This window comes from Rheinheimera texasensis DSM 17496, from assembly GCF_000711985.1.
In the GTDB taxonomy this organism is placed as follows: domain Bacteria; phylum Pseudomonadota; class Gammaproteobacteria; order Enterobacterales; family Alteromonadaceae; genus Pararheinheimera; species Pararheinheimera texasensis.
In genome coordinates this window covers 430,656-545,998 of sequence record NZ_KL544005.1, presented here as the reverse complement: position 1 = coordinate 545,998, position 115,343 = coordinate 430,656, and the positions used below count along the sequence as shown (strand labels likewise).

Sequence of the window (115,343 nt, the reverse complement as noted above, 5' to 3'; positions counted from 1 at the left end):
GCGGTCGTAACGGATCCAGCTGCCAATCAACATCACCGCAAAGGCGATATAGGGGTAGATGCCAAAGGCGAGATGATCAAAGTAATTCATGATAAAACTCCTGAAGCTGCAGCGGCAGCGGGTGTCGCCTCGTTAAAAAACTGCACCGGCACCATCTGGTCGCGGCGTTGACCTTCAGTTGGGCGGTATTGACTGCTGGGGCAGCTGGTTTCACCGGCGCCGTTATTGCCAGCCGACATAAAGCTGACCATTTCCTCTTCCCAGACTTTATCCAGCGCTTTGGGTGTGTCATCGCGCTGCTCGCTGCTGATTTGTTTGGCCAAATCAGCGAGGTCAATGTCAGCTTCGGACAGCTCCAGCAGGCTGTGCAGCAGGATTTGATAATCCGAATCGCGCTGTGCGAGACGAGCAGCCAGCAGGCCTAAAATCGGCGCCACTTCCTGCAGACCAAAACGCGCGTTGTCATCGCCCTGGGTCGATAAAAACTCTAAGTACAGCGGCAGATAATCCGGCAGTTCTTTTTGGGAGATATCCAGCCCGGCTTCGCGATACTGCGCCTGCAGGTCGACCATCGCCTGACCGCGGTCCCGCGATTCGCCGTGTAAATGTTCAAACAGCAGCAGGCTTAAGCTACGGCCGCGTTCAAACTGACTGTCGTATTCGGCCTGCCAGTCCATTAAATCTTTGCCAAGCCGCTGGCTGATAAAGGCCAGCAGCGCCGTTTTGGCGGCGTCGGACAACGCCGCCGCCTGCACAATTTGTTCAAGCTCGGCCTGACTGTCGTGTAGCAGTTCGGTCGGGTAGTCGAGCAATAACGAAATCACCTGAAGTATTTGCATGTTGTTAATCCTTCAATTCCACCGGAATGACCTGACGCACGCCTTTGGCTTTGCTGCCAAACAGGTTGACGCCGTTATTGCCATCGCCACAGCCGTTACCAAAACTAAAGCCACAGGAGCTCTTCAGGTCATAGGCATTTTCGGCATAAGCGCGATGGCTGGTCGGAATGACAAACCGGTCCTCGTAGTTGGCAAGCGCCATATACCGGTACATTTCTTCCACCTGATGTGCGGTGAGGCCGACCTGCTGTAGCACCGCTAAGTCTTCGACGCCATCGACCTGCTGCGAGCGTTTAAAGGCGCGCATCGCAATCATCCGCTCCAAAGCCCGCACCACAGGTTTTTCGTCGCCGGCGGTTAATAAATTCGCTAAGTATTTCAATGGAATACGCAGCGATTTTAAATCAGGGATCTCGCCATTCATGCCGACATGACCGGCCTGTACGGCGCTTTGAATTGGCGACAGGGGCGGCACATACCAGACCATCGGCAGAGTGCGGTATTCCGGGTGCAGTGGCAGGGCGATTTTCCAGTCCATTGCCATCATGTACACCGGGCTTTGCTGCGCCGCTTTAATCCAGTTATCACTGATGCCTTCGGCGCGGGCGGCGGCGATGACTTTCGGATCGTTTGGATTTAAGAAAATATCCAGCTGCGCCTGATACAGGTCCTGCTCGTTGGCAACGCTGGCCGCGGCGGCAATTTTGTCGGCGTCATACAACAACACACCTAAATAGCGGATGCGGCCGACGCAGGTTTCTGAGCACACAGTCGGCTGACCGGCTTCAATGCGCGGGAAGCAGAAAGTGCATTTTTCAGATTTACCGGTTTTCCAGTTGTAATAGATTTTTTTGTACGGACAGGCCGACACACACATGCGCCAGCCGCGGCATTTGTCCTGATCGATCAGCACAATGCCGTCTTCTTCGCGTTTGTACACAGCGCCGCTGGGGCAGGCCGCGACACAAGCCGGATTCAGGCAGTGCTCACACAGCCGTGGCAGGTACATCATGAAAGTTTTTTCAAACTGGCCATAAATGTCTTTTTGCACCACGTCGTTGAAGTTCTGGTCTTTTTTGCGTTTTTCGAACTCAGTGCCGAGAATTTCTTCCCAGTTTGGTCCCCATTCGATTTTCTCCATGCGCTGGCCGCTAATCAGTGACCGCGGCCGCGCGACCGGCTGGTGCTGGCTGTCTTTGGCGGTGTGCAGATGCTGATAATCAAAATCAAAGGGTTCGTAATAGTCGTCAATTTCCGGTAAGTCCGGGTTGGCGAAAATATTCGCCAGCACCCGGCGTTTGCCGCCAATTTTGAGTTCCAGCTCGCCGCTGGCATTTTTGGTCCAGCCGCCGTGCCATTTTTGCTGGTTTTCCCATTCTTTCGGAAAACCGATGCCGGGCTTGGTTTCAACGTTGTTAAACCAGGCATATTCGACGCCTTCCCGTGAGGTCCAGACGTTTTTACACGTGATAGAGCAGGTGTGGCAACCGATACATTTGTCGAGGTTTAACACCATGCCAATTTGGGCTCTGACTTTCATAAATTGCTACTCCAAGCTTATTTGGTGTCTAACCAGTCGACGTTGCTCATCTTGCGCACGATGACGAATTCGTCGCGGTTACAGCCGACGGTGCCGTAATAGTTAAAGCCGTAGGCTTGCTGGGCATAACCGCCGATCATGTGTGTTGGTTTCATCACAGCACGGGTCACCGAATTGTGAATACCGCCACGGGTGCCGGTGGTTTCAGCGCCTGGCACGTTCACGATGCGTTCCTGAGCGTGGTACATCATGCTCATGCCTTCCGGCACGCGCTGCGACACCACGGCGCGGGCAGCAATAGCGCCGTTGACGTTAAAAATTTCAATCCAGTCGTTGTCTTCGATGCCAGCCGCTTTGGCGTCCAGCTCGCTGAGCCAGACAATAGGGCCGCCTCGCGACAAGGTCAGCATCAGCAAGTTGTCGGAATAGGTACTGTGGATGCCCCATTTTTGGTGTGGCGTGATCCAGTTCAGTACGATTTCTTTGTTGCCATTCGGTTTTTTATGCAGCACCGGCGCCACGGTTTTTAAGTTGATCGGTGGCTTGTAGGCACATTGCTGCTCACCAAAATCGCGCATCCATTCGTGATCCTGATAAAACTGCTGGCGGCCGGTGATGGTGCGCCACGGAATAAGCTCGTGTACGTTGGTATAGCCGGCGTTGTAGGACACATGCTCGTCTTCCAGACCTGACCAGGTTGGCGAGGAGATGATCTTACGCGGCTGCGCCACGATATCGCGCCAGCGAATTTTTTCGTCTTCTTTGTTGAGCGCCAGATGACGGTGATCGCGGCCGGTAATTTTCGATAAAGCCGCCCAGGCTTTGACGGCAACCTGACCATTGGTTTCCGGCGCCAGGCTTAAAATCACTTCGCAGGCGTCAATGGCACTGTCAATCCGCGCCAGGCCTTTGTTGACGCCTTCGGCGGTGTGCGTGCGGTTTAGCTCTTTGAGGAAATGAACCTCATTTTTGGTATCCCAGCTGATGCCTTTACCGCCGTTGCCGGCTTTTTCCAGCAATGGCCCAAGTGAGGTAAAGCGCTGATAAGTATTGGGATAATCACGCTCGACCACGTTCAGGTGCGGCATGGTCAGGCCAGGGATGGCTTCACATTCCCCTTTCCACCAGGCTTTGACGCCATAAGGCTGGGCCAGTTCGGCCGGGGTGTCGTGGTGCATCGGCGTGGTGACCAAATCGGTTTCAACACCTAAATGGCCCGGACAGAGGCGGGAGAATTCTTTGGCGATGCCTTTAAAAATTTCCCAGTCGCTGCGGGCTTCCCATACCGGGTCGATGGCGGCGGACAACGGATGAATAAACGGATGCATGTCCGAGGTATTCATGTCGTCTTTTTCATACCAGGTGGCGGTTGGCAATACGATGTCGGAATACAGACAAGTGGTTGACATACGGAAATCTAACGTCACCCACAAATCGACTTTGCCTTCAGCGGCGTTGTCGGACCACTGCACGTCTTCTGGTTTTTTGCCGCCAAATCCGCCTAAGTCTTTCCCGAGCAAACCATGTTTGGTGCCGAGTAAATGCCGCAGCATATATTCATGGCCTTTACCGCTCGAGCCCAGCAGGTTGGAGCGCCAGATAAACATATTACGCGGGAAGTTTTGTGGATTTTCCGGCTCCTGACAGGCAAATTTCAGGCTGCCGTTTTTCAGCTCGTTCACCACATAGTCTTTGACATCGAGGCCAGCCGCTTTGGCTTTGCTGACTAAATGCAGCGGGTTGGTGCCAAGCTGCGGCGCAGAAGGTAACCAGCCCATGCGTTCGGCACGGCTGTTAAAGTCTATAATAGAACCGGTCCATTTTTCTTTATTGGCAAGTGGCGACACCACTTCAGCCATATCGAGTTTTTCATACCGCCATTGGCTGGCATGGTTATAGAAAAACGAGGTGCCGTTCATATGACGTGGTGGTTTTTGCCAGTCCAGCGCAAAGGCCAGCGGGGCCCAGCCGGTTTGTGGCCGCAGTTTTTCCTGACCGACATAATGCGCCCAGCCGCCGCCGCTTTGACCGATACAGCCGCACATCATCAGCATATTGATGAGGCCACGGTAGTTCATGTCCATGTGATACCAGTGGTTCAGTGCAGCCCCGACGATGACCATAGAGCGGCCACGGGTTTTGTCGGCGTTGCGGGCAAACTCACGGGCAACCCGGATCAGCGCTTCTGGTTCGACACCGGTAATGGCTTGTTGCCAGGCCGGGGTATAAGGCACGTTGTCGGCATATGACTGCGCGCGATTCGGGTCGGTGAGGCCAAAAGCCGTGCCGTTATCGACACCATAATGCGCCAGCGTCAGGTCATAGACAGTGGCGACTAAAGCTTCAGTGCCATCTTTGAGCTGAACTTTACGCACCGGAATACGGCGGATTTGTACTTCGTCGTGTTCAGTGTGCTGGAAGTATTTGTACTCGTGCGGCGCACCGCCAAAATACGGGAAGGCGACTTCAGCGATGCTGTCATGCGCGTCAATTAACGACAGTTTCAGCTCGATATCGCCGTCTTTGTCTTTTTGTTCCAGGTTCCATTTACCCACCTGATTGGTGTTCTGGCCCCAGCGATAACCGATAGCACCGTTTGGACTGGTCAGGCTGCCATCTTGTTTCACGCCGATAGTTTTCCAGTCCGGGTTATTGGCTTCACCGAGGTTGTCGACCAGATCAGCGGCGCGCAGGAAGCGGCCTTGCGTCAGCTTGCCGTCATGTTCTTCCAGCAGGACTAACATCGGCATATCGGTGTAACGCCGCACGTAGTCGGTGAAATAGCTGCTGGGGCTGTCGACATGGAATTCTTTTAAAATGACATGGCCAAAGGCCATCGCCAGTGCCGCGTCTGTACCTTGTTTTGGCGCCAGCCAGGTGTCACCGAATTTGGAGGCTTCGGAATAATCCGAGGTGATGACACAGGTTTTGGTACCTTTGTAGCGTACTTCAGATAAAAAATGCGCGTCTGGTGTGCGCGTTTGCGGCACGTTTGAGCCCCAGACAATAATGTAATTCGAGTTGTACCAGTCAGCTGATTCCGGCACGTCGGTTTGCTCGCCCCAGACTTGCGGCGAAGACGGCGGTAAATCACAGTACCAGTCATAGAAACTTAAGCAGTTGCCACCAATCAGCGACAAGTAACGTGCGCCGGCGGCGTAAGACACCATCGACATCGCCGGAATGGGCGAGAAGCCCGTGACGCGGTCCGGGCCATGTTGCTTGGTGGTGTAGATATTGGCCGCAGCGATGAGTTCATTGACTTCATCCCAGCTGGCGCGGATAAAACCACCTAAACCACGGCGTTCTTTGTAGCTTTTGGCTTTGACCGGATCAGAGACAATCGACTGCCAGGCTAACACCGGGTCCTGATGCACCGCTTTGGCTTCGCGCCACAGTTTCATCAGATGCTGGCGCACTTTCGGGTATTTCAACCGGTTGGCGCTGTAGATATACCAGGAATAACTGGCGCCGCGCGGACAGCCGCGGGGTTCGTGATTGGGTAAATCCGGTCTGGTGCGCGGATAGTCGGTTTGCTGGGTTTCCCAGGTCACCAGGCCGTCTTTGACATAAATTTTCCAGCTACAGGAACCGGTACAGTTGACGCCGTGGGTGGAACGGACAATCTTGTCATGTTGCCAGCGCTGCCGGTAACCCTGTTCCCAGGTTCTGTCCTGATTGGTGGTGATGCCATGCCCTTCGGCGAAGGGGGTGCTGCGCGTTTTAAAAAAACGCAGTTTGTCGAGCAAGTGACTCATTATATTACTCCTGCTTGCCAATCTGGTGCGGTGTGGGGCACCAGACTGCGATGCTGAACTTGCCAGTAGTCTGGATTGCGCATGGCGAATCATGATTGATTTGGCGCAAGCAATCCACGGAGCGTAAAAAGGTACAAACGCTGAAAAGTACCACCTAGTAGGTAATGGCTTTAAATGCTTATCTGTATGAAAATAATGGAATTAATTGATTTTTCTTTGCTTGATTACACCCATCGCTAAGAGACTGAGCGCAAAAGGAGTAGCTCCTGAAATTAGCTAGCGAAACAGGTAAGATGGGGTATCAGCACAACAGGTGGGTCTGCTAGCTATGAAACCATTGTTGAAGCAACAGTCTTCAATTGTCAGTCGTATTGGCATTGCGCTAGGCATCATCGTCACTTTAGCTCTCGGCACTATGATTATTTCTTATTGGCTGTCAGAACGGGCGGACAGTGATGCATTAGCAATTAACGTTGCCGGGTCGCTCAGGATGCAGACATTTAAAGTCGTGATGTTAAGTGAACAATCATCGGGTGCAGATTTTCAGGCATCGCGGGAGAAGCTGCAGCAGAGCTGGCAGCATCCGGTGTTCAGTCATATGAAAACCAGTAATACCCAGCTGAACTTGCAATTCGTCAAAGCGCGGCAGAATTGGTTGTTGCTGGATCAGGAATTGTTGACGCTGTCAGCGGCTGAGCGGTTTGCGCGCGCACAGCGCCAAGTCAATGAGATTGAAGTATTAGTCAGCACCATTCAGCAGGACGCTGAACACAAGGTTCGTCTGTTGCGCATCGTGCAAATCTTCGCGCTTTTTACCACAGTATTTCTCGCAGCTGTGGTCCTGCATTGGTTACGCAATAGGGTTGAACAACCTCTTAGTGAATTAACCCGGGCAGCACATCGGATTGGTCAAGGTGACTTTACTTGCCGGGTCCAGCCACAGGAACAGGATGAACTGGGGGTTTTGGCGCAAACGCTGAATAAAATGTCAGATGCGATTGCGTCTATGTATGGCACCTTGCAAAAACGGGTGGATGCTCAAACTCAGGCGTTGCAAATTTCTAATACGAAACTGCAGTTTTTATACGATATGGTGCGGGACCTGACTGTTGAAACTGTCGATCGCAACAGACTCGATACCATAGTACAGCAATTGCAGCACGTTGTTTCGGTTGAGGATATTGAGCTGTGTCTACTTACAGAGCAGGGCAACCGGCCTTATTTACAAATCCTGCCTGATACCAACCATGAAGAATGTGGACGTTCTAGCTGTGGAGATTGTACATCAGCGAGTGACAGTGGTCAGATTGATAATACTGGCTGGGTATACCGTTTTCAGGTGCAGCGTGAAGCAAATCATCATGGTGTTTTAGTTGTTCGCACCCACAGTACTGAATCTCTGAGCGATTGGCAGCTACAGTTATTCCGCAGTGTTGCAGGTCATATAGCGATAGCACTGAGTTTAAAGCAAGAGCAGGAGCAGGGCCGTCGGTTGGTATTGATGCAAGAACGAACCGTTATTGCCCGTGAGCTGCATGACTCTCTTGCGCAGGCCTTATCATATCTGAAAATTCAGGTGACAAGGCTTAATAAAGCCATTGAAAAACAACGACCCGACCTATTGCAGGACATTACGGACGAACTGAAACAGGGCCTTGATAGTGCTTATCGGCAACTGCGTGAACTATTGACCACGTTCCGACTAAAAGTGGATGGTGGCGGTGTCGAAGCTGCGTTGCAGCAAGCGGTTGTTGTGCTGGCTGAACAGTCTGGAATGCGGTTTCGAGTCGACTATCAGTTAGCAAACATTCCGTTATCACCACAAGAAGAAATTCATTTACTGCAAATTGTGCGGGAGGCCAGTCAGAACGCGGCACACCATAGTAGGGGCACTGAGGTATTGGTCGGACTGAAACAGCACCCTGATAAGTGGATAGAGCTTTGTGTTGAGGATAACGGCATCGGGATTCCTGATAAAGCCGAAAAGCTCAATCATTACGGTCTCGCCATAATGCAGGAACGCAGCCGGCAGCTCCACGGCGAATTACGGATAGAACGTCGTAAAGCAGGCGGCACCGGCGTATATTTTAGATTCTACCCAGAGTATTTAGCGCAGAGAGTACCTGCATAATAAAATGGAACTACCTCCTTTGGTTAATTGGCATAAAGAGCTGCGGACTTCATGATTCAAATACTAATCATGAAGTCGTGACTGCAACGTGACTAAACACGATAAGCAAATTTCTGGAAGCTGTTTAGATAGGATTGAACAGCAGGTAACATCCCCAAATGACTCATACCCGCTGGATGAAAATAGACAGAGGCATCCGGTTGAATATTCAACTGAAAGAAAAATGCTAAACATTCAACAGCAATTGCTTGATTCTATTCTTAACCTAAATCAGCACCTGCTGTTTTTTCAGGAGCTGATGGAGCAGGAAATAGCAGAAGGGTATGCCGCCACAAAATCGCTGCCCAAGCCCCCTCATACTCCCGATATTGCGAATGAGCTTTGAGAATGAAGCCGGATCGAATGACTGCGATGCGCGAGATTATCGCGCAGGTTAAAGCTGAATTTCCGTTGTATGAGCCGAGCACCTTTATCTGTGGTGCAAATACAGATTGTGCCGGTTGCCCGAAAAAGCTACTCGAGATGGTTGATAGCGAGATCTGTTATTGGGAGAGTGCAATGAAGCGTGGTGTAAGTCCTAAATTTGATGAGATCCGCCGATTTGGCAAAATGTGTTTGGGTGTCCGGCGCGCGTTGTTACGTAATAATTTGCTTCGGGAACGAGTTTAATTGCTTGGATACCAGCTGACTTATAGTTTTATCTGCTTTAACAATCATACACCTCAAGTGACAAACAGCTCATTAACGCGGCATTTAATCGCTCTTTCTAGGTAGTTAAATCAAGGTCTAATCCGAAAGTGGTAGTTGTTTGCCTTTTTTCGAGTGTCTCCTATGTTGTTTCTATCAGGGAAAAATATGAGGCCTATCACGACGATGGAAATCCGCAATCTTACAGTCAAATCCAAACTTCTCTTGTTACTGACGCTGCCGGTTCTGACTCTACTTGGTTTGGCACTCAATCGTATTTTGATGGATGTGGGAAACTACAGTATCGCACAGCAGGTTGAAACGACCGTCAGTCATTCCGTTAAAATAAGTCAATTGATCGGAGCATTACAGGCTGAGCGAGGTGCAAGTGGTGTAGTTCTCGCAAGCAAAGGAGCGCGCTTTAAAGACCGGTTATCTGGGCTACGAAACAAAACAAACGACGCTCTGAGCTTGGTAAGATCAATTGCTTTAACAGAATTTGCAGCCATTCAGGCTGAAGTAGATGAACTCAGGACAAAGATTGACGGGCTTTCAATGGAGAGTGCAGTATCTGCTGCGCGTTACACTAAATTGATCGCAGATCTCATCGCTAAAGATCACCAAGCTGAGCTTCAACTGGCGCATTTAGGGTTGAGCCGAAGACTGGCCACGTTGAATAAACTTATTGAAACGAAAGAAAGAGCCGGACGGGAGCGCGCAATTTTGGGCATAGTGTTTAGTCAGAGCCGTTTTACCGAGCAAACGCTGACTACTTTTGCCAACAATCTGGGGGCTTATCATGCTTATGCTGAAGGTATGTCTGGCATGCTCACACCAGCACAGAAAAAACGCTGGGATGATATGCAGTTACTCTCGGAGTTTCGTAAAGTAGCCGAGATTCATCAGCAAGCCTTTGCCACAGCAACCGCGACAGAATTTTCAATTGATGATGCAACTTGGTTTGACCTGGCTACTGCACGAATTACTAAACTAACAGAGTTCGAGAAAGTTTTGTCTGATGAGCTTGCTGCAGAGGCTTCTGAGTTAAAGCACACTGCGCTCAATCAACTGATTTTTTTGGCTGTATTATTGAGCTTGCTCAGTATTGTCACCGTAATTGTCATTCGCAAAATGATTCACTCTATGACCAACGCTGTAACGACGATAGAACAAACGCTGGCGGCTGTGGCTGCAGGTGATTTAACCATGGATACCCATCAAATCACTGCGGGTGCCGGAGATGATGAGTTTGGCAATATATCCCGGGCTACAGCATCGTTAGTAACGCAGTTGCAAAAAGTGATTGGTGGACTCAGTAGTGCGTCTGCTCAATTAGCTGCAGCTGCCGAAGAATCTTCAGTCGTAACAGCGCAGACCTTTAAAGGGATCCAACGTCAACAACAGGATACGGAACTCGCAGCGACCGCTATGCATGAGATGAGCACTACGGTTCGTGACGTTGCTCTGTCAACGACCGAAGCCGCAGAGCTTTCCGAACTTGTGCAGAAAAATGCAGCGCAGGGTCAGCAGCAATTGTTGCAAACAATCGCTTTGATTGGTGAGTTATCCCAAGAAGTAAGCGCAACAGCCCAAGTGATTGAGTTACTTAAAAGCAAAAGCAATGAAATTACAGCAGTGCTCGATGTTATCAACAGTATCGCAGAACAGACCAACTTACTCGCGTTGAATGCCGCGATCGAAGCAGCTCGCGCTGGTGAACAGGGCAGAGGCTTTGCAGTGGTGGCAGATGAAGTGAGGGCTCTGGCAAGTCGTACAGCTGCGTCAACCAAAGATATCCAACATATGATCTCCGCCTTTCAAAGTGGATCTCAGCAAGCTGCGGACGCCATCACAAAAAGCCAAGGTAAGGCATCAGAGGGAAATAGTCGAATTGAAACCGTCGGTCAGACGCTGGATGCGGTGCTTTTGAACATCCAGGCCATCAACGACAAAAATACACAAATCGCTTCAGCGTCAGAGCAACAAGCAGTCGTTGCCGAAGATATCAACCAAAAAATTATTAGCATCAACTTGGTAGCAGAAGATACAAGCGAGGCGGCACAGCAAAATGCTGAAAACAGTGAGCAGCTTGCTGCATTAGCTGAGCAAATGAATGCTACTGTAGCAAAATTCAAGCTTCACTAGCCCAATTTTTTCACTCTAAGCTAATTTTGCCTGAGCCGCTTTCCAGGCTTCAAATTCTGATGGGCGCAAGCCATAGCGAGCCAAAACGCCTTCATGAATCCGGCGCAACTCTTCAACAATCAGGGCCTTTACCGGCCCTTGCTGCGGTTCGGGTACTGTGGTGTTGAGCATGCCGGCGATAATTCCCATTGCGTCAGCGGTTGGCGTGGTGACTATTTGCCGAATGGTTTTTTTAACCAGTTCACGCCACAAAAGCCGGAGCGGGTCTGGCTCTGCTAATTCTTGCCTGATTGCTAAGTACTCTTGTGCTGATCGCTCATAGGCCCATACATAAAGATCACGCAGCAATTCCACCCGGGTCATTTCATATACGCCTAAAGTGGCTCTGCTATAAGCTTGTTCCGGGACATCCAAAAATGTCAGCGGGCACAGGTTGGCACGAAACAATGGTAAATTTGCCGCGAGTCGGGAGGTCCGTTTGTTCATATCAGCAAACGGCTGCAGATAGGGTAGGTGGACCATCATAAAAAAAGATTGCTCAAACGGATCGATAATTTGGTTGGCTTTGCCAAGCAGCACATCGAATTGTTGCTCAAGCATTTGTGGCGTTGAAATTGGCCGGTAAACACTTTTACCGATATCAACGGCATGTTGTCTGATCCGCCCCTCATCTGCCGGATTGGGCAGCAGGTTTTCTGCCAAGGCGCTGTGCAAGTTCATCAGGGTATATCGGTTCAGCTCAGCGGTATCGATGTTTTCCACCAGTAGCTCAATCGCGGTTTTGTGATTGAGGATCATCTGGGTTTCGATTGCAGCTTTGCCTGGCGCGACTTTGCCATTTTCAATCAGCTGCAGGGTATCGAGCCTAGAATATGTATTCCCCTCCAAGTGGCTTGATGCCCAGGATAAATCAATCAATAACCGGTTAAGGATGGCTCTGCTGTAAGTTCCGGCAGGTTGTGATTGTTCGGTGGTTTTACCGATTTTGTGTAATTGCCGTCGTAACGAATCCGATAAATACGCATCTTTATTTGGCTGATATGAGTCAATGAAATCGTTTTGATAACCGACCGGGATGCGTGCCTCTGGTGGCTGGTCGATATAAGCCAAAATGTCCAAACTATCCGCTGATACGGGAATTAAAGCAGGGAACCGGTCTGTATCTCGGTGAAGTGGTTGCTGATTTCGCTGCAACGAAAAATACCGTCTGGCGCGACCTTCACCAATCGCGGTGATGCTTCGCTGGTTGATTAATTCAGAGATATATCTTTGAGCCGTGCGCCTGGCCAGCGTTGGGTGCTGACTCAGTAATTCGGCCAGCGTTATACCATTTGTCGCGAGTTGGATGCTCTTGAGTATTTCTTGCGTGGTTGCTGTCATCATTGAAGCGCGGGATAAGTGATTTGGCGCCATTATGGCGCAGTTTTTTGAACTGCGCCATTTTGCTAGATATTTTGGCGCAGTTTATTTGAACAGCGCCATTTATGCCATCTCACAAATCCGTAGTATTTATTAGTCTCCGCCGGATGGCCCGTCGAATAATGACAACGGATATTGGGGAGCTAATCCAGAGCAGGGCTGCCCTTTTCGAGGGTAAACACCGATATCAGGGTTACCTGGAAGTTGGATCAGATCCAGAGGGTGCGCTTTTTCGAGCATGCATTCTGGCCAGGTATAAAGCTCTCCCAAACACGATCGGGCGGAAATTTACGAGCATAAACACACTTACTAACAGTCATACGAGTGCTCGTATATTTCCGCCCGATCGCATTTGAAAGACCTTTACACCTGTCCAGCATCCCTGCCCGGAAAAAGACTTCACCAGAGCAATTTCAAGACCGAGAGCAATCGTCTAAAAAATAGAAATGCAATGTGACACATTTATCAAGAAAAAATCCTGAAATCCTTCAGTTTCTATCCGTATTAATTCCCTTGATTGCCATCAGGTGACATTAATTGACTTGATCTATTTCTGTTTAAGTAATTGTATTAAGTTGATATTTGTCTACAATCAATAATTTGCACTGAATTACATTCGAACCTGAGTTCCTCTCTCCGGAGGCAGAGGTCTCAGGTTCGAATCCTGACGGGTGCGCCAACAAATAAACCGCCATTTCGGCGGTTTTTTTGTCGGTGCGACCCGCAGATTTGAACCTTCTTCGACCACCAGTTTGCCTGGAGCAAACTGGAACAGCCCTGCTGGCCCGCGAGGGCGAGTATCAGGATGATACGAGTAGCACGCAGGATAGCCGTTTGGCACGTCGCGCAGCGACGCCCGCAGGGCGAGCGCCATGGATGGTGCGGGTGAATCCTGACGTGATGCTGTCATTATGTTTGGGGTCAAAACCGCCTTTCGGCGGTTTTTGCGTCTGAAGCACTGAGCTTTTCCACAGATTTAAGAACATAACACGACTAATTTGCTGAAACTGTCATCCAGCTGGATATCTTGCCTGGCCAAGTCGGCGAGTCTTCTGGCCTGTATCGTATTTAAGCAGGCTCAATCACGTTGAAATTGATAAACCGAGCCTAAGTTGAGGATTTTGGTTAAGGCATCTAACGCTGTGCGATTTTCGACTAACAAGGCTGGATCTGCTAAATCCCGCTCTGTTAACACATCGCGGTAATGACGTTCAACCCATTGATTCATCGTCACAAACAGTTCATCAGTCATCAGGACATTCGGATTTACCGCTTGTTTTTCCTGTTCAGACATCGCCACTCTTAATCTTAAGCACGCGGGCCCGCCGCCATTTTGCATACTTTGTTTCACGTCGTGATAATGCACCTGGCGAATCGGCGTGCCACGCTCTGTCAGTTCAGCCAGGTAGGCACTCACTGTCGGGTGATTGCGGCATTCAGTCGGTGCGATAATGGCCATGTCGCCGCAAGGCAAGGTAATGACCTGGGTATTAAACAAATACGTTTGGATAGCTTGTTGTACCGTGACTTCGCTGTCTAGCACCTCAATCAGATACAGCGGGGTTTCAGCGCCAAATTTACTTTTTAATTCAGCAAGTTTGGTTGCCGAATCTAAAAAAGCCTGCTGATGATAAAACAGCACATTTTGGTTGCCCACGGCGATCACATCATTATGAAAAACGCCTTGATCAATGACTTCCGGGTTTTGTTGGATATAAACGACTTTATCGTCAGACAAACCATGTAAACGCGCCACCGCCTGACATGATTCAAGGCTTTGACGGGCTGGATATTTCTTGGGGGCGGGTCTTGATGGGTCGAAGGCTGCGCGGCCAAACACAAAAACCTCAACACCCGGTTGGCCATAATCAGCGCAAAGCCGGGTGTGATTGGCTGCCCCTTCGTCACCAAAGTGGTCGTTATCCGGTAGATGAGTGTGATGCACAAAATAACGGGCATCATTAAACATCGCTGCCAGAATACGACCTGTTGTAGCAGGTTCGAGCGAGCGATGAAATTTATTGGTCAAATTTGCAGGGGTAAAATGAATTTTGCCGTCTAATGTATCCCGACTGGGGGAGATGGTCGCGGCGTTGGCTGTCCACATGCTTGAGGCAGAACATACAGCCCGCAGGACTGCGGGCGCTTGTTTTGCTGCTTGTTGAATAACGTTGGCATCACTACCGCTAAAGCCAAGTCGCCGTAAGGTAAACACGTCTGGCCGTTCTTGTGGTGCTAACACGCCTTGCACCATGCCAAGGTCGGCTAATGCTTTCATTTTTTGCAAGCCTTGGAGTGCGGCTTGTTTTGGCTTCGATTGATTGTTGGCATTATTCTGCGATGCCACATTACCGACAGAAAGTCCGGCATAGTTATGTGTTGGCCCGACAAGGCCGTCAAAGTTTGCTTCAAAATACTTCATTGTTGCTTTATTCCTTCAGTTGCAAGGAACCGCATTGGTTTAATTTCATCGCTGGTATGTGTTCGGTATATTTTTTCGCTGATGAAAAATCGCAAAAGGCCCCAAAACGTGAGTCTGTCCGGAGAGTCATGAGTCGGTTCAATTGTTACAACTTAAGTTTACGGACATCCACAGTCTGAACACTTGATATTTTTTAACCCACACATAGTTGATGCGACTACAGCGCCTTTGAAGGCGAAGTTAATGATTCTGACCTTTCCCCGGAATTGATACCAATCCCGTGATGAGTTTTTTACTGGGTGACAGGTCACCAAGGGATCGTCAATTCAGCCTAAGGCGTAAATGAGGTTCGCCGTCTGATTTGCGCAATTCATGCAAAAGCGCCTGGTAGCTGAAAAATCGCTGGAAGCGACAAATCAAAATTACCGATTAAAGCAATCGATTTTAATCACTACAGACTCTGGGTAGCCGGCTTTAATTTATTTGGCGTACCCCGCTGGCCTTTGGTGGAGGTCGCCCTGGCTTGCACTGTTGCTGATCACAGCGACAGCTGACAGGCGCGTAGGGCGCAACTGGCCGCTGTGGGGACACAGAGCCGTCAACCCCAATCTCTGGCTGAACACGCAAGTGCAGCCAACAAGGACAGGAAACAGACAATGAAAAATAAATTTCCGGTATTGTCAGCGTTAACGCTGGCCATGATGCTAGGCAGTCAGCCGCTGCTGGCAAAAGAGATGACCACCAACAGCTACTGGTGGCCTGAACAACTGGATTTATCGCCGCTGCGTGTCCACAGTGCCGAATCAAATCCTTATGGGCGAGACTTTGATTACGCCAAAGAATTCAACAGCTTAGATTTGGCAGCAGTCAAAGCAGATATCAAAACAATTCTGACCACGCCGCAAGACTGGTGGCCGCCGGATTATGGTCATTATGGGCCTTTTATGATCCGCATGGCCTGGCACTCCGCCGGGGTGTACCGCATTTTCGATGGTCGGGGCGGTGCCGGTGGTGGTCAGCAACGCTTTGAACCGCTGAACAGCTGGCCAGATAACGTCAACCTGGACAAAGCGCGGCGTTTACTCTGGCCGGTGAAGCAAAAATACGGCAGTAAAATTTCCTGGGCCGACCTGATGGTACTGGCCGGTAACGTGGCGCTGGAGTCGATGGGTTTTAAAACCTTTGGTTTTGCCGGTGGCCGGATGGACGACTGGCAGGCGGAGCAAGTGAACTGGGGCAGCGAGAAAAAATGGCTCGATGACCAGCGTTACGATAAAAACAGCAAAGAGCGCAAGCTGGCCAAACCGCTGGCCGCTGTGCAAATGGGCTTAATTTACGTTAATCCGGAAGGGCCCAATGGCGTGCCAGACCCATTGCTGGCCGCCAAAGACATCCGCGATACCTTTGGCCGCATGGCGATGAACGACGAAGAAACCGTGGCACTGATCGCCGGTGGCCATACTTTTGGTAAGGCGCATGGTGCACATAAACCGGAAGAATGTGTGGGCAAAGAGCCGGCCGCTGAAGGATTGGAGGCGCAAGGCCTCGGTTGGAAAAACAAATGTGGTAAAGGCCATTCAGAAGACACTGTCACCAGCGGTCTGGAAGGGGCCTGGTCGGTCAACCCAACGGCCTGGACTACGCAGTATCTGGACAACCTGTTTGCCTATGACTGGGTAAAAACCAAGAGCCCGGCTGGTGCGACTCAGTGGATCCCGGCCAATGGCCAGGCCGCCAATCTGGTGCCAGACGCGCATGACAAAACCAAACGCCACGCGCCTATCATGTTCACCACCGACTTAGCGCTGAAAGAAGATCCGGCTTATCGCGAAATTTCATTGCGCTTTAAAAACAATCCAAAAGAATTTGAGCTGGCCTTTGCTAAAGCCTGGTTTAAGCTGACGCACCGCGATATGGGGCCAAAAGCCCGTTATCTGGGAAAAGAAGTGCCAACCGAAATGTTGTTGTGGCAAGACCCGGTGCCAACTGTTGATCACGCGTTGATTGATGCTAATGACATCAAAAACTTAAAGGCCAAACTACTGAGCAGCGGTCTGACCGTGCCACAGCTGGTCAAAACCGCCTGGGCTGCGGCGGCAAGTTTCCGTGGTACTGATATGCGTGGTGGTGCCAACGGCGCCCGTTTAGCGCTGGCGCCGCAAAAAGACTGGGCGGCGAATGATCCGAAAGAGCTCGCCAAAGTGTTGCCGGTGTTACAGAAAGTCCAGCAGGACTTTAATAAAACACTGAGCGGTGGCAAAAAAGTTTCGCTGGCGGATGTGATTGTGCTGGCCGGTTCTGCCGCGGTCGAACAAGCAGCGAAAGATGCCGGTCTGAACATTGAAGTGCCGTTTCATCCGGGCCGGACCGATGCGACTGCAGCGCAAACCGATGCCGCGTCATTTGCGGTGTTAGAACCGCTGGCTGATGGTTTCAGAAACTATCACAGCAGCAACAGCATGCTGTCGCCGGCGGCAGCGCTGATTGATAAAGCCGCGATGCTGAATTTGTCGGTGCCGGAAATGACAGTGCTGGTCGGTGGCCTACGGGTGCTCAATGCCAATAGCGGTGGCGTGCGCCATGGGGTCCTGACCAACAAAGCCGGCACTTTAAGCAACGACTTCTTTGTCAACTTGCTGGATATGTCGACTAAATGGCAAAAATCAGCCAGTAGCCAGGGGTTGTATGAAGGGTTGGATCGCAAGACCAATCAGATCCGCTGGACAGCCACGCCGGTGGACCTGATGTTTGGCTCTCATGCTGAACTCAGAGCCGTGGCGGAAGTGTATGCTGCCGCCGATGGTAAAGAACGTTTTGCCCGCGATTTTGCCAAAGCCTGGCAAAAAGTGATGGAGCTGGATCGTTTCGACCTGTAACGGCCGATGCTGACAAGCAGCACCCCCACAGTGATGGCGGTGCTGCTTTTTTATTGCTAAAACTGCACGGGGCGGCATGTCAGGCCTCTGCTCTCAATCTTGTCACCAAGCCAGGTGAATCACATTCTTTTGGTCTGCATCAAAGAAACTTCACAGAGTCCGGCTTATAGTTCCTATTCATGCGACGAAAGCAGGCTATGCAGCCACCCAGGACGAGACGGACTATGACGGGACCCTCTACTCAATCAGCAACACAATCAGCAACACAACCATCTGGTCCATCGCCGGACAACCAGCGGACAATATTCCGGACCACGCTGCTGGTGTTGGCTGGTGCTGCGGCCTTGGCTGTGTTTTATCTGCTGAAATACCACGGTGCAACGGATAGTAATCTGCTGAAAAGCAATGGTCGGATTGAAGCGGTTGAAATTGCAGTGGCCGCTAAAACTGCAGGGCGGATCAAAGAATTACTGGTTGATGAAGGCGATTTTGTCGAAGCTGGCCAGCTGGTGGCGACTGTGGCGTCAGAGTCACTGGAAGCGCAGCTGTTGCAGGCGCAGGCACAATCGCGTCAGGCGCAAAGCAGCACGGTGACGGCGCAAAGCCAGCTGCTACAGCGCAACAGTGAAAAAGCCGCGCTGCAGGCGTTGTTGTTGCAGCGTCAGGCCGAACTTGCCGCCGCGCGCAGCAGAGCCAGCCGCACCGGCACGCTGGCGCAAACCGGTTCAGTGTCCAAACAGATGGCGGAAGATAACGATACGCTGGTGACCAGCGCCAAAACCGCAGTCAGCGCGGTGCAGGCGCAGCTGGAAGCGTCGCAGGCGGCCATTGTGTCCGCCGAGGCGCAAATTGTGGCGGCGGCATCGGCGGTGGACGCCGCCAGTGCCACAGTGGCGCGGGTGGAATCGGAACTGCGCGACAATCAGCTGCGTGCGCCGCGGGCCGGCCGAATTCAATACCGCATTGCCCAGGTTGGCGAAATTGTCGCAGCCGGCGGCAAAGTGCTGAGCCTGATTGATGTCAGCGACGTGCATATGACGTTTTTCCTGCCGTCGGCAGTAGCTGGCCGGATAGATATTGGCAGTGAAGTCCGGCTGGTGCTGGATGCGCTGCCTGGCGTGGCCATTCCGGCGCAAGTGTCTTATGTCGCTGATGTGGCGCAATTTACGCCAAAAACCGTGGAAACCGCCAGTGAGCGCGAAAAGCTGATGTTCAGAGTCAAGGCGCGCATCGACCCGCAGTTGCTGCTGCGGCATAAAACCAAAGTGAAAACCGGCCTGCCGGGTGTGGCTTACCTGCGGCTGGACCGCACTGAACCCTGGCCGGCTTCAGTACCGCCATTAGTGGTGGAGAGCGCACAGTGACCGATGTGGTAGCCAGGCTGCAGCAGGTCCGGCTGGTGCATGGTAAAACCACAGCGCTGGCGGATATTTCGCTAGAGATCCCGGCCGGTAAAATGGTTGGCCTGATTGGGCCGGACGGCGTGGGTAAATCCAGCCTGTTGTCGCTGCTGGCCGGCGCCCGCGCCATTCAGCAGGGACGGGTGGAAGTGCTGGGCGGCGACATGGCAAGCCGCGCGCACCGCGAGCGGGTTTGTGCTGACATTGCCTACATGCCGCAGGGCCTTGGCAAAAATCTGTATCTGACCTTGTCGGTGGAAGAAAATCTGCAGTTTTTTGCCCGCTTATTTGGTCACAATGCAGCTGAGCGGCGCCGGCGTATTGACGAACTGACGCAGGCGACTGGTTTGTATGCCTTTTTACAGCGGCCGGCCGGCAAGTTATCCGGCGGTATGAAACAAAAACTCGGCTTGTGCTGCGCGCTGATCCATGACCCGAAACTGTTGATCCTCGACGAGCCGACCACCGGCGTTGACCCGCTGGCGCGCAGTCAGTTCTGGCAGCTCATTCAGCGTATCCGGCAGCAGGCGCCACAGATGAGCGTGCTGGTGGCGACCGCCTACATGGACGAAGCCGAACAGTTTGATTATCTGGTGGCGCTGAACGCCGGTACTGTGCTGGCCTGTGGCAGCCCGGCTGCGCTCAAACAGCAAACCCAAACCCAACAGTTAGAAGCAGCTTTTATCCGTTTATTACCGGCGGCGCTGACGGCGGACTATCAGCCGGTGACAGTGCCGCCGCTTGTCGCAGACAGCAACAGCCAGACAGCCATCGAAGCGGCGGGCCTGAGCCGGCAGTTCGGTGACTTCGTCGCCGTGGATAATGTCAGTTTCCAAATCAAAAAAGGCGAGATTTTTGGTTTTCTCGGCTCCAATGGCTGCGGCAAATCTACCACGATGAAGATGCTGACCGGTTTATTACCGGCAACCTCGGGCCAAGCCAGGTTGTTTGGTCAGGTGTTGGACCCGGACGATATTTCTACCCGCAAAAGGGTGGGGTATATGTCGCAGGCGTTTTCACTGTATAGCGAGCTGACGGTGCTGCAAAACCTGCGTTTGCATGCGCAGTTGTTTCAGGTGCCGGCGGCGCAGATTGCCGCGCGCGTCAGTGCAATGTTGCAGCGTTTTGGTCTGACTCAGGCAGCTGAAGCCTTGCCGGACAGTTTGCCGCTGGGCATGCGCCAGCGCTTGTCGCTGGCGGTGGCGATGGTGCATCAGCCGGAGCTGTTAATCCTCGACGAACCAACTTCCGGCGTCGACCCTATTGCCCGCGACCAGTTCTGGCAACTGATGATTGATTTGGCGCGCCAGGACCAGGTCACCATTTTTATCTCGACCCACTTTATGAACGAAGCCGAGCGCTGCGACCGCATCTCGCTGATGCATGCCGGCAAAGTGCTGGTCAGCGACACACCGGCGCAAATTGTGGCCAGCCAGCAGGCTGATAATTTGGAGCAGGCCTTTATCCGTTATTTGGAACAAGCCGGCGCCCGCGAGCAGGGCAGTAGCAGCGGGTTGGCGCTGTTGGCACCACATGCTGCGGCTGAGAAAAAAACGGCAGCTGCGTCGAAGCGGCGATTTAGCTGGCAGCGGTTGTGGAGCTTCAGTCAGCGCGAAACGCTGGAGCTCAGGCGGGACCCAATCCGCGCCGCACTGGCATTACTTGGCAGCCTGGTGCTGATGGTGTTTATTGGTTTTGGCATCACCATGGACGTGGAAGATCTCAGTTTTGCCGTGCTGGATCAGGACCAGTCGGTGCTGAGCCAGAACTATGTGCTGAACCTGGCCGGTTCACGCTATTTTATCGAAAAAGCCCCGCTGCAAAGCCAGCACGACATCGACCGGCGTATGCGCAGCGGCGATATCAGTCTGGCACTGGAAATTCCGCCCGGTTTTGGCCGTGATGTGGCGCGTGGCCAACAGGTGGCCATCGCCGCCTGGGTCGACGGTGCTATGCCCAACCGCGCTGAAACGATAAAAGGGTATGTGCTCGGTATGCATCTGCATTGGTTGCGGATGCAGGCGACCGAAGCGCTCGGTGCTGATGCAAGTGGCCTGAGCAGCAGTCTGGAAACCCGCTTTCGTTACAACCCGGATGTAAAAAGCCTGGTAGCGATGGTACCGGCGATGATCCCGTTGTTGCTGCTGATGATCCCGGCGGTGCTGACGGCCTTGTCGGTGGTTCGGGAAAAAGAGCTGGGTTCTATCATCAATTTGTATGTGACGCCAGTCAGCCGGCTGGAGTTTTTACTGGGCAAACAACTGCCTTATATTGCGCTCGCCATGCTGAATTATCTGCTGATGCTGCTTGCGGCCGTGACTTTGTTTCAGGTGCCGCTGACCGGCAGTTTTGTTGCTTTAAGTCTGAGCGCGCTGATGTTTGTGCTGTTTTCCACCGGGTTCGGTTTATTTGCGTCGACTTTTACCAACAGTCAGATCGCGGCCATTCTGGTGGCGGTGCTTGGCAGTATTATCCCAGCCGTGCAATTTGCCGGCATGATCACGCCGGTGTCCGCACTGGAAGGCGCCGGCCGGCTGATTGGTGAAGTCCATCCGGCCAGCGCTTTTTTGACCATCAGCCGTGGTGTATTCAGTAAAGCACTGCAGCTGGCAGATATTTATCCGGCGCTGCTGCAGATGAGCCTGGCGGCGCCGCTGATTTTGCTGGCGGCGGTGTTGCTGCTGAAAAAGCAGGAGTCCTGACAGATGCGGCACAAACTGGCGAATATTCTGCGGCTTGGCAGCAAAGAACTGTGGAGCCTGTGGCGTGACCCGATGATGTTGCTGCTGATTTTGTATACTTTCAGCGCCAGCATTTATATCGCCGGCACTTCAATGCCGGAAACCTTGCACAAAGCGCCAATTGCAGTGGTGGACGAAGATCAGTCGACGTTATCCGGCCGCATCGTGGCGGCCTTGTATCCGCCATATTTTAAACCGCCGGAGCTGATCAGTCTGGCGGAGGTCGATGCCGCGCTTGATGCCGGGATCTACAGTTTTGTGCTGAATATTCCGCCAGGCTTTGAGCGGGATTTGCTGGCCGGGCGTGCCCGCAGTATTCAGCTCAGCGTGGATGCGACACGCATCAGCCAGGCCTTTAGCGGCAGTGGTTACATCGAGCAAATTGTCAGCAGCGAAATCAACGAGTTCCGTCAGCGTCACCGGCTTAATACTAGCCTGCCGGTCGATTTGGTGCTGCGGGCCAGCTACAACCCGAACTTAACGTCCAGCTGGTTTGGCTCACTGATGGAACTGATCAATGCCGTGACGATGATTTCTATTATCCTGACCGGTGCAGCGCTTATCCGCGAACGCGAACACGGCACTATCGAACATCTGCTGGTGATGCCGGTAACACCTGCGGAAATCATGCTGGCGAAGATCCTGGCAATGGGGCTGGTGGTGCTGCTGGCCACCGGTTTTTCGCTGACGCTGATGATCCAGCTGGTGCTGCAGGTACCGGTGGCGGGCTCTGTGGCGCTGTTTTTGCTGGTCACTGCGTTACAGCTGTTTGCTACTACTTCGATGGGTATTTTTATGGCGACTGTGGCGCGCTCAATGCCGCAGTTTGGCTTGTTGCTGATTTTAGTGTTATTGCCGCTGCAGCTGCTGTCCGGTGGTATGACACCACGGGAGAGTATGCCGGCGCTTATCCAGCATCTGATGCTGGCGGCACCCAATACCCATTTTGTCGCGGCGGCGCAGGCCATTTTGTATCGCGGCGCTGGCCTGGACGTCGTCTGGCCACAGCTGCTGGCGTTGCTGCTGATTGGCGCTGTGTTATTCCGCTTTTCGCTGCGCCGGTTCCGTCAGTCGCTAAGTAGTTTGTAGCGGCGGGCAGTAAAACCTCGGGTTATAAAATTATTTATTTTAATAACTCAGAGAAATAAGCTTTGACAGTTTCGCCAAACCAGATACACTGGCCGCGCTTAATCAGTTTGTTCATTATTTATGCACCACATCGAAAGTACCAGTTGTATTAGTACCTCCTGTCTTCATAAGTTAAAACATCTTTTGCAGCACCATCGTCTGATTTCAGACTCAAATTAATGTTAATTATTACAGGTACATACAATGTCTACTCCAACTACTGGCACAGTGAAATGGTTCAACGAAACTAAAGGTTTTGGCTTTATCGAACAGGCTTCAGGCCCGGACGTATTCGCTCACTTCAGCGAGATCGCTTCTACCGGTTTCAAAACGCTGCAAGAAGGTCAACGCGTTCAGTTCATCGTAGCGCCAGGCCAAAAAGGCCCACAAGCTACCAAAATCACTGTTCTGTAAGAACAAATCAATCAGTGCCCTGAGCACTGATTAGCAGGCCTGCAGGCCCGCCCGCTGAAAAGGTCACTGTTTTACAGTGGCCTTTTTTGTTTTTGTACTGTGACAGCTAAAAACTTCAACGTGCAAAACTCTGATTGCTCCTTCTTGTCACTGATATTCGACGGCGAAGACTTGTTTGTCGTGCCGGCTTTTGTCATGATAGCTTTAATTGTAATACAATATTAATTAAGGTGCGGTTATGACGGCGACAACAGAACAACAACTGGCCAATGCCATTCGGGTATTGGCGATGGATGCGGTGCAACAGGCCAAATCGGGTCATCCTGGCGCGCCGATGGGCATGGCAGATATTGCCACTGTGCTGTGGCGTGATTTTTTTAAGCACAACCCACAAGACCCGGCCTGGGTCGACCGCGACCGTTTTGTGTTGTCGAACGGCCACGGCTCAATGTTGCTGTATGCGCTGTTGCATTTAAGCGGTTATGACCTGCCGATGAGCGAATTACAACGCTTCCGACAGCTGCATTCAAAAACGCCGGGCCACCCGGAATATGGTTATACGCTTGGTGTTGAGACAACCACAGGCCCGCTCGGAGCCGGTATTGCTAATGCCGTCGGCATGGCGGTGGCAGAAAAAACACTGGCGGCGCAGTTTAACCAACCGGGTCTGGCGTTAGTAGACCATTTCACGTATTGCTTTCTGGGTGACGGTTGCCTGATGGAAGGGGTGTCGCATGAAGCCTGCTCGCTGGCGGGCACCTTGCAGCTTGGCAAACTGATTGCGTTTTGGGATGACAATGGCATTTCAATTGACGGTCATGTCGAAGGCTGGTTCAGCGACAACACACCACAACGCTTTGCCGCTTATGGCTGGCAGGTGATTAGCGGTGTCGATGGTCATGACCCGGCCGCTATAGCACAGGCGATCCGCGAGGCACAGGCGAATACCCATCAGCCAACGCTGATTTGCTGTAAAACCGTGATTGGTTTTGGCTCACCGAATAAAGCCGGTACCCACGATTGCCATGGCGCACCTTTGGGAGAGACCGAGGTGGCCGCGGTCAGGGCGCAACTGGGTTGGCCTTGGCCGGCGTTTGAGATCCCGCCAGAAATCGCAAAAGCCTGGGATCAGCGTGACCAAGGCACCACGAAACAACTGGCCTGGCAGCAGCTATGGCTGGAATATCAAAGCCGTTTCCCGGCACTTGCCGCCGAGTTCAACCGGCGGGTGTTGGAGAGCGACTTACCGGCATCTTTTGCCGAAGTTGCGCAAAAGCATATTTTGGATTGTCAGCAACAGGCGCAGGCCATTGCGACCCGTAAAGCCTCGCAGCAAAGCATTGGTGTGTTTGCCGCACTGCTGCCAGAAATTCTCGGCGGTTCGGCCGATTTGGCCGGCTCTAATCTGACCTTGTGGCCCGAAGCCAAAGCACTGCATCAACATGCGGATGGTAACTATCTGCATTATGGCGTGCGCGAATTTGGCATGAACAGCATCATGAACGGCGTGGCGCTGCACGGTGGTTTTATCCCCTTTGGTGGTACTTTCCTGATGTTTATGGAATATGGCCGCAATGCGGTGCGGATGGCGGCTTTGATGGGCATTCGGAGTATTTTTGTCTACACCCACGATTCGATTGCCCAAGGCGAAGATGGCCCTACGCATCAACCGGTCGAACAAGTGCCGAATTTACGTTTAACCCCGAACTTATCCACCTGGCGCCCGGCAGATGCCACTGAAACGGCCGTGGCCTGGCAACATGCGCTCAAAAGGAAGCAGGGCCCGACGGCATTGGTCTTAAGCCGGCAGAACACCGCAGCTGTAGTACCAAAAGATTTGGATTTGAGCCTGATTCAGCGCGGCGCTTATGTAGTGGCGCAAAGCGGTCAACAGGCAGTGCCGGCACTTATTCTGCTCGCCACCGGCGCTGAAGTGGGGCTGGCATTTGAGGCTTATCAGCAGCTGGCCGCCTCCGGTGTGGCGGTGAGGCTGGTGTCGATGCCAAGCACCGATGTGTTTGACGCCCAGGACGCCGCCTATCAGGCCGCGGTGTTACCGGCCGGCAGTAAAATTCTGGCGATTGAAGCGGCGCATCAGGACTACTGGTACAAATACACCGGCCGTGACGGCGCTATCATCGGCATGCGCAGCTTCGGTGAGTCAGCACCAGGGCCGGTGCTGATGCAACATTTTGGCTTTAGCGTGGAGAATATTGTGGCTGTGGCGCAGCAGTTGCTGGCTTAGTTCTTTGCCCTGCGGGCGGCCGTTTCGCCCGATGGGCGAGTTACTTTTTATCGCGATAAAAAGTAACCAAAAAGCGCTCGCCCGGTTCCGCTCGAAAGCCCGTCTGAAAAGTCGCCGTCCAAGGCGAAAACGTAACTCGCTGTGCGCTACCGTTGCCCAGCTCAGACACCCGTTTTCTTAAAACCTTGGCCAACGATTTTCAGCCGGCTCGCTCCAACGGGCAGCCTGCTTCAGCATCAAGATTTGTTTTTAATTCACTCGCGTCAAAAGCAGTAACAACTAAGAAAACCAATTTCCCCGTTGGAGCGAGCCGATGAAAAATGGTGATTTGAGGTTTTAAAAAAACGGGTGTTTGAGCGATTCGACGTTAGCGAATCGCGAGTTGCGTTTTTGCCTCAAATTGCCATTTTTCAGCGGGCTTTCGAGCGTAACCGGGGTCGGTTTTTCTTTGGTTACTTTCTTTTGCTGAAACAAAAGAAAGTGACTCACCGTTAGGTGAACTCTCTGCTAGACGGAATAGCCGTAACGGCAAAAACGATTACTAAAACAAAGCCGCCCGCAGGGCAAAGCCTGCGCAGCGACACGCCAAGCCTAGCATCAAAGCCCCCGCAAAATATCCTCCAGCTTCTGCTGATCAGCAGCAAACTGGCGGATGCCTTCCTGCAGTTTGTCGCTGGCCATCTGGTCTTCCAGCATCTGCCAGCGGAACTGGGCTTCGGTCAGCGTTGAAGGCATAGCTGCGGCCGGGACGTCGGCATGTAAACGACGTGGCACCGGGCCTGTGCTGTCGGCGAGTTCCTGCAGTAATGCCGGGCTGATGGTCAGGCGATCGCAGCCGGCCAGCTGGCGAATTTCTTCACTGTTGCGAAAACTCGCACCCATCACAATAGTCGGATAACGATGCGTTTTAAAATACTGATACACACGGCGGACAAACTGAACGCCCGGGTCTTGTTCGCCGCTGAAATCCTGCTGCGGCTGCTGTTTTTTGTACCAGTCGAGGATCCGACCCACAAAAGGCGAGATTAAATAACTACCTGCCTCAGCACAGGCACGGGCCTGGGCAAAACTGAAGATCAGCGTCAGATTACAGCGCACACCCTGTTGCTCCAGCACGCGCGCGGCCTGAATCCCTTCCCAGGTGGCGGCGATTTTTATCAGCACCCGCTGGGTGTCCGAACCTTGTGCCTGATACAGCTCCAGCAGCTGATGGGCTTTTTCAATAGTCGCCATCGTATCAAACGACAGGCGGGCGTCGACTTCGGTCGAGACATAACCCGGGACCTGCGCCATCAGCTGCTGACCGATTAATACCGCCAGTTTGTCGGCGGCCAGACTGATGCGGGCATCGTCTGTGGTACGGCTGGCTGCCCACTGCAGCGCTTCTGCAGCCAGATGGCGGTACTGCGCCTGCTCGATGGTTTTTAAAATCAGCGACGGATTAGTCGTCGCGTCTTGTGGCTGATACAACTTGATAGCAGCAAAATCGCCGGTGTCGGCCACGACAGTCGTGAACTGCTTTAACTGGCTTAATTGGTCTGACATAAATCCCTCATTTATCATATTTAATTGTAAAAAAATGGCCTGAATTGGTGTTGATACCCCTGCTGGATTCCAGAAGGGGATGCGACGTTTATCGATAAAATCCTTAAAAGACAGCCGCCTTAACGAAAAACATCAGTGTAAATCAAAATATATTTTTATATGATCTTTACAGCTCTCAAATGGTGATATTATCATACAATTAATTTGTAATGATGTCGATGCAAAGCGAGAAAGGTACTTATGTCGTTTTATGTCATTGGAATTGATTATGGTTCGGACTCAGTCCGGGCCTTGCTGGTGGATACCGCCAGTGGCCAGGAGCTGGCCAGCGCCGTGGTGAACTATCCACGCTGGAGTCAGGGTTTGTATTGTGAGCCGGGCCGTGACCAGTTCCGTCAGCATCCGCAGGATTACCTCGACGCGCTGGAACAAGTGCTGCAGTTATTGTGGCAACAAGCGCCGGCGGGCAGCGCCAACAAAGTGGTGGGCTTGAGTGTCGACACCACAGGTTCAACGCCGGTGGCGATCAACAGCGCCGGCGTGCCGTTGGCACTGTTGCCGGAATTTGCCGACAACCCCAATGCGATGTTTGTGCTGTGGAAAGACCATACCGCGCTGGCAGAAGCCGCCGAAATCACTGCAGCCGCCAATAGCTATGCGGCGCGGGGTGCCGGGCCGAATTATCTGCAGTTTATCGGTGGCATTTATTCCTCTGAATGGTATTGGGCCAAAGCCCTGCATGTGCTGCGGCAGGACCCTCAAGTACGCGCGGCCGCTTACAGCTTTGTTGAACACTGCGACTGGATCACTGCGGTGTTGACCAATACCACGGCACCGGCCGATTTTTACCTCGGCCGCTGTGCTGCCGGTCACAAAATGATGTGGCATCAAAGCTGGGGCGGTTTTCCACCAGAGGCGTTTTTTGCCGGCATCGACCCGTTACTGGCTGGTTTTGCTGAAAGGCTGAACGCCGATACCCGCACTTCTGATCAGGCCGCCGGTCGTTTGTGTGCCGAATGGGCGCAGCGTTTAGGCTTGCCGCGTGGTATTGCCATTGGTTATGGCGCATTTGACTGCCATATGGGTGCAGTCGCTGCCAATGTGCGGCCCGGTGTCTTGACCAAAGTGATGGGCACTTCGACTTGCGATATCACGGTCGCAAGCCCAGACCTTTTGGCAGACAAACCGGTGCGTGGCATCTGTGGTCAGGTCGATGGCTCAGTGTTACCGGGCATGATTGGCCTGGAAGCGGGTCAGTCGGCCTTCGGCGATTTATACGCCTGGTTTCGCGACTTGTTAAGTTTCCCGTTGCAGCTGCTTGGTCAGCAATTACCCCCCGCAGCGCTGGCAGAATTAGAAGTGCAGATTATTCCGGCTTTGTCGCGTGAAGCGGCGAAACTGAACCCGGGCCAGACCGGCATCACGGCGCTTGATTGGGTGAATGGCCGGCGTACGCCGGATGCCAGTCAACGGGTGGCGATGGCGATTAGCGGCCTGAAAATGGGCAGCCAGGCGCCACAGATTTTCCGCGCTTTAGTCGAGGCCACGGCTTTTGGTTCACGCGCTATTACTGAGCGTTTCCGCGAGCAGGGCGTGCCGGTGGATTCGGTGGTGGTGATTGGTGGCATTTCGAAAAAATCGCCTCTGGTGATGCAGATTTGTGCTGACGTCTGGAACTGCGATATCGCCGTGCTCGACAGCGAACAAAGCTGTGCCTTAGGCGCCGCCATTTTTGCTGCGGTTGCGGCTGGTGTGTTCCCGACTGTGGCGGCGGCACAGGCGGTAATGGCGTCGCCGGTATGCCAGACCTACAGCCCCAATGCGGCCCATGCCGCAATCTATGACGGTTTATATCAACAATATCAGCAGCTTGGTGCCTTTGTGGATGCAAAAGCACAGGAGGGGCTATGAGCTACACCGAGTTAAAACGTGAAGTGTTTGAAGCCAACTTAGAGCTGCAAAAGCGCGGACTGGTGATTTACACCTTCGGCAATGTGTCGCAAATCGACCGCGCCAAAGGCGTGATTGCGATTAAACCAAGCGGCGTGGCGTATGAAGATATGCGTGCCGAAGACATGGTCATTGTTGATTTGGACAACCAGATAGTCGAGGGCCGTTTACGTCCGTCGTCCGACACGAAAACGCATACCCATTTATATCGGCATTTTAATGACATTGGTGGTGTCACCCATACCCATTCTACTTATGCCACTGCCTGGGCACAGGCCAAGTTGCCCATTCCGTGCCTCGGTACTACTCATGCCGATTTTGTTTATGGCGCCGTGCCTTGCACCGGTGAGATGAGCATGGAACAAGTGGCGCGGGATTATGAAGAAGAAACCGGCGTGCAAATCGTGCGCGCTTTCGCCGAACTGGACCCGCTGGCGGCACCTATGGTGGTGGTCGCCGGACATGCGCCTTTTACCTGGGGTAAAGATGCAGCGAAATCCGTCTATCACGCAGTGATCCTCGAGGAAATTGCGCGGATGGCTTATTTAACCCGCACCCTGGCGCCGCAGGGCGACCTGTTAGCCAAAGCGGTGATGGACAAACATTATTTCCGTAAACACGGCAAAAACGCTTATTACGGTCAGGCCTGAGCCGGCCGCAGCCAAGAGGAATTGAACGATGAAAAGTACCAAAGAAGTCTGGTTTGTTACCGGTTCTCAACACTTATACGGCCCGAAGGTGCTGCAAACAGTAGCGCAGGACAGCGAAATTATCGTGGCAGGTCTTAATCAAAGCGGCAAATTGCCGGTGCAACTGGTGGTGAAACCGACGGTAAAAAGCCCGGAAGAGATTTTCGCCGTTTGCCAGCAGGCCAATGCTAATCCGGATTGCGTCGGGCTGGTGCTGTGGATGCATACCTTTTCGCCGGCCAAAATGTGGATAGCCGGCCTCAATGAGCTGCGTAAGCCATTCCTGCATTTGCACACCCAGTTTAATGCTGAGCTGCCGTGGGCAGAGATCAACATGAACTACATGAACACCCACCAAAGTGCGCATGGTTGCCGCGAGTTTGGTTTTATCGGCACCCGGATGCGTAAAGAGCGCAAAGTGGTGGTCGGTCACTGGCAAAACCCAACAGTGGTGCAGGAGCTGGATGACTGGTGCCGCGCCGCATTGGGCTGGGCCGAAAGCCGCTCATTAAAAATCGCCCGTTTTGGCGACAATATGCGTCAGGTCGCAGTGACCGAAGGCGACAAAGTCGCCGCACAAATTCAGTTTGGTTACGAAGTGCATGCTTATAGCCTGGCCGATTTGGTGGCTGTGGTGGATGCGGTTTCTGATGCCGACATCATCAGTCAGCTGGATTTATACCGGCAGGATTACGACATTGCGCCGGCTGTATTTAGCGATGACTACGCGTTGCAGATGCTGAAAAACGAAGCGCGGCTTGAGCTTGGCATGCGCACATTCCTCGATAAAGGCGGTTTTAAAGCCTTTACCAACTGTTTTGAAAACCTGGCGGGTTTGACTGGTTTACCTGGTCTCGCCACCCAGCGACTGATGGCGCAGGGCTATGGCTACGGCGCTGAAGGCGACTGGAAAACCTCGGCCATGGTGCGCATCATGAAAGTGATGGGCCAGGGCCGCGCCGGTGGTTGTTCGTTTATGGAAGACTACACCTATAACTTCGGCAGCCGCGACCAGGTGCTCGGCGCGCACATGCTGGAAGTGTGCCCGTCAATTGCGGCTGCCAAGCCACGCCTTGAAGTGCATCGCCACACTATTGGTGTGAAATGTGACGTAGCGCGTTTGCTGTTTAGCGCTGCGCCAGGCCCGGCCATTAACGTGTCGCCAATTGATTTGGGCAACAGATTCCGCATTTTGATCAATGAAGTCGATACTGTGGTACCACCGGCCGGTACGCCAGAGTTGCCAGTGGCGTCAGCTTTATGGGAACCTAAGCCAAACTTAAGCGTGGCAGCGGCGGCCTGGATCCACGCCGGTGGCGCGCACCACACAGTGTTCAGCCAGGCCGTGACCACCGACATGGTGGTGGATTTTGCTGAAATGGCTGGTGTGGAGACAGTGATCATCGATGATGCCACCAATATCCGGCAGCTGAAAAACGAACTGCGCCAGAGCTCAGCTTATTATTTCCTGAAACAAGGGCTGTAAGTAGTCGCGGCGTTGCCGCTGCGCTCTGATCAACAACAACAGGCCTGCGGGCCTGTTGTTTTTTGTACGAACACAATCACGGAGTACCGATGCTGGATCTATCCGCTTATCACGCCATCGTTTTTGATATGGATGGCACTTTAATCGATTCGATGGGCAGCCATGGCGTGGCCTGGCGCCAGACGTGTGAGCGCTACGGTTATCCGTTTGACCCTGTGTACATGCATAGCCTCGGCGGCGTGCCGACCGATCAGACCGTGGTGTTGCTGAATGAAAAATATGGCTTCTCGCATGATGTCGAAGAAGTTGCCAGGGTCAAACGCGAACTATGGGAGCAGCTGGATGAAGTGCCGCAGCTGATCCCTGCCACTGTCGCAGTGCTGAAACATTATCGTGGCCGGTTAAAAATCGGTATTGGCACCGGCGCCGACCGCGGCCATGCACTGAAAATGCTGGCAGAGACTGGTCTGCTTGAGCTGGTGGAGACTGTCGTAACCGCCACTGATGTGGTACACGGCAAACCGCATCCGGAAACCTTTTTAACAGTCGCAGCGCAACTTGGCGTGGCGCCGCAGCATTGTGTGGTGTTTGAAGATACAGCGATTGGCCAGCAAGCCGCTGCGGCCGCCGGGATGGACTGCATTCTGGTGCAAAACGGCGAACTACAGATTTAAACCACAAAAGCACTTGTCTTAGATTGGTTAATTGTATTATAAAACTACAATAAAGAAATAACCAATCCGACAAGGTGTGATCATGACAATATTCCCGCGCTGGATCAGAAAACCATCGCCGCTGCTGCTTTGTGTCTGTGTGTGTCTGCCGCTCAGCGGTTGCGGACCTGCACCGACACAGACAGGCACACAGCCGCAAGCGCAAACCGCCACTCCGGTACTCTCTCAATCATCCAGTCAGGACGCTCAACCTATGCAGCCAACAGTCAGTGAACAGCCATTTGGTACTTTAGCCGACGGTCGTGCGGTGCAGTTATACCGTTTAAAAAACGCTAACGGCATCGAGCTGGATGTGACCAATTACGGCGGCATTATCACGCGGCTGGTGACGCCAGATGTCAAAGGTCAAAGTGCTGATATTGTATTGGGCTACGACAACCTGCAGCAGTATGTCGACAACAACCCGTATTTTGGCGCCATTATCGGCCGTTATGGCAATCGCATTGCCGGTGGCAAATTCGCTTTAAACGGTACCAGCTATCAGCTCGACACCAATGACGGCGCCAACCATTTACACGGCGGGGTGCAGGGGTTTGATAAAAAGCTCTGGACTGCAAAAAGCTTCACACAGCCTGACGGCGTTGGTGTCGTACTGAGCCTGCTCAGTCCGGACGGGGATCAGGGTTATCCGGGCAATCTCAGCGTGGAAGTGACCTACCTGCTGACCAACAGCAATGAACTGCAGATGACTTTCCAGGCCACTACCGACAAAACCACAGTGGTGAATCTGACGCAGCACAGTTATTTTAACCTCGCTGGTGGCGGCGATATTTTAAATCACGAACTGACTATTCCGGCAGCGCAAATTACACCAGTCGGCGCAGGCCTGATCCCTACCGGGCAGCTGCAGGAAGTGGCAGGAACACCTTTTGATTTTCGCACCGCCAAAGCCATCGGCCGCGATATCGCAGCAGACGATGCCCAGCTGAAATTAGGCCTGGGTTATGACCATAACTTTGTATTAAAAACCACGCCAGATAAAAACCTGGTGCTGGCGGGCCGTGTATTGGAGCCTGCCAGTGGCCGCGTGCTGGAAGTGCTGACGGATGACATCGCCGTGCAGTTTTATTCCGGCAATTTCCTCGATGGCACCATCAAAGGCAAAGGCCAGACTTACGGTCATCGCAGTGGTTTTTGTTTAGAGCCGCAGCATTTCCCTGATGCGCCAAACCAGCCGGGCTTTGCCTCGACAGTGTTAGAGCCGGGCCAGACTTATCACAGTCGTATTGTTTACCGGTTTAGCACGCAGCCTGCGAAGGAATAACAGATGAACAAACTGCACAAGAACAAGCTCATCATCAGCGTACTGAGCACGCTACTCAGTTTGCCCCTGTTGGTGAATGCTGCAGCACAGCCTGCGGGGCAAAAACAGGTGCCCGCAGCAGAGGGCGCTTTTACCAATCCATTGTTTGAAAACGGCGCTGACCCCTGGCTGGAATATTTTGACGGCAATTATTATCTGACCACCACCACCTGGACCTCTCAGCTGGTGATGCGTAAATCCCCAACGCTGGCAGGACTTGCGACCGCAACGCCGGTCTATGTCTGGTCGGATGCTGACCCTAAACGCTGCTGTAACTTCTGGGCTTTTGAGTTTCATCGTTTAAAAGGCCCGAACGGTTACCGCTGGTATCTGATGTATACCGCAGGCCAGGATGGCACTTTAGATCACCAGCATCTGAATGTGCTGGAGAGTGCCGGCGACGATCCGATGGGGCCTTATCAATACAAAGCCGCGATGATGCCGGACAGCTGGAACATCGACGGCAGTTATCTGCAGCACAATGGCAAACTCTACCTGCTGTATTCACAGTGGCAGGGTGACGAGCAGCTCAATCTGATTGCGCAGATGGACAACCCCTGGACTTTGACGCCCGGCAAGCCACATCAGGTGTTAACCCGGCCTGTGCTGGGCTGGGAAACCAGTGGCCGCAAAGTCACCGAGGGCGCTGCTGCGCTGCAGTATCAGGGACGTACTTTTGTCACTTATTCCGCCAGTTTCTGCGATACACCGGATTACAAACTCGGGCTGATGGAGCTGATTGGCGATGATGCGCTCAATCCCGCGCACTGGAAAAAACACGACAAGCCGGTGTTTAGCCGCACAGAGCAAGTGTTTGGCCCGGGCCACAACGGCTTTTTTAAATCGCCGGATGGCAAAGAACATTGGCTGATTTACCACGGCAATGACAAAGCCAGTCAGGGCTGCGGCGCAACGCGTTCATTACGGGCGCAAAAATTCAGTTTTGACAGCGCAGGCTTGCCGGTATTTGGTGAACCGCTGGCTCCCGGTGTCCAGGTGGCACGGCCGTCCGGTGAACAAGGTCCGCGCATTGGCAAAGTGCAGGGCCTGGTCTATAAGCTGCGTGATAAAAACTCAGGCCAGTGTTTGGCAGTGGACAAAACAGGCCAGCCACAGCTGAGTGACTGTGCGAAGGCCAGTCGTTGGCAACCGGATGCAATGGCGACTAATGCCGTGCGTTTGCTGGACCAAAGTTCCGGCCAGGTGCTGGCTGTTGACAAGCTGCAGCCGTGGCGCGACGAAAGCAGTCAGCAGTGGCAACTGAACGCGGCGGGCGATGGCTGGTTGACTGTATCGAATCTGGCTCAGAACCAGCCACTGAGTTGTAGCAACGGCAAAACCGCTTGTGGCCCCTGGCAGCTGGTGCCACAAGGCACTTTTGCGCTGGTCAGTCAGCAATCCGGCAAGGTACTGAGTGCCGGTTGTGACAGCAAAACCTCAGTCACACAACAAGGCTGGCGTGACGCTGCTTGTCAGCAATGGCAGGCGGTGCAGGCACCACAACGCAAAGACAGCGCTGGGGTTGACGGCAGTATTTTGTTGAAATCAAGCCAAACCCCTGAAGCCTGTCTGGCGGTGCAAGGCGATGCCATAGTGCCGGGCGCAGCGCTCACGCCAAGCAGCTGTGATGCAAAAACTGCCCGTTGGCAACTGACACCACAGCCCGGCGGTGGCGTGGTGCTGACTAACAGCTACAGCAAGCAGGTGATGGATCTGGCGCATTGTGGCCTGGCCGATGGCACCGCCTTGGCGCAAGCGCCTGCTAATGGCAGTGTTTGTCAGATTTTCCATCCGCGGGCGGTGAAATGACACCTGATAAGGTGTTTGCCGATTAAGTAAGTTGGCACGCCATTACATAAAAAAATTTACGGCGGCGCTCTGCTTGCCGGTACCTACGTGTGTGTCTGGAGCGTAGGTATCGGCGAGCAAAGCGCGCTGGGCGTCACACGCCGTACGATCAATATCCCATTCCCAACACATCCACCGCATTAACCACAAAATTTCCCTATTTCCGCTCTTTACAGCCCCTTACCTTTAGTTTATTAATATTGTAATACAATATTGCATTTGGCGTGTAGGCGCCCGCACTGACGTCCTCCGGCCTTGTATTCCTCTGCCCGCTGCAACGCGCGGGCAATGCTGTGTGGCCCCGTGACTTCAGACCCGCAGTTTTCACGTCTGTGATCCGTCACAGGCAGAGGAGCAAGCCTGCAGCTGCAGGCTGACAACAAGGCCACCGCCCGAACGGTGGCGTAACAGGAGAAGACGATGAAGAAGACACTCCGGCAGTGTCTGTTGCCAGTTTTGCTCGGATGTTCCGGCATGGCACAGGCAGGCCTGCTCAACCCGGATTTCAGTCAGGGTTTTCAGCATTGGCAAGCAGCAGTTAGTTGGACTGATCAGCAAAGCGGTAGCGACGCAACTGACAGTGGTGAACTGTTTGGCGCTTATCCGGCAGCATTTAGTTTGTCTGGCAGCAATGTGACTTTGACTACTGCACTTCAGGCACAGCGCGAGTTATGGAGCCTGCTGATGTATCAGGACTTACAACTGGACGCTGTGGGCCCCGGTAAAGCTTTGTGGCTGCAGTTTAATCTCAAAGCTTTGCTCAGTAGCAGCGCTGATTTTTATTTTGCCCAGCTGCGTGATTTAGACACAAACGATGTATTGGATTTATCCGCCGGTGGCCGTTTTAACCTGACCAGCTGGATTGGCCGTAATCTGACGCTGGAATTTGGTGTGCAGGACAATGATTTTGTGCTCGGCGACAGTCTGACCTTGAGTCAGTTGCAGCTGGAAAGCCGTGATGTGCCGGCGCCGGCCAGCCTGTTGTTATTGTGCGCCGGTTTGTTGCTGTTGCCACGTGCTGGCACAGGTCGCGTTGGTACAGACCGCGCCGCCACAGGAGCGCAGCATCATGGCTAAACATGTGTTTTCATTGCTGTTGCTCTGTGTAGCTCCGGTGCTGTGGTGCAGCGCCGTTGCTGCTGAGTGGCAACAGCTGACTGGCGCAACCGTGCAGAAGGGTGCGCGGGTGACGGTGCGTAACGTCGGCTATTACACCGACAACAAGATTCTGCAGGCACCAGCCCCAACCACCGATCAGCCGCTGCGGCTGGTGATTATGAGCAGCACTTATGCGGTCACCAATGCGCACGGCAAAGACAGTGCCGGCCGGCCTTATTTTGATGTAACCACGCTCAGCACGCCGGTGCGGGTGTATTTTGCCAATAGCCGCGGTGCTTTCAGCTACAGCGCTGCGGTCTTTCAGCAGTTGTCTGACAACAACCTGCCGGACCCGACGCTGCAAACCCCGGTGTCTTATCAAAATGCCACTGTGCATGACCCATCGGTGATCCATCTAACCGACGGTCGTTTTTATGTGTTTGGCTCCCATCTGGCGGTAGCGAAAACAACCGACCTGATGAACTGGCAGCTGGTAGCCGAAGGCGTCAATAATGCCAATCCACTGTTCGCCACTTATCAGACCGAAGCGGCCGAAGGCATCGCCTGGTCGGGTGGCCATGTTGGCTCCTGGGCCTCTGATGTGATCCAACTGGCTGACGGCAAATATTATTTTTACTACAACCACTGCGCTTCGCCGGAAAATGGTGAATGTGATTCGTCGCGCTCGTATTTAGGCGTGGCCGTGTCTGAGAATATCGAAGGGCCTTATCGCAATCTGGGGCTAATGCTGAAAAGCGGCCATCGTGGCAGCGAAAACCCTGGTATAGACGGTAATGTTTACAACGGTAACATCCATCCGAATGCAATAGATCCGGACGTATTTTTTGATAAAACCGGCCGGCTCTGGATGGTATACGGTTCCTATTCCGGCGGTATTTTTGTGCTGGAACTGAACCCGCAAACCGGTTTCGCGCTGCCGGGGCAGGGTTATGGCACCAAGATCATGGGCGGTTATTACAGCGCCATCGAAGGGCCTTTTATGTTCTATAGCCCGGAGTCCGACTACTACTACCTGTTTACCTCATTTGGCGGTTTTGCCCAGAACGACGGCTACAACATGCGCATCGCCCGCGCCCGCACACCACAAGGGCCGTTTCTGGATGCTGAAGGCCGCAATATGCTGGGCGCGTCTGGTGGCTGGTCATCGATTGCACCTTTTGGCGTGAAGTTAATGGGCGGCCATCTGTTTGAGCACAATCCGGGCGACCCGGGTTCGGACCATGGTTATATGGCGCCTGGCCACAATTCTGCCTATTACGATGCTACTACCAAACAGCATTTTGTCATCTTCCACACCCGCTTCCCGGATAAAGGCGAAGGCCATGAAATTCGTGTGCATCAGCTGTTTGTGAATGCCGACGGCTGGCTGGTGGCCTCGCCACACCGCTACGCACCGGTGCAGGGCGCAAATCTGGTGGATAAAACTGATGTGCTCGGCACTTATCAGTTTATCAACCACGGCAAAGATATTAACCGCACACCACATCGCTCGGTCTATCTGACGTTAAACGCCGACGGCAGTATCAGTGGTGATGTCAGCGGTAGTTATTCGCTTGGCGACAAACAACAAATCACGCTGAATATCACCGGCATGGGTAGCTTTAACGGCGTACGGTCCTGGCAATATAACGACAACACCACACAGCTGGTGCCCACGTTCACGGCGTTATCCGCCAAAGGCGAAGCGGTGTGGGGCAGCAGGTTGCCAGTGTTAAGCGCCGCCGATTTAGTGCAGCAAACGCTGAATAGCCTGAGTGTACCGGCCGAGACGGTCACAGACTTGCCGTTGGCCAGCCGTGGCGCCCAGGGCGCAACTATTCAGTGGAGCTCGTCTTTGCCAGAGGTGATTGCGGCAAACGGTAAAGTCGAGCCTCCGGCGGCAGGCAACGCGGATGCCACAGTGGAACTGACGGCAACAGTGACGTTACAAGGCGTCACGCAGCAAAAAACCTTCAGTATCAAAGTCAAAGCCCGCAAAGCCTACAACCGTACCGCGTTGTATCGCTTTGAGCAGAACTTAGCTGACAGCACGGGGTTATTCGGTCAAGGCCGTGCTACCGCCAACAGACCGGACAGCAATGGCGTTGTCAGTTTCACCACTGGCAAAGCCGGACAAGCGCTGCAGCTCAATGGCCAGAATGGTGTGCGCTTACCGGACGGTCTGATCAATAGCCACACATATACCGTGTCGCTGTGGCTGAACCCGGCAGTGTTAACCCAGTTCACGCCGGCATTTTTTGCCGCTGCCAACCCGGATAACTGGCTGAGTCTGGTGCCGCGCAGCTGGGATCAAAACACCATGCTGTGGAGTGGCAGTCAGGTTTGGTTTGACGGCAGCGCCGGTTTGCAAATTCCGGTCAATCAATGGACGCATGTGGCTTTTAGTGTGCAACAAGGCCAGCTCAGTTTGTATATCAACGGTGTACTGAAATTTAGCGGCAGTAATTTCCGTGATTTATTCAGCACAGTGCAAGCGGTGTTTGCACTTGGGGTGAACTACTGGGACATGCCGTTTAATGGTGCCATTGATGAGCTGGCAGTGTATGAAACTGCGTTGTCGGCCGCAGAGGTGAAAGCGCTGGATGTCGACCGGCTGCAAGATGGGCAGTTACTGCAAATTGCCGTCAACAATCTGAATCTTGGGGATATTTCGGCAGTACGCAGCGATTTGACTCTGCCACGAAGCGGCGCTTTTGCCAGTGTGGTGCAGTGGCAATCCTCGGACCTCAGCACCATAGATCTGCAAGGCAAAGTGACACGCCCTGGCCTGACCGAGCCGGACCGGCAAGTCACGCTGACTGCGACTGTGAATCTGAATGGTCTGCAGCAAAACCGTGATTTTGTTGTGACTGTACGCTCGTTGGCGCCGCCAACGCCGTTGGCCAACTTCAATTTTGACCAAAGCAATCTGGCCGATGCTACTGGCCGTTTTAATGCTGGCAGCAGCACTGGAGCTAAGTTGGACCAAGGCGGTGGTGTGTTGAGTTATCAGGCTGGTATCAAAGGTCAGGCGCTGGTATTGAACGGTAGCTCTGGTGTGCGCTTAGCCGATAACCTCATCACCGACCATAGCTACAGCGTGGCGCTCTGGTTGAATCCAGCCCAGCTTACCAATTACACCACGGCCTTTTTCGGTTATGCCAGCTTAAGCAGTTGGGTCAGTCTGGTGCCGCGTGGCCATGGCGGCGTCGGTGAAAACACGATGTTGTGGTCAGGCACCGCCTGGTATGACGCCGGCATTGGCCAACGGGTGCCACTAAACAGCTGGTCACAGCTGGTGTTTGTGGTCAGTGGCGGTGCGGTAAAAATCTACCTGAATGGCCAGGTTGTGTTCAGTGGCACTAACTTCCCGAATGTGTTTGGCGCCAGCGGCACCAAAGGCTTTGGCCTTGGCGTCAACTTCTGGGATACGCCGTTTAAAGGCATGCTGGATGAAGTACAGGTTTATGGCGAAGCCATCAGCGCCGAAGATGTATTGCAGCTTTATCAGCAAAGCATGGTGCCATAACCGCTATCTCATTGGTTTAAAATAGTACAATATGACCGTCGAGCTGCCGCTGTAACGGCAGCCCTGACGGTCAGACGCTTTGAAGGAGTAAAGATGGGTAAATTGAGCAAAAAGGCGTTGGCAGCTTGTTGTATTGCCGCCTTATGGACAGTACCGGCGCTGGCGAAAAATCCGCTGTTTGACGATGTGCTGACCGCAGATCCAGCCGCTTTGGTGCATGGTGACACTGTGTATCTCTACACTGGACATGACGAAGCACCTGATAACAATGGTTTTTTTGTCATGCATGACTGGTTGTTATTCAGCTCTAAAGATATGAAAACCTGGCAGCGGCATGGGCCTGTGCTTAAAGCAACCGACTTCAAATGGGCCAAAGGCGACGCCTGGGCGGCGCATGCGATTGAACGTAACGGCAAGTTCTATTTTTACACCACAGTGCGGCATAAAGACGACAAACCCGGTTTTGCTATTGGCGTCGCAGTAGCAGACAGCCCGCTTGGGCCTTTTAAAGACGCCATCGGCAAAGCGCTGGTCACCAACGACATGACCACTCAGACCAAAAACGATTGGGATGACATAGATCCCGCTATATTTATCGACAAAGACGGTCAGGCTTATCTGTTTTTTGGCAATGTGGTGCCGAAGTACGTCAAGCTCAAAGCCAATATGACTGAACTGGACGGTGAGATAAAAACCATTGATTTAACCGACTTTACTGAAGCGGCCTGGGTACACAGTAAAGGCGATACATATTATTTGTCTTATGCCTGCGGCTTTCCGGAAAAGATCTGTTATGCCACCAGCCGCAGTATTCACGGCCCCTGGCAATATCAGGGTATCCTGAATGAAATTGCCGGTAATTCAGAGACTAACCATCAGTCGATTATCGAATTTCAGGGTAAATCCTACTTTATCTATCACACCGGCGCCGTGCCACCGGCGGAAGGCCGACAGAGCGGCGGGCGTTTTCGCCGCTCGGTGGCGATAGACCCCTTGTATTACAACACCGATGGCACGCTGAAACGCGTGATCATGAGCAGCGAAGGGATCCGCTAAGGCGGATCTTTTCGGTTGTTTATGCGTAAACAGCTGATTTAAATCAAAAAATAAAAGTGTAATGAAGCAGGAACTCTTGTTGACAGTTAAATAATCATACAATAGTATTATAAAACTACAATAAGTTGACAGTGTAGCTTTTGCAGTGATATCTGTGCTGTAAAAGCTGCAAATGGACAAAACAATAAGCCGGAAAAAGTTCGCGCAGTACAGGACTTGAGCGGCACATACACAACACGACGGGAGAAGACGACCCATGTTCAAGCGAAGCCACTTGTCCAGTGCAATACTTTTGGTGCTTTTTGGCCAGGCAGTACAGGCACAGGAAACCGCGAATACCAAAGACCAAAAAACCAGCGCTGAAGATATTGAAGTGATTCAGGTCAAAGGCATCCGCAGCAGTCTGAATAAAGCTTTAGGCGTCAAACGTTTAGAAGAGCAGATTGTCGATGTTATTGTCGCCGAGGATATCGGCAAATTTCCGGATAATAACGTCGTCGAGTCGCTGCAGCGCGTGACCGGCGTTCAGGTCACCAACCGCGGCTCCGGCGAAGTGTCCGGCGTCTCTATCCGTGGTTTAAGTGACATTACCACTACGGTGAATGGCCGCAATATTTTCACCGCCGCCGGCACAGCCGTGGCGTTACAGGACATTCCGGCCAGTTTGTTAAAACAGGTCGATGTGTATAAAACCCGCTCTGCCAGCCAGATTGAAAGCGGCATCGCCGGTCAGATTGACGTAAAAACCCAACGCCCATTTGACTTTGAAGGCTCAAAATTTATCGTCGCCGGCCGTGGTATTTATACCGAACAAAATGAAGAAACGAACCCAACTATCAGTGCTTTAGCGTCAAATCAATGGGCGACCAGTGCCGGGCAGGTTGGTGCTTTGGTTAACTTGTCTTATTCCCGTTTACGTTACCGCGATCAGAGTGTCACAGCCGGCGCTATGGTGCCTTTTATGACCGAAAGCACCACAGCACCATTCACGCCGTTTGAGCGCGTGTGGCCAAATCGCGGCGGTGTCAGCGAAGACCCAATCTGGCAGGCCGGTTTACTGGAAGGTTTACCGTCAGCCGCAGGTTCAACTTTTAATATCAATGGCAAAGCCACCCCTTATATGCTGGGCCGTGATGCTATTTTCCAGAGTGATTACAACGGTGAACGCGAACGCCCGGCTGCCAACCTGTCATTGCAGTTTGCTCCGGATGAAAACTCAGAGTATGTGTTTGAGACTTTCTACAACGGTTATCGCAACGAAGGTTTTAACAGCTTATTTTTCTCCTTCGCCGACTGGTGGGGTGATTATGCCGGCATGACGCCAGCGCAGGCAGCAGCTGCCGGTAACGTGGTGCTGCATCCGGGCACCAACATCGTCAAATCCCGTTCTGTGCTGCATCCTTGGGTCTTTACCAGCGGTGATTTATCGACCGGTAAAACCGACAGCTACCTCTATGCGCTGGGCGGCACCTGGCAGCTGAATGAAGATCTGGCGCTGAAATCGGAAATTGTCTATCAGGACAGCCAATACGACAGCGACTTCTTCGCGATGCGCTTTATCCGGCCTGGTGCCACTTACAAACTCAACGTCGACTTCAACGAACACGGCGGCGTACCGGGCTTTAATTTCGAAGATGACCCGACGACCGCTGCACTTAACGAAGCGGATATGGTCAATCCGGCGTCTTATCTGATTGATGGTATGTACGACAATGCCAACAGCGATCAGGGTGATGCCGTGACTTTCACTTCAGATTTAACTTACAGCCGCAGCGGTCTCTTTACCCGCATTGATACTGGTGTGCGCTACGACAAACGCGGTGCTGAGACTGCGTTCAGCCGGCAGGATCGTTGCTGTGGCGGTGGTGTCAGTGTCGCATCGCTTGAAGGACTGGCCTACACCAACAGTGGATTTATGGATGGTGAAGCCAATGTGCCGCGCAGCTGGACTGTGGCGAATGGCCATGAGATCCGTGGCAACGCCGATAAATACCGGGCGATTTATGGCATGACCAAACTGGGCATGAACCGCTCTTTTGATATCGATTCAACCACCTTGTCAGTGTATTTACAGGGGAAATACGAAACTGAGCTGGCCGGCCGTACGCTGGACGGTGAAGTCGGTTTCCGTTACACCGGTATTGATACCGACTCGATGTTCTATCAGGAAACGGCGCCAGGTGTGCCACAACCGGTGACTGCTGGTGAAAGCAAAACCCGCGCGGTATTGCCAAGCCTGACCGCTCGTTATGAACTGACCGATGATTTACAGGCACGTTTTGCCTACACCGAAACGCTGCGTTATCCGTCGTTTGGCGATTTAAACCCGCTGATTATTTATAACGAAGACGTGACCGGCATCGGCTACGGCACCGCCGGTGGCGGTAATCCGGACCTGAAGCCAACCGAGTCGAAAAACTATGACTTGTCACTGGAATGGTATTTCGCCAAATCCAGCTCGTTATACGGCACCTTGTTCCGCCGTGATGTCGAAGGTTTTGTTGTCGGTTTCCGCCGTGCTGTGACGCATGACAAGTCGGCGACAGATCCAACGCCGTATAAGTTTATCCTGACCCAGCCGTATAACGCGTCAAACGGTGAATTGTCCGGTGCTGAAGTGGGCCTGGTCTGGTTCCCGGAAAATCTGCCGCAGCTGCTGGATGGTTTTGGCGTTCAGGCCAGCTATACCCGCCTGTCGTCGTCGCAGACCACACCGGATACCAACTCGGCCGGCGAAATCACCGGCTACAAAGACACTGATGTCTTTGGCGTGTCGGATTCGTCGTACAGCGTAGTGCTGGCCTATGACAAAGACAAATTAGGCATGCGCTTGTCCTATTCATGGCGTGATGATTTCCTCGCCAACTATGAAGCGGCCCTGTTCGCCAACCCGCTGGAAATGAGGCGTCGGGCTGAAGCCAGCATGGACTTCCAGCTGAGCTACCGCATCAACGATAATGTTGAAGTGACGTTGGACGGCACCAACCTGACCAACGAGCTGTATCAGAGTTATTACGGCAACAATGCCACCACCAATAACTTCGGCACAGCCTTGTACAGCCGTACCTTTGCGCTGGGTGTGCGTTATTCGATGTAACTTTTTTGGAAGTAGCTGTAGACCTGTGTGATCTGTTAGACATTCCTGGTTTGAGCCCCGCCCAAGCGGGGCTTTTTTTAGCCGCAGGGACGACTTATTGGTTGCAGCAATTATCCTACAATATTATCTTGGACGCACAATGATAAGGCAGCCAGATCTGCCAACTGCAGTAACCCGGGTTGCTTGCCAACAGCAGCGCCCGTCAGACAGGGGAGAACGGCGTGATGAGTGGATATAAATTATCGCAGCTGGAAAAAATTGGCTTTGGCGCTGGTGATATGGCGGTCAATGTGGTGATCTCGGCGATGATGCTGATCATCACTTTCTTTTATACCGACGTGTACGGTATGCAGCCAGCGGATATGGCGCTGATGTTACTGGTGGTGCGGGTACTCGATGCCATCACAGATCCACTGATGGGCATGATCACCGACAAATTCAACAGCCGTTGGGGCCGCTACCGGCCGTATTTACTGGTATTTGCCGTGCCTTTTGGCATCTCGGTATTTTTGACTTTCAGTACGCCCGACCTCGATTACAACGCCAAACTGGTGTGGGCCTACAGCACTTATATTTTTGTCACGCTGATGTTTACTGCCGTGACTATTCCGTACATTTCACTGATTGGTGTATTAACCGACGACCCGAAAGAGCGGTTGTCAGCCAATGGTTATCGGTTGTTTTTCGCTAAAATCGCCGCTTTCCTGGTCACCATCATAGTGCCCATTCTGGCCGGTGCAGACTATTGGCAAGGCGACAAAGCGGCCGGCTACCAGGCGGCGATGGGCCTGATGGCGATGCTTGCCGTGATATTTTTCCTGTTTTGTTTTTTCACCACGACAGAGCGACTGGAGCATCAGGTCGACAAACAACCGCTGCGCCAGCAGTTTTCTTTGTTGCTGAAAAATGACCAGTGGCTGGTGCTTTGTGGTGTCTGTGTACTTGGCACTGTCGGTTATGTGGTGCGTGGCTCCGTCGCTTTGTATTACGCCAAATATTATCTCGGCGGTGACACGACGATGCAGTCGTTGTTTTTATCCACTGGTGTCGGCGCAGCGATATTGTCGATGGTGGCGTCGACCTGGATCACCAAAGTGTATTGCAAAGTAAAACTGTTTAAATACAGCCAGATGGCGGTTGGTGCTTTGAGTGTATTGATGTTTGCCTTAGTAAGCCCCGGCGATGTGGTGCTGGCTTTTGTGATGTTTTTCCTGATTTCTTTTGTGGTGGATTTGCATGCGCCGGTGTTCTGGTCGGCTATTGCTGAAGCGGTGGATTATGGTGAACACAAAACCGGGCAGCGTGTAGCCGGCTTGTCGTTTGGTGGTATTTCGTTTTGTCAGAAAGCCGGTATGGGCGTGGCTGGCGCTGTGGTCGGCTGGTTACTTGCTGGTTTTGGTTATCAGCCGGACGTGGCGCAAAGTGAGCTGGCGCTGACCGGCATTGCGCTGATGCTGACGCTGATCCCCGGCGCCTTTCATTATGCGGTGGGTGTGCTGATGCAGCGCTACCACATTACCGACGCCACATACCGCCAGATATTAACCGAATTACAAGTGACGCCTGTGGCGCAGCAAGCTGTCACCGCTTCTTCTACTGCAGTACCAAAAGGAACTCCGACTCATGCCTGATTTTTCCCCGATGAACAGCAACGTGCCGTTAATCGCGCAACGTGCCGACCCGTTTATTTACCGGCATACAGATGGCTTTTATTATTTTACCGCCTCAGTGCCGGCCTATGATGGTATTGAACTGCGCCGTGCCCGGCAGCTGGAAGATTTAGCCAGCGCTGAGGCTGTGATGGTGTGGCGTAAACCGGCAGAAGGGTCTTATTCTGAGCTGATTTGGGCGCCGGAAATTCATTATCATCAGGGCGTCTGGTATGTCTATTTTGCCGCAGCGCCAAGCCGGGCTATTAAAGACAATTTGTTTCAGCATCGGATGTATGTGATTCAAGGCACCGGTGACAATGCCCTGACCGCCGACTGGCAATTTATTGGCCAAATCTACACTGGTATCGATACTTTTTGCCTTGATGCCACCACTTTTTACCATCAGGGCAAACTCTATTATCTGTGGGCGCAAAAGGGCCCGGGTATCACCGGCAACTCGAATTTGTATATCGCCGAAATGGCGTCGCCGGTTGCTATCAAAGGCACGCCGGTATTGCTGACCAAACCTGAACTGGACTGGGAAATTCGTGGCTTTTGGGTTAACGAAGGCCCGGCTGTGCTCAAAGGCCATGGCAAAATTTTTATCAGCTATTCCGCCAGTGCCACTGACGAAAACTATTGTATGGGGCTGCTGTGGGCTGATGAAAATGCCGATGTACTGAACCCGGCCAGCTGGCAGAAATCACCGCAACCGGTGTTTCAGACCGACGCCACTGTGAAAATGTTTGGCCCAGGTCACAACAGCTTTACCACGCTTGCCGATGGCACCGACGTTCTGGTGTACCACTGCCGGCAATACACTGAAATTGAAGGCGATCCGCTGTGGAATCCGGACCGGCATACCTTTGTGAAGACTATCCAATGGGATAAAAACGGTATGCCGCAATTTGGTAAACCAGGAAGCGGGAAACCAAGACAGCGGTAAACCAGCTCAGCCCTAAGTCACCTTTTCTGACCTCCAGCAGGAACTAAGATGCGCCTGATAAAGTTTAATCTTGCACTGCTGGTTGGTTGTGCCTGGTCGGTGCTTGTCTTTGCGCAGGCGCCGGCGGTATCCACAGCAGTGCAGCCCTTTGCATTGACGCAGGTGCGTTTAACTGCCGGGCCTTTTTATCAGGCACAGCAGACCAATCTGCAATATCTGCTCGATTTTGACAGCAACCGGCTGTTAGCGCCTTTTGAGCGTGAAGCCGGTTTAACGCCTCAGGCCGCTCCTTATGGCAACTGGGAGAGCAGTGGCTTAGACGGTCATATTGGCGGGCATTATTTGTCGGCTCTGGCGCTGGCGGTGGCCGCAACCGGCGACAAAGAGCTTAATTCCCGACTGGATGCACTGCTACAGCGCTTAACCAAGGTGCAGCAGGCGTATGGCAGTGGGCCTGATGCCGGTTATCTCGGTGGTATTCCTGGCGGGCGGCAGCTGTGGCAACAAATACGCGCCGGCCAGATCAACAGTGAATTGTTCAGCCTGAATCAGCGCTGGGTGCCTTTATATAATTTGCATAAAACATTTGCCGGTTTGACCGATGCCTGGCTGCTGGCGCACAAACCGCAGGCCAAAAGCCTGCTGCTGAATTTGGGGCAGTGGTTTTTACAGGTCAATGCCGGGCTCAGTGGCGCGCAAATTCAGCAGTTGCTGGTCAGCGAACATGGTGGCCTCAATGAATCTTTAACCGATTTGGCGGCGATCAGCGGCGACCCGGCGTATTTGCAGCTGGCACAACGTTATTCGCAGCAAAGTTTATTAACGCCACTGTTACAGCAGCAGGACCAGCTCAGCGGTTTGCATGCCAACACGCAAATTCCCAAAGTGATTGGTTTTTGGCGGGTCGGAGCCAGTGCCGGTTTACCGGACTGGCAGCAGGCGGCGCAGTTTTTTTATCAGACCGTGATCGAGCGTCGCTCAGTGGTCATTGGTGGCAACAGCGTCCGCGAGCATTTCCATCAGGCGGACGATTTCCGTCCGATGCTGGAAGACGTCGAAGGGCCGGAAACCTGTAATACCTACAATATGTTAAAGCTGGCGAAGCTGCTGTACTTGCAAAGTGGTGACACCCGCTATTTAAACTTCTATGAACGCGCCAGCTACAACCATATTTTGTCGTCGCAACATCCGCAGCACGGCGGTCTGGTGTATTTCACGCCGATGCGGTCCGGGCATTACCGGATGTATTCGGCGCACGACCAGTCGATGTGGTGTTGCGTTGGCTCCGGGCTGGAAAATCACAGCAAATATAACGAGCTGATTTACGCCCACGCCGGCGGCGAATTACTGCTGAACCTATTTATCCCATCGACGCTGCTCTGGCCGGAGCAAGGGCTGCAGCTGGCGCTTACAACAGCATTCCCCGATGACAACAGTGTTCGGCTGACCGTGTTGCAGGCGCCGGGCGCCGGAAAACTCCAGCGCATCAGCATTCGCCGGCCAGCCTGGCAGGGCGCGCCATTGCAGTTGCGATTAAACGGTCAGGCGGTGCAAACCCGGGATCTCAGGCCCGGTTATGTCAGCGCAGCATTGGCGCTGCAAGCCGGTGATGTGCTGAGTTTCAGTCTGGACCCGCAGCTTCGGCTTGAGCAGTTACCGGGTCAGCGAGCGAACGACCACAAGGCTGCTGATGTGGCTGCAAACTACGCAGTGCTGTATGGCCCGGTGGCGCTGGCGCAGCCTCTGCCGCCATTAAAAGGCGAGCAGCTGAAGTTTGTCGCCGACGACAGCCGGATGGGCCATATCGCTGCCGGTGCTTTGTGCCCGGAAGGTGCCGCACCGTTATTGGTTGGTGAACCGCAGGCTTTTTTACAGAGCCTGCAACGGCTGCCCGGGCCATTAGCTTTTGCCGCGCCAGGTCTTCAGGCGGCGCGGCCACAAATCTGGCAGCAACAGCCGGTGGCGCAGCTGGTGCCATTTTTCCGCGTGCACGACCAGCGTTATCAGATTTATCTGCAGCAAGTGGCCACAGCTGCCTATCCGGCGTTTGTTAAAGCGGCGACGGCGCGGGCTGAGGAGGAAGCCTTGTTGGCGGCCCGCACGTTGGACCAGATCCAGCCGGGCCAGCAGCAACCGGAAGTGGAGCACCAGTACCAGGGCGAAGCCAGTCAAAGTGGTAACAACAATGGCCGGCACTGGCGTGACAGCCGCAACTGGTTCAGTTATCAGTTAACCGATGCCCTTAAGCAAGCGACTGTGCTGCGGTTGGAGTATTTCAGTGGCGACGCCGGCCGGCAGTTTTCAGTGTTACTGAACGGCCAGTTGTTGGCGGATGTGGTGTTACAACCAATGTCTGAGGCCGGTATTTACAGCGTCGATTACGTTATCCCGCAGGCCTTGCTTCAACACAGTGAAAAAGGCCGCCACCAGCTGAAGTTTGTCGCTAAAGCCGGTTCTGTCGCAGGTGGTATTTATGGTATCCGGCTGTTAAAGCCCTGACACTGAAGAGCAGGGCTGCCGCTATCTGCTGGCAGCCCGCAGTTGAAAATAAACCAGAGATTTATTTGTTGATGAGCGTGGTCCGATATTGATTCAACGCTTGTTGCTCAACCACAGGCCAGCCGTCCTGCCATTGCATTGGCAGCACTTTCAGTTTTTGCAGTGCCTTGTCTGCCGTCTCGTACGCATGAAACACCAGATAATCGTTGCCATCAATGCTGTAAGCCGCATTATGGCCAAGCGCCACCCAATCTTTATCGCCCTGCAGCACTAAGGTGCCACCGCCTTGCAGCATCGGCTTACCGGCTTTGTCGACATAAGGCCCGATCACGCTTTTACTGCGTCCAACCATGATTTTGTAATCGCTGTCTTTGCCACGGCAACATTTGTCAAAGGATACAAACAAGTAGTAATAGCCGTTTTTATGGAAGATATAAGGCGCTTCAATAGCGCCATCGCCCGGCTCGCCGTCTGGCAATGCCGGGTTACGTGGTCGTTTGGCGATACTGTGCCATTGCTGCGGCTCGGCGAGACGGGTCAGGCTGTTGTCCAGTTTGACCAGTTTTAGCCCCTCCCAAAAAGAGCCAAAACTCATCCAGTGTTCGCCGTGTTCATCGCGGATAATGGCAGGGTCAATCGCGTTCCAGTGGTCGCGCTCCGGCACCGATTGCAGCACTATCCCTTGGTCCTGCCATTGATAGTTTTTCGCGCTTGGATCTAATGTTTTATTGGTGGCTACACCAATGGCCGAAGTATTTTTGCCAAAAGCAGAGACTGAATAATACAGATAAAAAGTGCCGTCTTTTTCAAAAATATCCGGCGCCCACAGATGACCGTCAAAGGTCGGCGCTATGCTTTTGGCCCATGTTGGCTCTGTCGCAAAGACCCGGCCGGCCGGTTGCCATTGCTGCAGGTCTTTGGATTGATAGATGGTGATGCCGGGTCCTGTGCTGAACACATAATACTTGCCACCGGCTTTGGCCAGAACCGGGTCGTGCACTTCCAGTTGTTTGGCTTGTACCAGCGCACTGGCGGACAGCAGCGCGATAGCGGTCAATGTTGTTGCCAGTCTCGTCTTCAGTCCGGCCTTCAGTGCTCTCTTTAGTGCTCTTAGCAGTGTTGGGGTCGCCCGAAATTGCATCTTTGCTGCTCCTGCCTGGTTGCTTCTTGCTAATAAGTAATACAATATTAATAATACAGAATAGATCTGCTGCTCACAAGAGCAACGACCACAGGAGGTCCATCGATGCGTTTTACTGTGTTGACTTTGGCATGTCTGCTCGCGTTACCAGCAACTGGCGCCGTTACTTTGCCGCAAAATCCGCTGTTGCTGCAACGGGCCGACCCTTTTATCCATCGCGATGCCGCCAGTGGCTGTTACCATTTTACTGCGACAGTGCCGGATTTCTCCGCGCTGGAAATTCGCTCCAGCTGCACTTTAGCTGGCTTAAAAACCGCTGAGCCGGTGCAGGTGTGGCAGAAAAAAGCCAATGGGCCTATGAGTGCCAATATCTGGGCGCCAGAGCTGCACCGCATCAACAATATCTGGTATCTGTATTTTGCTGCCAGCCGCACTGATGCGCCGTTTCACATTCGCATGTATGTGCTGTCCAACCCATCTGCCGACCCCAAACAAGGCCACTGGCACGAGGAGGGCGAACTAAAAACTCATCTCGACACCTTTGCACTCGATGCCACCACTTTTACTCATCGCGACAAACAGTATCTGCTGTGGGCGCAGCAGGATGTGGCGCAGACTTATAATTCAGCGCTGTGGCTCGCTGAAATGGACGGTCCGACCCGGATCAAAGGTACACCCGTCAAACTCAGTGAGCCGACCTTGCCTTGGGAAATTCAGGGCTACAAAGTCAACGAAGGCCCGGCGGTACTGGTCAAAAACGGTCGGGTTTTTGTCACTTATTCGGCGAGCGCCACCGACCATCGTTATGCGATGGGCTTGCTGTGGGCCGACGCCAATGCCGATTTATTGAAGCCGCAGAGCTGGCAAAAACAGCCGGAACCGGTGTTTGCCACCAACGCCGCATTGAAACGGTTTGGCCCCGGGCATAACAGTTTTGTGCTGGCTGAAGATGGTAAAACTGAGGTGATGGTTTATCACAGCCGAGAATATCGTGATTTACAGGGTACGCCGCTGACCGACCCTAACCGGCATACCCGGTTGCGGCTGCTGCAGTGGGACGCCAACGGCTTTCCGCTGTTTGCGCCTGAGCAGGCAGATTAACCAGCCACATTGCGCAGAAAAAGCCAAAGCCAGCAGCGCTGGCTTTGGCGGCGGAAGGCGACTTACCAGAAGCGCCAGTAGATAAAGGCAGTGATCCCCAGAATGATCGCAGTGTGAATATAATCCCACTTGTCCAGGCCTTTGAGCACATCCTGCAGGGTGTCTTTACCCAGCGTGGAAAAAGTCAGGCCACGCACATTGTCTTCAGTCGGCGCTTTAGTAACAAAGCTCAGGCCTATAACAATCAGGCACACAAGCACAAATAACAACACACAATAATACAGCCAGTTCATTTCAACGACCCAGGCGATTGATGTGCCATGAATGGCATCGCGAAACGGCAATAACACCAGTCGGAACATGCCGAGTACAAAACCGGCCACCAGCCCGACGTAACCAGCAGTTGGCGTGATGCGTTTGCTACAAATGCCGAGTAAAAATACCGCCGCAATGCCCGGTGCTATTAACGACTGCACACTTTGCAGATATTCATACAACACGTCAGCAATCAGGCTCATCACCGGGATCCACAAAATCCCCAGCACCACTACGACGACAGTGGCGATACGTCCGACTTTTAACAGCTGCTGCTCGGAAGATTCTGGTTTGTACTTTTTATAAAAGTCGATGGTGAACAAGGTGGCAGAGGAGTTAAACAGGGAAGCCAGCGAACTCATCAGCGCCGCAACCAAACCGCCAATCACAATACCTTTGACGCCGGACGGTAACAATTCGGCCACCAGCGTCGGAAAAGCCTGGTCAGCACTGTCAAAAGAAATGATGCCTTTGGCCTGCAGTGCATGCGCAATCAGGCCGGGTACCAGGAAAATAAACACCGGCAGCAGTTTCAGATAACCGGCAAAGATAGTGCCGCGTCGCGCCGCCTGAATGCCCTTGGCCGACAACACCCGTTGCACGATGTATTGGTCAGTACACCAGTACCAAAAACCGATAATAAAAGAGCCAAATACAATACCAGGCCAGGGGAAATTGGCGTCGCTGGCGGCGCGCATCAAATGCATATTCTCGCCGTTTAACCGCTCCATCTCGGCCCAGCCGCCGACCTGATCCAGGCCAACCACCAAAATCACCACGGAGCCGATAATCAGCACCGGCGTCTGAATGACAGATGTCCACATAATGGCTTTCATGCCGCCCAGCACCGTATAAATACCGGTCAGCACCACGAGGCCAACGGCGGAGATCCAGAAAAAGTCGATGCCCCAGATGCTTTCTATGCCCAGAATGGTTTTAAAAGCGACGCCGCCGGCATAGACAGTGACCGCGACTTTGGTCAGTACATAACTGACCAGCGAAATGACCGACAAAAAACTGCGCGACTGCGGGTTAAAACGCCGCTCGAGAAATTCCGGCATGGTGTAGACCTTACTGCTCCAGTAAAAAGGCACAAAGATCCAGCCGAGTAATAAGATGATCCAGGACTGTAATTCCCAGTGCGCCAGCGCCATACCGGATTCAGCGCCGGAGCCGGATAAACCGACCAGATGTTCTGAGCCGATATTGGAGGCGAAAATCGACGCGCCAATCACCAGCCAGCCGGCATTGCGGCCGGCCAGAAAGTAGTCGGTGGTGTCTTCTTCTTTTTGCCGCATCGAGGCGACGACGACCCCAACCATCAGCAGTGCAAAACCGGCCAGCACCAGCCAGTCCAGTGTACTTAGTTCTAACATGCCCTCTGTCCTTATTGTGAAGCCAGTTTTCGGGCGGCAGCGCAACACACCGACCAGCACCGGCAATGATTATTCTTAAAGCATATTATAATACAAAATTAATAATGGAAAGCCTTGGAGAAACCGCTGTGGACCTTGGGCTGGAAACCGGGTTGAATTACCGGGTAAACCGGCTTTAAAGCTTGAATTTCATTTGGTTTTTCGGCAATTTGGTGGGTAAAGGTATCTAGGCTGTGACCGGTTCGGCACAGACATAGGCCGCAATGTCCGGTTGTAGTTGTCGGTTGACGGACAGATATCGTCACAACATATGTTAATATGACAGGCAAAACGGCAAACAGACGCCACCCAACCTTGTCTGGAGGAGCCTCCATGGTTCGCATCATCGAAAATTTAAATTTATCCGAGCAGGTCACCAACGATTTGGGCCGGGCCATAGTGGCGGGTGAATACAGCTGTGAATCCGGTTTACCGACAGAAGCGCAGCTGTGCGAAGAATACGGCATCAGCCGTACTGCTGTGCGCGAAGCGGTGAAGATGCTGGCGGCCAAAGGCCTGATCTCGTCGCGGCCACGTCAGGGGATCAGTGTCGAACAACCAAGCAACTGGAACCTGTACGACACCAGCGTGTTAAGCTGGTTACTCGACAGCAGCCCGTCTTTGCATGTGTTAAAAGAATTTCTGCAAATGCGGCTGGCGATTGAACCACAGGCCGCTGCGCTTGCCGCCGAATTTGCCCGCGACGAAGATATTGATCAGATTGAAAAAGCCGTCGAAGCCATGCGTATCGCGGCGACAGACCCCAGCGCCAGCATGCATGATGCTGACCTGGCGTTTCATACCAGTGTGTTATTTGCCAGCCGCAACCGGTTCTTTTTCCAGCTACGTGATTTTATCCGCACGGCACTGAATGTTAGTATTCAGCACACCACACCGGCCAAAGCCAATGACGTCGCAGTGGCTGAAGATCACGCCAAAATCTGCCTGGCTATCCGCAATCGCCAGCCGGAGCGGGCAAAAAATCTGATGACGCATCTGATCGACGAAGCGATGAGCTTTATCGAAGCTGAAATCAAACGCCGCAGTTAAGCGCCGGCGCAGGAATGATGATGCAGCAGGACCTGAATCAAAAAGCCCAATATCCCAGCCTGCGTGGCAAGGTGGTGTTTATCACCGGCGGTGGCACCGGTATTGGCGCCCGCATGGTTGAGCGCTTTTATCTGCAGGGTGCCAAAGTGGCTTTTGTCGATATTGCCCGTGACGCCGCCGAGGCGTTAGCGCAGCGCTGCAACAGCGCCGATTTAACCACACCGCTGTTTTTACCCTGTGATATTCGCGATATTGAAGCTTTACAGGCTTGCATCAGCCGGGCGCAACAACAGTTTGGTCTGATCAGCGTGCTGATTAACAATGCTGCTGACGATACCCGCCATCAGGTGGAAGAGCTCAGTGTTGAGTACTGGGACGAGCGTTTTGCGGTGAATTTACGCCATTATTTTTTCGCTTCGCAGGCCGTGCTTCCGCAAATGCAGCAATTGGGTGGCGGTAGCATTATCAATCTTGGTTCTATCAGTTGGCGCATCAAACAAACCTGTATGCCGGCTTACACTACCGCTAAAGCGGCGATTGAAGGTTTAACCCGTACGCTGGCCGGCCGGTACGGCGCCGACCAGATCCGTGTCAATAGCCTGATCCCGGGTTGGGTCATGACCGAACGCCAGCTCGCCCGTTGGCTCGATGCCGACAGTGTCAAAGAAATTCACCAGCATCAAGCCATCAAACAGTCACTGCAACCCGACGACATCTGCGATATGGCGCTGTTTCTCGCTGCCGACGACAGCCGGATGCTGACGTCGCAAAGTGTCATCGTCGATGGCGGCTGGGTGTAGCCAGAGTTTTTTTATTACGTGAAGGCGGGTGGTGAGTGCCAGGGCAGCTCTTGTGCCAAGAGCGGGCGTTTTATAAACGCCCCGTACGGCGTCGCTGCCCTTACCACGTGTTGCAAGTCAATCGCACCACCACTTTCACGAAAAGTACCACTCCATCGGATAGTGGAATTGTACCAGTTGCAGACATTCGTCCTATAGTCTTCCCCTAGGTGTTTGAATAATTCCACCTTGTGGTGAGATTGCATAGCAAAGATTTCACCTGACGGTGAATCCATTTCTTTGATGAATGACTGCGCCATTCAACCTCTGGGAACCGCTAAAGTTGTTCAATCGAACTGCTTCCGATGGTGTCTTGCAAAAAAACTTACCTAAAGAAAAGGCACCACGGTTCCGCTCGAAAACCAACTAAAAAATGCAGATCTGAAGCGAAAACGCAACTCGCGCGGCGCTCAAACACTCATTCCGGTTGAGTCTTCGCAATATTAAACCTTGAATCAACAATTTTCATCGGTTCGCTCCAGCGGGTGGTTGGTTGCACTAGCTGACTTCATTGTGTCGGTGGGCTTCTAACTGGAGTTACTGAGGTCATGATTCATCCGGTGAACTAATAGAGGAAATCTATTTTCAACGTCTTAGTTGATACACGTAGACCTCAACCAACTGACCATCTTCAAGTGAGGCTTTAGTCACAACACGTTGATATTGCTCACCTTCGAATTCATCAAGCCGTTGCCACTCGTGTTGCAATCCTTCGAACGACAAGATGAATCCTTCAACAACACCACCTTTAGCATCTATGACAACGCCCGGATAACCTTGCTCCGCGCCCCAGCCGGCTTGTACAAGATGACCACGGATGGTTGCATTCAGCCACGAGCCATCCAAGTGACCGAGGACATGGGCATTTGGTCTTCCGGGGGCAAGAGTGCCATATACAAATATACGATTAATCACTTTGTCATTCCTTCTTAGATCTGGGCGGAAAGTTTAGTAACTCAACCTTTGGATTAACTTCATTTGGAGATTAAATCTGAATCTGCTCGAAAGTAAATATTTCGGATGTCACCTATTGATGGAAGTACCGAATAAACATTGCCCGCAACCGAACTAACTTTTCTATCAAGCTCTCCGATTTTGAACAACCGCAATTCGCCCAAACCAGCTGTCGCCAAACTTCAACAAAGCGAACATCGGCAACCACGGGGTGAGCGATCAAAAGTGAGCGCGGGAAGCGCGAACGGGCGAACGCAGTGGTGGTGATTTTTGCTTTGCCACCATCATCGGGCTATTCGAGCTTTTTCAACTGAAATCTTCCAAAAGACCTGCAACCTCAACCCACTAAATCTCTGCAAGTAAATGTCTTCGCTTGCATTTCTTTATTTGTATTATAATATTTAAATTCGTAAGCAGCACTGCTGCAGTCTTTTTTCCGGAGCCGTCTGTTTGGTTGAAGTGTTACTGGTAAACCTGATCCTGCTGATTGGCGCTTGTCTGCAGGGCTTACTGGGTTTTGGTCTTGGGCTGTTCAGCGCGCCTTTGCTGTTTCTGCTGGCGCCAGAATATGTGCCTGGGCCGATGATCCTCAATGCATTGCTGCTGACGCTGCTGATGTCACTGCGGAATCATCAGGATTTACAGTGGCGGCAAACCAGTTATGCGCTGGCTGGTGGCACTATCGGGGTGCTGGGGGCTGCACTGTTAATGTCGGTATTGGTATTTGCGCAGTACCGCAAGTTGTTTGGCGCGTTGATTGTGATTGCCGTTTTGCTATCTGTGATCGGTGCCCGGCCAGCACTCAGCGCACGCAATAATCTCATCGCCGGGATTTTTTCCGGGTTTATGGGCACTGCAACGTCAGCCGGTGGCGCGCCAATGGGACTGTTGTATCAGCATGCTGATGCCCGGCTCAGAAATGCCAATCTCAGTGTTTTCTTCCTTTACATCAATATTTTCGGCATGGTCGTGCTTTGGCTGGGCGGTATTTCCGGTTGGGCTGATTTGTGCTTGTTCTTCCAATCGGTGCCTGCATTATTAATTGGCTGGGCAATGTCTGGTTATGTCGGGCGCTACCTGCACGGCAAACGTTTACGCCAGCTGATTCTGCTGGTAGCCTTTGCTGCCGGCCTGTTGTCGGTGCTGCTCTGACAGGGTGGCTTGTTTTGTTGTTCACCGAAGATGCAGACGATGTCAGATCTCAAAGTTCAGCTTTGTCCCGGTCTTGCTGCCGCGCTGGCAGAGGGTATTCATTGGGACTCAAGGCGGCAGCGGCTGTTTTGGGTCGACATTTTGCATCCCTGGTTGTATTGGTTTGAGCCAGCGACAGCTTCAACCGGACGGCTTGCTTTGTCGCAGCCAGGCTGTTGGTTGCTTGGCACAGACAGCCCGGCTTTGCTGATTGGTATGTCTCGAAGTATCGGCCTGTTAGATCCAGAGACAGGGAAGGTCCGTGAATTACCGCAAGTGCAGCTGCAGACCGAACCGGCCGGCAACCGCCTCAATGACGGCGGGGCAGATCTGCAGGGCCGGCTGTGGTTTGGCACTATGGATAATGCCGAACAAACACCTTCAGGTCAGTTATATCGCTGGGACCAACGAGGTTTACATACGGTCGATACAGGCTATGTTGTGACCAACGGGCCTGTGTTTACGCAAGACGGGCAGTTCTTATATCACGCCAGTTCTTCCAGCCGGGAAGTATACCGGTTTGCGCTATCGCAGACCGGAGAGCTGGTCCAAAAGCAGATATTTATTCGTTTCTCTGAGGCACAGGGCTTTCCGGATGGCATGGCGTTGGATGCTGACGGTGGTCTTTGGGTCGCACAGTGGCGTGGCTACGGGATCAGCCGGTTTGACCGTAACGGCCACTTAACCCGCACTATTGCGTTGCCGGTCAGCAACGTAACCAATCTGGCATTTGCCGGGCCGGACTTGCGCCAACTCTTTGTGACCACGGCGCAAGCAGGGCTGACACCCATGGAGTTGCAGCAACAACCCGCCGCCGGACGTCTATTCCGGCTGGAGTTGGAGATCCCCGGAGTTCAGGTACCTGCGGTGAAGTTAAGCTCGTTAGCCTTGCCTGACTCACCGAGCGATGCAAAAAGTCAGGCATGCGATTGCAACGGACTCGGCCTGGTTGCTGCGGATGCTACAGCTGAGAAAAATTAACTCATCTTTCAAAATCAAAAACTTGCTTATAGTCTAACAACTGTTAGTTTTAGCTAATGCAGGGACAATACCTGCTTATAGATCAAGCATATCCGTTAATCGGCACAGCCCCGGCAGCAGTGTCGGTAGCATCATCCAAAAGGAGTTTGCGATGTCGTGGTTTCGCACCATTCGTACCCGTTACACCCTGGCGTTTACCAGTCTGAGTCTGGTCTTTCTGGCCGTTGTGATCGCGTCCTTTCTGCTGATCAGCTTTATCCAGCAAAGCGCAGGCCGTTACGCGGATGGCGCATCGCTGATCCAGAATGCAGACCGTGACCTCTACCAGTCCAGACTCGCGCTGACCAATCTGCTGACCAACCGGCAAGCGGATCCGGCTCAGGCTGCGGCCTGGCGGCACGATACACAAAGCAACGCACAGCAGGCGCTGGAGCGGATGCAGACTTTTCAGCAACTCACTGCTGAGTTACCCGAGATAGTCAATTACCTGCAACCTTTTACCGCACTGTATCAACAATGGCAGCAACAGAATCAAGAGCTGCTGAGTCATCCACGGCAGGATGCTGAAGTGCTGCATGCTGCATTGGCAAAGTCTGAACAAACCTTCAGCCAGCTGCGGGATTTGTACGATGGTGCTGAGGGCCTTGTCAGTAAGTATGCCAAGGCGGAGCGGGCCGAGATCGACCAGCTGGCTGCACAGTTTAAGCTGAGCGTGTCGGTGATTGCGACGCTGGTGGTGTTCGGAAGTTTGCTGATGGCCTGGATAGCGCCACGCCGCATCTCTGATGCAATTAGTAAAGTCACAGCCGATGTACAACAAATCAGCAGCGGTGATGGTGATTTATCCCGCCGCATCAATAGCAAACGGACTGACGAAACTGGTGATTTAAGCCGCGAGCTGGATGAGTTCATCGGTAAACTGGCCAGTCTGATTGGCGAAGTCAAAGCGGGTTGTGTTTCAGTACAGCAGCAAATGCAGCAACTGGGTTTATCCGCCGAACAGGCCAGCGCGCTAAATCAGCAACAGGACGCGGCGCTCGACCAAATTGTAACTGCCATTGAGGAAATGAGCGGTGCGACTAAAGATGTAGCACGCAATGCTGCGGAAACCGCGCAACAGGTGCAACAGCTGCATCAGGTCACCACTCAGGGCCAGCAGTCGCTGGATTATTCAACGGACCGGTTGCACCAGCTATCACAACAAGTACAGCATGCAGCCGTGGTGATTGGCCAACTGGCGGGTCAATCTGAACAAATTGCCTCTGTGACCGGTGTGATCCAGAGTATTGCCGAACAAACTAATTTATTGGCGTTAAATGCCGCGATTGAGGCTGCGCGGGCCGGGGAGCAGGGCCGTGGCTTTGCGGTTGTCGCTGATGAGGTTCGGTCGCTGGCCAGTAAAACGCAGCAATCCACAGAGCATATCCGCAGCATGATCACGCAGTTACATGGCGGTGTCGCTGACGCTGTCAATTGTATTCAGCAGGGCGTGGCGCTGGCAGAAAATACCGAAACCCTCAATCACAAGGTCAGTGATGCTTTTGCTTCGGTACAACGCACCGCCGGGCAAATTCAGGACCATGCCATTCAAACGGCCAGTGCGACTGAGCAGCAAAGTGTGGTTGCTAATGAAATTACACGCAATTTGAGCCATTTGTCTGATATGTCTAAGCAATTGAATCAAATCGCGCAATGCGTGCGGTACGCTGTGCAGGATACATTGGCTGGCAGTAACGAGCTGGCCAGTCGTGTTAGCAGGTTTTCAGTGTAACAAGTTGATTAAATTACAGATTTAAAAAAACGCGGCATTTGCCGCGTTTTTTGCTTCAGGCGAACTTGTTATTCCAGCCGGTAACGCACTCCGAGCGCCACCCGTGGGCCGTATTGGCGGGCAAACAGGAACTGCTCTTCGAAGCGGCCGTAACCACGTTCGGTTTCGTTGTTCAGGTTGATGCCCTCAAGGAATACGGTCAGCTCCGGCAGGATGTCGTAGTTGACGCTTAAATCCCACTGGCCAAAAGTTTCCGCAAACTGCGGGGGGGCGTCGCTGGAACCCTGCGCCTGACCAACACCAATCAGGTAAGAATCGCGCCAGGCGTAAGTGACTTTGACCGACAGGCCGTCTTTTTCATAAAACAGCTGCAGGTTGGCGGAATCACTTAAACCGGTCAGCGGGGCTTGCTGGCTTAAGCTCATCACGTCAAATTCAACATCGCCTTGCACAAAAGTGGCGTTGGCGCCAACACCAAAACCAGTTTCACCGAGCAGATGCTGGAAGGCGACTTCAAAACCGTCCACTGCTTTACTGTCGGTATTGGCCGGCTGGCTGATTTGCCACACCATCAGCGGGTCATCGGCAGCCGGTTCAATTTTGCCTTGGGCATTGCCATTACCGTTTGCCAGCATTTGCGCATAAATCGCGCTGCTGGTGGCTTGCTCGCCACGGGCGACGATATCTGCCACTGCTTTGCGGTAACGCGGGCCGTTCAGGATATCGCGCAGACCTTCGATAGTGGTCTCGGTGATAGTAGTCTGGATAAAGTTATCGACGTCTTTGCGGAAATAACCGACTGCGGCATAACTGCCTTCGCCGTAATAATATTCCAGGCTTAAATCGAGGTTGGTCGACTCAAACGGCAACAGATTGGTATTGCCCTGACTGCCGCTGCGGGCGTCTGGTTTTGGGCTGCCGCTTAAACTGCGGCCGCCGGCCAGGAAGCCGAGCGGGGCGCGGGTGATGCTTTTGCCATAAGAGAAGCGGCCGACCAAGTCTTCACTGAGTTCAGCTTTAAGGTCAAACATCGGCAACAACACATCATGTTTGCCTTCCTGCTGCAGGAAGTTGGCGGTGCCGCCTTGCTGATATTGCGTGATCCATTCCGACGGGCTTTCCCAGTTGACTTGCGTTTCGACGCGCTGCCGCACTGTGCTGTCGACAGTGGTTTCTTCGTAGCGCAGGCCAACATTGAGCTGCAGTGGAATATCTTTGACGCTGAAATCAAAACGGCCCTGTACATAAACGCTGTCGGTGATTTCGTTGACATAACTTTCGCTGTCGATGCCATCGTAGTATGGGTCAATCGAATATTCATCGGCGCCCATCACGCCTTTGGTCAGGAATGCCAGCTGGCGGGCGACAGCCTCGTCAAAGTCATAGCTGTAGTAATAACCCGGCTGCATGCCACTGCCACCGCCGACAAACTGGTCGAGGAAATTCGCCGTGCTGTGGCGGACAAACATCGCGTCGGGGAAAATCTGCGGGAAAGCCGGATTAAAGCCCGGACCACCGCGCAAGCCGCTCCAGCCCTGATGGCCGCCCATGGTCTGGTCGGTACGGGCGATCCCAAAGCCAACATCAGTCAGCGGGAAGCTGAAATAGTCGTTGTCCCATTTACCATCGAGCTGCCACTGCTGAATTTCTGCTTTACCCGGTGAGTGGATAAACTGGCTGAAGTTGGAATCAATTTCACCCGGGTTCAGCGTGGTGGTGCCGTTTTTCCAGTACACAATTGCCTGTGGGATCTCGCCAGTACGATAGTCGTAGACTTTGCGCAGCAGCTGGTCTGAACCCAGGATCACCTGGCCCTGACTGCCCAGGCCTTTGTCGGCGCCGTTATCGGCTTTGTTGTCGGAATCATGGTAATCCAGCGTTAGTTGCAGGGCGTCGTACACCTGCCAGTCAAAATTGACGCCGACTGAGGCCGCTTTGACTTCAGTGGTGCCCTTGTTCGCAGTGAATGAGCCGTCGTTGCCGCTGATATCTGCGTAAATCGCAGTGCCATTGGCGTCTAATTCATAGCCATTGATATTGCCGCCAAATTCGTTCCAAATGCCCCAGCCGATGCTCTGGCTGCCCGTGATGGCACGCGATGCGGTGTAATCGATAGTCGCGGTAAAGGCGTCAACCGGCCGTACCTGTAACGTCAGCTGACCGTTGCTGCGTTCACGCTGCACATCTTCGATGCTGTAGTTCATGTCTTTGGCAAAGTAATAATTGCCGGTTGGTTTGCCGTCCGCCCCGACCGGGCGGGCGTCTTTGACTTTATCAGCATCGAGCGTTGGCAGGGCCACATTGGCCTGCCAGCCTTGCACGTTGGCCTGTTGTTTCTGGAAATCCCGTTCCTGATGCGACAATGACAACGACAGGCCGACTTTGTCGTCAAACATCGTTGAGCTCAGTACTGTCGCCAGCTCCGGCGTGACGTCATCGCCAATCTCGTTGCTGCTGTCATAAATACCTTTGGCGGTGGCCGAAGCATGCAGCCCCGGTTTTTGCAGCGGTCGGGTGGTGATGATATTGACCGTCGCACCTAAACCACCGCTTGGGTTCGATGCGCGGGCAGTTTTGTAGACTTCTAAGGCGCTGACGCCTTCGGAAGATAAGTTTTCCAGATTGTACGAGCGGGTATAACCGGTGCCTGGCATTTGCCGGCCGTTTAAAGTCACCAGGTTAAAATCCGGACCGAAACCGCGTACGGTGATTTGGCTGCCTTCACCGTTGGCACGGCTGACCGACACGCCGGTGATGCGCTGCAGCGATTCAGCGAGGTTAGTATCCGGGAATTTACCCATCTCTTCGGCAGAGATGGCATCGACCACACCATTGGCTTCGCGTTTGATATCCATCGAGCGGATTAAACTGCCGCGAATACCTTTGATTTCAATCACTTCAACTTTTTCTTCTGCGCTGCTACCTGCAGCGGCTTCCTGCTGCGCAGCATACACCGGCAGACCTGTGCTCAATGCCAGCAACATGGCGCTGGTGAGCTTATTTTTGCTGAAAAATGTGTTGTTCATACTCAATCCTGTTTTCACAGCAACCGGCGGCGACAAGACAGCCTGCCGGATGCTGTGCTCTGTTTTATGATCATCTGTTTTAATCAACTAACTGATCTGAAACATTATTTAAATTGCATGCTTATTTGATCTGCACGCTTATTTAATCTGGACGTTGTCGAGCCGGTACACGGCGCCGTTACCCTGGCCCCAGGCCGGGAAAATCATCACAATGTCGATGGCGCTGACGTCGAGGCCTTTATCCGCCAAATCTTTTAGCCGGTAGCTGTAGGTCTGCCACTGGCCAACGACCGGCGCTTTGCCTTCAAGGCTTTCGCTCAGTTTCAGCTGTACTGCGCTGGCGGCATCATCGGCTTCAATTTTAAACAGCCACTCGGCGCTGCTGTCGTTTGGCGGCGTGACAATCTTCATTTCGAATTTGACGACGGCTGTGTCGAGGATACTGCTGGCGTCAAAGTAAGTGCCGTCGGCGGCGAAGATGCCCATCACTGTTGGTGCGCCACCGATTTTGTACTCAGCGGTTTTGCCATGGGCGGCATCATCGTCTTCCACTGTTGGCTTACTGCCACCACAACAATCCCAAAGCGACCAGTTGGCGGCTGCCGCGTCGGCAAACAGCGTCAGGCCGCTGTTGGAAGGCAGGGCAGGTTCAGCGATGCTGACGTTATCGACACGGTAAACCGCACCATTGCCGGTGCCCCAGGCCGGGAAAATCATGATGACGTCGATGGCGCTGACATCTAAACCTTTGGCGGCTAAGTCGCTGAGTTTAAAACTGTAAGTTTGCCATTGGCCGGTCACTGGTGCTTTGCCTTCGACGCTGTCGGTCAGATTCAGCTCGACTGCTGAAGCAGCATTATTGGCTTCAACTTTAAATTTCCACACGGCCGCCGGGTCGCTTGGCGCATTGACGACTTTGAGGTCAAATTTGATCAAACCTTTTTCCAGAATGGCGGAGGCGTCAAAAGGCTTGTTGCCGCCGTTGTTGGCTGGACGGGTGATAAAACCCATCACCGTTGGCGCGCCGCCGATTTTGAACTCAGCGGTCATACCATGGGCGGCATCGTCCATCTCTTCGGTCGGTTTGCTGCCACCACAACAATCCCACATTGGCCAGTCGAGGTTCTGGCTGTCTTTGTAAATCGTCAGAGACGGTGCTGTGCTGCCCGGGCCGGCAATTTTCACGTCATCAACCTGATAGACAGCACCTTCACCTGTGCCCCAGGCCGGGAAAATCATCACCACATCAATGGCGGATAAATCGAGGCCAGCGTCAGCCAGTTTTTTTAAGGGGAAAGTGTAGGTTTGCCAGACGCCGGCGGCAGGTGCTTTGCCTTCGTTACTTGCAGTTAAATCCAGCTCAACAGCGGTCGCGGCATTGTTACTTTCGACTTTGAGTTTCCATACCGCGCCCGGATTGTTCGGCAGTGACACTGCTTTCATTGCAAAACTTAAAGTGCCGGTATTGGCCAGTGGTGAGGCGTCAAAAGGCGAAGGGCTGCCGGCCGGGTCTTTGATAAATTCGGCGCGGCTGATAAAACCATTGACGGTTGGCGAGCCGCCGACACGAAACTCCATCACACCGCCGCGTTGGTTGTCGTTCACGACCGTTGGCGTGCTGCCACCACAGCAGTCCCAGCCTGGCCAGCTTGGATTGACGGCATTGTCAAAAATGGTCAGGTTACGGGCGACGCCATCTGACGGCGGCACCGGGATCGGCGCTTTGCCTTCGACTAAAGCATCGTCTGCTTTGTCGTAGCCTGGCCGGATGGTTTCACAGCCTTTGCCGGTATCCGGATTGGCACTGCACTGATAAGCGCGGACATAATCGATGACAAAACTCTGGCCGTTGGCAAAAGCGGCGGCGTCTATGCCTTTGTTATTGACGTTTTCCGGCCAGTTGCCGCCTACGGCGAAGTTCAGGATCAGGAAGAATTTCTGATCAAATGGCGCGGTGCTCCAATAGGTGTTCAGCTTGCCGCTGGTCTGGTCATAATATTCGGTAAACCAGCCGCGGTGTTTCAGGCCCACCGCCTGATCTTTGCTGTTGTAGCGCACTTCAGACTGGCGCTGCGTCGCGTACAGATAGTCGTTGACGTACCAGCGGATCTCACCTTGTTGCCATTCGACGGCATAAGTATTGAAATCGTCGGCCGGGTTTTTGCCGCCAGGCAGGGCGTAGTTTTTTCCGGAGCTGCTGTTATTTGGCCATGGTTTGCCGTAATGCAAAGTGCCATGCACATTCGATTCGACATTGCCTGTGGCGTCTTTCACCTTCAGGTTGACCGCTTCCATGATGTCGATTTCACCGGAACGTGGCCAGTCACCATAAACAGAATCGGTAGGCATCATCCAGAACGCCGGCCAGGCGCCCTGACCAGATGGCAACTTGGCGCGCATTTCAAAACGGCCATATTTAAAATCGGCTTTTTTCTTGGTGGTGATGCGGGCTGAGGTATAAGGTTTCTCCGCGCCGGCTGCTGCCGGTTTGGCAACAATATTCAGCATGCCAGCGGAGAGGAAAGCATTGGCCTTGTCAGCGGTATAACATTGTTTTTCGTTATTGCCGCCGCCGGCGCAGTTCACTTCAAAGTTCCATTTGTTGGTATCGATACTCTGGCCGTCGAATTCGTCGCTCCATACCAGGTTCCAGCCGGTGGCCGGTTTGCTGGTATCCGTTTTGGCGATGTCAGTCTGAGTGGCGGTGTCACCACCACAGCCGGTCAGCAGCGCTGCACTGAGTAAAGTGCTGAACATACTGCCGTACATTCCACCCTTCGCCACAGTGGGCTGCTGCGGCATGATCCGCAGAAGTCGTCTATTCATTGTGCTTGTCCTGTTAACTGGTGAACTGGCGTCAGGGCGGCATGCTGTCGGTCAATGAGCCTGTACGCAGTTTGTTATTATCTTTGAAAGCGCTTTCTGTAAGCGCTTTCAAAGACTATTGCTGAATTCAGTAAAGGTCAATCGCCTGCAGTAGATTTCGTCGCAAAAATAAGCAAAACAGCAGCGATTATTTGGTTGAAAACTGTACAGCATGAATTGCTACCGGTGGCGGAGATGGACCCTCTGCCAAATAAAAGGCGAGTGTCAGAGCCAGGAACAAGCCGGTTTATCTTGCCGTCGGCACCGGCAAACTCTGTGGCTTCAGGCGAGGGGAGCCGCCATCCGGTGGCACAAACAGCACCGGATGGCGGAAAAGATCATAATTTATAAAGTGTCTTCAGTGCCGGATCTGCTGCCAGCTGGGCTTTAGCAGCGGCATCGCCAACTACCACCAAAGTCATCTGTTCAACGTTCAGGTACTTCTTCGCTAAATCAGACAACTGCTGCGGCGTGACGGCGTTGATGTTCTGCACATAATTTTCCAGATAACTCATGGGCAGGCCGTGGATTTTCAGGTTCCACAGCTGGTTGATAATGGCACCGCGGCTGGAGTTTTGCAGCACATAAATACCGCCTTTGTAAGTTTTAAAGTTATTCAGCTCCTGCTCGGTCGGCGGTGTGCTTTGCAGCAGGCGGATCTCTTTGATGATCTCATTTAAAGCCGCAGCGGTGGATTCTGCCGTGACATCAGCCTGTTGAAACCAGACGGCGGCTTTGATCCGGCTGCTGACCGAACTACCCGGTGAGTAGGTGTAGCCTTTGTCTTCGCGGATATTGCGGGTGATCCGGCTGCCAAAGGAACCGCCAATCACGGTATTGAGTAAATCCAGCCCGACATAATCGGCATGTGACGGGTCGACCACAGGTAAACCAAGGCGGATGGTGGATTGCACCGCTTTGTCGCGTGGGATAAACACCAGACCTGGCTTGGCACTGCTGTTGACTGTGGTCAGTAAGCGGCCTTTGCCAGCGTTCATACCGGCAAAGGCGGCACGTACGGCTTTTTCGGCGGCGGCTTCGTCAAACTGGCCGGAGATAAACAAATGGCTGCGACTTGCCACCAGATGGTTTTGCACAAACTGCTGGCAGTCGGCCAGTGTCAACGCTTCAACTTTGGCGGCGTCAGCAAAGATTTTACCGTACGGATGGCCGGCAAACAGATGTTGATAAAAAGCTTCGGCGGCCTGGCTTTGTGCCTGCGATTTGTTGACTTTTAAATCACGGACAAAGTTAGTCACCAGCCGGGTTTTGTCGGCTTCGGTGAAATTGGGGTTGATCACTACATCAGCCAGCAGGCCGGCGGCGTCACCGACAAACTCAGACAACACGTCGATTTCGACAAAACTGCTGTTGACATCCACCGACGTATTGAGCTGGCCGCCCATCAGCGCTGCTTGCTGCGCTATGGTTTTGGCGTCTCGGTTTTTGCTGCCTTCCAGCAGCAGCTGATAACTCAAATCAGAGACAGCATCTTTGTCACCGTCATCGACATTGCCGGTTTCGGTTAAAAGCCGCAGCATGACTTTGGGCGTATTGCCGTATTGGACAAAAGTGACGCTGAGGCCATTGTCCAGCGTGACAGTGCGCTGCGCCGTTAAGGTAAAAGGCTTTGGTGCACCACCGGCTGGCGGGGTTTCTTTGGCAAGAACCGGCGTGCACAGCAGCGCCGTTAATAACATCATCAAGGCTTTCATGGCTGAGTTCCTTCTTTGCCTGTTGCCGGCGCTGTTGCCGGAGTAGTGGCCGCTTCTGCCGGGGCTTCACCCGGGCGCAGCGTCAGGATGGTTCTGTTACCGGGACGCAGATATTCCTGCACTGTGGCTTTGATCACCTCTGGCGTCACCGCTTTAAAATTGGCTTCTAATTCGTTGATCCGGGCCGGGTTATTGTCAAACAAAGCAAAACTTGCCATTAAATCCAGCTTGCCGAAACCGTAAAACCCGTCGAAGTTGTCGTACAGACTGGAGCGCAGTTTGACCAGGGCGCGGTCAATGTCGGCCTGCGCGATCGGTTGCTCCTGCAATTTGCCAATCACGCTGTCTACCGCCGCGACCAGTTGTTCTGTGCTGTGTTGCTCGTCATGGGTAAAAGAACTCATCCACAGCATCGGGCCGTTGTAATTAAACATATTGCCCAGCAGATAATTGATGCCACCGCCGACCGAGCCGGTCACCTGGCGATTTTTTACCAGCTCCTGATACAGCAGGCTGTCGCTGCCTTGCACCAATAACTGGTCGATAATGCCCATGGCGTAATACTCCGGTGTGTTGCGCGGTGGCATTTTGTAGGCAAACGCAAAGGCCGGTTTTGGCGCCAGCTTGTCGTACTTCACAAAACGTTTTTCCTGTTCCTGGCGCAGTTCAGTCAGCACTGGCGCTTCAGGCAAAGTTGAAGCCGGAATAGCAGCAAAGTATTTTTTCACCATTGCCAGTGTGGCTTCAGCTTCTACGTCACCGACCACCACGACCACGGCGTTATTCGGCGCATAATAAGTTTTGAAAAAGGCGGCAACATCGTCCAGCGTGGCAGCGTCGAGGTGCGCTAAATCGCCGTAGAAGTTATGTGCGTTATACCAGTTGTCAAAGGCGTACTGCGGCATGTCGAGCCAGGGAAAACCGCCGTAGGGCTGGTTCAGCACGTTCACTTTGACTTCGTTTTTCACCACGCCTTGCTGGTTGGTCAGGTTGTCCTGGGTGATGGCGAGGCCTTTCATCCGATCAGCTTCGGCCCACAGCATAGTTTCTACTTTATGTGCCGGCACAATCTCAAAATAGTTGGTGAAATCAAAGCGGGTGGAGCCGTTTAACACACCGCCGTTGCTTTGCACCAGATTGACAAATTCCATCTTGCCGAGATTGGCAGAGCCCTGGAACATCATATGTTCAAACAGATGGGCAAAGCCGGTACGGTTTTTTGGTTCATTGCGAAAACCGATGTTGTAGTACACCCCAATCACTGCCAGAGGCGCGGTTTTGTCCGGTGAAATCACCACTTTCAGGCCATTCTCCAGCGTGTGGTAGTGCACCGGCACATTAAAACTGACCGGGCTTGTGTTGCCGGCAGCTTGCTGCGCCAGCTGATCGGCGACGGCTTCGATGGGTTTGGTGTCGGCGGTGGTTGAAGAGTTGTCGGCTGGTTTGGGTCCACACCCGGCCAGCAGCACGACCAAAGCGGTACAGCTCAAGCTACTGAATATTGGGTTTAACTTTTGGCTTAACTTTCGGCTTAAGATCCGGCTTAACATACAAAAGTCCTTGTTATTTTGGTTGAAGGTCGGGCTGCGGGCCCACAGCAACAGAGCTCAACACCCAAGCTTGCCGCCTGACCACTAAAACATTCTGCTGGTTGTTTTTCAAGCAGATGGGCAGGTGAAACGCTGCTTTGATTTGTAAGTAAATGCAGCGTTTTTTTTGACGACGGCGGTAAAGCGGTTTTTGTCTGTGCGACATGGTGCAGGTTAAGCTTCGTGATCGTCGTGGCATGGGTAAAGTGGTGTGGAATAAGTCCGGCTGAATTTGCTATCTTCTGCCGCAGATTAGATGGCATGACCACAAGGCAGCGCATTTATTGTCACCATTGGATGGCTGCGAGAGGAAATTATTCAAATGATGTATCGGAAGGATATAGATGGCCTGAGAAGTATTGCTGTCTTACCTGTATTATTTTTTCACGCTGGTTTTAGCCTGTTTTCCGGTGGTTATGTTGGTGTCGACATATTTTTTGTGATTAGTGGGTTTTTGATTACAAATATATTGATGCGAGAGCTGGAAGAAAATAATTTCTCTGTGTTGAATTTTTATCAGCGTCGGGCAAGGCGGATACTGCCTGCTTTGTTCTCAGTATTGTTTTTCAGCAGTCTGGCAGCCGCACTGATTATTCCGCCTGAGCTCTTTCGGGAATATGGTCAGAGTCTGGTGTCGGTAGTTTTGTTTGTATCGAATATCTTTTTTTATCTTGATGGTGGCTATTTTGGTTTTGCAGCAGAAAAGTTACCGTTATTGCACACCTGGAGTCTTGCAGTAGAAGAACAATTTTATATCTTTGTTCCTCCGCTGCTCTACTTGTTATATCGATTGGGCAGGTCATTTCTTGGTGTGGTGATAATTACATTATCCTTGCTTTCTCTTAGCTTGTCGCAGTACCAACTACTTGAACAGCAACAGGGTGCTGCGTTTTTCTTGATTATGTCACGGGCCTGGGAGTTGTTCGCCGGTAGTCTGATCGCGATCTATCGGCTGGACAGAAAACAAATTCCTGCCGGAGCAGCTCAGATATTGAGTATGACCGGGCTGGTGCTGATCGGTGCAGGCATTTTCTGCTATCAGCCAGACACTCCATTTCCCGGATTGGCAGCGACGGTCCCCGTTTTGGGTTCTGTCTTGATCATCAGTTTTTGCCGGCCAACGACTTGGGTGTACCGCTTCCTGTCGTTAAAACCGATGGTTTGGGTCGGTTTAATTTCATATTCGTTGTATCTCATTCACCAGCCGGTGTTTGCATTAAGCCGGTTCTTATTTGTGGCCGAACCTACAGCCCTGGTATTCAGCGGGTTAATTTTACTCAGTATGTCATTCGCATACGCCAACTATCGATATATCGAAAGACCGTTCCGGCGCCCCGGATATTATCAAAACCGCACCATCTTCAGTGCGGGCATATTTGGTTGTGCCGTTTTGATATCGTCCGGCCTGGCGATACATCTGAAGCACGGTTTTCCGGAGCGATACGGCTCGGTTCCACTGGCCAGTTCAATTCAATCCAGCCCGCTGCGGGCAAAATGTCACGCCAAAGATGGCAGCGTCAGTGCCGCCGATGCTTGCCAGCTGAGTGGCCCTTATGCCGAAAATTGGGCGATGCTCAGTGACAGTCATGGTGTTGAGCTGGCATTTGAACTTGGGAAGTTACTCGATGTAAATCAGATTGGGCTTGTCCAGTACAGCGGTAGTTTTTGCCCGCCTGCTCTGCTGCATAAACTTGTCGCGGCAGGCTGCTCGCAGTGGCAACAGGATGCAGTAGATCGTATTCTGTCAGACAACTCTTTGAGTACTGTCGTGCTGGCATTTCGTTCCAGTGCTTTTATTGCCGGTAGACATATTAAGCACTATCCAACAGTTCCCGACGAAGACCGTAGCGTTGAATTCGAAATTGCAGCGCTTGATGTCACTAAAGAGCAAAGCTATCAGCTGTTTTGGGAAAACTATCAGCATCTTATTACAACGTTACGCAGTGCTGGCAAACGTGTGGTTGTTTTAGATCCGTTGCCTGAACTACCGATTGATATTCGACAACTGATATATCCGAAAGATTTATTGAGTAAGAATCATCATTTAGATCTGTTTCATACCACGACGATGGAGTTTTACTTTCAGCGTCACCAGTTTATTTTGGCTCAGCTTGATACTTTGAAATATGACGAGAAATTAATTCGGGTCTCACCACTACCGGTGTTCTGTAATGACAGTTTTTGTTCAGCGGTTAAACATGGCAACGCATTGTATTTTGATGACGATCACCCCAGTTTGTTTGGCGCACGCCTGCTCGCTGAGCATCTGCTGACAGAATTGCAGCGCGCTGTTGCGAATTAACTTGATGAATTCAACGCTACCAAACTATGCGTTGGGCAAGTGTCGGGGCAGCGCTAACTAATGGTTTTAGCTTTTTAAAGCTAACCTGGTTAAAAAATATCTGGACAGCGTTATCCGTCTGCTGAGCGGTACAGTGCCAGCATTGCCTCTTTCACATTGCCACCAGCATTGCATACAGTTGGACTTTCTAATGAGGGGGCCAATGTTGGCTTTGTTGGCCGGAGCCGGGGCAATTTCGATGGTTTAAATGGTGTACAGGCCTTAATACATGCATCTTAACTGATTTAGATGTGCTGCGAATGTGTAGTGATATGTAGAGAAAATTCACCTTCAGGCGGGAAATTAGCCAAAAAAATTCATAGGATCTGCAAGTTCAGGGCTGGACAGTCGTCGGAGGTCTGGCTAGTCTGGTCTAAACAGTTTGGATCTAAACTTATAACTAAAAAGTATCCTATGAATATAATCCTGTTCGCTATCCCGTTATTTTTATCCCTCATCCTGCTGGAACTTTACTTAGACTGGCGGGCGCAAAAACAAACCTACCGCTTTAACGATGCGATCAATTCACTGAACCTTGGCATGATGAGCCAGGTGATGGGGCTGGCTTATAAAACGCTGCAATTCAGTGTGTATGTGCTGATTTTCCAGCATTTGGCGCCCTGGAGCCTCGGCACTGAAGCGTTGTGGGTTTATCTGTTTGCCTTTGTCGCTTATGACTTCTGCTACTACTGGTTTCACCGTATCAGCCATGAAGTTAACCTGTTCTGGGCCGGTCATGTCGTGCATCACCAGAGTGAGGAATACAACCTCAGCACGGCGTTGCGCCAGTCCAGCGGCGGCTTTTTCAGTTTCATTTTTTATCTGCCACTGGCGCTTATTGGTATCGAACCACTGGTGCTGCTGACAGTGGGGTCACTGAATCTGGTGTATCAGTTCTGGGTGCATACCCGCCACATCAACCGGATGCCGGACTGGTATGAAACGGTGTTTGTCACGCCGAGTAACCACCGTGTGCATCATGCGCAAAACCCTATTTATATGAATAAAAACCACGGTGGGGTGTTTATCCTGTGGGACCGTTGGTTTGGTACTTTTCAGGATGAACTACCGGAAGAACCGGTGATTTTTGGCATCACTAAACCGTTGCAAAGCTGGAACCCGATCTGGGCCAATCTGGATACCTATTGGGCGCTGATGAAAGACAGCTGGCGTACAGGGTCATTAGGCGACAAATTCAAAGTGTTTTTCAGTAAAACCGGCTGGCGGCCGGCTGATGTACGCAAACAGTATCCGAATAAATTTGCTAACCCCTATCAGCAGGTCAAATTTGATACGCCGTTAAACGGCGCACAGAAAGTCTATACATTCCTGCAGCATCTGACGTTAATTGCTTTAGTGCTGTATTTCCTGCTGAGCGCCGGCAGTTTCAGCGTTGTCACTATCTGGACTGGCGCTGCCGTCATTCTATTCTGCTTATTTTGCCTTGGTTATTACCAGCAACAACGCCAGCGCACAAATTTGCTGGAGTGCGTTAAAAATTTGGCGCTAGTGCTGCTGGCCATCTATTGGTTTGGCGCGGCTGCAACCTGGCCGGCGCTGGGCTGGTTGCTGCTGGTAAGTGTTGCGCTGCTGCGCAGTTCACGTGGGCACAGCAGTGATTTGCTGGTACAGGGCAGAAATTCCTAAACAACGGACCTGAGTTCACCGTGGGCATCAGTCCGGTATCTCGAAAAAAATCTATAACAAGGGGCTCGAGCCCCAACACACCACACGACAGGGGAAGATATGCAACAACAGGGCAAAGTGCGGATGTCGCGCATTGGTCTGGCCGTTTGTTTGGCGATGGCCAGTCAGACCGCTCAGGCACAACAAAATAACACCAAAGCAGAAGCAGAAGGGCTGGAAATCATTCAGGTCACAGCGCAAAAGCGCAGTGAAAATATGCAGCAGGTACCGATCGCTATCACCGCTTTCAGTCGCGACAATATCGATAAAATGGGCCTGGTCAATGTCAATGACTTAGGCCGCATCACACCGGGCCTGGAGACCAATAACGCCACGGCAACGCAAACTTCTTTTAATATCCGCGGAATTTCTACTAACGACTTTGGTATTGGCCTCGATGCCGCCGTCGCTGTGTATATCGACGGCGTCTATGTCGGCCGGCGCGGCACCTCCAATATGAACTTCACTGACGTCGAGCGGGTAGAAGTGTTAAAAGGCCCACAAGGCACGCTGTTTGGTCGTAACTCGGCGGCCGGTGCAATTCATATCATCACCAAAGCGGCCAGTGCCGATGCTGAAGGTCAGTTCCGTGCCACGCTCGGCAGCCATGGCAAACAAAAAATGGAATTCTCCGGGACCGCCGCGCTGACTGATAACGTCAATGGCCGCATCGGTATTAACCGCAACAAACGCGACGGTTATCTTGATGTCAAAGACAGCAAAGACAAATACGGCAACCAAAATGACTGGTCGGCGCGTGGCTCGCTGGAGACCACGTTGAAGAACGGCGCCAGCCTGGTGGCGCGTGCTGATGTTTCGAATATCGACCAGCAGGGCCGGCCGGCCGTGACGCTGAATACAGCTTACGGCAGCGGCGACCCCTTTGGCCCGATTGAATATGATTTTGAAGGCCATGAAACCCGTGAAGCAGGTGGGCTTTCTGTTGAGTATCAACAGGATTGGTCCGGCATGCAGTTCACCTCGCTGACCGCGTACCGTCAGTTTGACCGTGGCAATGCGATGGAAGATGACGGCTCGGCTTTTGCCCGCGCTTTTTTTGCCAGCAATCTGATTGAAGATCAAAAGCAGCTCAGCCAGGAATTCCGTTTAAGCCAAAATGGTGACGATTTTAAATGGACCTTAGGGGCCAACTGGTTTCGCGAAAATATCGAACAAATCACCCAGGCAACTTTTAATACGCTGACGTTTGACGCGCTGGCGGTGGTGCAAATGGGCGCAGATCCGCGTTCAGTACCAATGTTGCCGCTCGGCACCGGTGTCGCTGGTGCTTATATGACGATGGGCACAGCAGCGGCGCGGCAGGCGGTGGCGGCCGAAATTGGCCGGCTGATGATGCAGGGCATGAGCTTTGCGCAGGCGCAGGCCAGCGTCGGCAATGCGCTGGTCAATGCCAACCTGACTAAGGTGATGGGCCAGCATATGGAGCAGTTCGATAACGAAGGCACCACCACCAGCACGGCGATTTATTTTGATGGCACCTATGCGCTGACCGACAAGCTGGACCTGACGCTGGGTGGTCGTTATACCTTTGATAAAAAAGATTTTTATTTAAGCAGTGTGCCGCGCAATTTCTTTAACATGCCTTTTGGCAATGTCGGACAAGTACCGCTCGCCGTCGCTTTTATTCCGCAATCGGCTGATCAAAACGCCGACTGGTCGAAATTCACGCCGCGGGCGGTGCTGGATTACCAGTGGACGCCTGAACTGATGACCTACATCTCTTATGCCGAAGGTTTTAAAGCCGGTGGTTTTAATACCTTAGGTGAAGCGGCGCCGGTCAAAGAAGAAACGGTAAAAAACACTGAAATTGGCGTCAAATCAACCTGGCTCGACAACAGAGTGCGGCTGAATCTGTCGGCTTATCAATATGACTATACCAACCTGCAACAGCTGGAGCTGGTGGGCCCGCCGGGCGGTGTGCCGACTTACAACCTGCGCAATGTCGACGCCGAAGGTAAAGGTGTGGAGCTGGAGCTGATTGCGTTGGTCACTGACGATTTACGCCTGACCGCCAATTACGGCCACCTCAACACTGAATATACTCAGTGGCAATATTTCAGTTGGGAAAACAGCGGCAGTAAAGTCGGTCAGCCCATTTCCGGTATGCCGGAAGATCAGGCCAGTTTGCTGCTGGATTATTATTTTGCCGGCCTCAATGGCCAGTTTAACTGGAATCTGACTTACAGCTATACCGGCGACCGTACTGAAGGCGTCGACGGGCCGAAACTGGCGGTGTTGCCGTTTGAGCAAGGCAGCGTCAAAGGGCTGAATAATGATGCGCTGAATTCCATCAAAGGCTTTGGTCTGGTCAATACCCGGCTCAGCTGGCAAAGCGACAATCATCCGTTTAGCCTGGCGTTTTTTATCAATAACGCGCTGGATGAGCAATACATCATCCAGACCGGTGGTCAGGCGATGGCCGTGGGCTCGCCGATTGCGACACCGGGCCTACCACGGATGTACGGCATTGAGTTTGGCCTGACGTTCTAAGAAGTGATGCAAGGCCCTGCGGGGCCTTGTTTTTTTCTGACTGATTTGGAGCAGCATGATGTGGCTGGCGGTGGCAGGAGAGGTGTGTCTGGTGATAGCGCTCGGTCTGGGTGCATGGCGCTGTGGGCGGCTGCGTTCTGAAGCCCGGACGCCAATCTGGTCATTGCTACTTACCGGGGCTTTGGCTTTTATTGCTATCAACGCGGCGGTTGGTGCGCTGCGTTATGCCGGTGTTACTGAAGTGATCCCAGTGCACATGCAGCTGACGGCGGTTTCAGTCAGCTGGATGATGCCGCTGTATCTCGCTGCGGCGTTGCGGGTGTGGGGCAAGTTGCCCGGCAGTGTTTGGGGATTGTGGCTGGTGCTGGCACTATTGCCGGCGTTGTCAGCGATTTCAGCCGCGCTGCCCGGCCAGCCGCCTGCTGTGCCCGGATTGTTGCGCGATGCTTTGTTGGTCCTGGCGCTGCTGCGGCTGATCCAACAAGCACCGGCGCGGCTGAGTCTGACGTTGGCGTTAGCGCTGTTACTGGCGGTGCCACTGAGTAACTTACTGCCCCTTCCCGCAGACGCAGCGCTGGGATTGTTTCATTTGCTGCTGGCCGGGCATTTTTACGCTTTTTATCGCGCAGTGCCGGTATTTTCTGCGCCCAGACTCGTGTCGTAAAAAGCCCAATGATTACGGCCAAAGTGCTTGGCCTGATACATGGCGCTGTCCGCTTTCTGGCACAGCGCTTCAAAATCAGTGCCGTCGCGTGGTGCTATGGCTATGCCGATAGAGCAGGTCGCACTGACAGTTGTATTGCCAAAATCGACCGGTGTAGCTACGGCTGCCAGCAGTTTTTCCGCCAGTTGCTGCACTTCGGCTTGTTGGTGAAAACCTTCTGCCAACACCAGAAATTCATCGCCGCTGATGCGGCAGACTAAATCTGTCCCACGCAGATGGCTACGCAACTGACTGGCGACACTTTGCAGCAGCTTGTCGCCGGCATGGTGACCGAGATTGTCGTTGACCTGTTTAAAATTATCCAAATCAATAAACATCAGCGCTACCCACTGATCTGGCGGCCGGCAGCATTGCATAGCCTGCTCCCAGCGTTCGCGGGCCAGGATCCGGTTGGGCAATTGCGTCAGTGAATCATGATTAATCAGCTGGCGGATCTGTAGCTGTGACTGATGCACTCTGTGATTTTCTGTGCGCAGCGCCTGCACCAGCCTGGTTAAATCGCCGATCATCAGCCAGACACTGCTGGCTAATAACCCCAGAATAATCGCCAGTAACAAACCGGAGTGGATACTGCTGCGCATCGGCAGATGCTGCACCAGGCCTATATCATTGCTAAGCCCAAGCAAAAGGATATTCAGCACCATAAAAGCGGTCAGCCATAAAAAGGTGCGGCGTAACCCCATCAGCGCGGCAAATACGAGAATACAGGGATAACCCAACAGTGCTTCATCAGACAGGCCGCTGAACACCCACAATAAAGCCGTAACCAGTAACGTCAGCGCAATCAACAGCCAGCGCGTTGCCACTTTGAGTCGCTCGCGTTGTGCCAGAAACCAGACCGGACTGAGTAATAATGCAGTGAAGAGCAAGGTGGCGGATAGTTCCCAGGCGAGCACAGCACCGGCATAAAGCCGGTGTACCACCTCAATCAGTAACACCGCTTCGGTCAGCCAAAAAACCTGCAGCAGACGGCGCTTGCGCTGTTGTTCAAATTCTTCAATGGTCATAGCATGATTCTGACGAACTGGATCTTGTCAGCTTAGCTGATGATTTAGTGTCTGCGCGGGCTAAAGCGCTGCACTGTGAAGCCTCAATGTTTAAATTCATATTTTTCTAATGTAATATCACGAACTCTGCATCTCACCACAGGGGACAACTATGCTGAAGTCAGCGCAACAACTGGTCGCAGAAGCGCGCAGCCAGATTAGGGAAGTGTCGGTCCAGCAGCTGCAGGCTGTATTGGCAGATCATCACAGTATCCTGATTGATGTGCGTGAGCCGGATGAATTCCAGCAAGGCCGGGTCGACCGTGCCGTCAATTACCCGCGTGGGGTACTGGAAATGAAAATTCACCAGCATCCTGCGGTGGCGGCTCATTGTGAGCCACAGCAGGCGCTGGCCGAGCTGGCCAGCCGGCCGGTTTATCTGATGTGCCGCTCGGGTGCCCGTTCTGCCCTGGCTGCGCTCAGTCTGCAGCAGATGGGCTTTTCGCAGGTATTCTCTGTGGCTGGTGGCTTCCAGGCCTGGCTGGATGCTGGGTTGCCGGTTGACGCCTGAAATCCATTGAACAGCAATAAGCCCGCAGTAGCGGGCTTATTGCTGTCAGCAGGCAGGATTATTCTTTGGTGCGGTGAATGCCAACAGCGCCTAACACGTACTTTTCATAAATCGGCTCGCTGGTGCCGTGTTTGACCTTGTACATAAAGTACTTCTCAAACGCGACCTTGGCGACATGCACCCATTTACCCATCGAAGTCCAGTTGACGTTACGCGGCGGATTTTGCGGCAAGGCAACAAAAGCAGCGCCTTTATCGCCCATATCGGCCAGACAAATCGCATTAAGCGTTGGCCGGGTTTTCATCGCTTCACCTTTTTCAAGGCTCAGAATATTTTCGACGATGGCGGTGGTCATCGACTCAATCATAAAGCCGGTTTTTGGCACGCCGACCGGCACCGGTGTTTGCTCCAGTGGTGGCAACGCTACACAGACGCCAGCTGCAAAAATTGCCGGATGCTGCGGGCTTTGCTGGAATTCATTGGTGATGACAAAACCTTTTGGATTACAGAGATCCGGCACCGCCGCAATGGCTTCTGAGCCTTTGAAGGAGGGTAAAAACATCGCTAAATGGAAAGGCAGGTCGTGGCTAAAATCAACTTCGCCTTTGCGGTTCAGTTCCTCCACATGCGCTATGCCATCTTCAAAGGCTTTGACGCGGGCATTACAGACCCATTTGATACCGCGGTCGCGGAACTCATGTTCCATCAACGCTTTGGAATCACCGACGCCACCTAAGCCCATGTGGCCGATGTAGGGCTCGGAAGTAACAAAAGTGATAGGAATACGGTCGCGGATTTTTTGCTTGCGCAGCAAGCTCTCCAGCGTCAGCACATATTCATAAGCCGGGCCAAAACAACTGGCTCCCTGCAAAGCTCCCACCAGCACTGGCCCCGGGTTTTTCAACAGTTGCTGATAGGTCTCAAAGGCTTTGACGGCATGGTTGACAGTACAAATCGACTGGGTAAAACCATGCTCAGGGCCGGCGCCCGGTACGGTTTCAAACGCCAGACGCGGCCCGGTACACAGCACCAGATAGTCGTAGTTAAATTGTTGGCCGTCGCCGGTGGTCAGTTGTTGTGTGGCGCTGTCGATATGACTGACACCAGTGCCGTTAAACGGAATTTTGTATTTCTGCACATAAGGCGTCAGATCGAGGATCACCTGATCGCGGGTACGCTCGCCCAGCGCAACCCAGGGATTAGACGGAATAAAATGGAACTCGTTACTTTCGCCAATCAGCATCACTTCATGATCTTTCGGCAGTTTTTCACGCAGTTCATACACCACAGACATGCCGCCTAAACCGGCTCCGACAACCACAGTTCTTTTCATACAACCCCCGCTGGATAGTTGAGCACGGGCCACTGCGATCGTGCTGTGACACTGACTCATTTTAATTAGAATTATCTAATGTAAAATCAGCATAGCGCGCAGTGATTGATAATTCAACATAAGTAATATGGTTATTCTAAAAGAGAATATAAAGAAATATTTACAGCCGGTTTGCTATATAGCAGCAAAGCCGGTGCCGAAGAAAGTACGAAGACTAAACCAAGCTCAGCCCTGATGCAGCAGCTTGCCCGCACTGTCCCGCACCTGCACGGTGACCTCAATGCCCTGACGCACACTTTGGGTCACCACACAAAAATTCTCGAATTGGCTTAAAGCCCGCTCCAGATGTGGAATTGCGGCGGCATCTGCGCCAAGCTGCAGTGCGACCTGAAGTTTACCGATGCGCCAGCGGCCGTCCTGCCGCTCCAGTTCGCCCTGTACTTCAGCACTGACCTCACCGGGATCTTCTTTAAATTTACGCACAGCAAATAACAAACTGGCAGCCAGGCAATTGGCCACTGCGGCGGCCAGCAAACGCGACGGATTCGGCCCTTCGCCATCACCGAGCGGTGGTGGTTCGTCACTGAGTAACTGGCCGGCGTCACCAAAGTCGACTTCGAATTTATAGCCGTTTAACAATCTGAGTTGGACACTGAATTGGGCGGACTCGGCCATTTGATTTCTTCCTGTTTTAGGGAACACTCGCGTTTTAGTGTAGCTTGATGCACCAATGTGCCAGGCTGTGTTTGCTGGTTTATTGCGCTGGCGCAAAGTTAACAATGATATTGAAACACGGCTCGTGCTAAAGACTTTAAGAGCGGATAACACCTGCTCGCAGCTTTTCAGTCACGGTTATCGATCTGTTTCAGCCGCAGGATAAAGGCGTCAATCTGTGCTTCATTCACCGCATCGATATGATACTTCTGATGAAACCCCAGGGTGAGGCTGACTCCCTCGGCAAAAAAGTACAAATCGTAACCGTCAAAACCAGTTGCGATCTGCATGCCGGCATACTCAAAGCCATTGCCGACCGTCGTAGTGACCGGCTGACCTTTTTGTTCAATTTTGCTGAAGACTTTCATTAACAGTTTGGCATCTATCAAATTTTGCATGCGACGTTCCGGTGGTTGGCTCATTCTGCTGACAGTTTACGTCTACACTGTCCGATCAGATGTGAGAGTTACTTCATTCGTAGCAACAGCATACCAGCGCGGGCATCGGTGATATCTCTAAAGCAAGAGTAAATAAATCTTGCCAAAAAATAGTAGAGGTCACCTTCTTAAACGATTAAAAATCGTCTCAAGTGTTGCAAATGTCTCATTTGTCCTTTATTGTTGCTGCAAGTTTGAGCAAGTGTGGTTCTGCTCAAGCAAAAATTACTAAGTCCCCCCCCAGGCGAGGTAGATGTGATGCAGTTACAAAATATCCGGATTGCCGCGCGATTGACCGCCGGTTTTGCGTTTCTTGGCCTCCTGATGCTGTTACAGGGTGTTTTTGCGCTTTACAGCATGAGTTCGATGCACAAAATCACTGAACAAATTGACAAAAATACCATTCCGAGCCTGGAGCATCTGGCCGAACTGAATCTGAATGTGATGCGGATGCGGGTGTTCACTTTGCGTTTACTCATCGCCCGCAATGACATCGAAATACAGGCAGCCAAGCAAAGCATTGGTGACATCCATCAGCAAATCGGTGAGATCCGGCAGCATTACGAGCCGCTGATTTCTGTCAGCGGGGAACAGGAAAGTTATGACGAGTTCAGTGCGACGTACCTCCGGTATGTTCAGCTGAAAAATGATTTAACCTCACTGGTCGAAGCAAAAAATCACAGCGCGGCGACTGAACTGGCCAACACCAGCCTTGCTGAGACTGCCAACCAGATGGCGAAAGCGCTATTACAACTGAACGAGCTCAATTCGCGTTACGCATCTGAGCAAGCCAATCAGTCAGAACAGAGTTACAAGCAAAGCTGGAACTATGTGATCGGCATGGTGATTCTCAGTTTGCTTGTGGCTATTGCCGCGTCAGTTCTGCTCAGCCGCAGCATTGTGATCCCGGTTCGGCGCGCCCTGCGTTTGGCTCAAAAAGTCGCGGGCGGCGATCTGACGCAATCTATTGAAGTCAGTGGTAAAGATGAAATGGCTGAACTGGCGGATTCGATGCGGACGATGCAACAAAACCTGCGTGACACAATCCGCCATATCGCTACCTCGTCGCAAACGCTGGCGTCAGCGTCGGAAGAACTGAATATGGTCACCGATAGTGCGGCGGCTGGCGTCAGTCAGCAAAATGATGAAATCCAGCAGGCTGCAGCTGCCATCACCCAAATGAGTGCTGCGGTCGAAGAGGTGGCGCACACGGCGCTTGCCACTTCTGAGGCTTCGATGCAGTCGGCGCAAAATACTCAGCTGGGCAAACACCAGGTTGAGCAAACGCTAACGGCTATCCATGACATTAACAAAGATATGGCAGTAAGTGCTGGACTGGTCGGTGAGCTGGCCGAGCAATCGCAACATATTGGTAAAGTGCTGGACGTGATCCGTGCTATCGCTGAACAAACCAATTTACTGGCATTAAATGCAGCGATTGAAGCGGCGCGCGCCGGCGATGCCGGCCGCGGTTTTGCCGTAGTCGCTGACGAAGTGCGGGCGCTGGCTCATCGCACCCAAAGTTCCACCAAGGAAATAGAAACTATGGTGCACAGTATCCGTGGTGGCACTCAGGCTGCTGTTAATTCGATGCAGCACAGCCGTGACAAGGCAGAGCAGGCTCTGGAGCAGGCGCACAAGGCCGGCGAGGCACTGGATATGATTGCGCAACAAATCAACCGTATCAGCGACAGTAATCACATTATTGCCAGCGCTGCTGAACAACAATCAAAAGTTGCCCGAGAAGTAGACCGGAACATTATCAATATCAGCGATCTAGCGACTCAGACTTCAGCGGGTGCACACCAAACCAGCGCAGCGGCACATGATTTATCCCGGCTTGCTATCGACCTGAATACGTTAGTGGTTCGTTTTATCGTGTAATCAAATACCAAACAAAGCGGTACCCCCAATTCAGCCGCTTTGGGTAACTGGGTCACTGGAGACATCACCGACCGGAGGCTGGGGGGCTGAAGGAAGACGATGTTGTCGTGAGCGGGGCTCCGGGACGGAGCCCCTTTTTTTCCGGAGTGTTGCGAAGGTGCGCAGTGCTTTGGTCAGACGGAGTGAGGTTGCAACAATAGACACAACCAGGCTTAAGGGCAGGTACAAAGTATCTTACGCTAGCCAAGCAGCCCCAGGCTCTCTCTTGTCATGCCAGCCCAAGCGCTGGTCCCCCAACTCAAGGCAGGTGCAGTATGTTCGGACAGATATTTCAACGTCAAAAGACGGCCGCAGTGGCCCCAGGCAATAGTTTAGAGCAACTGTTTTATCAGGCCGTGCAACATCAGGAACCGATGATAGTCTTTACGCCACAAGGCGAGATTGTCGATGCCAATCCGCTGTTTTTATCCACCGTCGGCTACACCAAATCTGATCTGATGGGCCAGCATCACCAGATATTTTGTGCGCCTGATTACGCCCGCAGCAGTGATTATCAGCGTTTTTGGCAGGCCTTAGCGCGCGGTGAAGCGCAGGCAGGAACTTTTAGCCGTTATAAAAAGACCGGCGAACAGATCCAGCTTGAAGCCAATTATTTTCCGGTAACTGAACAAAATGAGGTGCGCTGGATTGTTAAATTTGCTGCCGATGTAACGGTCAAAATGACGCAGCTCGCCAGTCAACAAGCCATTATCAGTGCGCTGGACAAATCTTTGGCCGTGATCGAGTTTGAGCCCAACGGCAATATAATGCGTGCCAATGAAAATTTCCTGCAGACAGTAGGGTACCGGGAACATGAGATTGTCGGACAAAACCACCGGTTGTTTTGCCCGGCTGATTTTTTTCAGAGTTTCCCGAATTTCTGGACTGAGCTGGCGGCCGGGCAATTTAAAAGTGGCCGGTTTGAACGGGTCAGTAAAGCCGGACAGACCATCTGGTTGGAAGCTACTTACAATCCAATATTTGATGAGCAGGGGCAAGTAACCAAAGTCATCAAATTTGCCAGTGATATTACCAGTCGGGTAGCGCGCGAAATGGAAGTGGAGCGGGTCGCTGCATTAGCCTTGCAATCCTCATTACAAACTGTCGATGTGGCAGCACAAAGCCGGCAATTGCTCAATGCAGTCCAGCAAAACTCCGGTAGCATTTCTGCCGAAGTCAGCCAGACATTCGGTCAGATAGAGCAGCTGAACGAAGAATCCAAGGCAATTTCTGCGATTGTCACGACGATTAAATCTATTGCTGACCAGACCAATCTGCTGGCGCTTAATGCCGCGATTGAAGCCGCACGCGCCGGTGAGCAGGGCCGTGGTTTTGCAGTCGTTGCTGACGAAGTCCGCAATCTGGCGGCCCGCACCAGCAGTTCGACGGTGGAGATCCAGCGTGTCGTCGAGCGTAATATGACGTTGATGCATCAGGTGCTGGACCGGATGGAAAATGCCAGTACGCTTTCCGGCGCCGGCTTGCAGCTGGTGAATGAGGCGCATCAGGCCCAGGAGCAAATCACGGAAGTCGCAGTAAAAGTCAGTCAGACTATTGCAAACCTGACCTGATGATGCTGTGTGGGGGGATGCGTTATTTCCGCCCCATCCAAAACCAAAATCCGACAAGGACCACAAGCATGGCGCTGCCAAGCGTTTCCAATGTGCTGTTATGCCTGATCCGCTGTTGTGCCTGTTCTGCAGCAGGTTGTTCCTGCGCGGCGCTGACTGGTAATTGTGTGTTTAATTGCACTGCAATCACATTAGGAGCAGGTTGTTCACTTGATTTGTTATGAGCACAGTGTTGCTGTAGTAGTTGTTGCACCTTCAGATCAGGTTGACTGAGCTGGCGCAACGCATCACAGCGTTGCGCTGTCCAGATTTCGGCCGGCGCGGCCTGCAGGCTGGTGGCAGAAAACAACATAGTGGGGAGGAGCAATGCAGCGATGCTACGCATCGGAAATCTCCTATAGACGACAGAACATCTGACAATATTAGCTGATGATGGCCCGGTTCTGCGAGCCCAGGTACTTAGCGCTTATATTGACCCGGGCAATAACCGCGGTTGACTTCCGGCGAACGCAATGCCGCATGTTTGGTCACCCGGCCGCTGGTGCGTGCCCGCCATAAGCGGAAACTGCCGGCATTCAGTTGGCGTCGCATAAATTTAATCAACTGATGTTGATTGAGGCCATACAACTGTTCTATGGCTTCAAAAGGTGTACGGTCTTCCCAGGCCATTTCAATAATGCGGGATGTATCGGCGGGGCTGAAGGTTTGGGGCATCGATAGTTGTGGGTTAGTCAGAGTTGCCGGTTTTACGTGGCAGCGAGCGCCTCAGACCAGTTATGCACAGTCGAAAATGAAGGTTAAGTCGTGATTTTCTGTAAGGTGGCGCGTTGCTGACCGTACCTACCTTTGGAATTCAATTGTAGGTACGTGCAAGCAAAGCTGCTGGTCGTCACACGATGGCGACCACGTGGCGTAAGATTGTTGTCGCGATACAACATGACAAATTCCGGGTGCTATCAAGGCAGCGGAATAAACTCGTCTTCATCACCCGGTACTTTAGGGAAATTCCCTTGTTGCCAGTTGGTTTTGGCCTGTTCGATGCGCTCGCGCCGGCTTGAGACAAAATTCCATTCAATATAACGCCGCGCCATGGCTTCACCGCCAATCAACGCCAACCGGCTGTCGCTGACCGCTTCAATAGTCACGACAGTGTCGGCATCAAGCACCGCCATCTCATATTGATTGAGCTTGGTGTCACGCGCCTTGACTGCGCCGGCGGCAATATATAAAGCACGTTCCGGCGCCTGTGGCAGCACCAGCTGCTGACCGGCTTTGAGACTGGCTTCGATATACAACGTCGGTGCAAATTGCTTCACTGGTGACGTTTTGCCGTAGGCGCTGCCCATAATGACCCGCACCGGCACGCCTTCGACGTCCAGTGCCGGAATGTTTGCCGCTGGATAATGATAAAACGCCGGCTCGGTTTCTTCGTCGGCTTCGGGCAACACCAGCCACAGCTGCAGGCCATGCAGCTGATGGTCGACTGCTGTCACTTCCGGTCTTTCCCGCTCGGAATGCACGATACCGCGACCAGCCACCATCAGATTGATATCGCCGGGCACTATCGGCTGCAGGCTGCCCAGTGAATCGCGGTGCAGAATTTCACCTTCGAACAGGTAAGTGACAGTTGCCAGATTAATATGCGGGTGCGGGCGCACATTGATGCCGGAGCCGGCCGGAAAAAACGCCGGGCCCATATGGTCAAAGAAAATCCAGGGCCCCACCATCTGCTGACCAGCAACTGGCAGCAGGCGGCGCACGGAAAAACCGCCCAGGTCTTTTTCCCGTGGCCGGATGATTTTTAAGATGGCACCACAGCCTGAATCTTCGCTGCAGTCGCCGGTGCAGTCTCCGGCATTCATGGGGTTTAAGTTACTCATACTGTTCTCCAGAGATGGACAAATGTTTTGCCTGACAGCAGGCGTGGCTGCTACGCAGCAACACGGCCAGCAACGTTAAGATCGTGGTGCAAAGCAGGCCTGTGACAGCGCCAAACTCCGATGCCAACAGGCTGATGGGGGGCAGTGCGATAGCAAAACCCAACAGTAAATAACGGCCGGCGCCATCAAACACAAAACGATCTCGCACCAGCCAGAGACCAAACAGGTAGATTGCGACTGGCAGCGCCACGACGGCGGTTGCAGTGATGTCGCTGAGGTGCACCTTGCCGGTCAGCTGGTCGACCTGAACGGCAATTCCGGCGCCAACCGCAGCGCCGGCGGCATAAATCAGCAGATGACCATAACCCCAGGTCAGCGCCATCCGCAGGTTTTGCACCGCTAAATGTTCTTCGCGCGAGAAATACAGCCACCACAAACAAAACAGCAGGATCATGGCAAGCAGTGGCACTAAGGCCAGGGACAGATGCGGCCAGAAACCAGAGGTACTGACGGCGAGCTGTTGCAGTTGGCTGATGGCCACTGAGCCGGCTAACAGCGTTTCGCCAAGTACAATCAGATTCAGCAAGCCATAACGCTCAATCATATGGTGACGATGCCAGGGCGTGATACCGCGGCGCTCGGCCACAGCCGGCACCACCAGTTCCAGCAATGCGCCACCACCAAACAGCAGCAACAACAGTGGCAGTGGCAAAGGCTGCATTAGCAGCAGACCAACCCAATAACTTTGTACCAGCATCAGCCCGACGGCATAAGTCAGCGCGGTTGGCCGGTGCGCCGGATCATGCCGGGCGGCGCGCAACCACAGCAGCACCATGCAGACGCGCATCCAGACAAAACCCAGCACAATCAGCAGTAAATCAGCCTGCTGAAAAAAAGGCCGGATGCCGGCAGCCATGGTCAAAGATCCAACCATCAGTCCCATCGTCAGCAACCGGAATATCGCATCGTCATTGTCATAGGCGGAAGCGAACCAGCTGAAGTTCATCCAGGCCCACCAGATGGCAAAGAATGCCAGCACGAATTTACCGGCACCTTCCAGCGCATGACCGTGTGCAACGGCATGGTGCAATTCGCCGGCAGCGGCGGCAATGGCAATCACTGCGACGAGGTCAAACAATAATTCCAGTGGCGTCGATGCGCGGTGATGTTCATGCACATCGCGTGCGGGCATAGCACGAATGCCCTGACGCCAGTACTGACTCAACCCTTGTTTTAGCATCGCCACTTCCTTGGTCACAACAAATGAATGTAAAAGCCCTAAAGGCCCAGTTTATGACTTGAGCGCACCGGCAGTAATTGCCAGACCACTGGCTAATAACAGCAAATATAACAAACGGATAAACAGCTGCTGCGGCAGGTTACGCTGCACCCAGACGCCGGCCTGAACGGCAATAAAGGCCAGCGGTGTGCAATACAACACCCGGACAATATCGGCCGGGTCAAACTGACCGGTCAGCCAGTAGGCTGGTACTTTTAGCAGGTTCAATACAGCAAAAAATACCGCACTGGTGGCGATATAGCTGACCGGTGGCAGCTGGCGCGCCAGCAAATGCAACGACAGCGGCGGGCCACCGGCGTGTAGCAATGTGGAGCTGACGCCACTGAGAAACCCCAGACTAATGCCGGCTTTGGCACCGGCAAACAGGCTTAAGTCGGCGTTGCCGTAAAAATAGCGCAGCGCAAACAAGGTCGCGCCGATGCCAATAAATAGCTGCAGTTGCTGGATAGTCACCAGTAACAACACAAAGCTGGCGGCGACAATACCGAAAATGGCGGGAAGTAATAAAAACCGCAGGGCAGCAAGGTCCCACTTTTTCCAGCTGCTTTGCAGGGTAAACGCATCGCAGAGAATGAGCACGGGTAATAACAATGCCAGCGCGCGGTCAGCCGGAAATGCCAGCAATAACAACGGCATGGCTAGTAAACCCAGACTACCGGCAAAGCTGGTTTTGGAGATGCCAGACAGCATCACAGCGCCTGCCAGTGTCAGCCATTGCCACAGATCCATTCTCATTACTCCACAGGCCGTCAAAACAGCGCGCCGGTGGTTCCGGCGACATTGGTCAGTATCTTAGGGGGCATGCGGGCACAGAGTACAGCAGAAAAAACTCAGGTTTCGTTTCGATTTTTTCGCAGTTTAGTTTGCTGCAGCTGTTGTCGTTGAGAAATCGAAGCTTTGCTCTGGCGACTGTTTGCTCAGCTTCAGCGTGCGGACCGGACCACGGCCTTCCAGATTCACCACATTGATTTGCGCCGGCCAAATGCTTATCAGGCTGTCGTGTCGCACGCGCAGTGTTTTTAACTCAGCCTTTGGCAGTGCAATTTCCTGGTACACCCAGATGTGCCTGCCATCCAGTTCACTGCCAAGTAGTTGCAGCTGCAGCGGTTCGTCATTCAGCGTCAGCTGAAAATGGCTGGCGACATAAGCTGCAAACTGCGTGCGCGCTGCTTCTTCTTTGTGAATATCTGCCGCTTTACCTTGCAGATGTTTCACGGCGTGCTCGGCGTCATGCAGATAAAAGCGGTGCATCACTTCCAGTTGGCCACTGCGGTCGTTAAACAACAGTTTGGTGATGGCCGTTTTCATCTGGTGCGCCTGCAGCGGCGCACAGAAGCACAACAAAACGCTGAGGACCAGCCACAAAGTCTGACGCATCATGGCTGTTGCCCGTCATTGTCGTCTTTATCTTCAGCGCTTTTCAGCTTGGTTTTGCTGTCTTGCATGATGTCGCGCTGGGCATGACCTTTGCGTTTTTCGCGCTTAAACGATTCGATGCGTGATTCAATGATCTGCCGCGGATACACGTTGTTATCGACGTCCACATCAGCCGTCAGCCATTTTGGATCGATTTCAGCTTTGACCAGCACTTTGTCGCTGACGATAAGCTTGCTGACTGCGTGCGGCGACTGACGCCAAATTTCGGCGGCGATATATTGCTGTTCAGTCGAGCCGTCTTCGTAAGTCAGTTGCAGCAGAATGGGCATCACCAGACCACCCAGATTGCGGAACTGCAGCACATAATAATTTTTGTCTTCTTTCACCGCGCGGTCGAATACGCGGCGCTCCCAGGGTTTGAGGTCTTTCAGGAATTCCTGGTAACTGTTGCGCTCTTTATTGGTCACGGTGAACTGGTCGTTTTTATCGTAAAAGTCCGTGACGTCTTTGTTGTTGTCGACCCAAGGGGTTTTGCCTTCTTTGACATTGAGCTCAGCAAAATAAGACGCTGGTTTTTTGCGATCTTCCTGACGCTCGCGGTCCATATCAATATCTGGGTTTTCAGTATCGAGCCGCAGTTTGTAGACTTTTTCCAGCGCGATATCGACGTGATCAGTGCTGTAGAACCAGCCGCGCCAGAACCAGTCTAGATCGACGCCGCTGGCTTCTTCCATAGTGCGGAAGAAATCGGCTGGCGTCGGGCGTTTAAATTTCCAGCGTGTGGCATATTCGCGAAAGGCAAAATCAAATAATTCGCGGCCCAGAATCACGTCGCGCAAAATACCCAGTGCTACTGCTGGTTTAGTGTAAGCATTAGGCCCGAGGCTGGTTACGCTGTCGGACTGGGTCATGATCGGTTCCTGCTGGTCGCCTTTCATGTAATCCACTACGTCACGCGCTTCCACACCCCAGGGCATTTTGGGGTCCCATTCACGGCCTGCGATCGCATCTAAAAAGCTGTTGATGCCTTCGTCCATCCAGGTCCATTGCCGTTCATCGGAGTTCACCACCATCGGGAAATAGATATGGCCCACTTCATGGATCACCACGCCGACCAGAAACAACTTCTCGGACAATGAATAGGTGCGGCTGCCGTCTTTTTGTAATTCGGTACGCGGGCCGTTAAAGGTGATCATCGGATATTCCATGCCGCCAACAGGGCCGTTCACCGACTGCGCCACCGGGTATTGATAATCAAAGGCAAAACGGGAGTACACCTGCATGGTGTGGATCACGGCTTCGGTTGAGTACTTCTGCCATAATTCACCGCCTTCTTTCGGGTAAAACGACATCGCCATGACAAAAGGTTGTTCATTGCCGCCTTGCTGATAGCCTTTGGCGTCCCAGATAAATTTGCGCGAGGAAGCCCAGGCAAAATCACGCACATTGTCTGCTTTAAAGCGCCAGGTTTTTTGCTCGTTGCTGCCGTCTTTTTCATTTTCCAGCGCTTCGGCCGGTGTGACGATCATCACCGGGCGCTTGGCGGTTTTGGCTTGCTCCAGTCGTTGCCGTTGCGTGGCAGTCAGCACATCGGCCGGGTTTTGCAGCACACCGGTCGAAGACACAATATGGTCCGCAGGGACAGTCAGTGCGACATCGTAATCGCCGAATTCCAGCGTAAATTCGCCCTGACCGAGAAATTCTTTGTTGGTCCAGGCTTCGTAATCTGTGTAAGCCACCAGCCGTGGAAACCACTGCGCCAGCAGAAAAATATCGTTACCGCCTTTGCGCGCATCATCGGGGAAATGTTCGTAGCCGGCGCGTTCATTCACCGCATCTTCTTCGGCGATATTAAACGCGTAATCCAGCGTAAATTCAGTTTGTTGGCCTGGTTTTAACGGCTTTGGCAAATCAATGCGCATTTGGGTGCCGACAATAACGTAGCGCAGCGCTTTGCCGTCACTCTCTAATTTACTGATGCTGTAACCCAGTTCGGTATCGGCCATAAATTGCTGGCGACGCAGCTGGTCGAGACTGATACGGGCCGGTTTACCGTCACGCAGTTCGGCAGCGCCGAAAGTATCGGTCATTTCCGCCATCGAGTCGTTTTTCAGCACGTTCTGGTCCAGCTGCAACCAGAGGTATTTCAGTGTGTACGGCGAGTTGTTGCGATAGGTGACTTGCTGGCTGGCACTGAGGCGGCGTTTGGATTCGTCGAGCCTGGCTTTAATCTGATAATCGACCTGTTGCTGCCAGTATTGCTGGCCCGGCTCACCGGCGGCATTGCGATAGACGTTCGGGGTCGGTAACTCTTCGTCAAGCTGGCGGAACTTGTCGATATAATCGCCTTTGGTTTGTTGCACTGCTGCGATAGCGACAGTGCTGCCGAGCAACAGACTCAGCGAGAGCAAAGTTTTCACACCAGACATAATAGCCTTGAGTAGATTAGAAAAGGGGGAGTGTAAACCACCCTAACCGTCGTTGTTGGCGGCGACAAGTACCGAATGGATAAAATGCGATAACATTCCATTTCTGCTGGTTCAGTAGACAACCGTCACAGCTGCCCCACCAACTGTTTTTCGGCCATCAGCTGTTCGATTTCAGCCAGACACGCCGGGTCGTCGATGGTCGACGGAATACTGTATTCGCTGCCGGCGGCGATTTGCCGCAACAGCTTGCGCAGGATTTTGCCGGAGCGGGTCTTAGGTAAGCGTTTGACGATGATGGCTTTTTTAAAGCAGGCCAAAGCGCCGATTTCCTTGCGTACCATGGCTGCCAGTTCAGCTTCCAGTGTGGCTTCAGCAATACTGCTGCCGTTTTTCAGCAGCACCATGGCCAGTGGTTGCTGGCCTTTAATAGCTTCATAAATGCCAATCACACAACATTCTGCCACCGCCGGATGGCTGGCGACGATTTGTTCCATTTCGCCGGTCGACAGGCGATGGCCGGCGACGTTAATGACATCGTCGGTGCGGCCCATGACAAACAGATAGCCGTCTTCATCGAGATAACCGCCATCGCCGCTGGCGTAATAACCGGGGAAAGTGCGCAGATAACCGTCGACAAAACGTTCATCATTGCCCCAAATGGTGCTGAGGCAACCGGGCGGCAGCGGCAATTGGATGGCAATATAACCTTGTGCATTCGGGCCAAGCACAGTGCCGTCGTCACTCAAAATCTGCACCTGATAACCCGGTACCGGCACTGTGGCCGAGCCGGCTTTGGCCGGTAACAGCGCCACGCCGGCCGGATTGGCGCTAATGGCCCAGCCGGTTTCGGTTTGCCACCAGTGGTCAATCACCGGTTTACCGATTTTTTCGCTGACCCAATGGTAAGTGGCCGGGTCTAAGCGCTCGCCGGCCATAAAAATGTATTTCAGTGCCGATAAATCATAAGTTTGCAGCAGCGCGTCCGGGTCTTCTTTGCGCACGGCACGAAAGGCGGTTGGGGCGGCGAATAACACTTTGACTTTGTATTCAGCACAAAGCCGCCAGAAGGCGCCGGCGTCCGGCGTAAACACCGGTTTGCCTTCATACAAAATCGTGCTGCAGCCGGCGAATAGCGGCGCGTAGACGATATAAGAGTGGCCGACCACCCAGCCGACATCCGAAGCGGCAAAAAACACATCGCCGGGGCCGCAGTCATAAATGGTGCGCATGCTGTAACTAAGCGCGACCGCATGGCCACCGTTATCGCGCACCACACCTTTGGGTTTGCCGGTGGTGCCGGAGGTGTAGAGGATATACAGCGGATCTGTGGCTTTGACCGGCACGCAGGCGACCGGATGCGCTTGGGCCATCTCGAAGTTCCAGTCTAAGTCGCGGCCAGCTTGCATCTCTGCCGGCAACTGTTCGCGCTGGAAAATAATACAGCTGCTGACCTGATGCTGTGCCAGTTCCAGCGCTTCATCGAGCAGCGGTTTGTAGGCAATCAGCCGGTTGATTTCGATGCCACAGGAGGCGCTGACAATCACTTTTGGCGTGGCGTCATCGATACGCAGTGCCAGTTCATGCGCGGAAAAACCACCAAATACCACTGAATGCACAGCGCCAAGCCGCGCTACGGCCAGCATCGCAATTACCGCCTGCGGGATCATCGGCAGATAAATCACCACCCGGTCGCCTTTGCCGACACCTTGTTGTTGCAGCACGCCGGCAAACAGCGCCACTTCATCCAGCAGTTGCAGATAGCTGTAACTGCGTTTGCTGCCGGTCACCGGCGAGTCATAAATCAAAGCGGTTTGATTGCCGCGGCCTTGTTGCACATGGCTGTCGAGCGCCAGATAACAGCTGTTCAGCACACCATCGGCAAACCATTGGTAATGATCGGCGTCGGTTTGGCTGAGGATTTGCTTCGGGGCTTCAAACCAATCCAGCTGCGCGGCTTCGCGCTGCCAGAACTGTTCAGGCTCCGTAGCCGCCTGCTGGTGCAGTTGCTGATAACGTTGCAGTGGCAGATTTGACTGTTGAGCTGTGTTAGTCATGGCAGTGGTCCCGGCAAATGTTACTGCTGAGACTTTAGCCGTTTTTTTCAGCCGGCGAACTTAGACTTTTGGCGGGGGCAACGCTAGCGGAACTGAACCCGGCGCTTGCACCCGGTAGGGTGATAGCGATTGATTCAGAACGGCGACAACTGTTTATTCAGAACGGTGACAACAAGGTGCGCATTACCGGTTTTAACGCAAGTAACACCGTATCCCGGTCCAGCTGCGGATTCAGCACGCGGCGGATCATCAGGCCGCCAAATAGCGCAAACATCACGCTGATACGGCTGTCCAGTTCAGGCTCCGGCAGTTCGCGTACCAGACTGCTGTCACGGCGCAGCAGTTGTTTCATCAGCCGGCGCGCTTCAGTATCGGACGCCTGCAGTGATAAAGCGACTTTGTCGTTACGGGCTGCTTCGGAAATCATTTCCAGCTTTAACGCGCCTTTTTCCACATCCAGATGCTTGTCGACGCCATCTTCACAACCAATAAGCATCACGTCCATTAACAGGCCTTCCGCCTGCAAAAAACCATTAAACACGGAGAACATTTCTTCCATATCGCGCTCGATAATGGCGTCGATAATGGCTTCTTTGTTTTCAAAGTAGTTATAGATATGGCCCGGGCTCATACCGGCAGTTTTGGATATTTCCGCCATGCCGGCGCCGTGATAACCACGGCGGCGAAAACAATCTGACGCCGCGTCCAGTACTTGCAGCCGCCGGTTTTGCGCCAGTTGCGGGTCTTGTCGTCTGGTTTTGGTCGTCATGTTGTTTCCTCCGCTCGGTGTTACTTTGCTTGCGTGTTATTGCGCTGTGGTCGTGCCGGGCAGCTCCTGCCAGCCGCCACCCAGTGCTTTATAAAGCCCCAGCTGCGCTTGCAGATAATTCAGCTGTGCCGTACTCAGCTGTTGCCTTGCGCTGTACCAGCTGCGTTCGGCGTCCAGCAGTTGCAGATAACTGTCAGCACCGGCGTCATAGCGCGCCTGACTGAGCTGTTTGCTACGAAAACTACTGCGTTCCAGCTCCTGCAGCGCTTTCAGCTGTGCCTGATAGCCGGCTTTGTCAGCCAGCTGATCCGACACTTCGCGAAACGCCTGCTGAATACTGTGCTGGTAGGTTTCGAGCGCGATAGTACGGTCTGTTTCAGCCAGCTGCAAGTTGGCCTGCGTGCGACCCATATTAAAAATCGGCAGGCTGATATTCGGCACAAAGCTCCAGCTACCGCTGCCGCCGTTAAATAGACCGCTGAGTTCATTCGACGCAGTCCCGGCGCTGGCGGTCAGGCTGATGGACGGGAAAAACGCCGCCCGCGCCACGCCAATATTGGCATTGGCCGCTTTGAGCTGATGTTCTGCCTGCGCAATATCCGGTCGTTGCGTCAGCAATAACGCCGGACTGCCCGGCGCCAATTCTGGCAGCTGCAGGCTGGATGGTTGCAACGACTCTTGCGCCGTTGGCAGCCAGGCGCTGAGATCGGCACCGGGCTTGGCGAGCAGCAACTGCAGCGCGTTTAAATCACGCTGCAGCAAGCGCTGATACCGCGCCACATCGGCCTGACTGGTGGCCAGCAGGCTTTGCTGCTGGCTGAGCGTCAATTCAGACGCCGCGCCAAGCGCGACTTTACGCTCGGTCAGCTGCAGGCTTTGTTGATAACTGGCGGCGCTGTGCTCGGCCAGCGTCAGCAGCTGCAGATTGCTGGCGTAGCTGTACCAACTGCCGGCGACTTCAGCGAGCAGACTGACTTTGGCGGCCTGCTGCGCTGCTTCACCGGCAAACAGTTGTTGCAGCGCCTGTTCAGATTGATTGCGCACTTTGCCAAACAGGTCGAGCTCCCAGCTGCTGCCTACAGTCACGCTGGCTTGTTGCTGGATTGATCCACTGCCGCTTTGGCTCAGATCTGCCGGCAGCCGCTGCCGGCTTTGGCTGGCGGATAAATCCAGTGCCGGATAGCGGTTGCTGTCACTAATTTGATAAAGCGCCCGTACCCGCTCGACATTCAGCACGGCCAGTTTCAGGTCATGATTTTGTGTCAGCGCTTGTGTCAGCAGCTGCTGCAGCCGCGGCTCCTGAAAAAATGCCTGCCAGGACAGATCAGCAACTTGTGGTGCCGCTGTGTCCGCTGGCGATTGCGCATAAGCTGTCGGCACTGCGGTCGGAGCTGGCGGCAGATCCGGTGCCAACGAACATCCGGTCAAAGCAATGGCAGTCAGGACGCTCAGTGTTTTCAGCCGGAAGCTGCCGGTTTGTTTGAATTGCAATAACATGGAAAGCTCCTTAACCCTGAGTATCAGCTGCCGCTTTGGCCGGAAACAGCCGGCGCACCAGCACAAAAAACAGTGGTACAAAGACTACGGCGAGAATACTGGACGCCAGCGTGCCGCCAATCACCGAAATACCCAGCGCGTTTTGCGCACCTGAACCGGCACTGGAAGCGATGGCCAGCGGGATCACACCACAGATAAAGGCCATCGATGTCATCAGGATGGGCCGCAAGCGCAGCCGCACCGCTTCGACCGCAGCATCAACCAGGCTTAAGCCTTGTTCCATTCGCGCAATAGCAAACTCGACAATTAAAATGGCGTTTTTCGATGCCAGACCGATGGTCGTCAGCAAACCAACCTGCAGATAGATGTCGTTGGAAAGATTGCCCACCAGCGCGGCCAGTGCCGCACCGAATACACCCAACGGCACTATCATCATCACCGCAGCCGGCACTGACCAGCTGTTATATAAAGCCGCCAGACAGAGGAATACCACCAGCAACGACAAGGCATACAACATCGGGGCTTGACCACCGCTTAAGCGTTCCTGATAGGAGATGCCGGTCCATTCAAAACCAACGCCAGCCGGTAATTGTTTTACCAGTTTTTCCATTTCATCCATCGCCTGACCCGTGCTGTACCCTGGTGCCGCGGCGCCCTGAATTTCCATCGCCGCAAAGCCGTTGTAACGTTCCAGCCGCGGTGAGCCATAACTCCAGTGGCTGCTGGCAAAGGCGCTGAACGGCACCATGTCGCCTTTGCTGTTACGCACATACCATTTGCTTAAGTCTTCCGGTGCCATCCGGCTGTCGGCTGCACCTTGCAGGAAGACTTTTTTCACTCGGCCGCGGTCAATGAAATCATTGACATAGCTGCTGCCCCAGGCGGTTGCCAGCGTACTGTTGATATTGGCCTGACTGACGCCCAGCGCTTCGGCTTTGGCTAAATCGATGTCGAGTTTCAGCTCCGGCGTATCTTCCTGGCCATTCGGCCGCACCCCGGCGAGCACCGGGCTCTTTGCTGCCATGCCGAGCAGCATATTGCGCGCCTGCAGCAGTTGGTCGTGACCAAGACCAGCACGGTCCTGCAGATAGATGTTAAAGCCGTTGGCAGTGCCCAGTTCCACCACGGCCGGTGGTGGGAACGCAAAGACAAAAGCTTCTTTGATGGTGGCGAAATAACCCATGGCTTTGCCGGCAACGGCGCCGACATGCAGGTCCGGCCGCTGCCGTTCATCCCAGTGCTTCAGATTGACAAAACCGATGGCGGCGTTTTGACCGGAACCGGCAAAACTAAAGCCTGCCACAGTGAAAATCGACTTCACAGCTTCTTGTTGGTCGACCAGGAAGTGCTGCTCCATTTTTTCGACGACGCCCAGCGTTTGCTCTGTGGTGCTGCCAGCCGGTAAAACTACCTGATTAAACAAAATGCCCTGATCTTCATCCGGTAAAAAGGCTGACGGTAACTGGCTGAATACATACAGTAAACCGCCTAAAATCACGCCGTACACCAGCAGGTATCGTTTGCTTTGTGCAATCATCCGCGCGACATAACTCTGGGTGCCCTGATTGGTTTTATCAAAACCGCGGTTAAAGCCACCAAAGAACCGGCCGGAAAGCGAGCCAGGGTTTGGTACGTGGCTCGGTTTTAACAAAGTGGCACAGAGCGCCGGCGTTAAAATCAGCGCCACCAGCACCGACAGCGCCATCGCTGAGACCAATGTGATAGAGAACTGGCGGTAAATCACGCCGGTAGAACCACCAAAAAACGCCATCGGCACAAACACTGCCGACAGCACCATGGCGATACCGACCAAAGCACCTTTGATTTCGTCCATTGATTTGCGGGTGGCCGCAAGCGGTGACAGTTTTTCTTCGGTCATCACCCGTTCGACGTTTTCCACTACGACAATAGCGTCATCGACCAGCAAACCTATCGCCAATACCATCGCAAACATGGTCAGGGTATTAATCGAATAACCAAAGGCATACAGGATAGCGAAAGTGCCAAGCAGCACCACAGGCACCGCGATAGTGGGAATAAGCGTGGCGCGGAAGTTCTGTAAAAACAGATACATCACTAAAAACACCAGTACCACTGCTTCAATCAGCGTATGCACCACTTTTTCAATTGATAAAGACACAAAAGGCGTGGTGTCGTATGGCACGACCGCTTTGAGACCGGCCGGGAAATAAGGCGTTAAATCAGCCAGCGCCTGTTTGACGCCGTCGGCGGTATTGAGCGCATTGGCGCCACTGGCCAGTTTGATACCGATCCCCGAGGCTGGTTTGCCGTTATAACGCGCCACCACGTTGTAGCTTTCACCGCCAAGCTCAACGGTCGCGACGTCACTTAACCGCACTGTGCTGCCATCCGCCGCACTTTTCAGCAAAATATTGCGGAACTGCTCCGGCGTTTGCAGCCGGCTTTGTGCAGTGACAGTGGCATTCAGTTGCTGGCCTTGTGCGGCTGGTAATCCACCGAGCTGACCGGCTGACACCTGAGCGTTTTGCGCCACAATGGCGTTGCTTACATCAGCTGGCGTCAGTTTAAAGTTTTGCAGTTTGGCCGGGTCCAGCCAAATACGCATCGCATATTGCGAGCCGAATAACTGCACTTCACCGACACCTTCGACGCGCGAGATAATGTCCTGCACGTTGGACGCGACATAATCGCCGATGTCGATGTTGGTCATGCTGCCGTCTTCTGAGACAAAACCCACCACCATCAGGAAGTTACGTGCGGACTTCGCCACAGTCACACCCTGACGCTGTACTTCCTGCGGTAACAGTGGGGTCGCCAGTGCCAGTTTGTTCTGTACCTGAACCTGGGCGATATCCGGGTCTGTTTCGGCATTAAACGTCAGCGTCAGCGTGACCTGACCGCTCGACTCCGACGTCGATGACATATACATCAGGCCATCGAGGCCTTTCATTTTCTGTTCAATCACCTGGGTGACGGTGTCTTCCAGCGTGCGGGCGGAGGCGCCCGGATAACTGGCGCTGACGCTAATCGCCGGCGGCGCAATCGAAGGGTACTGCGCGACGGGCAGGGCGCGGATCGCCAGCACACCGGCCAGCATCACCATAATGGCCAGTGCCCAGGCAAAAATCGGTCTGTTAATAAAAAAATGCGACATCAAACACCTCGCTTAACGGGATGCAGCCGGCGCTGCCTGGGCAGAACCTTTGCTGTCAGTAGTTGCAGCAGCTGACGTGACTGCAGTGGAAGTCGCAGGCACCGCCTGCACCACAGCGCCCGGCCGTACTTTTTGCAGGCCTTCTACAATCAGCTGGTCACCATCATTCAGGCCGGCGGTCACTAACCAGTTACTGCCGATAGTGCGGTTAGTTTGCAGGACTCTCGGTTCGACTTTGCCGTCCTTGCTGACCACCAGTGCTGTGGCTTCGCCTTTTACATTGCGGCTGACACCACGTTGCGGCACCAGCATGGCATTGGCCTGCTGGCCTTCCTGCACTGTGGCGCGCACATACATGCCCGGCAGCAGCAGCTGGTCCGGGTTCGGGAAGCTGGCGCGCAGCGTGACAGAGCCGGTATCCGGATTCACCGTCACTTCGCTAAATTGCAGTGTGCCTTTGTGGGCGTAGGTGCTGCCATCTTCCAGCGTCAGACTGACTTCAGTCTGCGTAGCCGCCTGGCCAATCGTGCCTTTGGCCAGTGCTTGTTTCAGCGCCAGCAGTTCGCTGCTTGATTGCGTTAAATCGATGTAGATAGGGTCAAGTTGCGTCACAGTCGCCAGTGCCTGGCTTTGACCGCTGCTGACCAGCGCGCCGGTGGTGACAGTCGATTTGCCAATCTGGCCAGTGATAGGCGCCAGCACTTTGCTGTAGCTCAGATTAATTTGTGCGCTGTTGATTTGTGCCTTGGCACTTTGTAACTCGGCCTGAGCCTGCAGATATGCGGCTTCGGCTTCATCAAAATCCTGCCGGCTGACGGCTTTGATTTTCAGCAGTTCGCGGTAACGTTCGGCTTTGGCTTTGCTGCTGGCGATATTGGCTTTGGCCTTGGCTTCTGCCGCTTTGGCGCTTAATAAAGCAGCTTCAAAGGGCGCCGGGTCAATCTGATACAAAGCGGTACCGGTAGCGACTGTGCTGCCTTCGGTGAAGTGGCGAGCCAGCACAATGCCGCTGACCTGTGGCCTGATCTCAGCAATTTGCGCGGCCTGTACCCGGCCTGGTAATTCACGGCTTAATGTCACGTCCTGTGCCTTCAGGCTGACGACCCCGACGGGCACCACGGCCGGGCCAGCACCTTGTGCTGCTGGCGCAGGCTGGCCACAGGCGGACAAAAATAAGGCGCTGGCGAGCAAGGTCACAGCGCTTGGCAGCAGAGGTTGGGAACGACGAATAGGCTGCATGGGATGATCTCCAAATTAGAGTGAACGTTCATTCTAATTTGTGCTGCTGAAAAAATCAACGTCGGGAATTGTCAGGATTGGGTAAATGTTGCATAAAGAAACTTAACACGCCCTAAAAAAGGAACTTGTGATGCTGAACAAATTGTTAGTGCTGGTGGTATTGATTGGCTGCTGGCAATGGTGGCAACGCACACAAACCGTGGCGCCAATGCCAGAACCGCTGCCGGTATCGGAATCGCTTCCTATGCCGGTTGAGGCAGTGCCGGCAGAGACTCAGCTGCAATTAAACCAGAGCTTTCAGTGTGATGGCCGGCAACATTGCAGTCAGATGCGCTCCAGAGCTGAAGCTGAGTTTTTTGTTGCCAATTGTCCGAATACTAAATTGGATGGCGACCGTGATGGCATTCCCTGTGAAAATGACACGCGTTGGTAATAGTCAGTTATTGCTGAAAGGCTGTTTGTTTATCCAGTGGTGGATTTGCTACAGTAATGCTTTCCTCACCTGAACCGGATAAGTTGATGCCTGCGCCTGTTGTGTTACCGCCGGATTATTACCTAAAGCATTTCGCTGAGTTTTTACTGCGTATCGAAGCGCAGTACGCCGGGTTGCTTGGCGCGGTGGAGCTGCAATTTATCGCGGATTTTCGTGCTTTACAGCCGGATGCGCAGCGGCTGTGGCTGCGAATGCTTAGTCGCAAGGGCAGGGTTTTTGCGCTGACTGACCTGCAATACAGCGAAATCAGCGACCAGCGCGCTGCGACCATGCAGCTGCTCAATAGCGGTTTTGCCGCGCGGCCTGCACAAGAAGCCGATCTCGCCAATTGGCTGCTCAAAGCCAATAAACAGCAGCTGACGGATTTGCTGCAAGTGGGCCTGGCGCAGGGGCTGTTGGCGCAACTCCCGAAAAAATCTGCCGATAAGGCCACATTGCAGCAAGCCGTCACGGACGCGGATTTACTGCAGCCACAGTGGCTGGCAGCGAGCGGCGACTGGCTGGCACTGCGTCAGACTGAGCCTTTGCAGTATTTGTTGTTTTTATTTTTTGGCCGCATCGAAACCGATTTATCTGCGTTTACGCTGCGCGATTTAGGCGTGGTCGCCACCGGCGGTTTGCGTGGTAGCGCCGTGTCTGCTGGCTCAGAACAAAGCGCAGGCGAGCCGCTGTATCTGGCACGTTTTCTTGATGTCGCTACCGCTCAGGCGGCTTATGCTTATGCCCGGTTAAAAGCGGGTTTGCGTGAGGCATTACCGCGCAAAAACAGTCTGCTGACCAAAGAGCAACTGCTGCAATGGCAGCAGGATGCGTTGTCGTGGCCCGAGCCATTAGATGACCGCACAGTGCTTGTACGGGAAAAGCTCTGCGAAGCCCTAGGCCGGCAGGCGGAACGCTTAAGTGAGCCAGAACTGGCGATTGACTGGTATCTGGCCGGGGGCGGTTATCCGGCATCTGAGCGTCTGATGCGGCTTTATCACAAGCTTGGCCAGCGCGATAAGCTCGACGCTTTACTGACTCAAATGCAAACAGAACCCTGTTGTGACGAAGAATTTTATCTGGCACAGGATTTCAGCCGCCGGGTGCTAAAACAAAGCCGTATCACCGATACCACGCATTTATTGCAACAGGCCGCAGTGCTGACGCTGGACGAACTCTGGGCCAATGCACCGGAGCAAGGGGCATTGCAATACTACCGGCAGCAGGGCTATCAGGCTGAGCATCTGGAGAATAACCTGTGGCTGGCGCTGTTTGGTTTATTGCTGTGGCCGCACCTATTCGAAGCCGCCGACAGCAGTATCCATAACGAATTTGAGCGCCGGCCTCGAGATTTAACTACACCGGCGTTTTATCAGCGCCACGGCGCCGCGATTGAAGCGCAGCTGGCACTGTTAGACAACAAAGCTGCGGCTTGCCGTTATTTGCTGGCGCAAAGCACCCGACACTATGGCAAACACAACGCAATTTTCAGCTGGTATCCGGAGCTGGCCCGGCCTCTGCTGGCGTTGGTGCAAGCCGCGCCGGCCGGCGCTTTGGCTGTTGTACTGAGAAAAATGGCCCAGGATTTTCGCCGTCACAGCAGTGGTTATCCGGACCTGATGCTATGGCGTGACGGTGAGAGTCTTGATGAAGTGCAGGAGCTGCGATTTATCGAAATCAAAGCCCCGGGCGACAGTGTGCGCCGTAACCAATTAAGCCGGCTGCGTAGCCTGCGTGAGCTGGGCTTTGATGTCCGACTGGAGCGGGTCAAATGGGTACTGGACCCGGCGCGAATTTACGCGGTGATCGACGTCGAAACCACCGGCGGCACAGCAGGCAATGACCGGGTCACCGAAATTGGTCTGGTTAAGCTGCAGTATGGCCGCGAAATAACCCGCTATTCGACGCTGATTAACCCACAGCGGCGTATTCCGGCTTTTATCAGTAAGCTGACTGGCATCAGCGATGCCATGGTTGCGACGGCGCCGGTTTTTGCCGATATCGCGGCAGAGCTGTGGCAGCAGCTGCAGGGCTGTATCTTTGTCGCGCATAATGTGCGGTTTGATTATGGTTTTATCCGCGCCGAATTTGCCCGCTGTGGCTATCAGCTGCAATTACCACAGCTTTGCACTGTGGTGGAAAGCCGGCGCTATTTCCCGGGTTTGGCTTCTTATAGCCTCGGCAATCTGGCGACACATTTTGGTATTGAGCTGAAACAGCATCACCGCGCTTTAGCTGATGCCGCAGCAACAGCCGAATTGCTGTTGCTGATTAATGAAAGAAGGGCTGTGAACCTGTCAAGACCGGAGATTTCAGAGCTGCTAATACCTTGATATGTGGATACCTATCAGTTAACAGCTAGCCCATCTGATGTGTCAGGGCATGGTTTATCTGCAAGATACCGCACAATACAAAGTCACTCTGCGCGGCGCTGTGGCTGTGATTGATACCGACAGTATTTAGTTTGGCTTTTTCTGCAGCAGCCTTGACGGCAAGCCGTTGACGGCACAGGCTTAATCTTCCTCTCCTTATTGCAGCGGGATTCTGATATGTCTGATCCGTTTATGCAGGCTGCCATCGCTGAAGCCGAACTGGGCCTGGCCGAGGGCGGTATTCCGATTGGCTCAGTGTTGGTGATTGACGGCCAAATCGTTGGACGTGGTCATAACCAGCGGGTGCAAAAAGGTAGCTGTACTTTACACGCCGAAATGGATTGCCTGGAAAATGCCGGCCGGCTCAAAGCGGCCGATTATCGCCGCGCCGTGTTGTATTCGACTTTATCACCCTGTGATATGTGCAGTGGCACAGTGTTGCTTTACGGTATTCCCAAGGTGGTCATTGGTGAAAATCAGACGTTTCAGGGCCCGGAAGCTTACCTGCAAAGTCGGGGCGTTGAACTGATTAATCTGCAGGATGAACGATGTAAGACATTGATGCAGCAGTTTATTGCGGAACGTCCAGCTTTATGGTTCGAGGATATCGGTGAGTAGCCGCTTCTGCTGGGCGCTGTTGTTGCTGTGCTGGCCGGCCGAATTGTTATTCGCGGCTGAAAAAGTGCGGCTGCAGCTGAAATGGCAACATGGGTTTCAGTTTGCCGGTTATTACGCAGCGCAGCAGCAGGGCTATTACGCCGAAGCCGGACTGAAAGTAGAGCTGGTCGCTGCAACGCCCAAGTTGCAGGTGGTCGATGAAGTACTATCCGGCCGGGCACAGTTTGGTGTGGGCACCAGTGCTTTGTTGCTTGATTACGCCAAAGGCCGTGACGTACGGCTCATTGCCAATATATTTCAGCATTCAGCGTTGGTGTTACTGACCAAAGCAAATGGCGTAGTGCCGGATTTGCAATTGCTACGCGGCCAAAAAATTCTGTTGGAAACCGGCGCCGATGAACTACGTGCCTATTTAAGTCGCGAAGGCCTGACCGGGCAGGATTATCTGCTGATTGAACATGAAACCTCTATTCCGGATTTGCTGAATGGCGAAGCCGCCGCGATTTCGGCATACAGCACCTATGAACCGCTGATCTTGCAGCAAGCCGGGATTGCTTATCATCAGTTTTCCCCGCGCAGTGCCGGCATTGATTTCTATGGTGATAATCTTTTCACCAGCAACAAGTTATGGCTTAAAAATCCCAAGCTGGTGGAAAAGTTCCGTGCCGCCAGCCTGCGGGGCTGGTCTTATGCCATGCAGCATCCGGCGGAAGTTATTGCTTACATGCAGCAACATTACCCGTCTGGCAGCAGCACAGCACTATTACTGGCGGAAGCCGCTGCAATGCAGCCGCTGCTGCAGACCGACCTGATTGCGCCTGGCTATATCAATCCGGATCGCTGGCTCCATATTGCCGAAGTCTATCAGCAGCAGGGGTTGCTGAGCTTGGTACCGGACCTGGATAATTTTTTGTTTCAGGCCAGTACGCCAATAGACCTGACTTGGGTACTGATTGCGCTACTGGTGCTACTCGGTTTACTACTGGCGCTGGCGCTGCTGGCTTATATCACACAGGTCAACCGGCGGCTGCATCAGTTGCTGGCACAAAAACGTCAACAACAAAGCTGGCAGCATATCCGTAGTCAGATTTTGCAGCAGATGCTCAGGGATGAAACGGCGCCAAATGAGCTGATGACCACAGTGCTGCAGTTATTGCAGCAATTTCGCCCGTCGTACCACCCGATTTTGTTATTGGACAGGCCCAAAGACCTGCCGCAGATCATTCATGTCGACCTGTGCGCCGCAGGCTGGGCGGAGATCCAACGGCGGATTGAGATCTTTGGCGATGATTGCGATACGCCGGGCCTGAATTTACTGCGGGTGCCGCAACTGGGGAAACCCAGCCCGGCATTTACCGACGTGCCGGCCGGACAGCTGCAATTCTGTGCTTTTCCGCTACAGGGAGACTGCAGTCAAATCCCTGGTGTGTTGCTGGTGTGGCAGGCGGCAACTTTTACTGCACAGGATTTTGATGTGCTGAGTGATGTTGGTTCGATGGTGGCTATCGCGCTGGAGCGCCAGCGCGACCGTGAGGCACTGCGCCAGAGTGAGGCACGGCACCGGCTGTTGACTGACAATGCCAGTGATGTGATCTGGACTATGGACCTGTCCGGCAATATCACTTATGTCAGCCCTTCAGTGGAGCGCCACCGCGGCTTTACCGCCGAAGAAGCAATGCGCCAGCATGTCACTGAAGCGTTGACGCCGGAATCCGCTGAGCTGGTTTTTAATCAAATGCGTCAGGCACGTGCGGCCGTAGAAGCCGGACTGGCTTATCCTGAGTTCGTGGCAGATTTGGAACAACCGCACAAAAACGGTGGCACGGTCTGGAGTGAGGTGAAAACCGCCGGTATTTATAACGAAGCCGGTGAGTTTATCGCCATTGTCGGGGTGGCGCGTGATCTGACCGAACGGCGTAAAACTGAACAGCAGATGCGCTATATGGCGCAGCACGACAGCCTGACCAGCTTACCCAACCGCGCGCTGTTTATGGACCGGCTGCAGCAGGCACTGACTTATTGCAGCCGGCATCAGCGCCAGCTGGCCGTGTTGCTGCTGGATCTGAATAAATTCAAGCCGGTCAATGACGAATATGGCCATGCCGCTGGTGATGAACTGCTCAAAGCCATCGCAGAGCGGCTACGCAAATTATTGCGGGCCTCTGATACAGTAGCTCGGCTCGGTGGTGATGAGTTTGTTGTGTTGTTGCCACAGCTCGAGTCGCCGCAGGAAGTCAGTCAGGTCAGCAGCAAAATCACACAGGCATTGGCGGAACCTTTTGCCCTCAGCATGGCGACAGTGCTGATTGGCTGCAGTATCGGTCAGGCGTTATTTCCGGATGACGGCTCAGACGCGGATCAACTCATTCGCATCGCCGATGAGCGGATGTATCAGCAAAAACAGCTGCGGCATGCCGGGCGCTGATAGGAAAAAACCTGTAGCAGCAAGGGGAGAGCGCGCTGCCACAGGTTACAGGTTAAAACCCGGTTAGAACTGATATTTCACTTCCACACCTGCGGTGCGTGGTGGATTCAGTGAGGTAATTGGCGTGCCGAGCACTGCGGCGGCGAAGCCGCCGATACCGCCGGTTGTTTCGTTATTTGTTAGGTTTTTGCCAAACACTGCAACTTCCCAATGGTCGCTGTTGCTTTGCCAGCTGATGCGCGCATTGAGGTTTTTTGTATCGGCAAAATAAGCCGGAATTTGTCTGGCGATCGCCAGAATATCCGGGTCGTCGGCGCGGGTGTTTTCTTCGTACACATAGTCAACATGGACTTTCCATTGACCATCGCCAAAAGCCCAGTCCGGTGTGACCCAGTCCGGTGTCCAGTCGGCGGTCAGGGTGTAGGCATCGGCGCTGGAATCTTTTTCGGTGTCGGTGACTAAGTCGCCGTCGCCGTTATAAAACTGCTCCCAGTTGGATTCGGTTTTACGATACTCCGTCACCAGGCCTAATTTCAGTGCGGACGTGGCTTGCCAGTCGATGATCAGCTCCATGCCGCGGATATCCTGATCACCGTTGATGATGATTGGCACTGCGACACCATCACCCGGCCTTTTGCTGCTTACTGAGCGTTGCCGATCGGTTAGGTCCATATTATAAATCGAGGTTTGCAGCCGCACGTTTTGCCACAGTTCCGCTTTGTACCCCAGTTCAATATTTTTCACTGCTTCCGGCGCATAAGGATTGGCGGCAGATGCAGGGTCTAATGAATCATAACCACCTGATTTATATCCTGTTGAGTAGGATAAAAACCACAGCTGATCGGCATCCGGCTGGAAGCGCACCACACCGCGTCCGGTCAGTTTGCTCCAGTCTTTGCTGGCTTTGAGGTTGGTCACCAGCGGGAATAAAAACTCGGTCAGGCTTGGCAGCGACGCGCCAAACGAGCGTTCGCGGATATCCCAGCTGAAATCTTTTTCATCGCGGCTGTAACGCAGACCACCGGTAAAGCCCCATTGGTCGTTGTACTGATAGTCGACGTCGGAATAGATGCCATAAGAGTTAAAGACGCCATTGTTGACGATATCTTCACTCCACATTTTACCGGCATTGGAGGGGCCAAAAATTTCAGCAATGCCGAGACCACCGCCAATCAGCTGATAAGTCAGATCGCCGGTGGCGCTGATGGCAGCGGCCAGTTCCGGACTAAATGGCGCTGCGCCTAACTGTTGCAGCAGGCCGGCGACAGAAGGGTCGACCATCGCCAGAATACTCAGCACATTGGCCCAGTCGGCCGGTTTCCAGATATGGTCAATCGGCAGGCCCATCTGACCCAGCGCTTCAGCCGGAACGCCAGCTTGCATCAGGGCACCACCGAGCATCTGGTTCAGGTTATCGCTGGTCAGCCGTGCGATCGTATCTGCAGTGATATCCAGCGTAGTGGTCTGATGCACGTTTTCTTTGCTGTAAGTAATACCGCCGACATAGTTCAGCTTGTCGTGGCTGTAGTTAATTTGCAGCTCGTTGTAAAAAATGTCCGAATCTTCAAAGTTGATGGTATCGAGATAACGGGTTTTGTCGGCGGTGCCGTCAGCATCGTCACGGCCGGATACTTGCCATTGCCGTTTGCTGGAAATGAGTTTGCCAGACCAGTCACTGTTAAATTCATGATTGATTTTTAACGTCCACGCATCCATGTCGCGCCGCTCGTGGCCGTCTATCACATCGTTTTCAATGGTGCGGTCCAGCGGGTTCATGCTGTAGGCATAAGGGCTAAGGCCGATGGCTGGCGAATAGCCCTGGTCCATGTCGTCATAGTCATAACTGAACTGGACTTTGGTGCTTTGGCTGGGGGTCCACAGTGCGGCGATGCGGGCGGCCTGATGGTTGGCGTTGCCGAGCTCCTCACCCTGATAGTCTTTATAAACGTTGTCGATGTAACTGTCGCGCTGGTTCGACAATGCGTTGATACGCACCGCAAACTGGTCAGACAGTGACGTATTCGCCATGCCCTCAAAGCGCTGTAGGCCATAATCGCCGAGCGTGGCTTTGATAAAAGCTTCCTCGGTATGCTCGGGGGCGTTTGGCACCATACTGACTACACCGGCCGCCGCGTTTTTACCAAACAAAGTGCCTTGCGGGCCTTTTAAAATTTCGATGCGCTGCATGTCGGCAAACAACACACTTTGCGCCGCGCGCGGCAGATACACATCATCATAGAAAATTGCCACCGAAGGGTCACCGCCGGTGCTGATGTTAGAACTCGATACGCCGCGCATCGTTGCTGTCGCCTGCGCCACAGCGTCTTTACTGAATTTAAAACCCGGCGTGTAGTCGGCGATATCGCCAAGCAGCACTGAGTTGGTTTCTTCTAAATCTTTGGCCGAGATCGAATCGATTGCGACCGGCACTTCCATCAGGTTTTGCACGCGTTTTTGTGCCGTGACTGTCATCACTTCGATTTGAGAGTCTGGGTTTTTGTCATTGTTTTGTTGTTCTAACGCGTTGCCGGCCTGGCTATACAGCGCACTGCTGCAGACCAGACCGATGTAAAACGCGAGGGGCGTCTTCCTGTGTTGCTTGTTCACACCTGTCATCTCTGTTCTCCGGATTATTTTAGTTATGGTCGGCAGATACCGGTCTGCCTTGCTGGGCGTCTGGAACTGTTTTTGAGACAGAACCAGTGCACCAGCCGCTTAGCCGATAATATCGACGCGCAGGTTGAACGCAACACAGGCCCAAGCGCCCTGATTGCTGAGCGAAGCTATGCTCCGACATTGTGCATAGTTGTTCTGAGGAACAGGCTTATTGTCTGGATGCCAGATTTGGCGTGCCTTGTAGCCTGATGTTTATTTGTAGTGTGTAACACTTTTCAGTTGTTACTGAAGACCAGAACCGCTGTTTTTGCGCTCAGGTTTTGTACACTTTTGTACACTATTTTGTTTGCTGCCTGCCCTGCGCCGACGCACCCTACAAACATCCAAGTTGAACCCACAGCATGTTGTAAAACAGCCATATCTTCCGGGCTTGTTGTGACTGAGGGTCTGAACCGATGCAGGAGTTCGTGTGAAATTACAGATGGGTGCAGGTGTGCTGCTACTGGCGCTCAGCGCAGTCGCGCAGGGCGCTGACACGCCGGTTCCGGCAGTATTAAGCGTGTGTCAAAGCTGCCATCAGGCTGATGGGGGCGGCAATCCGGCTTTTGGGGCACCGGCACTGGCCGGGCAGCAACAGGCGTATTTGCTCAGACAATTGCAGCATTTTCAATCTGGAATCCGCGGCAGCCATCCCGATGATAACTTTGGTGCCCAAATGCAGGCTGCTTTGCCCAAGCAACTCAATCAAGCCGAATTAACTGCGTTGGCCAGTTATTTCGCGGCACTCCCGGCGGTGCCGGCAGCCGTCGAGCCTGCCACAGCCCAGCAAGTCGATCGGGGCCGCAAACTTTATATCAACAGTTGTGGCGCTTGCCACGGGGCCAAAGCTGAGGGTGTGAGTGCCCTCAATGCACCTGCGCTGAAACCGCTGGCGGCTGATTATCAGTTGCGGCAGTTGCAACATTTCCGGGCCGGTATTCGTGGTACTGACGCGACAGATAAACCCGGTCGCCAAATGGCGCGGATGGCACAGACACTGAAATCTGAGCAGGATATGCTTGATATTCTGCATTACATCGGCGCCTTACCATGACATTGTCAGGGCCGCCGCTGAAACAACCCTGGTCGCAGTATCTTGCTACCTTGTTGCGCAATAAATGGAGTCTGCGTCTGCAGTTGATAATCGCCTGCGTATTGGTGCTACTGGCGATAATGCAACCGGCACAGGCGCTGACAAGGTTGTTGGGCCTGCCAGTTGACAGCGTCGAATTTGACGGCGGTGGTACAATTGCACTGGCAAAAAACTGTCCTCCAAGTTTTGAGCTGGTCGGCCAGCAGTGCAAACTGGTGAATCTGTATCAGCAATATGATTCGCTGCAAAACAAAGGCGTGGGCGGCACTAAAACCGCGCTGCCGGCGGCACGCGATGGCTTTAGCCCCCAACAAATTGACCTTGGCCGCTTTCTGTTTTTTGACCCGCTTTTATCTGCCAATAAACAACAAGCCTGCGCCAGCTGCCATCAGCCGGACAAAGGCTTTACCGATGGCAAAGCCGTCAGTACCGGTGCTTTTGGCCTGCAGGGCAAACGTAGCGCGCCGACTTTATGGAACGTCGGATTCTTACAAAAGCTGTTTTGGGATGGCCGTAGTCCAAGCCTCGAACAACAAGCCGCCGGGCCTTTGTTTGCGCCCGATGAAATGGCCAATACACCAGAAAAACTGCTGCATGATTTAAATGCCAATGCGGTGTATCCACGTTTGTTCGCCGACGCTTTTGGCCAAAAGGGGCCAATTGAGCTGCCACAAGTGGTCACGGCACTTGCCGCTTTTCAAAGTTCGTTAATTTCGCTCAATAGCCGCTACGACCACTATGCGCACGGTTTTCATCAGGCGTTAAATGAGACTGAAATCAAAGGCATGAACGTGTTTCGCTCTTTTGTTGCCCGCTGCGCCGAATGCCACACTCCACCTTTATTTACCAACCAGCAAATTGCTGTGATTGGTACGCCGGAGCCGGAAGGCCGGCCTTTTGATGTTGGAGCAGGCACTACCGAGGAAACGGCGAAATTACGCGGTGGTTTTAAAGTGCCGACGCTACGGAATGTCGCGCTGACCGCGCCTTATATGCACTCAGGTCGTTTTGCCACGTTAGAGGAAGCGGCAGAGTTCTACAGCAAAGGCCGTGGTCATGCCGTGCCTAAAGACGAGAACCTGTTGATCCACTGGCATATCTGGGAGCCGAAACTCACTGCCGAAGAAAACCGGCAGATTGCGGCTTTTTTACAGACCTTAACCGATCAAAGCCTGAGCCCGCAGATCCCCGTTGCTTTGCCGTCCGGCCTGCCTTTACCGGAAGAATTACGGCCAGTTGCAGCTCAGACAACCCCCTCACAACATCCAACCAGCCAGTCGGACGATATGGCGACGAACGCGGAGAAATAACAATGAAAACGAACTGGATTTTGGCGGCGTTACTGCCAGTCACTTTAGCCGGTGGTTACCTGTGGGGGCAAAAACCGCAGGCACCGGCTGCCGTGGTCAAAGAAGCCAGCCTGCAGGTCGCTGGCGCCAATTCAGGTGTTAGCAGCAATGCGAAAAAATCGGTGCTGCCAGACACAGCGCCTGGCAAAGTGCATCAGGTCAAACCCGGCATGCTGATTATGGATGCTGTGAAAGCAGCCAATCCGGGCGATGTGATTCAGGTCTGGCCCGGCGATTATGTCGAAACTGTGTATATCGATAAAGACGGCATCCGCTTAAGCGGCGTCATTATCGACGGCAAAAGACCGCGGTTATTTGGCGAAGAACGACTGAACGACGCCATTTTATATTCCGGCAACAATATCCTGATTGAGAACTTCCTCATCACCAAATACAAAGGCAATGGCATCATGGGCCAGGCCGGTAATAACTTCGAAATTCGCAATAACATCATCGACGATACCGGCGTCTACGGTATTTTCCCGCAGCTCGGCGAAAACGGTCTGATTGAACACAATATTGTGTCTGGCATTGAAGATGCGGCGATTTATGTCGGCATGAGCGACCATATTCATGTCGCCAATAACGAAGTATTCGACAGCGTGGCTGGTATCGAAATCGAGAACAGTCGTTTTGCCGTGGTGGAAAATAACTTTGTCCACAATAACACCGGCGGCATTCTGGCCTTTGTCACACCTGGGTTACCAATCAAGGACACCCACACGGTGATTATCCGCAATAACTGGATCCGCAATAACAACACCGCCAACTTTGGCGCGCCGGGTTCAATGGTATCGGGCATTCCGGCCGGTACTGGCATTCTGATTATGGCGGCGGATAATGTCATCCTCGAAGACAACCTGATTGTTGATAATAAAGTGGCCGGTATTATCATTACCGACCATGAAAATGCCCCGAATGCATCGTTGGATCCTGAGTCAGACCCGACGCCGGACAAAATCCAGATTCTCAATAACCTGATGTTTCACAACGGTTTTGACACAATTCCTGAAGCCAAAGTGTTGCTCGGTGCTGAGCTGAAACAAGGTGAGCCGGATATTGTCCGCGTTGGCAAAGTCACCGAAAGCTGTATCGCTAATCCTGAGCGTTATGTCTCCGCTGGCGTCGGCGACTGGCCGGCCTGTAGTTTCACCAACACAGATACGGTTGCCAGCTATTTACTGGAAACACCAGCCGCGCCGCGCAATACGGCAACGGCGGACAAAGGCAAATACGCATACCTTGGCATTTGTACCGGTTGCCACGCCTACACCGGCCGCCTGATTGGCCCACCGGTACAAGTGATCCAGTCGCTGTACATGGATGATCCACAGGCCTTAGCTGACTTTATCGCCAACCCGACGAAGAAACGCGAAGACTATCCAGCCATGCCAAAACAGGATTACCTCGACGCCGAAACCCGGCTGGCGGTGGCGAAATATATGTTGAGTGTGCAGAAGTAGGATTCTCGGATGTTTTGAAAAAGGCGTGCTTTGCACGCCTTTTTTATGGGGGCAACAGGCGCGGTAGGTAGCGGCAAGCAAGGCGCCGCCGTACATGACTGAATGAAAGACCAATGCTAAACGGCACGGCCAACAACAACAGATTGGGCGTCACACGTTGCACGTCACACGTTGGGCGTCACACGCACGCCGTGAATATCTCGGGGCTCGCAGGCGTGTAGGCTCCTCTGCGGCATCCATGCCGCAGAGGGTCTGCTAACGTTGTTGCCCGACAGTTTTGGGAGTTCATTTACGCTGTCGATTTATTACCAAAAACTGTCTTCGGGGACTGCAGTAAATCAGGAAGAACTGATTACCGGATGCAATTTTGTGCATTATTCAGAAACGTTTGCACCGCGCATGCTTTCGTAATTATCAAAGCGAGCAAGCTCCCTAAAAGTTTGATTACAAGTTGTCTTTTGGTTAACGTGAATAAATGTGAAAGGGGAATAAGGCACGGCGCAAGCTTAAAAGCAGGCGTTTTGCATATTGATTAATATGTTCGCCATATAGACAATGCACAGAGAGATTTTTATGAAGTATCAATTCGTCTTCGTTCTTTTGATGCAGTCGTTCTTTTTAAATGCAGAACCCGCATTATTGATAAAAAAATTACTTGAGACCTCACCAGAAACTATCGAGGAATCGATGGAGAGCCTTGATTCTTTGACAATATTAAAGAAAAACGGTGTCATAGATGAAAAAGCTAATGTACAAGGTGATTATCATCATTTTTACTTTCCAAAAAAAGAAATAGAAATTTTTGGCGCAAAATTGGTCGTGTTGGATCATGAATATCTCGCTGACTATATAGGCTGCTGCGTTGACCCCGGTGTCGCAGTGGTGTTGAAAAAGGTGGATGGTTTTAATTCTAATGAGATAGATACTTTTGCAAAGCAGAACTCGTGCAAAATAAATGACATAGAAAAATCATTCATTCCTGATTTAGTAATGAAACAGCTTGGTCATGTAAATGATAAAAAATATCTGTTTGAGCTTTCATGCAAACAAAACGATAAACGCCATGAATATTAAGCAGTTGGCTTTTTACTGTGAGTCATTATATTTCGGTACTTCGGCTAACAAGGCGTGGCATTTGCGGCCTGCTACCGCGGCGACGCTCACCCAGGTTCGCGCGCGTGCGCTTATAGCTATGTGATGTCACGTACATAAACTCATGTTAAAGAAACTATCTTTTCTTATGTTGATGTCAGCTAATTATGCGTATGCCTGTCAGGTTGAGGCTGTAATAGTTGAATATCCTCTCTATAACGTTTCGAAATCAGACTTAATTCTTGAAGCCAAAATATCAGACAGCAAACTTTACGAAGAGGGGCGATACACAGGAACAAAATCGTTTAAAGCTACAGTTTTGCAAAGTCTAAATGGTGGCTTTAGCGTTGGAGAGGTTATTGAGGCATTTTCTGCAAACGAAGAAACTCGTGCTGTATGCCCAGTGTTCGTTGAAACAGGTAAAACTTATATTTTGGTACTTTCAAAAGGCAAAGACAGATTTGAAATAAGTCGGTTTCATGCTGCTGTAAGCGATGATCATCCAAATTACAAAATGTTTATAGAGCAAATTAAGCGTACATCAAAGAAGTAAAAACATAACAAGTTGCTTAATTTCGTTCCGGCCACAAACAGCGTGGCCTCGGTGATCACCCTCAAGCCGTCAAAGTCTTCCGCAGCTTAATCAGCTGGTCACGCAGTGCTGCTACTTCTGCCAGTGAATCGCCACAACTGAGTGCAATATGCTGATTGATTTTCAGCGCTTCTTGCTGCATCGCGCGGCCTGCGTCGGTTAAGCGGATTTCCAGCGTGCGTTCGCTGTGTGGGCTGCGGGCGCGGATCAGTAACCCCATCTCCTGCATCCGTTTTAATACCGGGGTTAAAGCGCCGGATTCGGTATGCAGTTTCTCGGCGATGTCGCGCAGGGCGACGCCGTCTTGTTGCCATAAAATCAGCATCACCAGATATTGCGGGTAAGTCAGGCCAATATGTTCCAGCAGTGGTTTGTAAGTTTTGGTCATGGCGAGCGAGGTGGAATAGAGCGCAAAACACAGCTGATTATCCAGATGCAAAGCGCTGGCGGGCCAGGCACAGCCAGGATCGCTGAGCAGTGGTTTTAACTGCTTTGGCTCGGATTGGGATTTTTTTGCATCTGCCATGTTCATTCTCTTTTGTCTGATGAATTGCTCTGATGAAACAAGCCGGCAGGGCCGGCTTGCTGTGAGCTGCGTCAAATCTGCCTTATTTCAGGTGCTGTTGCAATGCGCTCGCGGCATGGTCCAGCTGGGCTTGTACTGTGGGTACTGTGCTCAGCGGGTTTAACAGACCAAAGTCATGGATCATACCGTTATATCGCACCGAGGTCACTGTTACACCGGCCTGGTCCAGTTTAATCGCATAAGCTTCACCTTCATCGCGCAGCACATCCAGCTCAGCCGTTTGTACCAGCGCTGGTGGTAAACCTTGTAATTGCGCGGTCGTGGCGCGTAGTGGCGAGGCATAAATTTCGTTGCGCTCGGCCGGGTTGGTGGTGTAGTTGTCCCAGAACCACGTCATCATATTGCGGGTCAGGAAGTAACCTTGCTGGAACTGCTGATAAGAGCCGTTCTCAAAGCTGGCGTCTGTCACCGGCCACATCAGCAGCTGGAATTTTAGCGCTGGCGTACCAGCTGCTTTGGCTTTTAATGCGACCACCGCGGCCATATTGCCACCGACACTGTTGCCGGCGACCGCTAAGCGTTTGCCATCCACCTTAATTTCCGCGCCATGTTCAGCCACCCATTTGGTGGCGGCGTAAGCCTGGTTTACCGCCGTTGGATATTTGCTTTCCGGTGACGGCGTGTAATCCACATAAACAGCGGCTGCGCCGGAGCGGGCGACTAAGTCGCGGATCAAACGTTCGTGGGTTGGGAAATCACCTAATACCCAGCCACCGCCGTGAAAGAACATGAATGCTGGCAACGTGCCTTTGCTGCCGGCCGGGCGCACAATCACCAGTTTGAGTTTCTGGCCATCGGCGACAATCCATTTTTCACTGACATCGGCTGCCGGCAACGCGGCACCGGCTTGTGCGCCTGTTAACACAGCTCGGGCGTCTTGTGGGCTTAACTGTTCCAGTGGTTTGCCACCGCCTTGTGCCAATACATTCAAAAAGGCTTCAGTGTTTTTTTCGACGCCCGGGATCTCCGCGGCGTACAAAGTGTTACTACCAACGGCGCTCAGCAGGCCTAATGCGAC

The 115,343-nt window shown here is 52.9% G+C and carries 78 protein-coding genes (2 of these 78 cut by a window edge); 45 read left to right on the top strand and 33 right to left on the bottom strand.

What is annotated here, in order from left to right; genetic code table 11:
* The 4 genes in view from narI to Q399_RS0112950 are tightly spaced (at most 17 nt apart) and all read right to left on the bottom strand, a layout consistent with a single transcriptional unit that may run on beyond the window.
* A protein-coding gene (narI, locus tag Q399_RS0112965; protein WP_031569091.1) for a respiratory nitrate reductase subunit gamma crosses the window boundary here: on the bottom strand, positions 1–90 show its 5' portion. 600 nt of this gene lie to the left of the window's left edge; only the first 90 of its 690 coding nucleotides appear in the window; it begins with the start codon at positions 88–90; its stop codon lies off the left edge, out of view.
* On the bottom strand, positions 87–839 hold the full coding sequence (gene narJ / locus Q399_RS0112960) for a nitrate reductase molybdenum cofactor assembly chaperone (protein WP_037046118.1): 753 nt from the start codon (positions 837–839) through the stop codon (positions 87–89). Before narJ ends, narI begins: the two co-directional genes overlap by 4 nt.
* A gap of 4 nt (positions 840–843) precedes the next feature.
* Positions 844–2,379, bottom strand: a complete 1,536-nt coding sequence (gene narH, locus Q399_RS0112955; protein ID WP_031569088.1) for a nitrate reductase subunit beta — start codon at positions 2,377–2,379, stop codon at positions 844–846.
* 17 nt (positions 2,380–2,396) lie between these two features.
* A complete protein-coding gene (locus tag Q399_RS0112950) occupies positions 2,397–6,137 on the bottom strand; it encodes a nitrate reductase subunit alpha (protein ID WP_031569086.1) in 3,741 nt (1,246 codons plus the stop codon).
* 328 nt (positions 6,138–6,465) lie between these two features.
* Here Q399_RS0112950 and Q399_RS0112945 point away from each other — a divergent pair, with 328 nt between their 5' ends.
* From Q399_RS0112945 to Q399_RS0112930, 4 genes are all read left to right on the top strand, one after another.
* Complete coding sequence (locus Q399_RS0112945) at positions 6,466–8,268, top strand: histidine kinase (protein ID WP_031569084.1); 1,803 nt, start codon at positions 6,466–6,468, stop codon at positions 8,266–8,268.
* A gap of 88 nt (positions 8,269–8,356) precedes the next feature.
* Positions 8,357–8,653, top strand: coding sequence for a hypothetical protein (locus tag Q399_RS22130; protein ID WP_157836293.1), 297 nt, complete (start codon positions 8,357–8,359; stop codon positions 8,651–8,653).
* Positions 8,654–8,655: 2 nt separating this feature from the next.
* Entirely contained in the window at positions 8,656–8,937 is a 282-nt protein-coding gene (locus Q399_RS0112935; protein ID WP_106388984.1) for a hypothetical protein, read from the top strand.
* A 186-nt stretch (positions 8,938–9,123) separates the two neighbouring features.
* Positions 9,124–11,100, top strand: coding sequence for a methyl-accepting chemotaxis protein (locus tag Q399_RS0112930; RefSeq protein ID WP_245612887.1), 1,977 nt, complete (start codon positions 9,124–9,126; stop codon positions 11,098–11,100).
* A 15-nt stretch (positions 11,101–11,115) separates the two neighbouring features.
* On the opposite strand, the gene Q399_RS0112925 is transcribed toward Q399_RS0112930, so the two are convergent.
* Both Q399_RS0112925 and astB read right to left on the bottom strand, forming a co-directional pair.
* Positions 11,116–12,483 (bottom strand): Fic family protein, encoded by a 1,368-nt coding sequence (locus Q399_RS0112925; protein ID WP_245612886.1) that lies wholly within the window; start codon positions 12,481–12,483, stop codon positions 11,116–11,118.
* A 1,114-nt stretch (positions 12,484–13,597) separates the two neighbouring features.
* On the bottom strand, positions 13,598–14,941 hold the full coding sequence (gene astB, locus Q399_RS0112915; protein ID WP_031569077.1) for an N-succinylarginine dihydrolase: 1,344 nt from the start codon (positions 14,939–14,941) through the stop codon (positions 13,598–13,600).
* A 701-nt stretch (positions 14,942–15,642) separates the two neighbouring features.
* Between astB and katG the strand changes: the two genes are divergently transcribed.
* The 6 genes from katG to tkt all read left to right on the top strand — a co-directional run bounded on the left by katG (position 15,643) and on the right by tkt (position 25,745).
* Complete coding sequence (gene katG, locus Q399_RS0112910) at positions 15,643–17,817, top strand: catalase/peroxidase HPI (RefSeq protein WP_211253385.1); 2,175 nt, start codon at positions 15,643–15,645, stop codon at positions 17,815–17,817.
* A 224-nt stretch (positions 17,818–18,041) separates the two neighbouring features.
* The gene (locus Q399_RS0112905) at positions 18,042–19,181 is read left to right on the top strand and encodes an HlyD family secretion protein (RefSeq protein WP_084164302.1); all 1,140 of its coding nucleotides are present in this window, start codon (positions 18,042–18,044) and stop codon (positions 19,179–19,181) included.
* A complete protein-coding gene (gene rbbA / locus Q399_RS0112900) occupies positions 19,178–21,919 on the top strand; it encodes a ribosome-associated ATPase/putative transporter RbbA (RefSeq protein ID WP_031569072.1) in 2,742 nt (913 codons plus the stop codon). The genes Q399_RS0112905 and rbbA overlap by 4 nt, the downstream gene beginning before the upstream one ends.
* Positions 21,920–21,922: 3 nt before the next feature.
* Positions 21,923–23,047 (top strand): ABC transporter permease, encoded by a 1,125-nt coding sequence (locus Q399_RS0112895; RefSeq protein ID WP_031569071.1) that lies wholly within the window; start codon positions 21,923–21,925, stop codon positions 23,045–23,047.
* 243 nt (positions 23,048–23,290) lie between these two features.
* On the top strand, positions 23,291–23,500 hold the full coding sequence (locus Q399_RS0112885) for a cold-shock protein (protein WP_031569069.1): 210 nt from the start codon (positions 23,291–23,293) through the stop codon (positions 23,498–23,500).
* Positions 23,501–23,738: 238 nt separating this feature from the next.
* On the top strand, positions 23,739–25,745 hold the full coding sequence (gene tkt, locus Q399_RS0112880) for a transketolase (protein WP_031569067.1): 2,007 nt from the start codon (positions 23,739–23,741) through the stop codon (positions 25,743–25,745).
* Between the two features lie 597 nt (positions 25,746–26,342).
* On the opposite strand, the gene tal is transcribed toward tkt, so the two are convergent.
* Positions 26,343–27,290 (bottom strand): transaldolase, encoded by a 948-nt coding sequence (tal, locus tag Q399_RS0112875; RefSeq protein WP_031569065.1) that lies wholly within the window; start codon positions 27,288–27,290, stop codon positions 26,343–26,345.
* 240 nt (positions 27,291–27,530) lie between these two features.
* Here tal and Q399_RS0112870 point away from each other — a divergent pair, with 240 nt between their 5' ends.
* From Q399_RS0112870 to Q399_RS0112805, 13 genes are all read left to right on the top strand, one after another.
* Entirely contained in the window at positions 27,531–29,201 is a 1,671-nt protein-coding gene (locus tag Q399_RS0112870) for a ribulokinase (RefSeq protein ID WP_031569063.1), read from the top strand.
* Positions 29,198–29,890, top strand: coding sequence for an L-ribulose-5-phosphate 4-epimerase (locus Q399_RS0112865; protein WP_031569061.1), 693 nt, complete (start codon positions 29,198–29,200; stop codon positions 29,888–29,890). The genes Q399_RS0112870 and Q399_RS0112865 overlap by 4 nt, the downstream gene beginning before the upstream one ends.
* A gap of 28 nt (positions 29,891–29,918) precedes the next feature.
* The gene (gene araA / locus Q399_RS0112860) at positions 29,919–31,415 is read left to right on the top strand and encodes an L-arabinose isomerase (RefSeq protein ID WP_031569060.1); all 1,497 of its coding nucleotides are present in this window, start codon (positions 29,919–29,921) and stop codon (positions 31,413–31,415) included.
* An 89-nt stretch (positions 31,416–31,504) separates the two neighbouring features.
* On the top strand, positions 31,505–32,089 hold the full coding sequence (locus Q399_RS0112855) for an HAD family hydrolase (protein WP_031569058.1): 585 nt from the start codon (positions 31,505–31,507) through the stop codon (positions 32,087–32,089).
* Between the two features lie 253 nt (positions 32,090–32,342).
* Positions 32,343–33,413, top strand: coding sequence for an aldose epimerase family protein (locus Q399_RS0112845; protein WP_037046116.1), 1,071 nt, complete (start codon positions 32,343–32,345; stop codon positions 33,411–33,413).
* 3 nt (positions 33,414–33,416) lie between these two features.
* Positions 33,417–35,261, top strand: coding sequence for a family 43 glycosylhydrolase (locus tag Q399_RS0112840; RefSeq protein ID WP_031569054.1), 1,845 nt, complete (start codon positions 33,417–33,419; stop codon positions 35,259–35,261).
* Between the two features lie 459 nt (positions 35,262–35,720).
* On the top strand, positions 35,721–36,377 hold the full coding sequence (locus Q399_RS22030; protein ID WP_031569052.1) for a hypothetical protein: 657 nt from the start codon (positions 35,721–35,723) through the stop codon (positions 36,375–36,377).
* Positions 36,370–39,927, top strand: a complete 3,558-nt coding sequence (locus Q399_RS0112830) for a LamG-like jellyroll fold domain-containing protein (protein WP_031569050.1) — start codon at positions 36,370–36,372, stop codon at positions 39,925–39,927. The genes Q399_RS22030 and Q399_RS0112830 overlap by 8 nt, the downstream gene beginning before the upstream one ends.
* 93 nt (positions 39,928–40,020) lie before the next feature.
* Positions 40,021–40,983, top strand: coding sequence for a glycoside hydrolase family 43 protein (locus Q399_RS0112825; RefSeq protein ID WP_031569048.1), 963 nt, complete (start codon positions 40,021–40,023; stop codon positions 40,981–40,983).
* Between the two features lie 256 nt (positions 40,984–41,239).
* Entirely contained in the window at positions 41,240–44,080 is a 2,841-nt protein-coding gene (locus tag Q399_RS0112820) for a TonB-dependent receptor (RefSeq protein ID WP_031569045.1), read from the top strand.
* A gap of 224 nt (positions 44,081–44,304) precedes the next feature.
* On the top strand, positions 44,305–45,711 hold the full coding sequence (locus Q399_RS0112815; RefSeq protein WP_051685962.1) for an MFS transporter: 1,407 nt from the start codon (positions 44,305–44,307) through the stop codon (positions 45,709–45,711).
* Positions 45,704–46,678, top strand: coding sequence for a glycoside hydrolase family 43 protein (locus Q399_RS0112810; protein WP_211253319.1), 975 nt, complete (start codon positions 45,704–45,706; stop codon positions 46,676–46,678). Before Q399_RS0112815 ends, Q399_RS0112810 begins: the two co-directional genes overlap by 8 nt.
* 48 nt (positions 46,679–46,726) lie before the next feature.
* Positions 46,727–49,177, top strand: coding sequence for a beta-L-arabinofuranosidase domain-containing protein (locus tag Q399_RS0112805; protein ID WP_031569040.1), 2,451 nt, complete (start codon positions 46,727–46,729; stop codon positions 49,175–49,177).
* 61 nt (positions 49,178–49,238) lie between these two features.
* Here the strand turns inward: Q399_RS0112805 and Q399_RS0112800 are convergent, their stop codons facing one another.
* Complete coding sequence (locus Q399_RS0112800; RefSeq protein WP_084164300.1) at positions 49,239–50,318, bottom strand: arabinan endo-1,5-alpha-L-arabinosidase; 1,080 nt, start codon at positions 50,316–50,318, stop codon at positions 49,239–49,241.
* A 105-nt stretch (positions 50,319–50,423) separates the two neighbouring features.
* On the opposite strand from Q399_RS0112800, the gene Q399_RS0112795 reads away from it, so the two are divergent.
* Complete coding sequence (locus Q399_RS0112795) at positions 50,424–51,419, top strand: glycoside hydrolase family 43 protein (RefSeq protein ID WP_031569035.1); 996 nt, start codon at positions 50,424–50,426, stop codon at positions 51,417–51,419.
* 62 nt (positions 51,420–51,481) lie between these two features.
* Here the strand turns inward: Q399_RS0112795 and Q399_RS0112790 are convergent, their stop codons facing one another.
* A complete protein-coding gene (locus Q399_RS0112790; RefSeq protein ID WP_031569032.1) occupies positions 51,482–53,110 on the bottom strand; it encodes a sodium:solute symporter in 1,629 nt (542 codons plus the stop codon).
* A gap of 372 nt (positions 53,111–53,482) precedes the next feature.
* On the opposite strand from Q399_RS0112790, the gene Q399_RS0112780 reads away from it, so the two are divergent.
* Together Q399_RS0112780 and Q399_RS0112775 are read left to right on the top strand one after the other, a co-directional pair.
* Positions 53,483–54,199, top strand: coding sequence for a FadR/GntR family transcriptional regulator (locus Q399_RS0112780; protein ID WP_031569029.1), 717 nt, complete (start codon positions 53,483–53,485; stop codon positions 54,197–54,199).
* Between the two features lie 14 nt (positions 54,200–54,213).
* Positions 54,214–54,999, top strand: coding sequence for an SDR family NAD(P)-dependent oxidoreductase (locus tag Q399_RS0112775; RefSeq protein ID WP_245612885.1), 786 nt, complete (start codon positions 54,214–54,216; stop codon positions 54,997–54,999).
* A 624-nt stretch (positions 55,000–55,623) separates the two neighbouring features.
* On the opposite strand, the gene Q399_RS0112765 is transcribed toward Q399_RS0112775, so the two are convergent.
* The gene (locus Q399_RS0112765; protein ID WP_211253317.1) at positions 55,624–55,953 is read right to left on the bottom strand and encodes a gamma-glutamylcyclotransferase family protein; all 330 of its coding nucleotides are present in this window, start codon (positions 55,951–55,953) and stop codon (positions 55,624–55,626) included.
* Positions 55,954–56,451: 498 nt separating this feature from the next.
* Between Q399_RS0112765 and Q399_RS0112760 the strand changes: the two genes are divergently transcribed.
* The 3 genes from Q399_RS0112760 to Q399_RS0112750 all read left to right on the top strand — a co-directional run bounded on the left by Q399_RS0112760 (position 56,452) and on the right by Q399_RS0112750 (position 59,935).
* Positions 56,452–57,144 (top strand): sulfite exporter TauE/SafE family protein, encoded by a 693-nt coding sequence (locus tag Q399_RS0112760; RefSeq protein ID WP_245612911.1) that lies wholly within the window; start codon positions 56,452–56,454, stop codon positions 57,142–57,144.
* 39 nt (positions 57,145–57,183) lie between these two features.
* Positions 57,184–58,164: an SMP-30/gluconolactonase/LRE family protein gene (locus tag Q399_RS0112755; protein WP_157836292.1), complete on the top strand. Its 981-nt coding sequence runs from the start codon at positions 57,184–57,186 to the stop codon at positions 58,162–58,164.
* 151 nt (positions 58,165–58,315) lie between these two features.
* The gene (locus tag Q399_RS0112750) at positions 58,316–59,935 is read left to right on the top strand and encodes a methyl-accepting chemotaxis protein (RefSeq protein ID WP_031569017.1); all 1,620 of its coding nucleotides are present in this window, start codon (positions 58,316–58,318) and stop codon (positions 59,933–59,935) included.
* Between the two features lie 68 nt (positions 59,936–60,003).
* Here Q399_RS0112750 and Q399_RS0112745 read toward each other — a convergent pair whose 3' ends face one another.
* The 4 genes from Q399_RS0112745 to Q399_RS0112730 all read right to left on the bottom strand — a co-directional run bounded on the left by Q399_RS0112745 (position 60,004) and on the right by Q399_RS0112730 (position 69,091).
* The gene (locus Q399_RS0112745; RefSeq protein ID WP_031569015.1) at positions 60,004–62,961 is read right to left on the bottom strand and encodes a TonB-dependent receptor; all 2,958 of its coding nucleotides are present in this window, start codon (positions 62,959–62,961) and stop codon (positions 60,004–60,006) included.
* Positions 62,962–63,099: 138 nt separating this feature from the next.
* On the bottom strand, positions 63,100–65,787 hold the full coding sequence (locus Q399_RS0112740; RefSeq protein ID WP_245612884.1) for a glycoside hydrolase family 16 protein: 2,688 nt from the start codon (positions 65,785–65,787) through the stop codon (positions 63,100–63,102).
* 377 nt (positions 65,788–66,164) lie between these two features.
* Positions 66,165–67,541: a M16 family metallopeptidase gene (locus tag Q399_RS0112735; protein WP_037046115.1), complete on the bottom strand. Its 1,377-nt coding sequence runs from the start codon at positions 67,539–67,541 to the stop codon at positions 66,165–66,167.
* Positions 67,538–69,091: a M16 family metallopeptidase gene (locus Q399_RS0112730; protein WP_084164299.1), complete on the bottom strand. Its 1,554-nt coding sequence runs from the start codon at positions 69,089–69,091 to the stop codon at positions 67,538–67,540. The genes Q399_RS0112735 and Q399_RS0112730 overlap by 4 nt, the downstream gene beginning before the upstream one ends.
* Before the next feature lie 361 nt (positions 69,092–69,452).
* Here Q399_RS0112730 and Q399_RS0112720 point away from each other — a divergent pair, with 361 nt between their 5' ends.
* From Q399_RS0112720 to Q399_RS0112705, 4 genes are all read left to right on the top strand, one after another.
* Positions 69,453–71,432, top strand: coding sequence for an acyltransferase family protein (locus tag Q399_RS0112720; RefSeq protein ID WP_051685960.1), 1,980 nt, complete (start codon positions 69,453–69,455; stop codon positions 71,430–71,432).
* A 453-nt stretch (positions 71,433–71,885) separates the two neighbouring features.
* The gene (locus tag Q399_RS0112715; RefSeq protein ID WP_031569002.1) at positions 71,886–73,118 is read left to right on the top strand and encodes a sterol desaturase family protein; all 1,233 of its coding nucleotides are present in this window, start codon (positions 71,886–71,888) and stop codon (positions 73,116–73,118) included.
* Positions 73,119–73,217: 99 nt separating this feature from the next.
* Complete coding sequence (locus Q399_RS0112710; RefSeq protein WP_031569000.1) at positions 73,218–75,668, top strand: TonB-dependent receptor; 2,451 nt, start codon at positions 73,218–73,220, stop codon at positions 75,666–75,668.
* A 55-nt stretch (positions 75,669–75,723) separates the two neighbouring features.
* The gene (locus tag Q399_RS0112705; RefSeq protein ID WP_157836291.1) at positions 75,724–76,332 is read left to right on the top strand and encodes a hypothetical protein; all 609 of its coding nucleotides are present in this window, start codon (positions 75,724–75,726) and stop codon (positions 76,330–76,332) included.
* On the opposite strand, the gene Q399_RS21145 is transcribed toward Q399_RS0112705, so the two are convergent.
* Entirely contained in the window at positions 76,287–77,399 is a 1,113-nt protein-coding gene (locus tag Q399_RS21145) for a GGDEF domain-containing protein (RefSeq protein WP_037046114.1), read from the bottom strand. The two genes, Q399_RS0112705 and Q399_RS21145, sit on opposite strands and share 46 nt — an antisense overlap.
* Positions 77,400–77,550: 151 nt before the next feature.
* Between Q399_RS21145 and Q399_RS0112695 the strand changes: the two genes are divergently transcribed.
* Complete coding sequence (locus Q399_RS0112695) at positions 77,551–77,949, top strand: rhodanese-like domain-containing protein (RefSeq protein ID WP_245612883.1); 399 nt, start codon at positions 77,551–77,553, stop codon at positions 77,947–77,949.
* Between the two features lie 58 nt (positions 77,950–78,007).
* Here the strand turns inward: Q399_RS0112695 and Q399_RS0112690 are convergent, their stop codons facing one another.
* The 3 genes from Q399_RS0112690 to Q399_RS0112680 all read right to left on the bottom strand — a co-directional run bounded on the left by Q399_RS0112690 (position 78,008) and on the right by Q399_RS0112680 (position 80,394).
* Positions 78,008–79,282, bottom strand: a complete 1,275-nt coding sequence (locus Q399_RS0112690; RefSeq protein ID WP_031568991.1) for an NAD(P)/FAD-dependent oxidoreductase — start codon at positions 79,280–79,282, stop codon at positions 78,008–78,010.
* 225 nt (positions 79,283–79,507) lie between these two features.
* Positions 79,508–79,957, bottom strand: coding sequence for an OsmC family protein (locus Q399_RS0112685; RefSeq protein WP_031568987.1), 450 nt, complete (start codon positions 79,955–79,957; stop codon positions 79,508–79,510).
* Positions 79,958–80,124: 167 nt separating this feature from the next.
* Positions 80,125–80,394 (bottom strand): DUF3081 family protein, encoded by a 270-nt coding sequence (locus Q399_RS0112680; protein WP_031568985.1) that lies wholly within the window; start codon positions 80,392–80,394, stop codon positions 80,125–80,127.
* 297 nt (positions 80,395–80,691) lie between these two features.
* Here Q399_RS0112680 and Q399_RS0112675 point away from each other — a divergent pair, with 297 nt between their 5' ends.
* The gene (locus tag Q399_RS0112675) at positions 80,692–82,317 is read left to right on the top strand and encodes a methyl-accepting chemotaxis protein (RefSeq protein WP_031568982.1); all 1,626 of its coding nucleotides are present in this window, start codon (positions 80,692–80,694) and stop codon (positions 82,315–82,317) included.
* 314 nt (positions 82,318–82,631) lie between these two features.
* Positions 82,632–83,927 (top strand): methyl-accepting chemotaxis protein, encoded by a 1,296-nt coding sequence (locus Q399_RS22470; RefSeq protein WP_031568980.1) that lies wholly within the window; start codon positions 82,632–82,634, stop codon positions 83,925–83,927.
* A 22-nt stretch (positions 83,928–83,949) separates the two neighbouring features.
* On the opposite strand, the gene Q399_RS0112665 is transcribed toward Q399_RS22470, so the two are convergent.
* From Q399_RS0112665 to Q399_RS0112610, 12 genes are all read right to left on the bottom strand, one after another.
* Complete coding sequence (locus tag Q399_RS0112665) at positions 83,950–84,312, bottom strand: hypothetical protein (RefSeq protein ID WP_157836290.1); 363 nt, start codon at positions 84,310–84,312, stop codon at positions 83,950–83,952.
* A gap of 74 nt (positions 84,313–84,386) precedes the next feature.
* Positions 84,387–84,641 carry a TIGR03643 family protein gene (locus Q399_RS0112660; RefSeq protein ID WP_031568976.1) on the bottom strand — a complete coding sequence of 85 codons (255 nt, stop codon included), beginning with the start codon at positions 84,639–84,641 and terminating at the stop codon, positions 84,387–84,389.
* A gap of 242 nt (positions 84,642–84,883) precedes the next feature.
* The gene (locus Q399_RS0112655; RefSeq protein WP_031568973.1) at positions 84,884–85,789 is read right to left on the bottom strand and encodes a pirin family protein; all 906 of its coding nucleotides are present in this window, start codon (positions 85,787–85,789) and stop codon (positions 84,884–84,886) included.
* 10 nt (positions 85,790–85,799) lie between these two features.
* The gene (locus Q399_RS0112650; RefSeq protein WP_051685959.1) at positions 85,800–87,047 is read right to left on the bottom strand and encodes a low temperature requirement protein A; all 1,248 of its coding nucleotides are present in this window, start codon (positions 87,045–87,047) and stop codon (positions 85,800–85,802) included.
* Positions 87,048–87,098: 51 nt separating this feature from the next.
* Positions 87,099–87,836, bottom strand: coding sequence for a sulfite exporter TauE/SafE family protein (locus tag Q399_RS0112645; protein ID WP_031568968.1), 738 nt, complete (start codon positions 87,834–87,836; stop codon positions 87,099–87,101).
* A gap of 129 nt (positions 87,837–87,965) precedes the next feature.
* Complete coding sequence (locus Q399_RS0112640) at positions 87,966–88,484, bottom strand: DUF6702 family protein (RefSeq protein ID WP_307691275.1); 519 nt, start codon at positions 88,482–88,484, stop codon at positions 87,966–87,968.
* Entirely contained in the window at positions 88,484–90,913 is a 2,430-nt protein-coding gene (locus Q399_RS22350; RefSeq protein ID WP_031568966.1) for a M1 family metallopeptidase, read from the bottom strand. Before Q399_RS22350 ends, Q399_RS0112640 begins: the two co-directional genes overlap by 1 nt.
* A gap of 125 nt (positions 90,914–91,038) precedes the next feature.
* Positions 91,039–92,967, bottom strand: a complete 1,929-nt coding sequence (locus Q399_RS0112630) for a propionyl-CoA synthetase (protein WP_051685958.1) — start codon at positions 92,965–92,967, stop codon at positions 91,039–91,041.
* A gap of 157 nt (positions 92,968–93,124) precedes the next feature.
* Positions 93,125–93,736 carry a TetR/AcrR family transcriptional regulator gene (locus Q399_RS0112625; protein ID WP_031568962.1) on the bottom strand — a complete coding sequence of 204 codons (612 nt, stop codon included), beginning with the start codon at positions 93,734–93,736 and terminating at the stop codon, positions 93,125–93,127.
* A 36-nt stretch (positions 93,737–93,772) separates the two neighbouring features.
* A complete protein-coding gene (locus Q399_RS0112620) occupies positions 93,773–95,233 on the bottom strand; it encodes an efflux transporter outer membrane subunit (protein WP_031568960.1) in 1,461 nt (486 codons plus the stop codon).
* 10 nt (positions 95,234–95,243) lie between these two features.
* Positions 95,244–98,369 (bottom strand): efflux RND transporter permease subunit, encoded by a 3,126-nt coding sequence (locus Q399_RS0112615; RefSeq protein WP_031568959.1) that lies wholly within the window; start codon positions 98,367–98,369, stop codon positions 95,244–95,246.
* A gap of 12 nt (positions 98,370–98,381) precedes the next feature.
* Complete coding sequence (locus Q399_RS0112610) at positions 98,382–99,608, bottom strand: efflux RND transporter periplasmic adaptor subunit (RefSeq protein ID WP_106388983.1); 1,227 nt, start codon at positions 99,606–99,608, stop codon at positions 98,382–98,384.
* Between the two features lie 130 nt (positions 99,609–99,738).
* On the opposite strand from Q399_RS0112610, the gene Q399_RS22025 reads away from it, so the two are divergent.
* From Q399_RS22025 to Q399_RS21600, 4 genes are all read left to right on the top strand, one after another.
* Complete coding sequence (locus tag Q399_RS22025; protein WP_031568957.1) at positions 99,739–100,041, top strand: excalibur calcium-binding domain-containing protein; 303 nt, start codon at positions 99,739–99,741, stop codon at positions 100,039–100,041.
* Between the two features lie 86 nt (positions 100,042–100,127).
* Positions 100,128–102,413 (top strand): exonuclease domain-containing protein, encoded by a 2,286-nt coding sequence (locus Q399_RS0112600; RefSeq protein ID WP_051685957.1) that lies wholly within the window; start codon positions 100,128–100,130, stop codon positions 102,411–102,413.
* 216 nt (positions 102,414–102,629) lie between these two features.
* Complete coding sequence (locus Q399_RS0112590) at positions 102,630–103,070, top strand: nucleoside deaminase (protein WP_031568955.1); 441 nt, start codon at positions 102,630–102,632, stop codon at positions 103,068–103,070.
* Positions 103,063–105,495: a diguanylate cyclase domain-containing protein gene (locus Q399_RS21600; protein ID WP_051685956.1), complete on the top strand. Its 2,433-nt coding sequence runs from the start codon at positions 103,063–103,065 to the stop codon at positions 105,493–105,495. Before Q399_RS0112590 ends, Q399_RS21600 begins: the two co-directional genes overlap by 8 nt.
* Positions 105,496–105,558: 63 nt before the next feature.
* Here Q399_RS21600 and Q399_RS0112575 read toward each other — a convergent pair whose 3' ends face one another.
* Positions 105,559–108,111, bottom strand: a complete 2,553-nt coding sequence (locus Q399_RS0112575) for a TonB-dependent receptor (protein ID WP_051685955.1) — start codon at positions 108,109–108,111, stop codon at positions 105,559–105,561.
* A gap of 469 nt (positions 108,112–108,580) precedes the next feature.
* Here Q399_RS0112575 and Q399_RS0112565 point away from each other — a divergent pair, with 469 nt between their 5' ends.
* The 5 genes from Q399_RS0112565 to Q399_RS0112545 all read left to right on the top strand — a co-directional run bounded on the left by Q399_RS0112565 (position 108,581) and on the right by Q399_RS0112545 (position 113,700).
* Entirely contained in the window at positions 108,581–109,204 is a 624-nt protein-coding gene (locus tag Q399_RS0112565; RefSeq protein ID WP_051685954.1) for a c-type cytochrome, read from the top strand.
* Complete coding sequence (locus Q399_RS0112560) at positions 109,201–110,553, top strand: cytochrome-c peroxidase (RefSeq protein WP_051685953.1); 1,353 nt, start codon at positions 109,201–109,203, stop codon at positions 110,551–110,553. The genes Q399_RS0112565 and Q399_RS0112560 overlap by 4 nt, the downstream gene beginning before the upstream one ends.
* 2 nt (positions 110,554–110,555) lie before the next feature.
* Positions 110,556–112,055, top strand: coding sequence for a parallel beta-helix domain-containing protein (locus Q399_RS0112555; protein ID WP_084164295.1), 1,500 nt, complete (start codon positions 110,556–110,558; stop codon positions 112,053–112,055).
* A 573-nt stretch (positions 112,056–112,628) separates the two neighbouring features.
* Positions 112,629–113,129 (top strand): hypothetical protein, encoded by a 501-nt coding sequence (locus Q399_RS21595; RefSeq protein ID WP_051685952.1) that lies wholly within the window; start codon positions 112,629–112,631, stop codon positions 113,127–113,129.
* Positions 113,130–113,271: 142 nt separating this feature from the next.
* Positions 113,272–113,700 (top strand): hypothetical protein, encoded by a 429-nt coding sequence (locus Q399_RS0112545; RefSeq protein ID WP_157836289.1) that lies wholly within the window; start codon positions 113,272–113,274, stop codon positions 113,698–113,700.
* Positions 113,701–113,761: 61 nt separating this feature from the next.
* Here the strand turns inward: Q399_RS0112545 and Q399_RS0112540 are convergent, their stop codons facing one another.
* Positions 113,762–114,265: a MarR family winged helix-turn-helix transcriptional regulator gene (locus Q399_RS0112540; RefSeq protein ID WP_084164294.1), complete on the bottom strand. Its 504-nt coding sequence runs from the start codon at positions 114,263–114,265 to the stop codon at positions 113,762–113,764.
* Between the two features lie 82 nt (positions 114,266–114,347).
* Positions 114,348–115,343, bottom strand: the 3' portion of a protein-coding gene (locus tag Q399_RS0112535) for an alpha/beta hydrolase (protein ID WP_245612882.1). It continues 39 nt past the right edge of the window; only the last 996 of its 1,035 coding nucleotides appear in the window; the start codon falls outside the window, past its right edge; its stop codon occupies positions 114,348–114,350.

What these genes read in the sequence shown, in the direction of transcription:
- narJ (WP_037046118.1), bottom strand. Translation starts at nt 839, where the DNA reads ATGCAAATACTTCAGGTGATTTCGTTATTGCTCGACTACCCGACCGAA.
- narH (WP_031569088.1), bottom strand. Translation starts at nt 2,379, where the DNA reads ATGAAAGTCAGAGCCCAAATTGGCATGGTGTTAAACCTCGACAAATGT.
- Q399_RS0112950 (WP_031569086.1), bottom strand. Translation starts at nt 6,137, where the DNA reads ATGAGTCACTTGCTCGACAAACTGCGTTTTTTTAAAACGCGCAGCACC.
- Q399_RS0112945 (WP_031569084.1), top strand. Translation starts at nt 6,466, where the DNA reads ATGAAACCATTGTTGAAGCAACAGTCTTCAATTGTCAGTCGTATTGGC.
- Q399_RS0112935 (WP_106388984.1), top strand. Translation starts at nt 8,656, where the DNA reads ATGAAGCCGGATCGAATGACTGCGATGCGCGAGATTATCGCGCAGGTT.
- Q399_RS0112930 (WP_245612887.1), top strand. Translation starts at nt 9,124, where the DNA reads ATGAGGCCTATCACGACGATGGAAATCCGCAATCTTACAGTCAAATCC.
- Q399_RS0112925 (WP_245612886.1), bottom strand. Translation starts at nt 12,483, where the DNA reads ATGATGACAGCAACCACGCAAGAAATACTCAAGAGCATCCAACTCGCG.
- astB (WP_031569077.1), bottom strand. Translation starts at nt 14,941, where the DNA reads ATGAAGTATTTTGAAGCAAACTTTGACGGCCTTGTCGGGCCAACACAT.
- katG (WP_211253385.1), top strand. Translation starts at nt 15,643, where the DNA reads ATGCTAGGCAGTCAGCCGCTGCTGGCAAAAGAGATGACCACCAACAGC.
- Q399_RS0112905 (WP_084164302.1), top strand. Translation starts at nt 18,042, where the DNA reads ATGACGGGACCCTCTACTCAATCAGCAACACAATCAGCAACACAACCA.
- Q399_RS0112895 (WP_031569071.1), top strand. Translation starts at nt 21,923, where the DNA reads ATGCGGCACAAACTGGCGAATATTCTGCGGCTTGGCAGCAAAGAACTG.
- Q399_RS0112885 (WP_031569069.1), top strand. Translation starts at nt 23,291, where the DNA reads ATGTCTACTCCAACTACTGGCACAGTGAAATGGTTCAACGAAACTAAA.
- tkt (WP_031569067.1), top strand. Translation starts at nt 23,739, where the DNA reads ATGACGGCGACAACAGAACAACAACTGGCCAATGCCATTCGGGTATTG.
- tal (WP_031569065.1), bottom strand. Translation starts at nt 27,290, where the DNA reads ATGTCAGACCAATTAAGCCAGTTAAAGCAGTTCACGACTGTCGTGGCC.
- Q399_RS0112870 (WP_031569063.1), top strand. Translation starts at nt 27,531, where the DNA reads ATGTCGTTTTATGTCATTGGAATTGATTATGGTTCGGACTCAGTCCGG.
- Q399_RS0112865 (WP_031569061.1), top strand. Translation starts at nt 29,198, where the DNA reads ATGAGCTACACCGAGTTAAAACGTGAAGTGTTTGAAGCCAACTTAGAG.
- araA (WP_031569060.1), top strand. Translation starts at nt 29,919, where the DNA reads ATGAAAAGTACCAAAGAAGTCTGGTTTGTTACCGGTTCTCAACACTTA.
- Q399_RS0112855 (WP_031569058.1), top strand. Translation starts at nt 31,505, where the DNA reads ATGCTGGATCTATCCGCTTATCACGCCATCGTTTTTGATATGGATGGC.
- Q399_RS0112845 (WP_037046116.1), top strand. Translation starts at nt 32,343, where the DNA reads ATGCAGCCAACAGTCAGTGAACAGCCATTTGGTACTTTAGCCGACGGT.
- Q399_RS0112840 (WP_031569054.1), top strand. Translation starts at nt 33,417, where the DNA reads ATGAACAAACTGCACAAGAACAAGCTCATCATCAGCGTACTGAGCACG.
- Q399_RS22030 (WP_031569052.1), top strand. Translation starts at nt 35,721, where the DNA reads ATGAAGAAGACACTCCGGCAGTGTCTGTTGCCAGTTTTGCTCGGATGT.
- Q399_RS0112830 (WP_031569050.1), top strand. Translation starts at nt 36,370, where the DNA reads ATGGCTAAACATGTGTTTTCATTGCTGTTGCTCTGTGTAGCTCCGGTG.
- Q399_RS0112825 (WP_031569048.1), top strand. Translation starts at nt 40,021, where the DNA reads ATGGGTAAATTGAGCAAAAAGGCGTTGGCAGCTTGTTGTATTGCCGCC.
- Q399_RS0112820 (WP_031569045.1), top strand. Translation starts at nt 41,240, where the DNA reads ATGTTCAAGCGAAGCCACTTGTCCAGTGCAATACTTTTGGTGCTTTTT.
- Q399_RS0112815 (WP_051685962.1), top strand. Translation starts at nt 44,305, where the DNA reads ATGAGTGGATATAAATTATCGCAGCTGGAAAAAATTGGCTTTGGCGCT.
- Q399_RS0112810 (WP_211253319.1), top strand. Translation starts at nt 45,704, where the DNA reads ATGCCTGATTTTTCCCCGATGAACAGCAACGTGCCGTTAATCGCGCAA.
- Q399_RS0112805 (WP_031569040.1), top strand. Translation starts at nt 46,727, where the DNA reads ATGCGCCTGATAAAGTTTAATCTTGCACTGCTGGTTGGTTGTGCCTGG.
- Q399_RS0112800 (WP_084164300.1), bottom strand. Translation starts at nt 50,318, where the DNA reads ATGCAATTTCGGGCGACCCCAACACTGCTAAGAGCACTAAAGAGAGCA.
- Q399_RS0112795 (WP_031569035.1), top strand. Translation starts at nt 50,424, where the DNA reads ATGCGTTTTACTGTGTTGACTTTGGCATGTCTGCTCGCGTTACCAGCA.
- Q399_RS0112790 (WP_031569032.1), bottom strand. Translation starts at nt 53,110, where the DNA reads ATGTTAGAACTAAGTACACTGGACTGGCTGGTGCTGGCCGGTTTTGCA.
- Q399_RS0112780 (WP_031569029.1), top strand. Translation starts at nt 53,483, where the DNA reads ATGGTTCGCATCATCGAAAATTTAAATTTATCCGAGCAGGTCACCAAC.
- Q399_RS0112775 (WP_245612885.1), top strand. Translation starts at nt 54,214, where the DNA reads ATGATGATGCAGCAGGACCTGAATCAAAAAGCCCAATATCCCAGCCTG.
- Q399_RS0112755 (WP_157836292.1), top strand. Translation starts at nt 57,184, where the DNA reads ATGTCAGATCTCAAAGTTCAGCTTTGTCCCGGTCTTGCTGCCGCGCTG.
- Q399_RS0112750 (WP_031569017.1), top strand. Translation starts at nt 58,316, where the DNA reads ATGTCGTGGTTTCGCACCATTCGTACCCGTTACACCCTGGCGTTTACC.
- Q399_RS0112745 (WP_031569015.1), bottom strand. Translation starts at nt 62,961, where the DNA reads ATGAACAACACATTTTTCAGCAAAAATAAGCTCACCAGCGCCATGTTG.
- Q399_RS0112740 (WP_245612884.1), bottom strand. Translation starts at nt 65,787, where the DNA reads ATGAATAGACGACTTCTGCGGATCATGCCGCAGCAGCCCACTGTGGCG.
- Q399_RS0112735 (WP_037046115.1), bottom strand. Translation starts at nt 67,541, where the DNA reads ATGAAAGCCTTGATGATGTTATTAACGGCGCTGCTGTGCACGCCGGTT.
- Q399_RS0112730 (WP_084164299.1), bottom strand. Translation starts at nt 69,091, where the DNA reads ATGTTAAGCCGGATCTTAAGCCGAAAGTTAAGCCAAAAGTTAAACCCA.
- Q399_RS0112720 (WP_051685960.1), top strand. Translation starts at nt 69,453, where the DNA reads ATGATGTATCGGAAGGATATAGATGGCCTGAGAAGTATTGCTGTCTTA.
- Q399_RS0112715 (WP_031569002.1), top strand. Translation starts at nt 71,886, where the DNA reads ATGAATATAATCCTGTTCGCTATCCCGTTATTTTTATCCCTCATCCTG.
- Q399_RS0112710 (WP_031569000.1), top strand. Translation starts at nt 73,218, where the DNA reads ATGCAACAACAGGGCAAAGTGCGGATGTCGCGCATTGGTCTGGCCGTT.
- Q399_RS0112705 (WP_157836291.1), top strand. Translation starts at nt 75,724, where the DNA reads ATGATGTGGCTGGCGGTGGCAGGAGAGGTGTGTCTGGTGATAGCGCTC.
- Q399_RS21145 (WP_037046114.1), bottom strand. Translation starts at nt 77,399, where the DNA reads ATGACCATTGAAGAATTTGAACAACAGCGCAAGCGCCGTCTGCTGCAG.
- Q399_RS0112695 (WP_245612883.1), top strand. Translation starts at nt 77,551, where the DNA reads ATGCTGAAGTCAGCGCAACAACTGGTCGCAGAAGCGCGCAGCCAGATT.
- Q399_RS0112690 (WP_031568991.1), bottom strand. Translation starts at nt 79,282, where the DNA reads ATGAAAAGAACTGTGGTTGTCGGAGCCGGTTTAGGCGGCATGTCTGTG.
- Q399_RS0112685 (WP_031568987.1), bottom strand. Translation starts at nt 79,957, where the DNA reads ATGGCCGAGTCCGCCCAATTCAGTGTCCAACTCAGATTGTTAAACGGC.
- Q399_RS0112680 (WP_031568985.1), bottom strand. Translation starts at nt 80,394, where the DNA reads ATGCAAAATTTGATAGATGCCAAACTGTTAATGAAAGTCTTCAGCAAA.
- Q399_RS0112675 (WP_031568982.1), top strand. Translation starts at nt 80,692, where the DNA reads ATGCAGTTACAAAATATCCGGATTGCCGCGCGATTGACCGCCGGTTTT.
- Q399_RS22470 (WP_031568980.1), top strand. Translation starts at nt 82,632, where the DNA reads ATGTTCGGACAGATATTTCAACGTCAAAAGACGGCCGCAGTGGCCCCA.
- Q399_RS0112665 (WP_157836290.1), bottom strand. Translation starts at nt 84,312, where the DNA reads ATGCGTAGCATCGCTGCATTGCTCCTCCCCACTATGTTGTTTTCTGCC.
- Q399_RS0112660 (WP_031568976.1), bottom strand. Translation starts at nt 84,641, where the DNA reads ATGCCCCAAACCTTCAGCCCCGCCGATACATCCCGCATTATTGAAATG.
- Q399_RS0112655 (WP_031568973.1), bottom strand. Translation starts at nt 85,789, where the DNA reads ATGAATGCCGGAGACTGCACCGGCGACTGCAGCGAAGATTCAGGCTGT.
- Q399_RS0112650 (WP_051685959.1), bottom strand. Translation starts at nt 87,047, where the DNA reads ATGCTAAAACAAGGGTTGAGTCAGTACTGGCGTCAGGGCATTCGTGCT.
- Q399_RS0112645 (WP_031568968.1), bottom strand. Translation starts at nt 87,836, where the DNA reads ATGGATCTGTGGCAATGGCTGACACTGGCAGGCGCTGTGATGCTGTCT.
- Q399_RS0112640 (WP_307691275.1), bottom strand. Translation starts at nt 88,484, where the DNA reads ATGCGTCAGACTTTGTGGCTGGTCCTCAGCGTTTTGTTGTGCTTCTGT.
- Q399_RS22350 (WP_031568966.1), bottom strand. Translation starts at nt 90,913, where the DNA reads ATGTCTGGTGTGAAAACTTTGCTCTCGCTGAGTCTGTTGCTCGGCAGC.
- Q399_RS0112630 (WP_051685958.1), bottom strand. Translation starts at nt 92,967, where the DNA reads ATGACTAACACAGCTCAACAGTCAAATCTGCCACTGCAACGTTATCAG.
- Q399_RS0112625 (WP_031568962.1), bottom strand. Translation starts at nt 93,736, where the DNA reads ATGACGACCAAAACCAGACGACAAGACCCGCAACTGGCGCAAAACCGG.
- Q399_RS0112620 (WP_031568960.1), bottom strand. Translation starts at nt 95,233, where the DNA reads ATGTTATTGCAATTCAAACAAACCGGCAGCTTCCGGCTGAAAACACTG.
- Q399_RS0112615 (WP_031568959.1), bottom strand. Translation starts at nt 98,369, where the DNA reads ATGTCGCATTTTTTTATTAACAGACCGATTTTTGCCTGGGCACTGGCC.
- Q399_RS0112610 (WP_106388983.1), bottom strand. Translation starts at nt 99,608, where the DNA reads ATGCAGCCTATTCGTCGTTCCCAACCTCTGCTGCCAAGCGCTGTGACC.
- Q399_RS22025 (WP_031568957.1), top strand. Translation starts at nt 99,739, where the DNA reads ATGCTGAACAAATTGTTAGTGCTGGTGGTATTGATTGGCTGCTGGCAA.
- Q399_RS0112600 (WP_051685957.1), top strand. Translation starts at nt 100,128, where the DNA reads ATGCCTGCGCCTGTTGTGTTACCGCCGGATTATTACCTAAAGCATTTC.
- Q399_RS0112590 (WP_031568955.1), top strand. Translation starts at nt 102,630, where the DNA reads ATGTCTGATCCGTTTATGCAGGCTGCCATCGCTGAAGCCGAACTGGGC.
- Q399_RS0112575 (WP_051685955.1), bottom strand. Translation starts at nt 108,111, where the DNA reads ATGACAGGTGTGAACAAGCAACACAGGAAGACGCCCCTCGCGTTTTAC.
- Q399_RS0112560 (WP_051685953.1), top strand. Translation starts at nt 109,201, where the DNA reads ATGACATTGTCAGGGCCGCCGCTGAAACAACCCTGGTCGCAGTATCTT.
- Q399_RS0112555 (WP_084164295.1), top strand. Translation starts at nt 110,556, where the DNA reads ATGAAAACGAACTGGATTTTGGCGGCGTTACTGCCAGTCACTTTAGCC.
- Q399_RS21595 (WP_051685952.1), top strand. Translation starts at nt 112,629, where the DNA reads ATGAAGTATCAATTCGTCTTCGTTCTTTTGATGCAGTCGTTCTTTTTA.
- Q399_RS0112545 (WP_157836289.1), top strand. Translation starts at nt 113,272, where the DNA reads ATGTTAAAGAAACTATCTTTTCTTATGTTGATGTCAGCTAATTATGCG.
- Q399_RS0112540 (WP_084164294.1), bottom strand. Translation starts at nt 114,265, where the DNA reads ATGGCAGATGCAAAAAAATCCCAATCCGAGCCAAAGCAGTTAAAACCA.